Origin of the sequence: Burkholderia sp. Ed8 (assembly GCF_040761425.1) — a bacterium.
In the GTDB taxonomy this organism is placed as follows: Bacteria; Pseudomonadota; Gammaproteobacteria; order Burkholderiales; family Burkholderiaceae; genus Burkholderia; species Burkholderia seminalis.
In genome coordinates, this window is the sequence record NZ_CP142885.1 from 57,672 (window position 1) to 169,177 (window position 111,506).

The window sequence follows — 111,506 nt, forward strand, 5'->3', positions numbered from 1 at the left end:
GTCGATCACGTCGAGATAGGCGACCTCGCCTTCCTGGTACTGCGTCCGAGACAGCTTCGCCGCACGGCGCGACGCGTTGACGGCCGCATCCTGCGCGCGGATCTGGTCGTCGAGCAGGCGCAGGTCGGACAGATTGTCCTCGACCTCGCGGAACGCGACGAGCACCTGCTGCCGGTAGTTCGCGACCTGCTCGTCGTACTGCGCGCGCGCCTGCTGCACGCCGGCCGCGCGACGGCCGCCGTCGAACAGCGGCAACGTCAGCGCGGTGCCGGCGAACGGCCCGAGCAGGAACGTGCGGCTCGACCACAGGAACAGGTTGCCGAGCGTCGACGCTTCATAACCGAACGAGCCCGTGATATCGAGCTTCGGGAAGTACGCGGACTTCGCGAGGCCGATCCGCGCATTCGCGGCGGCCATCGCGCGCTCGGCCGCCGACACGTCCGGACGGCGTTCGAGCAGCGCGGACGGCAAGCCCGGCGGAATCTTCACCGCGACCGGCACGATCGGCGTTTCCTTGAACCCGAAATCCGCGGGCGCCTTGCCGAGCAGGATCGCGAGCGCATGCTCGGACGCCGCACGCCGGCGCGCGACGCCGACCGCATCGGCCTGCGCGCTGGCCAGCTCGTTCTTCGCGCGCGACACGTCGAGCTCGCTGATGTCGCCTTCGTTGAAGCGGCGCTGCACGAGCGTCAGTGCCTGCTCGCGCAGCTCCACCGTGCGGCGGTACAGGTCCTGGTCCGCATCGAGCTGGCGCAGTTCGAAGTAGTTCTGCGCGACGTCGGCCTGCAGCGCGAGCTGCACCGAACGGAACAGCGCTTCGCTCTGCGCCTGGTCCGCACGCGACGCCTCGACGTTGCGGCCCACGCGGCCGAACAGGTCGGCCTCGTACGACACCGTGCCCTGCGCGCGCCACAGCGTCGCGTTGGTCGGGCCCGTGCCCTGCGGCTGGAACTGCGACGCCGACGACAGCCCTTCGCGCGTCGGCCCGAAACCGGCACCGACCTGCGGGAACCATTGCGAACGCGCCGAACGCGTCGCCGCGCGCGCTTCCTCGACACGCGCGGCCGCGGCCTTCAGGTTCTGGTTCGCGGCGAGCGCCTGGGTCTCGAGCGAATCGAGCACCGGGTCGCCGAATACCTTCCACCATTCGCCGCGATGGGCGCCGTCCGACGGCTCGGCCGTCTTCCAGGTGCCGGCCTGCTCGCCGGCGGCGAGCGTCGGCGCTTCCTTGAATGCGGCGGGCGCCGCGGCATCCGGACGCTGGTAGTCGGGGCCCACCGCGCACGCGGCGAGCAGCGTCGCGAGCAGGGTGCTCGCGGCCGCCACCTTCGCGAAGCGCATCAGGCCGTTCGTGTTGTGCATGTTGTCCATCTTGTTTTCCTCAAGCATCCGAAGCCGACGCGCCCGACGGCGGCACGCCGTAACCCGACGAATCCTTGCCGGCGACGTGGATCTTGCCGCCCGCGAGCGTCCGCAGCACGACGTAGAACACCGGCGTCAGCATCAGCCCGAACAGCGTCACGCCCAGCATCCCGAAGAACACCGCGACCCCCATCGCATGGCGCATTTCCGACCCGGCCCCCGTCGACGTGACGAGCGGCACCACGCCCATGATGAAGGCGATCGACGTCATCAGGATCGGGCGCAGACGCAGCCGGCTCGCCTCGATCGCGGCCTCGAGCGGCGTCCTGCCGTCGTGTTCGAGCTCGCGTGCGAACTCGACGATCAGGATCGCGTTCTTCGCCGACAGCCCCACCAGCACCATCAGGCCGATCTGCGTGAAGATGTTGTTGTCGCCCTGCGTGAGCCACACGCCCGTCAGCGCCGACAGAATGCTCATCGGCACGATCAGGATCACCGCGAGCGGCAGCGTCAGGCTTTCGTACAACGCCGCGAGCACGAGGAACACGAGCAGCACGCTGATCGGGAACACGTACATCGCCGAATCGCCGGCAAGAATCTGCTGGTACGTGAGGTCGGTCCACTCGAACCGCACACCGCGCGGCAGCGTTTCATGCGCGATGCGCTCGATCGCGGCCTGCGCCTGGCCCGACGAGAAACCCGGCGCCGGGCCGCCGTTGATGTCGGCCGCCGTGTAGCCGTTGTAGCGCACGACCATTTCGGGGCCGAACGTCGGCGTCACCGTGACGAGCGACGACAGCGGCACCATCTCCCCCTTGTCGTTGCGCGTCTTCAGCTGCAGGATGTCGTCCGCGCGCTGGCGGAACGGCGCATCGGCCTGCACGCGCACCTGGTACACGCGCCCGAAGCGGTTGAAGTCGTTCACGTACAGCGAGCCGAGATACACCTGCATCGTGTTGAACACGTCGGTCACCGGCACGCCGAGCTGCTTCGCCTTCACGCGATCGAGATCGACGTTGAGCTGCGGCACGTTGATCTGGTAGCTCGTGAACAGCGGGCCGAGTTCAGGCGCCTGCTGCGCGCGCTTGATGAAGTCGTTGGTCGCATCCGACAGCTTCGCGTAGCCGACCGCGCCGCGATCCTCGATCTGCATCTTGAACCCGCCGAGCGTACCGAGCCCCAGCACCGGCGGCGGCGGGAACACCGCGACGAACGAATCCTTCATCGTGCTGTACTGCTGGTTCAATGCGCCCGCGATCGCGCCGGCCGACAGCGCCTTGCCATGCCGTTCCGAGAACGGCTTCAGCGTGACGAACACGATGCCCGCGCTCGAGCTGTTCGTGAAGCCGTTCACCGACAGCCCCGGGAACGCGACCGCGCTCTCGACGCCCGGCTGCTTCAGCGCGATCGAGCCCATGTCGCGGATCACCTTCTCGGTACGGTCGAGCGACGCGCCGTTCGGCAGCTGCGCGAACGCGATCAGGTATTCCTTGTCCTGCGCGGGCACGAAGCCGCCCGGCACGACCTTCGACACGAGCACGGTCGCGCCCACCAGCACGAGGTACACGCCGAGCATCAGCGTCTTGCGCGACAGCACGCCGCGCACGCCGCGGCCGTAGTTCTCCGCGCCGCGATGGAACACCTTGTTGAAGCCGCGGAAGAAGCCGCCGAGCACGCGGTTCATCACGCGCGTGAGCCAGTCTTCCTTGTCGCCGTGACCCTTCAGCAGGATCGCGGACAGCGCCGGCGACAGCGTCAGCGAGTTGAACGCCGAGATCACCGTCGAGATCGCGATGGTCATCGCGAACTGCTTGTAGAACTGGCCGGTCAGGCCCGACATGAACGCGAGCGGCACGAACACGGCGACGAGCGTCAGCGCGATCGCGATGATCGGCCCGCTCACTTCCTGCATCGCCTTGTAGGTCGCCTGCCGCGCGTTCATCCCGCTCTCGATGTTCCGCTCGACGTTCTCGACGACGACGATCGCATCGTCGACCACGATCCCGATCGCGAGCACCATCCCGAACAGCGACAACGCGTTGATCGAATACCCGAACGCCAGCAGCAGCGAGAACGTGCCGATGATCGACACCGGCACCGCGATCAGCGGAATCAGCGACGCGCGCCAGGTCTGCAGGAACACGATCACGACGATCACGACCAGCGCGATCGCCTCGAGCAGCGTGTGCACGACGGCCTTGATCGACGAGCGCACGAACTGCGTCGGGTCATAGACGATCTTGTAGTCGACGCCCGCCGGCATGTCCTGCTTCAGCTCGGCCATCGTCTTGCGGACTTCGTCCGAGATCTGCAGCGAGTTCGCACCCGGCGACTGGTTGATCGCCATCGCGACGGCCGGCTTGTTGTCGAGCAGCGAGCGCAGCCCGTATTCGGACGCGTCGAGCTCGATCCGCGCGATGTCGCGCAGGTGCGTGACGCCGCCGTCCGGCGTCGTCTTCACGACGATGTCGCCGAATTCGTCTTCCGTCTGCAGACGGCCGCGCGCGTTCACCGACAGCTGCAACGGCGTGCCGGGCAGCGACGGCGACGCGCCGATCACGCCGGCCGCGACCTGCACGTTCTGCTCGCGGATCGACTGCACGACGTCCTCGGCCGACAGCCCGCGCTGCGCGACCTTCTGCGGATCGAGCCATACGCGCATCGCGTAGTCGCCCGAACCCCACAGCTGCACCTGGCCGACGCCCTGGATCCGCGACAGGCGATCCTTCACGTTGATCAGCGCGTAGTTGCGCAGGTAGGTCATGTCGTAGCGGTTGTCCGGCGAGATCAGGTGGACCACCATCGTCAGCGTCGGCGAGCTCTTCACCGTCGTGATGCCGAGCCGCTGCACGTCTTCCGGCAAGCGCGGCAGCGCCTGGTTCACGCGGTTCTGCACGAGCTGCGTGGCCTTGTCCGGATCGGTGCCGAGCTTGAACGTGACGGTGATCGTCATGTTGCCGTCGCTGTTCGCCTGCGACTGCATGTAGAGCATGTCCTCGACGCCGTTGATCTGCTCTTCAAGCGGCGACGCGACCGTCTCGGCGATCACTTTCGGGTTCGCGCCCGGATACTGCGCCTTCACGATCACGGAAGGCGGCACGACTTCCGGATACTCCGAAATCGGCAGCAGGAACATCGCGATCACCCCGCCGAGCAGGATGATCACCGATAGGACTCCTGCAAAGATCGGCCGGTCGATAAAGAATTTGGAAATGTTCATGTGTGGCTCTGTCTGGTTGAACGCGGATGCGAAGCGGCGGGCCGCTTACGAATCCGCCTTCGCCGGTGCGGCCGGCTTCGCGTTGTTCGCGAGCGGCGCGGACGGCGCATCGCCGCCCGTCATCGGGACCATGTGCGGCTTCACCTGCTCGCCGGGGCGTACGCGCTGCGTGCCGTTCACGATCACGCGATCGCCGGCCGACAGCCCGCTCACGATCACGCGCCGGTTGCCGTGCTGCATTCCCTGCTGCACTTCGCGGTACGACACACGGCCCTGCTGGTCGACGACGAACACGAACTTCTTGTCCTGGTCGGTGTTGATCGCCGCGTCGTCGACGAGCAATGCCTCGTGCGGCGCGCTGCCGCCCACCTTCACGCGTGCATAGAGCCCCGGGACGAGCGCGCCGTCGGCGTTGTCGAAACGCGCGCGTACGCGGATCGTGCCGGACGACGTATCGAGCCGGTTGTCGACCGAATCGATCTCGCCGCTGCGCGAGTAGCCCGTTTCGTTCGCGAGACCGAGCTCCACCGGCACCTTGCGGCCGTTGCGCGCGCCGTTGATGTATTGCAGGTAGGTCTGCTCGTCCGCGTCGAACGACGCGTAGATCGGCGACACCGATACCAGCGTCGTCAGCGGCGCGGCCGACGCGCCGGCCGACACGACGTTGCCGAGCGTGATTTCCGCGCGCGACACGCGGCCCGACACGGGGGCGGTGATCCGCGTATAGCCGAGGTTGATGCGCGCCGTTTCCAGCGCGGCTTCGGCGGCCTTCAAGTTCGCCGTCGCCTCGCGCGCCGCGTTCTGCTTCTCGTCGTAGTCGCGCTTCGCGATCGCGTTGTCGCCGATCAGTCGCTGCGCGCGCTGCCAGTCCGTCTGCGCATAACCGTTGCGCGCCTGCGCGGCGGCCAGCTGCGCGGCCGCGCGATCGGTTTCGGCCTGGTACGGGCGCGGGTCGATCACGAACAGCACGTCGCCCTTCTTCACGAGCGCGCCGTCCTTGAAGTTCACCGCGACGATCGTGCCCGACACCTGCGGACGCACGTCGACTTTCTCGACCGCTTCGAGGCGGCCCGAATAACTTTGCCAGTCGGTCACGGTTTGCGGCACGACGGTCGCGACGTCGACTTCGGGCAGCGGCGCCGCCGCTTTCTCGGGCGCGTTCGCGTTCACGCGCATCGCGCCGAACGTGCCGAGGCCGACGACGGCGAGCGTCACGATCGCCGCGGTGGCGATTCGCGAGCGGGAGGTGCGTAGGATGGCCATGTGGATCTCCAGTAAACGTGGAATGGTTTTGGTTATTCGGAACGGTTCGGCTGGCGCGCCTGGAAGCGGCACTGGAAGAAGCGCACAGCTTCCTCGAACGCGGCTTCGTGCGTCGCGAGCGCGGCGTGCGTGATGTCCGGATAGCGGATCACCTGCGTGAGCACGCCCGACGAGATCAGGCAGCTCGCATATTTCTCCGCTTCGACGTGCAGCACGTCGTTCTGCGCGGTGACGACGAGCGTCGGCGGCAGCCCCGCGAGGCGCACCGACTCGAGCGGCGCCGCGTACGGATGCATGCGCTGCGCCGCCTGCGGCAGATACGCGCGATAACAGGCCGCGCATTCGCGCGGGGTGATGTCGGACGCGAGGCGCTCGGCGTCGCCGATGCGCGTCATGCTCGGGTCGAGCATCGGTCCGAACAGCGCCTGCGCGGCGATCGACACTTCACCGCGGTCGCGGGCGATGAAGGCGAGGCAATTCGCGAGCTGGCCGCCCGCGTCGTGGCCGGCGACCCCGATCTTCTTCGGGTTGCCGCCGAACGCGCGGGCCCGCGTCGCGACCCACACGGCCGCGCGATACGCATCCTCCGGCGCGGCCGGAAAGGGAAAGGCCGGCGCGAGCGAATAATCGACCGACACTACGAGTGCTGGTAAGCGTTCTGCTAAAAAACGCGCGGCGAAATCCGCGTCCTCGAGCGAACCGCGGACGAAACCGCCGCCGTGGAAATAAAGCACTACCGGCAACCCGGTCTTGTCCGGGCGGCGGTAGAGGCGCAGCACGATGTCCTGCGCGTAGCCGGGAATTTCCACTTCGGCGACCGTCAGCGCCGCGCCCGCCAAGGCTTGCGCGGGCAACGCGGCTTTCAGGAATTTGCTGAATTCAGAAGCGTCCATGACGATGCAGCATCCATTTCGAGATGGAACGAATTCTGGGTCCGGCAGACATTGGGATAAATGCCTATAATCCGGCAACACAATTCAACGCCCCCGAACAATCCGAGGCTGCGTTTACCCACGAGGTAGCGCAGCCTTGTTGTTCCGGCGGCAAATTAGATTGCGGAGGTTGTGATGGACCGGCTTCAGGCCATGCAGGTGTTTACTCGCGTCGTCGATACAAGCAGCTTCACCAAGGCAGCAGAAACGCTCGGCCTGCCGCGAGCGTCCGTCACGACGATCATCCAGAATCTCGAAGCCTTCCTCGGCGTGCGGCTGATGCACCGGACCACGCGCAGGCTGTCGCTCACGCCGGACGGCGCCGCGTACTACGAACGATGCGTGCGGATCCTCGCGGACGTCGAGGAAACCGAAGCGAGCTTCCAGGCCAACAACCGGAAACCGCACGGAAAGTTGCGTATCGACATGCCGGGCTCGATCGGGCGGCTGCTCGTGATTCCGTCGCTGTGCGAATTTCATACGCGCTATCCGGACATCGACCTGCAGCTCGGCCTGTCCGACCGGCCGGTCGACCTGCTGCAGGAAGGCGTCGACTGCGTGATCCGGGTCGGCGCGCTGCAGGATTCGTCGCTGGTCGCGCGTCGCGTCGGCCTGTTCGAATGCGTGACGGTCGCCGCGCCCGCGTATCTCGAGCGCCACGGCGAGCCGCAGACGATCGACGATCTCGGCCAGCACAAGGCCGTCAATTATTTCTCGAGCCGCACCGGCCGCACGATCGACTGGACGTTCCTCACCGAAGGCAAGGAAATCGAGGTGAAGATGAACAGCATCGTGTCGGTGAACGACGCGGATGCGTACGTCACCTGCGGGATCGAAGGCTTCGGCCTGATCCAGCCGCCGCTCTTCATGGTGCTGCCGCAGCTGCGCGAAGGCCGGCTCAAGGAAGTGCTGCCCGGCGTCAAGCCGCTGCCGATGCCGATCTCGGTCGTGTATCCGCACAGCCGCCACCTGTCGCCGAAGGTGCGCGTGTTCGTCGACTGGGTGGCCGAGGTGTTCGACCGCTGCCCGCTGCTGAGCGGCAAGGGCAGCCTCGACGCGACGTGCAGCAAGCGCACGTTCGAGGAAGCCGAACGCGCGCCGGCGCTCGACACGCCGGTCATCAACGAATGGGTCGCGTAATCGTCTGACCTGCATGCGCGGGCCGCGCGGCCCGCGCATCGTCCGCTCTCCTCGCCGTCTTCAAGCCGCCATGCGCGCGGCGCATCCGATCCTTCCCGATTCCGCAGCAAACCTTTGTGTCGCGAGCAGCAATCGCCCGCGCGCGCCGTCGCGGGTGGCCGCCGCACCCGCGTGCGCCCCGCTGCACGGGGCTGCCGGCAATTTCCGCATAACCCTGTCGTCCATGCGGATGTCGATTGTTCCGGTGCGGCGACAAATCAATTCGCGTCTGCCGCATTTATCGCGACCGAACAGATACCTAGAGTAAACCCTGTCGCGCACCTCGTTGCGCATCGAACAGATCCCGCTCGATGGGACCGGAGCAGCGCTCGGACGCCCGCTCCGACATGGGATCCGAGTCAGCGCTGAAGCGCTGACTCATATCGACACAGGAGTTATGCCATGAACCGCCGCCATCTTCTCTCCGCCCTCGCGCTCACGCTCGCCGTGTCCGCACCGGCCTTCGCCGATTCGGGCACGCCGCACGCCGGCGACTACGGCAATACGTCGTGGTACGCGCAGCACAATGGCCCGCGTACGCGTGCCGAAGTGAGCGCGGAAGTCGTGCAAGCGCGCAAGGACGGCACGCTCGCGTACCTGCGCAAGGCGAATTCGTATCCGCAAGGGCTCGAACTCGCCCAGGGCCCGTATCGCTCGCTGCCGGAAAGCAACCAGCTCGCCGGCGGGGGCCGGTAAACGCGCGACGCCGCGCAACGGGTCGGCCCGTGCGCGGCGTCGCGGCACACCTTTCGACGACTCGCCGAGTCAGTGACTTGCAGGAGCACATGATGAACGACACCCTTCCTTCGCCGCTCGATCACTGGGACGACACCACGCCGGTCTGGACGCCGTTCCGTTCGGCCCCGCGATCGCATTGACCGCCGGCCGAGTCATCGTCCGGCCGTCAACGGCGCGGCACGCCGTCGCGCCATTCGCCCCAGTGCGTGACGATGTCCTGAACCAGCGGATTACCCGCGCGGTACAGGTTTTCGGTCGCCGGGGCGAAGCCGCCCTGGTCCGCGTAGTTCAGCAGGTTGTCGGCGCTCGTCTGCCCCGCATACGGGCGGTCGAAATCGGACCCCGTGCGCAGCACCGCGACGCGTGACAGGTCGACCCGCTTCACGCTCGCCGCGCGCTTGAGCGCCTCATACGTCGCGTTGTCTTCCTGCGCGGTCATGCAGTAGGTGCCCTTGCCGTCGGTCAGGATCTTCGTCCACTGGCGCGCGCGCTCGCCGATCAGCGTGCCGGAGAACCACGTGTTGCCCGATGACGTATCGCACTGGATCACCGTCGGCGGCCGGTTCGCCGGCGCATACGTGAACTTCGCGCGGGCAGCCTGCGCCTGCGCGCTGTCGGCGAGCACGACGTTGCGCGACAGCGCGTACGCGGCGTCGGTCAGCTGCGGGTTGAGCTGGAACACTTCGGTGCGATAGTCGAGCGGCGGCTTGTCGTTCGGGCTCTTCGTGTTGATGCCGAGGAAACCCGTGTTCCAGCCGGCGGGAATCTCGCGCGCGTCGAGCTCCCACTGCAGGCTGAAATCGACGAGGTATTTCGACCACGCGGCCGAACCGACCGTGCCCTGCGCGGGGTCGACGCCCGCGATGCCGGACACCAGGAAATACGTCCGGCGCAGATCGAAGCGCTGCGAGAACGTGAGCGCCATGATCGTCGCCGACGCGTTCGCATAACCCATGCCGGTCGTCACGACGCACACGTCCTGCTTGTTGCAGTGAACGGCCGGGTAGTCGGGCGACAGGCCCGGCACGGCGATGTCGCGCCACGGGCCGAGCCGGTCGAGCCACGCCTGGCCCTCCGGACCGAACATCGTGATGATCATGACCTTGACCGGGCGGCCCTGTGCACCGGTCTCGGCGAATGCATGGTTGCCCGCGTTGTTGCCCTGGTTGTCCTGCGCGATCGACGGCGCGGTCGCACAGGCCGCGAGCGAGAATGCGGCAGCGGAAAGGATGGAGCGAGTCAGCATCGGCGTTCCTTGTTTCGATGATGTTGGGTGAGAACGGCTCTCGGAGACTGCGCGAGGGAGTATAGAACGGGCGTACGCAATGCGGAACCCGACTACGAAACGGCGAACGGTGTTTCGTGCGCATGGACGCGTGTTGCGTGACGGAATGCGCGCGTTCGCCGCCGTATTGCAAACATCAGGAATGCTATCGGGTTGGCCGCCCGTGCGACGCCGGCCGCTGCCCGCCGCGCTACACGCGCATCAGCCCCGCAACACCGTAACCGAGCACGACGAGCGCGGCGACCACATGGCTCGCCGCGAGCCACCCGGGCGACTTCACGAAGCGGCCGATCGCGCTGCCGCCGAACGCGAACACGAGCTGCCCCGCGAGGCTGCCCGTGAACACGCACGCGACACCGGTCAGCCAGTGCCGATGCGCGCCGGCGGCAGCCGTTGCATAGCCGTAGAACAACAGGATCGTCAGCGGGTTCGCGAGCGTGACGACGAACATCGACATGAACGGGCGGTCGCCCGGCGGCGGCGTATCGCCTTCGAGCGTGCGCCGACGGTCGCGCAGCGCCTGCCACAGCATCCGCATGCCCATCGCGAGCAATACGCCCGCGCCCACGCTACGGAACAACGACAGATGCGCCGCGAGCGTGCTCGCGAGCATCGCGCCGATCGTGAACGCGACGACTGCATGACAGCCGTCCGCCGCGGCAACGCCGATTGCCGCGCGCACGCCGGTCGCCGTGCCGGCGCGCATGCCGTAGTTCGCGATCATCCATGCAACGGGCCCGACCGACAGCGCGATCATCAGCCCGAACAGGAAGTCGTTCATCGATCGTCGATGCCTTCGAGGGAAGGCATTGATTCCGGCGACTGCATAAAGAACCCGCGCGGAAAATCCGCGTCAGGCGACGTCGACGCGCGCGGGCCCGTCCACCATCTCGCCGATCACGGCCGCGCGGTCGAAACCGTCGGCACGGAAGCACGCGAGCACGTCGTCGACCGCGTCGGGCGCGCACGCGACGAGCAGGCCGCCCGACGTCTGCGGATCGGTCAGCAGCGCCTGCGCGACCGGCGGCAGGCCGTCGGCGAGCCGCGCGTCGGTGCCGTACGCGGCCCAGTTGCGGCCCGACGCGCCGGTGAACACGCCGTCGGCCACGAACGCCTCGACGCCGGCGAGCCACGGCAGCAACGCATAGTGCACGCGCGCGGTCAGCTGCGCGCCGCGCGCCAGCTCGAGCGTATGGCCGAGCAGCCCGAAGCCCGTGACGTCGGTCAGCGCGTGCACGCCCGGCAGCGCGGCCAGCTCCGTGCCCGGCCGGTTCAGCTTGGTGGTCGTCGCGACCATCTGCGCGTAACCGTCGGCATCGAGCTGGTTCTTCTTCAGCGCGGCCGACAGCACGCCGACGCCGAGCGGCTTGCCGAGCACGAGCACGTCGCCGGCGCGCGCGGCCGCATTGCGCTTCACGCGCGACGGGTGCACGACGCCGATCGCCGCGAGCCCGTAGATCGGCTCGACCGAATCGATCGAATGGCCGCCCGCGACCGGAATGCCGGCGTCCGCGCACACCGATTCGCCGCCGCGCAGCACGGCCGCGATCGTTTCATGCGGCAGCACGTTGATCGGCATGCCGACCAGCGCGAGCGCGAGGATCGGCTTGCCGCCCATCGCATACACGTCGGACAGCGCATTGGTCGCCGCGATGCGGCCGAAGTCGAACGGATCGTCGACGATCGGCATGAAGAAATCGGTGGTCGCGACGATCGCCTGCTCGTCGTTGAGCCGGTAGACGGCCGCGTCGTCGGACGTCTCGGTGCCGACCAGCAGGTCCGGGAACAGCGCGGGCGGCGTCGCGCGCTTCAGCAGTTCGGACAGCACGCCCGGCGCGATCTTGCAGCCGCAGCCGCCCCCGTGCGACAGGCTCGTGAGGCGCGGAACGGCAGGCTGGGCTTGGGTGGCTTCGGTCATCGTCGGCATCCGGTGAATAACAACGTTCTATTATCGACAATTCCGCGCGAGCGCGCCGGATACCCACATAATTGACGGCGCCGTCCCCCGCCCGCCGCCGCCCGCACCTTCGTTCATGGATCACCTGTTCATCGGCCTCGTGCTGTGCTCCGCGCTGCTGCACGCCATCTGGAATGCGTTCCTCCACGTCAGCGAAGACCGGCTCGTGCAGCTCGGCACGATGTCGCTGCCGTATCTCGCGTTCGGCATCGCCGGCGCCGCGCTGCTGCCGGCGCCGGCGCCCGCCGCGTGGCCGTACATCGTCGCGTCGGCCGCGCTCGAGGTCGCGTACTGCTTCACGCTCGCGCGCGCGTACCGCAGCGGCGAATTCGGCCAGATCTATCCGATCGCGCGCGGTATCTCGCCGCTGCTCGTGTCGGTGCTGGCGCTCGCGATGCTGCACGAGCGGCCGACGCCGTTCGGCTTCGCGGGCATCGCGCTGGTGTCGTTCGGGATCATGTCGCTCGCGTTGCGGCGCGGCTTCCGGTTCTCCGGCGAAGGCGTGCCGTATGCGCTGCTCACGGGCGTGTTCATCGCCGCGTACTCGATCTGCGACGGGATCGGCTCGCGCCTGTCCGGCAGCGCGCTCGGCTACATCGCGTGGGTGTACCTGCTGTGGAGCGTGCCGCAGCTCGTGCTCGTCGGCGTGCTGCGCGGCGGCCCGCGCGCGGTGCTCGCGTCGCGCACGGCACTCACGCAGGGCGCGATTGCCGGCACGATCTCGCTCGCCGCATACGGGATCGTGATCCTCGCGTACCGGCACCTGCCGGTCGCGACCGTGTCCGCGCTGCGCGAAACGAGCTCGATCTTCGCGGTCGCCATCGGCTGGTTCGTGATGCGCGAGCGGCCCGGCGCGCAACGGCTCGCCGCGTGCGCGCTGGTGGTGGCCGGCGCGGCGCTGATCCGGCTGTAGGCGCGCCCGCGCCGGCCTCGCACCGACCACCGGCGCCGCCCCGCGACGATGCCGCTGCCGCGCCGTCAAGCCACCGCGACGGCCCTGCCGAAGGCCCGCTCGTCGATCGCCTCGGCGAGCGTCGCGAACGCGGTCGCGATCTCGTCTTCCGGCACGCACGCATAACCGAGCAGCAACCCCGACGCGGCGCGCTCGCGATCCGCGTAGTAACCGGACAGCGGCCGCACGACGATATTGCGTTCGAGCGCGGCCTGCGCGACCGCGCGATCGTCGACCCCTTCCGGCAGTTGCGTGACCAGATGCAGCCCCGCGTCGCTGCCGAGCGCCTGCAGCGTATCGCCGTAGCGGCGCGCGACCGCCTCGAGCAGCACCTCGCGGCGCTGCCCGTACAGCGTGCGCATCTTGCGGATATGCGACACGAAGTGCCCTTCCGCGATGAATTCCGCGAGCACCGCCTGCTGCAGCAGTTGCCCTTCGCGGTACAGCTCGGCGCTCGCGGTCGCGAAACTTTCCGCGAGCGGTTCCGGCGCGACGAGATACCCGACCCGCAGCCCCGGGAACAGCGTCTTGCCGAAACTGCCGACGTAGATCACCTGCCCGGCCGTGTCGAGCCCCTGCAGCGACGCGAGCGGCCGGCTGCCGTAGCGGAATTCGCTGTCGTAGTCGTCCTCGATGATCCAGCAGCCGTGCTGGCGCGCGTATTCGAGCAGCATCCGCCGCCGCGCGAGGCTCATCACCATGCCGAGCGGATACTGGTGCGACGGCGTGACGAGCATCAGCTTCGGCGGCGCGGCGAGATCGGCGGCCGACGGCGCGATGCCTTCGTCGTCGACCGGAATCGGCCGCGTGGTCAGCCCCGACACGTTCAGCACGCTGCGCACGCCCCAGTAGCACGGGTCCTCGGTCCAGATCGCGTCGCCCGGATCGGTCAGCAACCGCACCGCGAGGTCGATCGACTGGTGGATGCCGGTCGTGATCACGATCTGCTCGGGCGTGCAGCGCACCGAGCGCGACGTGCGCAGGTAGTCGGCCAGCGCCTCGCGCAGCAGCGCGAGCCCGCCGCCCGGTGCGTACGTCAGCAGGTCGGGGCGCAGGCGCCGCCAGTACTTGTTGTGCAGCCGCGTCCACACGCGCGCCGGAAATCGCGACACATCGGGCACGCCCGGCATGAACGCGCCGCCCTGGCGCTTCGACACGCCGGCGCCTTCGACAAGCCGCGTGCCGCGCGCGGACAGCCGCCGCGCGGACGGCATCACGACGGCGGGCCCGGCCGCCGCGTCGGGCGGCACGCCGACGATCTCGTCCGGCGCGCTGTCGGCGACGAAGGTGCCTCGGCCGGTCGCCGAATTCACATAGCCTTCGAGCGCCAGCTGTTCGTAAACCTGCGTGACCGTGTTGCGGGCGATGCCGAGTTCGGCGGCCAGCAGCCGCGACGACGGCACGCGCGTGCCGGCCGGCAGTTCGCGCGACAGGATCGCCTGTTGCAGCAGCCGGTGAAGCTGCCGGTAGATCGGCTGTGCGCCGCCGCGCACGAGGCGCTGCGCCAGCCAGTCCGACAACACGCTCGCGCGCATGATTGGCTCCTGAATATTTATTGAAATGGCTCTGATTGCCAGAGCCAAATGTGATTATAGTCGCCTCCATGGGCTGCCAAGGCGCCCGAATTTCTACTCACCGGAAAGAACATCAAGGAGATGACCGTGAAGAATGCCGATCTGCAGGCCCGCAAGAACGCCGCCACCCCGCGCGGCGTCGGCGTGATGTGCGATTTCTACGCAGCCCGCGCCGAGAACGCGGAACTGTGGGATGTCGAAGGCCGTCGCTTCATCGATTTCGCCGCCGGCATCGCGGTGCTGAACACGGGCCACCGCCACCCGAAGATCGTCAAGGCGATCTCGGATCAACTGAACAGCTTCACGCACACCGCTTACCAGATCGTCCCGTACGCGTCGTACGTCGAGCTGGCCGAGAAGATCAACGACCGCGCGCCGGGCGACTTCCCGAAGAAGACCGCATTCTTCACGACCGGCGCCGAAGCCGTCGAGAACGCGATCAAGATCGCGCGGGCCGCGACCGGCCGCCCGGGCGTCATCGCGTTCTCGGGCGGCTTCCACGGCCGCACGATGATGGGCATGGCGCTGACCGGCAAGGTCGCCCCGTACAAGCTGAACTTCGGCCCGTTCCCGGGCGACGTGTTCCACGCGCCGTACCCGAACGCGCTGCACGGCGTGACGACCGCCGACTCGATCAAGGCGATCGAGATGCTGTTCAAGGCCGACATCGATCCGAAGCGCGTCGCCGCGATCATCTTCGAACCGGTCCAGGGCGAAGGCGGCTTCAACCCGGCACCGGCCGAATTCGTGCGCGCGCTGCGCAAGATCTGTAACGAACACGGCATCCTGCTGATCGCCGACGAAGTCCAGACGGGCTTCGCACGCACCGGCAAACTGTTCGCGATGCAGCACTACGACGTGCTGGCCGACCTGATCACGATGGCGAAGAGCCTCGCGGGCGGCATGCCGCTGTCGGGCGTCGTCGGCCGTGCGGACGTGATGGACGCGGCAGCGCCCGGCGGCCTCGGCGGCACGTACGCGGGCAACCCGCTGGCCGTCGCCTCGGCGCACGCGGTGCTCGAGATCATCGACGAGGAAAAGCTGTGCGAACGCGCGACGCAGCTCGGCGACGTGCTGAAGGCGAAGCTGACCTCGCTGCAGGCCGACGTGCCGCAGATCGCCGACGTGCGCGGCCCGGGCGCGATGATCGCGGTCGAGTTCCTGAAGCCGGGCTCGGGCGAGCCGGATGCCGAATTCACGAAGCGCGTGCAGACGCGCGCGCTCGAGCGCGGCCTGCTGCTGCTCGTGTGCGGCGTGTACTCGAACGTCGTGCGTTTCCTGTTCCCGCTGACGATCACGCAGCCCGTGTTCGACGAAGCGCTCGCGATCCTCGAGGAAGTGCTGAAGGAAACGGTCGGCGTGCCGGCCTGAGTGCCCGCCCACTTCAACTGAATGGGCCGCCGCCGTCGTGAAGACGGCGGCGGCCGTTTTCATCCGTCCTTATCCGTCCTTTTCAAAGCAGGCGATTCATATGAGCACCGTTCAGGAAACCCTGGCACTGAAAGATCCGTCGCTGTTCCGCCAGCAGGCGTACGTCAACGGCGAATGGCAAGGCGCAACGAACGGCGAGACGTTCGATGTCCGCAACCCGGCGACGGGCGGCCTGCTCGGCACCGTGCCGGCGATGGGCACGGCCGAGACGCGTCACGCGATCGACGCCGCGAACGCCGCATGGCCGGCGTGGCGCAAGAAGACCGCGAAGGAACGCGCGGTCATCCTGCGCAAGTGGCACGACCTGATGATCGAAAACGCCGACGACCTCGCGCTGATCCTCACGACCGAGCAGGGCAAGTCGCTGGCCGAGGCGAAGGGCGAGATCGGCTACGCGGCGTCGTTCCTCGAGTGGTTCGCGGAAGAGGGCAAGCGCGTGTACGGCGACACGATCCCGACGCCGGCGAGCGACAAGCGCATCGTCGTGACGAAGGAAGCGATCGGCGTGTGCGCGGCGATCACGCCGTGGAACTTCCCGGCGGCGATGATCACGCGCAAGGTCGGCCCGGCGCTCGCGGCCGGCTGCCCGATCGTCGTGAAGCCGGCCGAGGCCACGCCGTTCTCCGCACTCGCGATGGCCGTGCTGGCCGAACGCGCGGGCGTGCCGGCCGGCGTGTTCAGCGTCGTCACGGGCGACCCGAAGGCGATCGGCGGCGAAATGACGTCGAACCCGATCGTGCGCAAGCTGTCGTTCACGGGCTCGACGCCGGTCGGCCGCCTGCTGATGTCGCAATGCGCGGCGACGGTCAAGAAGGTGTCGCTGGAGCTGGGCGGCAACGCGCCGTTCATCGTGTTCGACGACGCCGACCTCGATGCGGCCGTGCAGGGCGCGATCGCATCGAAGTACCGCAACAGCGGCCAGACCTGCGTGTGCACGAACCGCTTCTACGTGCATGAAGCCGTGTACGACTCGTTCGCGCAGAAGCTCGCGGCCGCCGTCGGCCAGCTGAAGGTCGGCCGCGGCACCGAGCCGGGCGTCACGCAGGGCCCGCTGATCAACGAGGCGGCCGTGCTGAAGGTCGAGGCGCACATCGAGGACGCGCTCGCGAAGGGTGCGACCGTCGTGACGGGCGGCAAGCGCCACGCGCTCGGCCACGGCTTCTTCGAGCCGACCGTGCTGACGGGCGTCACGCCGGCGATGAAGGTCGCGAAGGAAGAGACGTTCGGGCCGCTCGCGCCGCTGTTCAAGTTCAGCAGCGACGAGGAAGTGATCGGCCTCGCGAACGATACCGAGTTCGGCCTGGCCGCCTACTTCTACAGCCGCGACATCGGCCGCGTGTGGAAGGTGGCGGAAGCGCTCGAATACGGGATGGTCGGCGTGAACACGGGCCTGATCTCGAACGAAGTCGCGCCGTTCGGCGGCGTCAAGCAGTCGGGCCTCGGCCGCGAAGGCTCGCACTACGGCATCGACGACTACGTCGTGATCAAGTACCTCTGCCTCGCCGTCTGACGGCTCGAGGCCTGCCGCTTCGGCGACAGGCCCTGACCGCCCGGCCGGAACCGGGCGGTCCGACGCGGGCCGGCGCCCCTCTCCGCCGCGCCCGCGTCACCTTCCCTGCCGCGATCAACGAAACACGTTCACCGCTTCCACGAGCCGCGCCGCCTGCTGCTTCAGGCTCTCCGACGCCGCCGCACTCTGCTCGACGAGCGCCGCGTTCTGCTGCGTGATGTTGTCCAGATGCACGACCGCCTGGTCGACCTGCGCGACGCCCGTGCTCTGCTCGGCCGTCGACGAGCTGATCTCCGCGATCAGGTCCGACACGCGCTTCACCTGCGTGACGATGTCCTCCATCGTCTTGCCCGCGCCGTCGACGATCCGCGCGCCCGATTCCACGCGCTCGACGCTCGCGCCGATCAGCGCCTTGATCTCCTTCGCCGCGTTCGCGCTGCGCTGCGCGAGTGCGCGCACCTCGCCCGCCACCACCGCGAAACCGCGTCCCTGGTCGCCCGCGCGCGCGGCCTCGACCGCGGCGTTCAGCGCGAGGATATTGGTCTGGAACGCGATGCCGTCGATCACGCCGATGATGTCGGCGATCTTGCGCGAACTGGCGGTGATGTCGTTCATCGTCGTCACGACCTCGCTCACCGCCTGCCCGCCGCGCTCGGCCGCATCGCTCGCCGACACCGACAACTGGTTCGCCTGCAGCGCCGTTTCCGCATTGCTCGACACCGTCGCCGTCATCTCGGCCATCGACGCGGCCGTCTGCTGCACGCTCGTCGAGGCCTGTTCGGTACGTGCGCTCAGGTCGTTGTTGCCCTGCGCGATCTCGTTGCTCGCGCGCTGCACGTTGTGCACCTGCTCGCTGACGTCGTCGACCAGCCAGCGGAACATCAGCCCGAGCTGATTGATCGTGCGCAGCGTCATGCCGATCTCGTCGACGCGGTTCATCCGCACGCTGCTGCGGCTCTCGCCGGTCGCGACGCGCAGCGCCTCGTCGCGCAATTGCCGAAGCGGCTGCACGATCTGCGCATCGAGCCACCAGCCGGCAACCGCCGTCACGCCCACCGCCGCGCCGGCAAACGCCGCCAGCGCGCCGCCGGTCAGCCCGCAGGCCCAGCCGGCGCCGACGACGGCCGGCGCCAGCACGCCCAGCGCCGCATGCACGCGCGCGCGCACCGACATCGTCTGGAACAGCGAAACAACGCGCATCACACCCGTGCGGACGATCAACCCCTTGTGGAAGCGGCGATTGCCGGCCTTGCCTTCGCGGAAATCGCGATACAACGCTTCGGCGGCCGCGATCTCGTCGCGCGTCGCCTTCGTGCGCACCGACATATAGCCTTTCGGCTGGCCGTTGCGCATCACCGGAATCGCGTTCGCGCGCACCCAGTAGTGATCGCCGTTCTTGCGGCGATTCTTCACGAGCGCGGTCCACGGCTCGCCGCCCTTGAGCGTCGCCCACATGTCGGCGAACGCCTCCTTCGGCATGTCCGGATGGCGCACGACGTTGTGCGGCTGACGTTCGATTTCGTCGGGAGAAAATCCGCTGACCTGGATGAATGCCGCGTTGGCGTACGTGATGTAGCTGTCGGCATCGGTCGTCGACATCAGCGTCGCGTCATCGGGGAAATCGAATTCGCGTTGCGTGACGGGCTGGTTGTTGCGCATGGTGAGGAGCTCCGGATGGCGGATCTTGCGCCCGCTTGTGGATTGATTCGAGACCCGCGCGCATTGCTGTCGATTCGCATGCGCGTGAGCCGTGCTCCTGCGCTTTCGGCAAATTCCACGAAAACATTACGGTGTATTCGGGAAAATATTCATTAAATTTGCATCATCTTGTTTTTGCCGAATCGTTTGTTTATGGATGAAACAAAAGCCTTGCCGGACAACGGTTTAACGGGTATTCGTCTGATTATTGATTTCGATTCGGCCAATTCCATTTAATGCGCCGCCGGAAAAATCGGAATACGAATATTTCTCGTTTATCGAATTTCGATTGAAGCAAAAAAGCCATGCGCAGGGTGCGCGACATTCGGAAATCTTCGATCGAATCCGCCCGTCGCGCACGCTTGCGGCCATCAGCGGAACACGTTCACCGCATCCACCAGCCGGGTCGCCTGCTGCTTCAGGCTCTCCGATGCCGCCGTGCTCTGCTCGACGAGCGCCGCGTTCTGCTGCGTGATGTTGTCCAGATGCACGACCGCCTGGTCGACCTGCGCGACGCCCGTGCTCTGCTCGGCCGTCGACGAGCTGATCTCCGCGATCAGGTCCGACACGCGCTTCACCTGCGTGACGATATCCTCCATCGTCTTGCCCGCGCCGTCGACGATCCGCGCGCCCGATTCCACGCGCTCGACGCTCGCGCCGATCAGCGTCTTGATCTCCTTCGCCGCGTTCGCGCTGCGCTGCGCGAGCGCGCGCACCTCGCCCGCGACCACCGCGAAACCGCGCCCCTGTTCACCGGCCCGCGCGGCCTCGACCGCCGCGTTCAGCGCGAGGATGTTGGTCTGGAATGCAATGCCGTCGATCACGCCGATGATGTCGGCGATCTTGCGCGAGCTGTCGGTGATCTCGCTCATCGTCGTCACGACCTCGCTCACCGCCTGCCCGCCGCGCTCGGCCGCGTCGCTCGCCGACACCGACAGCTGGTTCGCCTGCAGGGCCGTCTCCGCATTGCTCGACACGGTCGCCGTCATCTCGGCCATCGATGCGGCCGTCTGCTGCACGCTCGACGCAGCCTGCTCGGTGCGCGCGCTCAGGTCGTTGTTGCCCTGTGCGATCTCGTTGCTCGCGCGCTGCACGTTGTGCACCTGCTCGCTGACGTCGTCGACGAGCCAGCGAAACATCAGCCCGAGCTGATTGATCGTGCGCAGCGTCATGCCGATCTCGTCGACGCGGTTCATCCGCACGCCGCGCCGGCTTTCACCGGTCGCGACGTTCAGCGCCTGCTCGTGCAACCGCTTCACCGGTTGCACGATCTGCGCGTCGAGCCACCAGCCGGCCGCGGCCGCCACGCCGGCCGTCACCGCGGCGAACGCCGCGAGCGCGCCGCCGGTCAGCCCGCAGGCCCAGCCCGTGCCGACGACGACCGGCGCCAGCACGCCCAGCGCCGCATGCACGCGCGCGCGCACCGACATCGTCTGCGGCAGCGACGCGATGCGCAGCAGCCCGGTACGGATCACGAGCCCCTTGTGGAAGCGGCGCTGGCCGGCCTTGCCTTCGCGAAACGCGCGATACAGCGCGTCGGCGGCCACGGTCTCGTCGCTCGGCGCCTTCGTGCGCACCGACATGTAGCCCTGCGGCTGGCCGTTGCGCATCACCGGAATCGCGTTCGCGCGCACCCAGTAGTGATCGCCGTTCTTGCGGCGGTTCTTCACGAGCGCGGTCCACGGCTCGCCGCGCTTGAGCGTCGCCCACATGTCGGCGAACGCCTCGCGCGGCATGTCCGGGTGGCGCACGGCATTGTGCGGCTGGCCGACGAGTTCCTCGTTCGAATAGCCGCTCACCTGCGCGAATGTCGTGTTCGCGTACGTGATGTAGCTGTCGGCATCGGTCGTCGACATCAGCGTGACGTCGTCGGGAAAATCGAATTCCTGTTGGGTAACGGGCTGGTTGTTGCGCATGCAAGGCTCCGAAAGGCGGATTGGTTGTCCGCGCCGCGCTGAAATCACGCTCAGTAGCCGAAAAACGGTTGATCGCTTTACGACGTTCTCGTCCTTGCTGTCGGCAATTCGGCAGAAAACCTTAATCCTGCCGCGCATAAAATATGCAATCCAGCCATTACCATGATTTCGATCAAATATTCCGGCGATAATCGCCGCGCACGCGTGTCCGCCGGTCACAACGCACCGCCCGGCGTGCCAATGCGGGCATCCATTGCGCACGGCGAAACGATATGGCCTATCCTGCTCCATTCCACCGGAATTCGAATTCGATGAAAAAGGCATTGCATGAACTGAATCGGCTGTCCTGGAATACGGCGACGGTCGCCCATAACAGCCATAAAGGCGATCAGGCCGCGTTTTTCCGCGATGGCGGCACGACGCTGTTTCCGGAAGAACGAGAGCTGCTCGGCGATCTCGCCGGCCTGCGGCTCCTGCACCTGCAATGCAACGCGGGACAGGACACATTGAGCCTCGTGCGCGAAGGCGCGGATGCCACCGGCGTCGACATCTCCGACGAGGCGATCGGCTTCGCGCGGCAGCTGTCGGCCGATGCGGGGCTGCCCGCGCGGTTCGAGCGCGCCGACGTGCTCGACTGGATGCCCGAAGCGGCCGCGCGCGGCGAGCGCTTCGACCGCGTGTTCACGTCGTACGGCGCGATCTGCTGGCTGTCGGACCTCACCGTCTGGGCGCGCGGAATCGCCGCGCTGCTCGCGCCGGGCGGCCGCTTCGCGATGGTCGAGTTCCATCCGTTCGCGCTGGTTTTCGATGAACACTGGCAGCCGCACTACGACTACTTCCAGCGCGACGCGACCGAGGAGCCGGCAGGCGTCGGCGACTACGTCGCGGTGTCCGGCACCGGGCTCGGCGCGCGGCACGATCATCCGGGCATCGTCGATTTCGCGAATCCGCACCCGAGCTACGAGTTCATGTGGGGCATCGGCGACGTGGTGAACGCGCTCGTGTCGGCCGGGCTCGCGATCGACCGCCTGAACGAATATCCGTATGCGAACGGCTGGAAGGGCTTCGACGGCATGCGCGAGCGGGCTGGCCGCCGGATGGTGCCGCCCGACGGCATGCCGCGCCTGCCGCTGATGTACGCGATCGCCGCGCACCGGGTGGCCGCATGACGCGCCGCACCGCCGCCGAACGCGACGCGCTGTCCGCCCGCCTCCTTGCACGCGACGACGTGCCGCTCGTGTGGACCATCGACCGGCGCGAGATCATCGAGCACCTGTACGTGCTGCGCGACGGCACGCTGCACCTCGTGCCCGAGTTCCACGACGTCGCCGGCTGGCCCGACGGCGAAGCCGACCACTACACGCCGATCCTGCTCGACTGCCACGATCGCGGCGGCTGGTTCCTCGGCAAGTTCGACGGTGTACGGCTCGTCGCGGCGGTGATCGTCGACAGCCGGCCGCTCGGCCCGCAACGCGACATGCTGCAACTGAAGTTCCTGCACGTGAGCCACGACTGGCGCGGTTGCGGGCTCGGCGAGCAGCTCTACCGCACGGCGCAGGGGCAGGCACGCGCGATGGGCGCGCGCCGCCTGTATGTGTCCGCCACGCCGTCGCGGAACACGATCGACTTCTACCTGCGGCTCGGCTTCACGATCAGCCCGTCGCCCGACCCCGAGCTTTACGCGCTCGAGCCCGAGGACCTCCATCTGGAAGGACCGGCGGCCTGATGATCCGACGCGCGATGGCACAGGGAATTTCCCCCCTGCCGAAGCGACCAACAGCCGCCATTAACCGCCATGGAGCGCGACATTGAAGCACGACCCGCCACCGCCAGCCGCCCCGAAGATCCTCGTCAGCCTGTGCGTGATCGGCCATCCGGTCCGCTACAACGGCTCGGCGAAGACCGCCGCGCACGAAGCGCTCGCGCGGTGGCAGCGTGAGGGGCGTCTCGTGCCGGTCTGCCCGGAACTCGCGGGCGGCCTCGGCGTGCCGCGCCCGCCCGCCGAAATCGCCGAAGGCGGATCGGGGCAGCAGGTTCTGTCGGGTACCGCACGCATCGTCGACGTGAACGGCGCCGACGTGACGGCGCCCTTCGTATCCGGCGCGCGCACCGCGCTGGCGCTCGCGCAGGCGCACGACTGCCGTTTCGCGATCCTCGCCGACGGCAGTCCGTCGTGCGGCAGCACGTTCATTTACGACGGGCGTTTCGCGCACCGGCGGCATGCGGGCGCGGGCGTCACGGCGGCGTTGCTGCGCGCGCACGGCATCGAGGTGTTCGCGGACACCGAGATCGGCGCGCTCGACGCGCGCCTCAAACAGCTCCGCGGTTAACGACGATGGGCGGCACGAGCCTCCTCGTGCCGCCCATCGTTGCGAAGCGGAGCGACAGTGACGCGGCGCATGGCCGGCCGCGTCACCGCGTCATACCGATCAGACGCGTTCGATCGCGATCGCGATGCCCTGGCCGACGCCGATGCACATCGTGCACAGCGCGAAGCGGCCGTTCGTGCGATGCAACTGGTACATCGCGGTCGTCACGAGACGCGCGCCCGACGCGCCGAGCGGGTGGCCGAGCGCGATCGCGCCGCCGTTCGGGTTCACGCGGGGATCGTCGTCGGCGACGCCCAGCATGCGCAGCACCGCGAGACCCTGCGACGCGAAGGCTTCGTTCAGCTCGATCACGTCGAACTGGTCGATCGTCATCCCGAGCCGCGCTAGCAGCTTCTGCGTGGCCGGCGCCGGGCCGATGCCCATCACGCGCGGCGCCACCCCGGCCGTCGCGATACCCAGCACGCGTGCCCGCGGCGTCAGGCCGAAGCGCTTCGCGGTTTCCTCGTTCGCGAGCAGCAGCGCGGCGGCGCCGTCGTTGACGCCCGACGCGTTGCCGGCCGTCACCGAGCCGTCCGGGCGCACGACGCCCTTCAGCTTCGCGAGCGTGTCGAGCGACGTTTCACGCGGATGCTCGTCGCGCGACACGACCACCGGATCGCCCTTCTTCTGCGGGATCGTGACCGACACGATCTCCTCGGCCAGCGTGCCGTCCTGCTGCGCACGCGCGGCCTTCTGCTGGCTGCGCAGCGCGAACAGGTCCTGATCCGCGCGGCTGACGTGGTAGTCGACCGCGACGTTCTCGGCCGTTTCCGGCATCGAGTCGACGCCATGCAGCTGCTTCATCAGCGGATTGACGAAACGCCAGCCGATCGTCGTATCGAAGATGTCGGCCTGGCGCGCGAATGCGCTCGCGGCCTTGCCCATCACGAACGGCGCGCGCGTCATGCTCTCGACGCCGCCCGCGACCATCAGCGCGGCTTCGCCGGACTTGATCGCGCGCGCGGCCACGCCGACCGCATCCATCCCGGAACCGCACAGGCGGTTGATCGTCGAACCCGGCACGCCCTGCGGCAGGCCCGCGAGCAGCGCGGACATGCGTGCGACGTTGCGGTTGTCCTCGCCGGCCTGGTTCGCGCAGCCGTAGATCACGTCGTCGATCGCCGTCCAGTCGACGTCGCGGTTGCGCTCGACGAGCGCCTTGAGCGGCACCGCGCCCAGATCGTCGGCGCGCACGCCGGACAGTGCACCGCCGTAACGCCCGATCGGCGTACGGATCGCATCACACAGAAAAGCTTCGGTCATCAGTGTCTCCGGTCCCATGAAGGCTGGGAAATGAACAGGGCGCGCCCCTTGCATTGCCCGCCGGGATGCGCTTAAATGTTCTATATACGAACATAAGATCGTGTATCGAACGTTCAACGCATCATAGGGAGTGCGGGGACGACCTGTCAAGCGCGCGGCCTGCCGCGCGGTTGGCGTGTCAGGCCCCATGCGCTATCTTCTCGGCTGCACGATATTCCAGGCGCTCATGACAACCGAAGACACCCAGACGAAACCCGGCGACTCCTATGTGCAGTCGTTCGCGCGCGGCCTCGCGGTCATCCGCGCGTTCGACGCGGCCCGGCCCGAGCAGACGCTCACCGAAGTCGCGTCGGCCACCGGGCTCACGCGTGCAGGCGCGCGCCGGATCCTGCTCACGCTGCAGACGCTCGGCTATGTCGAGGCCGACGGCCGGCTGTTCCGGCTCACGCCGAAAATCCTCGAGCTCGGCTTCGCGTACCTCACGTCGATGCCGTTCTGGAATCTCGCCGATCCGGTGATGGAGCAATTGTCCGCGCAGATCCACGAAAGCTGCTCGGCCGCGGTGCTCGACCGCACCGAGATCGTCTACGTGCTGCGCGTGCCGACGCACAAGATCATGACGATCAACCTGTCGATCGGCAGCCGGCTGCCCGCGTACTGCACGTCGATGGGCCGCGTGCTGCTGTCCGCGCTCGACGACGCCGCGCTCGACGAAACGCTCGCGCAGAGCAGCATCCGCGCGCATACGCCGCGCACGATCACGGATCTCGGCGAACTGAAGGCAACGATCGCGCAGGTGCGCCAGCAGGGCTGGGCCGTGGTCGACCAGGAACTCGAAGTGGGCCTGATGTCGCTGTCCGCGCCGATCCGCAACCGGCGCGGGCAGATCATCGCGGCGATGAACATCAGCGGCAACGCGCAGCGGCACACCGCGAAACAGATGGTGAAGGAGTTTCTCGGGCCGCTGCAGCAGGCCGCGCAGACGGTATCGGAACTGGTCGCGCGGCGCGGCTGAGCGGCCGGCCGCGCGTCAGCCGTTGCCGGCGAACGCCTTTCCCGTCGGCTTCATGCGGATTCCCGGCGTCAGCCGGGTCCACGGCAACTCGGCCGGATCGGCCGTCATCGGGCCAGGCGCCGTGGCGACCAGCACCGCCTCGGCGATGCCCTGGAAATCGGCGCGGAAGTGCACCGAGCTCTTGTTGACGAGGATCTTCATCGATTCCGGCTCGACCCCGCCCACGCGATAGAGATTGCGGTCGAGCATCTGCGCCTTGCCGCTGCTCACCACGATCAGCACGCCGTCGATCCGCAGGCACGCGACCGGGCCGACATCCGCGCGCATGCCGTTCATCATCGGGCCGTCATACCGGCATACCCCGTCGGACAGGTGCACGACCTCGAAACGCGCGTGGTGCGGCGCGTCGCCGGGCACGCCGGAGACGCCGCCGAGCGCCACGTCGATGAACGCACCGACACCGGCACGGTGGGCCGCGGCCGCGGCCGCCGGGTCCCAGATCAAGCCGATCGCGGCATCTTTCGCGCCGTTGCGCAGCAACGCCCGCAGCATGCCCGTCGTGTTCGAGTCGCCGCCCGCGCCGGGATTGTCCTGCGTATCGGCGATGACGACCGGCTTGCCGGCCCCCTCGGACAGCCGCATGGCCTCGCGCACGGCATCGTCGGGCAACAGGAACGGCACTTGCCACGCGGCTTCGTCCGCCAGCATCTTGTCGTGGAGCGCCTGCACGGCCGCCTCGGCCGACGCGGCGTCGTCGCCGTAGCCCCAGATGACCGGGCCGCATTCGGGGAAATCGGCCGCCGGAAAGCCCGGCGCGAACGACAGCGACGCCACGGCCCCGGTCTCCAGCGCCGCGAGCCGCGCGTACATGCCGCGCGCAGGTTCGAGCAGCGTGCACATGCCATTGATCGGAATCAGGAACGGCAGCCGGCGCGCGGCGCGATGCAGCGGGCGGCGGCCCGCCCGCGCGTCGAACAGGCGCTCGAGCAGCGCGGCCGCGCGCGCGCCGGTCTCGGCCATGTCGACGTGCGGATAGGTACGAAAGGCGACCAGCGCATCGGCCTCGCGCAGCATCCGCGCGGTGACGTTGGCATGCAGGTCGAGCGACGCGACCACCGGCACGTCCGGGCCGACCGCCGCACGCACGCGCTCGAGCAACGTGCCTTCGCCGTCGTCGGTATGCTCGGCGACCATCGCGCCGTGCAGGTCGAGGTACACCGCGTCGTAGCCTCCGCGGCGAACCGCCGCGACGATTTCTCCGGCAATGCGCTCGAACGCGTCCTCGGTCACATGGGCCGACGGGCTCGCGCCCGCCCAGATGACCGGCAGCAAGGTCCAGCCACGCCGTTCGGCCGCGGCGATGAAGCCGCCGGCGGGAATATTGACGTCGCGCAGCGCGAGCACGTCCTCGCCGCGCACCATGGCCGGGAAGCCTTCGCCCCGCTCAAAGTTGGCGTATGCGGCTTTCGATGGTGCAAACGTATTGGTTTCATGCTGGAAACCGGCGATCAGGATGCGCGTGTTCAAAAATGTGTCTCCGGAAAAGGCCGTCAAGGCGCCGGCACCCCGCCGTCAGGGCCGGCGGGCGACGGCGCGCTGGATATTGGAATGCCCGCGGGCCCGTGACGTCAGGCTGTCGCCAGCGCGTCGCGGGATGCGGGAAGCCGGTTCGCCACGAGTACCGCGGCACCGGCGACGAGCAGTGCGACCATGACCAGCAGTCCCGCGGCCATGCTGCCGGTCGCCGAGTGGATCGCACCGATGATGGTCGGGCTCAGGAAGCCGCCGATCAGGCCGATCGTGTTGATCAACGCGATGCCGCCCGCCGCGGCGTCGCCCTTCAGGTATTGCGACGGAATCGCCCAGAACACCGTGTACGCGGCCCAGATCATCGACGTGGCGATCGTCATGCCGACCAGCGAGACGGCGAGATTGCCGTTGGCCGTCGTCGCCACGGCCAGCGCGATCGCGCCGATCAAGGCCGGCACCGCGCTGTGGAAACGGCGCTCGCCGCGACGGTCCGACCGGCGGCCGATGACGACCATCGCGATCGCGGCGCACACGTACGGAATCATCGAGTACAGCCCGATCTGCATCGTGTCGGTCACGCCGTCGGCCTTGATGATCGACGGCAGCCAGAAACTCACCGCGTAGATCCCGCAGATGATCGTGAAGTACGCAAACGCCAGCAGGTACACGCGCGGATCGCGCACCACCTGCCCGAACGAGTGATGGCCCGCATCGGTGGCGTGCAGCTCGGCGGCGAGCAGCCGCTTCTCGTCGTCGGTCAGCCATTTCGCATCGGCCGGCCGGTCGGACAGCACCTTGAGCGCGAGCACGCCGAACAGCACGCACGGCAGGCCTTCGACGACGAACATCCACTGCCAGCCGGCCAGGCCGTGGGCACCGGACAGCCCGGTCATCAGCCACGCCGACAGCGGCGAGCCGAACGCGCCGCCGATCGGGCCGGCGAGCATGACGACCGCCATCACGCCGGCCATCCGGCGCTGGCCATACCAGTACGTCAGGTAAAAGATCATTCCCGGCGCGAAGCCGGCCTCGAACACGCCGAGCAGGAAGCGCATCGCGTAGAACGTGGTCTCGTCGTGGACGAACATCATGCCGGCCGAGGTCAGGCCCCACAGCACCATGATCCGGCTGATGGTCTTGCGCGCGCCGATCCGCGGCAGCAGCAGGTTGCTCGGGATCTCGAACAGGACGTAGCCGAGAAAGAAGATGCCCGCGCCCAGCCCGTACACCGCATCGGAGATACCCAGGTCGCTCTGCATCGCGAGCTTCGCGAACCCGATATTCACGCGATCGAGATACGCGAAGGTGTAGCAGAGCAGCAGGAACGGCAGCAGGCGCCAGTTCAGCTTGCGGTAGAGGGCCTGATGCGCCGGGCTGCCGGGCGCGACCGGGTCTTGAGGGGATGGAATGGCGGACATGCGCTCTCCTTTAGGGCCTATTGCTTCGAATCCCGCAACGATGTTCAACGCTGTTCGAATCGTCGAGGAGACGAAAAAGCGGCGCAATAGCAACCTAAGCGAGTTATCGTTGCTCAACGAGCAACACTTCGAAGGCACACGGACCGACACCATGCGCGAACTGAACCAGCGCCGCCTGCGCTATTTCCACGAAGTCCTGACGCACGGTTCCATCCGTGGCGCGGCCGACAGCATCAACACGTCGCCGTCCGTCATCACGCGGCAGATCCGCCTGCTCGAGGAAGAAATCGGCGCCCCGCTGTTCGAGCGCCAGCCGCGCGGCGTGCAGCCGACCGAGGCCGCCGCACACCTGCTCGAATACTGGCGCGGCTGCCGTTCCCAGCAGGAACTCTTCGAAGACCGCCTGCAGGCGCTTCGCGGGCTGCAGCACGGCCAGATCCGCATCGTGGCCAGCGAAGGCTATATCGACTGCCTGATGGACGAGGTGCTCACCGATTTCTGCGCGCGCTACCCGAAGCTCGACGTCACCGTCGATCTCCTGCCGGTCAGCACGTTGCTGCAGGAAGTCGCCGAAAGCCGCGCGCATATCGGCCTGGCCTACAACCCGCCGGCGCATCCGGACATCGAGTACGTCGCCACCGCGTCGCAGCCGGTGGTGGCGCTCGTCCATCCCGGGCACCCGCTCGCCGTGCGCGGCCGCCCCGTCGCGGTACGCGAACTCGCCAGGTATCCGCTCGCGCTGATGCCGCCCGCGTTCGGTCTCGGACAGGCCGTGCAGATGCTTGCCTACGCGGAGAACATCCACCTCCACCCGACGCTCACCACCAACTCGCTCGCCGTGCTGCGCCACTTCGTGAAGCGCAACGACGGCGTCACGCTGCTCGCCGCCTTCGCGGCGTATCAGGAACTGGCGGCAGGCGAGCTCGTCGCCGTGCCCGTCGCGCATCCGTTGCTCGAGGCGGCCAACGCGCGGCTGCTGGTCAAGGCGGGACGGACGCTCGGCGTCGCGGCCGATACGTTGCTGCGCGGCATCCTGCAGGAGATGAAGATGTTCTCGAACGCGGGCGCGCGCAGCGGCAAGACAACCGCGCGCGGCCGGGCGGGCAAACGTGCCGCCGCGCATCGCGGCGAGCCGTGACCGGCCGCGCCGGCCCTCGCGTCGCGGCCGGCCCGGCGCAGGCCGCGATCGAACCGCCGCGCGTCCGGCGCCGCGCTCACGCGCCGAGCAGCATCCCCGTGCGCACCGGCACCGTGCCCGTCACGCGGCCGAGCGGCGCGCCGGCCGTCACGAAGCGGATCGCGCGCCGCATGTAGAACACGCCGTCGGTCGCGCTCGAGATCGTCGTGATCGCATCGGTCAGCGGATCGACGATGTCGAACAGCGGCTCGCCCGCGCGGATCGTCGCGCCGATCGCCGCACGATGCACGAGGATCCCGCTGACCGGCGCGTAGAACTGCTCGCTGCCCGCGAGCGGCGTGGCGGGCGCGGCCAGCGGCGGCAACGGCGTGCGTTCGCCGTGCACCGCGCCGCGCCAGACGAGATAGTCGACGAGCGCGTCGGCATCGCGTTGCGCGTATTCGTACGTCACGTCGCGCTGGCCGCGGCACTCGACCGTCACGGCCACCGTGCCGGCCGCCATCGGCGTGCCTTCCGGCAGATGCTGGCGCAACCGCGCCCACAGCAGGTGATGCGCATCGTCGAACGCCTGTCCGCCCGAATCCTCGGCGAGCAGCGACGCCTCCGCCCCGAGATAACGCGCCAGCGGCTCGATCTCCGGCCATGCGGTGTCGCTCGTGTACACGTGCATCACCGCTTCGAGCGAACAATGCAGGTCGATCACGACCTCGGCGTCGTGCGACAGCTTCAGCAGCGCAAGCTGCAACGCGTCGAATTCGGTACGCGGTTCGACGGCGTCGAGCGCCGCGCCGACGCATTCGCGCACGATCGCGCGATTGCGCACGCCGTCGTCGCCGAGGCGGTCGCGCGCTTGCGCGGCGATCTCCGCGAGCGGCATGAAGCCGCGATTGAAGTTGCGGCCGCTCGCCAGGTCGAACCGGCCGATGAACTGCCCGAGCAGATGATGATTGAGGCCGACCGGGTTCGACACCGGCACGAGCACGATCTCGGCCGCGAGCCGGCCGTCGGCATCGAGCTGCGCGAGGCGCTGCTTCAGCACGAACGCCGCGAGCATCGCGGGCGTCTCGTCCGCGTGCAGCGCGGCCTGCAGGTAGATCTTGCGGCCGGTGTCGGCCGGCCCGAAATGAAAGCTCGTCAGCGTGCGCTGCGTGCCGATCGACGGCGACAGGAGCGGCGTGGTGCGAATCTGCATCGATGGTCTCGAACGGATGAAAACGGGGGCATCGGAGGGATCGTGGCAACGGGCCTGCGCGGCGCTCAGTCGCCGTACGGGTTGAAATCGAAGTACTGCTTCGCGATCCGGTCGTAGGTGCCGTCCTTCAGCATCGACGCGATCGCGCCGTCGATCGACGCCTTCAGCGCCGTATCGGCTTGCCGCATGCCGATGCCGACGCCGCGATCGCCCATGTCGAGCGGCGCGCCGACGAACGCGAAGCCCTTGCCGCGCGGCTGGCGCAGGAACCCGTAGTCGGCCTCCACCGTGCCGAGCAGCGCCGCGTCGAGACGGCCGTTCCCGAGATCGGCGAACACGTCGTCCTGGCTCTTGTACGGCACCACGCTCACGCCGGCCGTCGCCCAGTGCGCGAGCGCCCACGATTCGAACTGGGTGCCCGACTGCACGCCGACGCGCTTGCCCGCCAGCGACGCGGCCGTGCCGCCGAGCCCGAGGCCGGGCCGCGCGACGAGCCGCGACTTGAAGCGGAACAGCTTCGACGAGAACAGGATCTGTTTCTCGCGCTTCGCCGTGATCGCCATCGACGACAGGATCGCGTCGATCTTGCGCGCCTGCAGCGCCGGGATCATCCCGGAGAATTCGAGTTCGACCCACCGGCAGCGCAACTGCGCGCGGCGGCAGATCTCGTTGCCGAGATCGACGTCGAAGCCCTTCAGGCTGCCGTCGGGCGCCTTCGCATCCATCGGCGGATAGGTCGGATCGATGCCGAGCCGCACGACGTGCGCGTCGAGCGCGGACGCGGACGTGGCGGCCAGGCCGACGCACAGGGAAACGAGCGGGACGAGGAAACGTTTCATGGTCGACGGAGGGCAGGAAGAGAAACAAGCGGCATCAGCCGGACTGCCTGCGATCGTAGGCGGCACGGGCCGCCGCCGGAACCATCGCCTGCCTTATCATGATCGGTATTTCCGATCACCGGCCTCGCGCGCATCCATGGCGTTCACGCTGTCCCAGCTCCGCATCTTCCAGGCCGTCGTCGAGCACGGCAGCCTGCGCGCCGCCGCACGCGCGCTCGATCTCGCGCAAAGCGGCGTCACGCAACAGCTGCAGAGCCTCGAGGCCACGCTCGGCGCGACGCTGTTCACGCGCACCAATCGCGGCATCGTGCCGACGGCCGTCGGCCAGCGCCTGCTCGCGCGCTCCGGCGCGATCCTCGGTGAATGCGAACAGGTCGAACGGGAAATCCGCCAGTTGAGCGGCGCGTACGAAGGCACCGTCACGCTCGGGCTCGCGACCGAGCCGCTGATCGACGCGTTCGCGCCGGTGCTGAGCGCGTTTCGCGCGCGCTTCGACAAGGTCGACGTGCACCTGCGCACCGGCACGTCGCGGATGATGGTCGGCTGGTTGCGGGAAAGCGCGGTCGATTTCGCGATCGCGCTGGTCGCGAAGCAGACCGACACGACCGATCTCGCGGTGACGCCGCTGCGTGCGTCGGCGCCGGTGGTCGTCTGCCGCCGCGGGCATCCGGCGATGCACGCGCAATCGCTCGCCGAGCTGGCCGGCTACCCGTGGGTGTCCACGCGCTCGCCGAACCTGAGCGCCGACCCGGTCGTGAACCGCCTGCTCGCGTACTTCGACGCGCACGGCCAGCCGCCGCCGAAGGTGCTCGCCACCGTCGAAGGGATGTTCGAGACGCTGCAGATCGTCACGCAGACCGACTCCCTCGCGCTCGAAACCGAAGCGATCACGCGGCACGGGCCGTTCGCCGGCGCGCTCGCGAAAGTGCCCGTGCGCGAGCAGGCCGAAGCGCAGGACATCTGCCTGCTGCAGCGCGCGGCCGTGCCGCTGACGCCGGCCGCGCAGGAACTCGCGGCGATGCTCGCGTCGTACCTGAGGATGGTGCGCGGGCGGTAAGCGCGCGGCACCGCCCCGCCGCCCGCGTCGCGCGTCAGTCCAGCGACTCCCCGGCCGTCTCGCGCAGCATCGCGACCGCGATCAGCGACAGCACCACGCACGCGGCCACGTAGCCGGCCGGCGCGAGCTTGCTGCCGGTCGTCTTCACGAGCCAGGTCGCGATCAGCTGCGCGGTGCCGCCGAAGATCGTCACCGCGAGCGCATACGCGATCGAGATGCCGGTCGCGCGCACGTGGCGCGGCAGCGATTCGCACATCAAGGCCATTTCCGACGCCGAGCCAAGCGAATAGAACAGCAGCATCAGCGCGGTCAGCGGCAGGATCACCGACAGCGTCGGGTGATGGTTCATCAGCCAGAACGCCGGGAACAGCAGCACGACCAGCACGCCGCGGCCGACGAAGATCGGCAGGCGCCGGCTGCCGAGCCGGTCCGACAGCCAGCCGAACAGCGGGCACGTGACCAGCATCACGCAGCCCGACGCGACGCCGACGAACATCGACAGCTTCATCGGCAGGCCGAGCGTGTGGATCGCGTAGGTCGGCATGTAGAACGTCAGGATGTAGGTCGACACCGTGCCGCCCATCACCGTGAGCATCAGCAGCAGCACGGTGCGCGCGTGCTTCGAGAACAGCGCGTGCAGCACGCCGCGCTCGATTCCGTGATGACGGTCGCCGGGCGCGTCGTCCGCGAGCCGGCGGCGCAGGTACATGCCGACCGGCGCGATCAGCACGCCGACGAGGAACGGCAGCCGCCAGCCCCAGCTTTCCAGCGCGTCCTTCGTCATCGTGTTCGACAGCAGCGCCGCGAAGCCCGAGCCCATCAGCGCGGCGCCGCCCTGCGTCGCCAGCTGCCAGCTCGCGCGGAACGCTCGGCGCGACGTGCCGCCGTGTTCGAGCAGCGTCGTGGTCGCCGCGCCGAATTCGCCGCCCTGCGAGAAGCCCTGCAGCAGCCGCGCGAACACGACGAGCAGCGGCGCGGCCACGCCGACCTGCGCATAGGTCGGCGCGATCGCGATCAGGCCGGTGCCGAGCGCCATCAGCATGATCGTCAGGTTCAGCGCCGCCTTGCGCCCCTTGCGGTCCGCATGGATGCCGAGCACGATGCTGCCGAGCGGCCGCGTGAAGAAGCCGGCCGCGAACGTCGCGACCGACAGCAGCAGCGACGTGGTCGAGTCGCTCGACGGGAAGAACAGCTTGCCGATCAGCACCGCGAAGAAGCCGTACACGGTGAAATCGAAGAACTCCAGCCAGTTGCCGATCACGGCCGCGGCGATCGCGCCGCGCCGCGCGACGGCACGCGCGCCGGGCATGCCGGTTTCGGCGGTCCCCGCCGATGCGGGGTGCAGCGCGAGATGGTCTTTCTGCATCGTTGTCGCCTCTTCTCAATGCGGCCGGAAGCGCCGGCCGCGCGCCGCTGCGATCACTGCCCGAGGTAACGCTCGACGAGACGCGTCCAGTACGCCGCACCGATCGGCAGGTTCCGGTCGTTGAAGTCGTACTTCGGGTTGTGCACCATGCAGCCGTCCTCGCCTTCGCCGTTGCCGAGCCGCACGAACGAGCCCGGCCGCCGCTGCAGCATGAACGCGAAATCCTCGCTGCCCATCAGCAGGTCGGTCTGCTCGACCACCTGCGCGTCACCGACCAGTTCGCGCGCGACCTGCGCGGCGAAATCCGTTTCGGCATCCGTATTGACGACGACCGGGTAGCCTTCGATGTACTCGACGTTGGCCGTCGCGCCGTAGCTCGCGGCCTGCGTTTCGGCCAGCTCGGTGATGCGGCGCTTGAGCAGCGCGCGGACGTCGGGGCTGAACGAGCGCACGCTGAGTTCGAGGCGCGCGCCGTTCGGGATCACGTTGTTCGCGGTGCCGGCGTGCATCGAGCCGACCGTGACGACCGCCGGCTGCGCAGGGTCGACGTTGCGCGCGACGATCGTCTGCAGCGCCATCACGATGCTCGCCGCGACGACCACCGGGTCGACCGTCAGGTGCGGCCGCGCCGCGTGGCCGCCGACGCCCTCGATCGTGATGATCGCCTTGTCGCCGGCCGACATGAACGGGCCGCGCCGCGTGAGGAACACGCCGGGCGCCGCGCCCGGATGGTTGTGCATGCCGAACACGGCGTCGCACGGGAAGCGCTCGAACAGGCCGTCGTCGATCATCTTCTTCGCGCCGCTGTCGACGCCGTGCTCTTCCGCCGGCTGGAAATACAGGTGCACGGTGCCCGAGAAGTTGCGCGTCTTCGCGAGATGCTGCGCGGCGCCGAGCAGCATCGTCGTGTGGCCGTCGTGGCCGCAGGCGTGCATCTTGCCGTGCGTGCCGCTCGCATACGGCAGGCCGGTCGCCTCGACGATCGGCAGCGCATCCATGTCGGCGCGAATGCCGATGCTGCGCGTCCCGTCGCCCACGCGCAGCGTGCCGACCACCCCCGTCTTGCCGACTCCGCGCGTCACCTGCCAGCCCCATTGCTCGAGCTTGTCCGCGACGAGCGCGGCCGTGTCGTGCTCTTCGTACGCGAGTTCGGGATGGTGATGGATGTGGTGACGGATCTCGCGCAGCCCGCCGGCGGCGGGCATCAGATCCTCGATTTCGGTGAATCGGGTATCGGTGGTCATCAAGAGGGCTCCTGCTGATGTCAGCGTGTCAGCCGCATGCGGGGGCCGCGTGCGGGAAAGCGAGCCACTATATCGAGCCGATATCGATTCAATAAGATGCGGAATTTTTCACCGCGATAAGATTTGTTGATCAGGGTTAATACGGGCATGGGCCCGGCCGTCCTCTCCCCCGTCACCGGCACGACCTCCATGCCGCACGCTTCGAACAGCCGGGCAGCCCCCCGCGGCATCGCTCAGTCGACCGCCTTCAGCGCATCGAGCCCGTCGGGCAGCCTCGCATCCGGAAACATCGTCGACAGCGTCGCATCGCGCCACCGCGCCGCCTCTTCCGCGCGCTGCGTTTCCGCCTGCTCGCACACGTACAGCGCATCGCCGCCGAGCAGCAGACGCAGCGGCACATCGTCGCGGCGCGACAACTCGACGATCAGCGCCGCGATCCGCGCGGGGTCGCCGACCTCGTGGCCGCCATACGTGCCGAGCAGCTCGAGAATCCTCCCGACCGACGGCTGGTAGTCGGGCAGCAGCTCGTCGATGTCGCGCTTCGCCTGCGCGGCCCATTCGGTGCGCATCCCGCCCGGTTCGAGCGTGCACACGCGCACGCCGAACGGCGCGACTTCCTTCGCGAGCACGTCGCTGAACCCGCCGACCGCCCACTTCGCGGCCTGATACGCGGACAACCCGGGCGTCGACGTGCGCCCGCCGACCGACGACACCTGGAAGATGTGCCCCGCACGCTGCGCACGCAGCGTCGGCAGCACCGCGCGCGTCAGGTTGATCACGCCGAACAGGTTCGTTTCGATCTGATCGCGGAAGTCGTCGGCGCCCATCTGCTCGAATGGCGCCGTATGGCCGTAACCCGCGTTGTTCACCAGCACGTCGATACGGCCGAACGCCGCCTGTGCGGCCGCGACGGCCTGCGCGGCCGCCGCTTCGTCGGTGACGTCGAGTGCGACCGTCAGCAGCCGGTCGCCGTACCGCTCGGCCAGATCGGCCAGCCGCGCCGGATCGCGGGCGCCGGCCACCAGCCGGTCGCCCGCCGCGAGCACCGCTTCCGAAATCGCTCGCCCCAGGCCGCGCGCGGCCCCCGTTACCAACCAGACTTTCGACATGTTCCACTCCTTGATCGTGGTGAAATCACAAAAAAAATGAATGATTACTCACTCATTAATAAGGGCGACGATTCGGTCCTTCATGACCTGCATCACCCTGCCCGAAACGCACCGCCGGCCGCCGCCGCGACACGCGCAACCGCACGCGCCGCCACGACGGCAATCCTTCACTCACACCGCGTGCAGCACGGCCCACAACGCACGAAACCCGGCTTCCCGATAGGCATCCGCCCGTGCCGGATCGCGCGCGATCGACTCCATCGCCGTTTCCGCGATCGACGTAAACAATGCCGCGCAGAACGCATGCGCTTCGTCGCGGTTCAGCGCGCCCGACGCGGCAACCTGCTCGCGCAGCAGCGTGCTGATTCCGCCGAAGCCTTCGGCGCCGGCCGCGTGATGCGCGTCGTCGATGCGCCCGCTCACGCCAAGCTGCTGCAGCGCGCGCCGCCCGTCCGGATTCGCGACGCCCCACGACACATAGCCGTTCCACGCATGCCGCACCGCCTGCTCGACCGGCGCGTGTTCCGGAAATCCGGTCATCATCGCTTCACGCATGTCGGCCTTCAGGCTCAGGTACAGCGCGTTCAGCAACGCATCCTTGGTCTCGAAGTAGGTGAACACCGTGCCTTCCGCCACGCCGGCGAGCCGCGCGATGCGCGCGGTGGTCGCAGTGGCGCCGTCCTCGGCGAGCGCGCGGGCGGCGGCGGCGAGGATGGCTTCGTGCTTGTCGGGACTGCGCGGTCGAGCCACGTTCGATTCCTTTAATGAGTGAGCACTCAATCATAATCAAGCCTTCATCCGGAACGCAAGCGCTGTTACATCCGGGCGAACGCACACGCGATCCATCAAAACCGTGCACTATTAGGGTTTTGCAGTGCCGGCGCCCGGCGCCCTCGACGTTCGTTTCACGTTCACCGCTTCAAACCGCGAACCTCCCATGACGAATCAGCCTACCCAGACCGCGGCCGACCGGCCCGTCGACATGATCATCTTCGGCGGCGGCGGCGACCTGGCCGCCCGCAAGCTGTTGCCCGCGCTGTACATGGCGCACCTGCACTGCAATCTTCCGCCCGAGACGCGCATCATCGCCGTCGGCCGCCGCGACTGGGGCATCGACGGCTATCGCAAGTTCATGGACGAGCAGTCGCGCCCGTTCATCGACGCGAAGGCGTTCGACGCCGACGCGTGGAGCCGCTTCCTCGATCTCTTCAAGTACGTGCTGATCGACGTGAACGCGCCCGACGACTACCAGCGCCTCGCCGAAGCGGCGCGCGGCGAGGCGATCCGCGTGTTCTACCTGTCGACGTCGCCGGAGCTGTTCACGACGATCTGCGACAACCTGTCGGCCGCGCACCTGGTCGACGCGCGCTCGCGCGTCGTCCTCGAAAAACCGCTGGGCCACGATCTTGCGTCCGCGAAGGCGATCAACAATGCGGTCGGCAAGCACTTCGAGGAATCGCAGATCTATCGGATCGACCACTATCTCGGCAAGGAAACCGTGCAGAACCTGATGGTCCTGCGCTTCGGCAACCCGATCTTCGGGCCGCTGTGGCAGGCGCCGAACATCCGCAGCGTGCAGATCACGGTGGCGGAGACGGTCGGCGTCGGCAGCCGCGCGGGCTTCTACGACCATACGGGCGCGCTGCGCGACATGGTGCAGAACCACCTGCTGCAGCTGCTGTGCATCGTCGCGATGGAGCCGCCCGTGTCGCTCGACCCGGACGCGGTGCGCGACGAGAAGCTGAAGGTACTGCGCTCGCTGCGGCCGATGTCGCTGTCGGACGTCGCGCGCGACACGGTGCGCGGCCAGTACACGGCCGGCGCGGTCGACGGCCAGCCGGTGAAGGGTTACCTCGAGGAAGACAACGTGCCGGCGGACAGCCGCGCGGAAACCTTCGTCGCGCTGCGCGCGCACATCAACAACTGGCGCTGGGCGAACGTGCCGTTCTTCCTGCGCACCGGCAAGCGGCTGCAGCGCCGCCAGTCGGAAATCGTGGTCGAGTTCGCCGACATGCCGTTCTCGATCATCCCGAACGGCCCGCGCCATTACGGCAACCGCCTCGTGATCCAGCTCCAGCCGGAAGAGTCGATCCAGCTGCAGATGCTCGCGAAGGAACCGGGCAGCGGGATGAACATGGTGCCGGTCAACCTGAACCTCGACCTGCAGCAGGCGATTCCGGAGCGGCGCGCGGAAGCGTACGAACGGCTGCTGATCGACGTGATCCGCGGCCGCCTCACGCACTTCATGCGTCGCGACGAGCTCGAAGCCGCGTGGACGTGGGTCGAGCCGATTCTCGACGGCTGGAAGCAGCTCGGCGACCGGCCGCGCCTCTATACGGCCGGCACGTTCGGGCCGGCCGCTTCGTCGGCGCTGCTCGCGCGCGACGGGATGTCCTGGGCCGAAGAGGCGTAACGGCCGCATGACGGCGTGCCGCCCGCGCGGCACGCCGGATCAATGGGGGCGGCGCCCGCCGTCTTCCCGTCCGCGAGGCGCCGCTACTGCGGCTCCAGCCACGCGGCCTTGCGCCGCGTCGGCGTCCCGCCGCCGCCGTTGCTGCCACCCAGCACCTCGATCATGTAGTCGACGAACGACGCAATCCGCGACGAGATCGCGGTATTGCGGTAATACACCGCATGGATCGGCTGCTCGACCTCGAGCGTCTGACGCGCGAGCACCTGCACGAGCCGCCCCGCCTCGCGATCCTGCGCGGTCATGAAATCCGACAGGCAGACGACGCCCGCGCCCTCCAGCGCGAGCTGCCGCAGCGTCTCGCCGCTCGACGAACTGACGTCCGGCTCGATGCGGCACGCTTCGCCGTCGGCGCCGAGGATCGGCCACACGTTCAACGACTCGGGCTGCGTGAAGCCGAGCAGCGCGTGCCTGGCGAGCTCCTCGACCTTGCGCGGCTGGCCGTGCGCTTCGATATAGGCGGGGCTCGCCAGAATGCGCAGCCGGCTGTTGCCGATGCGCCGGCTGTGCAGCGTCGAATCCTTCAACCGGCCGATCCGGATCGCGACGTCGGTACGCCGCTCCAGCAGGTCGATGATGCCCTCGTTGCTGTTCAGCTCCAGCTCGACCTTCGGGAAGCGTGCGCGGTAGCCGCGCACGAGCGGCACGATCACGTGCAGCATGAACGGCGTCGCGGCGTCGACGCGCAGGCGCCCGGACGGCATCTCGCGCCGCGCGAGCATCTGCTCCTCCGCATTCTCGACCGATTCGATGATCGCGCGCGCATCCTGCAGGAACGCACGCCCCTCCTCGGTCAGTTCGAGCCGGCGCGTGGTCCGGCGCAGCAGCGTGGTCTTCAGCTTCTCCTCGAGCCGCGCGAGCGTGCGGCTCGTCGCCGACACGGTGAGGTCGAGCTGCTGGGACGCGGCGGTGATCGAGCCGGTGTCGACCACGGCGGCAAAGGCGTGGAGTTCGTCGAGCGTGATCTTCATTGTTGATCTGAAATCAAAACAATTTGGTTTATAGACCAGTTTTTCCGCAAAAGTAAAGTCGGCACACTGCGATCCATCCTTACCGGAACCAGGATCCACCATGCCACTCGCCCTGCTTGCGCTGACCATCAGCGCGTTTGCCATCGGCACGACCGAGTTCGTGATCGTCGGGCTGATCCCGACGATCGGCGCCGATCTCGGCGTCAGCCTGCCGTCGGCCGGCCTGCTCGTCAGCCTCTATGCCCTGAGCGTCGCCATCGGCGCGCCGCTGCTCACCGCGCTCACCGGCCGCGTGCCGCGCAAGACGCTGCTCGCCGGGCTGATGGCCCTCTTCACCGTCGGCAACCTCGTCGCCTGGCAGGCACCGGGCTACGAATCGCTGATCGTCGCGCGCGTCCTCACCGGCCTCGCGCACGGCGTGTTCTTCTCGGTCGGCTCGATCATCGCGACGACGCTCGTGCCGAAGGACAAGGCCGCGAGCGCGATCGCGACGATGTTCAGCGGGATGACCGTCGCGTTCGTCGCCGGTATTCCGCTCGGCACCTTCATCGGCCAGCACTTCGGCTGGCGCGCGACGTTCCTGATCGTCGCGCTGTTCGGCCTCGTCGCGTTCCTCGGCGCAGTCGCCTTCGTGCCGCGCGGGCTGCCGCGGACGCCGCCGGCGCCGCTCGCCCGCCAGCTGCGCGTGCTGGCCCAGCCGCGGCTGCTGCTCGTCTTCGCGATGACGGCCGTCGGCTACGGCGGCTCGCTGATCGCGTTCACGTACATGGCGCCGCTGCTCGAACAGATCGCCGGCTTCACGCCGTCGCAGGTCAGCCTCGTGCTCGTCGGCTACGGCGTGTCGGTCGCGTTCGGCAACGTGTGGGGCGGCAAGCTCGCGGATGCCGTCGGCCCCGTGAAGGCGCTCAAGCGGATCTTCCTGCTGCTCGCGATCGTGCTGCTCGCGCTGACCTTCACGATCCACGTGAAATGGCTCGCGGTGCTGACGATGCTCGCCTGGGGGGCGGTCGCGTTCGGCAACGTGCCGGGGCTGCAGGTGTACGTCGTCAAGCAGGCGCGCCACTTCGCGCCGGACGCCGCCGACGTCGCCTCGGGCTTCAACATCGCCGCGTTCAACCTCGGCGTGGCCGGCGGCTCGTCGCTCGGCGGCCTGATCGTCGCGAACGTCGGCCTCGGCCACACGCCGTGGATCGCCGCCGTCGTCACGCTCGGCGCATTCGCGCTCACCGCGCTGAGCGGCCGCCTCGACCGTCGCCACGGGCTGCCGGAACGCACGGCGGAACCCGTCGAACTCGCCCACTGAACGTCACTTTTTTGCAGGAGTCCACCCGCATGAACGCATCGACCCGACGTCCGCCGTTCGCCGGCAAGACTTTCGAAGTCCGTTACGACGGCCTCACCGCGCTCAACGCGTACGACGAGGACGGCCTCCACATGCGCTACGAGATCACCGAAGGCCCGTACGCGGGCGCGAAGGGGGAAGTCGAATACGCGTGGCAGCCCGTCGCCGGCGAGACCTATGCGATCGCGTGGCAGGAAGCCGACCGCGCGACGGTCGTGCACATCGACGATTTCGCCGCCGGCACGTCGCGCGCGTTCTTCACCGCGCCGTCGCTCGATTTCCACCGCCTCGCAGGCAGCCTGCGCGCGGTCTGAACGGAGCCCGAACATGTCCACCTCACTCGAGAAACTCGCCGACGGCGGCTTCAGCGTCGGCATCGAACTGCCGCTCGACAACGACTGGTCGCCGGCCGGCGACGCGAAGCGCCAGCACCAGGGCCGCCGCCCCGGCGTGCCCGACCTGGAGATCCACGCGGAGCTCGCGCAACTGGCCGACACGCTCGGCTTCCGCGCGCTCTGGGTACGCGACGTGCCGGTATACGACCCGTCGTTCGGCGACGCCGCGCAGGTGTTCGAAACGTTCTCGTATCTCGGCTACCTCGCCGGCATCACGAACGACATCCTGCTCGGCACGGCAGCCGTCGTGCTGCCGCTGCGCGAGCCGCTGCTGACGCTGAAATCGGCCGCGACGATCCAGGAACTGAGCGGCGGCCGCCTGATGCTCGGCGTCGCGAGCGGCGACCGGCCGGTCGAGTATCCGCTGTTCGGCCGCGATTTCGCGTCGCGCGGCGCGAATTTCCGCGACCAGATCGCGCTGCTGCGCGACGGCGCGCGCGGCCACCTGCCGCCCGGCCTCGACGTGCTGCCGGTCGCCCGTTCGCCGGTGCCGCTGCTCGTCGCGGGCCTTGCGCAGCAGACGCCCGCGTGGATCGGCGAGCACATGGACGGCTGCCTCGCGTATCCGGGCACGCCGGCCGACCACGCGCAGCGCGCCGCGAACTGGCGCGCGGTGGCCGGCGACAAGCCGTACGTGAGCTTCATCCATCTCGACCTCGCGGACGATCCGCACGAGCCGCTGCAGCGGCACCGCTTCGGCGCCCGCGCGGGCCGCATCGCGCTGACGGAAGAACTGGCGGCGATGCGCGACGCGGGCGTGCGGCACATCGGCCTGCATTTCCGCCGCAACCGCCGCCCGCTCGACGAGACGATGGCCGAGATCGCATCGGACGTGCTGCCCGTCTTTCATCCGGCGACGAACGTGCAGACGCGCGCCGCATAAGGCCGGCAACGGCCTGCGGCGGGCCCGCCGCAGGACTTATATTTGATTTCAAGTCAAATATCATTGACTTCTATAGGCGTTTATTTCATCAGTCCAAGACGCCAGAATGACGCCTGACCCGTAATCGTTTCACCCTCCCAGGAGCACGTGATGAGCAAGATTCCCGCATTCGGCCTCGGTACCTTCCGCCTGCAAGGCCAGGTTGTCATCGACTCGGTCCGCAACGGCCTCGAAGTCGGCTACCGCGCGGTCGACACCGCGCAGATCTACGGCAACGAAGCCGAAGTCGGCGAAGCGATCGCCGCCTCGGGCGTGCGCCGCGAAGACCTGTTCCTGACCACGAAGATCTGGGTCGACAACTACGCGCCGGAAAAGCTGGGCGCAAGCCTGGAAGACAGCCTGCGCAAGCTGCGCACCGACCATGTCGACCTGACGCTGATCCACTGGCCGGCCCCGGGCAACGGCGTATCGATCCAGGCGTTCATGACCGCACTCGCCGACGCCAAGGCGAAAGGCCTCACGCGCCAGATCGGCATCTCGAACTTCAACATCGAACTGACGAAGGAAGCGATCGCGGCCGTCGGCAAGGAGGCGATCGCCACGAACCAGATCGAACTGAGCCCGTACCTGCAGAACCGCAAGCTCGTCGAGTTCCTGAACGGCGAAGGCATCCACGTGACGTCGTACATGACGCTCGCGTACGGCAAGGTGCTCGGCGACCCGGTGCTCGGCGCGATCGCCCGCCGTCACGAAGCGACGCCCGCCCAGGTCGCGCTTGCGTGGGCGCTGCGGCTCGGCTACTCGGTGATTCCGTCGTCGACGAAGCGCGAAAACCTCGCAAGCAACCTGCTCGCGCAGACGCTGCGCCTCACCGACGAAGACATGGCGCAGATCGCCGCGCTCGAGCGCAACGGCCGCGAAGTCGACCCGGCCGGCCTCGCGCCGCAGTGGGACTAAGCGCGCCGCCCCGCCTCATCGACCCGTCCGCGGCCAGCCGGCCGCGGCATCCACAGGACACCACCATGACCCAGGACCCGCTTTTTCAACCGCTGCAACTCGGCGCGCTGATGCTGCCGAACCGCATCGTGATGCCGCCGATGACGCGCTCGCGCGCGAGCCAGCCCGGCGACGAAGCCAACGACCTGATGGCCGCGTATTACGCGCAGCGCGCGAGTGCGGGCCTGATCGTCAGCGAAGGCACCTATATCGCACCGCTCGGCAAGGGCTACGCGTGGACGCCCGGCATTCACACGCCGTCGCAGGTCGCCGGCTGGCGCAAGGTGACCGACGCCGTGCATGCCGCGCACGGCCGCATCTTCGCGCAGCTGTGGCACGTCGGCCGGTTGAGCCATACGAGCCTGCTCGGCGGCGCGCAACCCGTATCGTCGTCGCCGATCCAGGCGAAGGGCGTAAACGTGTTCATCGCCGGTGAAGACGGCAGCACGCCGGGCTTCGTGCAGGCATCCGAGCCGCGCGCGCTGTCGATCGACGAGATCCGCGAGATCGTCGACCAGTACCGCGCCGCCGCGCGCCACGCGATCGAGGCCGGCTTCGACGGCGTCGAGCTGCACGGCGCGAACGGCTACCTCGTGAACCAGTTCATCGATTCGAACGCCAACACGCGCACCGACGCATACGGCGGCTCGCTCGACAACCGGCTGCGCTTCCTGCGCGAAGTCACGCAGGCGCTGATCGACGGCACCGGCGACGCCGCGCGCGTCGGCATCCGCCTCGCGCCGCTGACCACGCTGAACGGTTGCGTCGACGACGATCCGGAAACGACCTATCTCGCGGCCGCGAAGCTGCTCGGCGAACTCGGCGTCGGCTACCTGCACATCGCGGAAGCCGACTGGGACGACGCGCCGCTGATGCCGGTCGCCTTCAAGCAGCAACTGCGTGCCGCCTACCCGGGCGTGTTGATCTACGCCGGCGCGTACACCGCCGAGCGCGCACGCGAGGCGATCGCCGCCGGCTGGGCCGACCTCATTGCGTTCGGCCGCCCGTTCGTCGCGAACCCCGACCTGCCCGAACGCCTGCGCACCGGCGCCGCGCTCGCGCCGCACGACCGCAACACGCTGTTCGGCGGCGGCGCCCGGGGCCTGACCGACTATCCGACGCTCGCGCAAGCCGCGGCCTGACCGCCGTCCTCCACGCAGGTCGACATCGACCCGGTCGCGATCCGCTGATCGCGCCTGCGCCCCCCCGACGATCGCGGCCGCTATCGCCGCGATTGTCATTTCCGAATGGCGGCCTGTGCATTCGGCGTCTAACGTTGACAGGATCCCCTCCGCACGACCGCCACCCGACCTGAAAGGACGCTCCGCCATGCCAAGCCGTTCCCCGACACGCGACATGCTGCTGGCCCTGGCGGCCGGTCTTTCCCTGGCGGCCTTCGCCGCACCGGCGCGGGCCGACGACGCTGCCGGCCTCGCGCCGCCGGCGCCGGCCGCGCCGGTACTGTCGACCACCGCGACCGGCGTGCAGATCTATTCGTGCGAATACGATGCCGACCATCGGCTCGCGTGGGCCTTCCAGCGTCCGGAGGCGACGCTGTTCGACGGCGGCGGCACGCTCGTCGTGCGGCATGGCGCGGGGCCGTCGTGGGAGGCGCTCGACGGCAGCCGCATCACCGGCAAGAAACTCGCGGAAGCGCCGAGCGCGAGCCCCGCCAGCATTCCGCAACTGCTGCTCGCGGCGACGCCGGCCGCCACGGGCACGCTTGCCGGCGTGCGCTTCGTGCAGCGGCTCGACACGGCGGGCGGCACGCCGCCGGCCGCATCGTGCCCGACCGAGCACGCGGTCGGGCGCTTCCCGTACTTCGCGCGATACGTGTTCCTGAAGTGATGCGCGCGGCGGCGCGGGCACCGGGCATCACCCCGGTACCGTTCACCCCCGCGACCAGTTAATCAGTTTTCCTATCTTTCAGGCCCGGATGCGTGAAACCGCCGGCATCTTCGTTCCGGCTGCTCAGCCGATCCGCATCGACAACTCGACGTCGCCGCCGAACGGCACCGACAGATAGCCGTTTTCCGGCGCGCGCACGTACGCGAGGTAGTCGGGGCTGTATTCCGCGTTGTCGGCCACGACGAACGCCCCCGTTCTGAGGTGCGGCTCGACCCGCGCCAGGATTTCCGGATACAGCGCCTTCGCGCCGTCGAGCAGCAACAGGTCGACCGCATCCGGCAGATCGACGGCCAGCGTGCGCAGCGCGTCGCCCTCGCGAATCTCGACGAGATCGGCGAGCCCGGCCGCGGCCAGGTTCGCTTGTGCGCGCATGACCTTCGACGGCTCGAACTCGCTCGTGATCAACCGGCCGCCGCCGTTGTCGCGCAATGCGGCCGCGAGATGCAGCGTCGAGATGCCGAACGACGTGCCGAATTCGACGATCGCCCGCGCGCCGCCGCTGCGCGCGAGCATGTACAGCAGCGAGCCCGTCTCGCGCGACACGGCCAGCGGATAGTCCTTCAGGCGCGCATACAGATCGGCGTAGTCCGTCTTGCTGCGCATCAGCCGCGCTTGCTCGTCGCGCGACACGCCGGCGAAGCCGGGGCTCGTCGCGGGCGACGACGCCTCGGCTTCGTCGAACAGGCGCGCGAGCAGCGACGCCAGCGGGTCGTGAATCAGGGTGGTCATGCGGTTCTCCAGTGTCAGGTTGAGTGCGTCAGTGCGCCCGACTAGAATATGACGAACTATTCATGTTTTGCTATTCGCATTGGCCAACCGCCCATGACCGACCGCCGCAACGCCCCGATCGCCACGCGCAGGCTGCCTCGGCAGGCGCGCTCGACCCGTCTCGTCGAAGACGTTCTCCAGGCCGCTATTCAGGTTTTGGCCGCCGAAGGCGCGCAGCGCTTCACGATGGCGCGCGTCGCCGAGCGCGCCGGCGTGAGCGTCGGCTCGCTGTACCAGTACTTCCCGAACAAGGCGTCCGTGCTGTTCCGGCTGCAGCACGACGAATGGCGGCAGACGTCCGACATGCTGTGCCGGATACTGCAGGACACGCGAAAAACGCCGCCCGAGCGGCTGCGCACGGCCGTCCATGCGTTCATCCGCTCGGAATGCGACGAGGCGGGCATGCGCATCGCACTCGACGACGCCGCGCCGCTCTATCGCGACGCCCCCGAGGCGCAGGCAGTGCGGACGGAGGGCCACCGGGTCTTCAACGCGTTCATGCGCGAAGCGCTGCCCGGCGTGCCCGACGCCACGCACGCGCTCGCCTGCGAACTGGTCATGACGACGCTCACGTCGGGCGGCAAGACCTTCTCCGAAACCGCGCGCACGCCGGCGGAAATCGACGCCTATTCGGCCGCGATGGCCGACATGTTCTGCGCGTACCTCGCGCATCTCGCGCGCGCCTGACACGACGAGCGCCGAAAGGCGTGCGCGCAAGCCGCGCGCGGCACCGGTATCATCCGGCTGCCGCTGGCGCATGGCCGCAGGTCGCGCCGCCCGCCGCCGTTCGCTTGCGCGTGCGCAGCCCCGATGAAAGATACTCGTAATATTCGATACCTCAACCGCTTCCGCCGGGCCCGTCGACCCCGCATTCAAATAGTCGCCTTAACGGATTCGAACTAGGCGTATACACGCGTGTCGCCGCATCGAAGCCCCGTTGCACGCCGATATAAGCGCTGCGACATGCGCTGCATGCTCTTCCCCCGATGGGACGTGATGGGCCGCTCGCCTAACCTTCGCTACGGCAAAGCACACGTGACGGGATCGCCCTCACCACGCGTCGTCCGGCGCGACACCCTCGCGATCGTTTCGATTCGCGCGTAACGACACGCATCACGCGTCATTCGTCCCCACGACGTTGCCGAACAATCCCAACTAGATACGAGACACCCTGACGACGGTTCGCGACGAGCCGTTTCAGCATGCTGATAAAGGAGCAAGCTCATGAGTGATACCCCGGTGCAGCCGACGGTCGACGTCGGCGCGGCAGAAACGGACTTTGGCACCCCGGGAGTGATCGACCGGTACTTCGGCATTTCGTCGCGCGGCAGCACGCAGCGCCGCGAGATCATTGCCGGCGTCACCACCTTCCTCGCGATGGTCTATTCCGTGTTCGTCGTGCCCGGCATGTTCGGCAAGGCCGGCTTCGACACGAGCGCCGTGTTCGTCGCGGTCTGCCTCACCACCGCGTTCGGCTCGCTGCTGATGGGCCTGTGGGCGAAACTGCCGATCGCGATCGGCTGCGCGATCTCGCTGACCGCGTTCACCGCGTTCGGCCTCGTGCTCGGCAAGGGCCTGCATCCGACGGTCGCGCTCGGCGCGGTGTTCCTGATGGGCCTCGTGTTCACCGGCATCTCGGTCACCGGCGTGCGTTCGTGGATCCTGCGCAACCTGCCCGCGGGTGTCGCGCACGGCACGGGCATCGGCATCGGCCTGTTCCTGCTGCTGATCGCGTCGAACGACGTCGGCCTCGTGATCAAGAACCCGGGCGCCGGCCTGCCGGTCTCGCTCGGCCAGATCACCGCACTTCCGGTCATCATGTCGATCGTCGGCCTCGCCGCGATCTTCGGCCTCGAGAAGCGCCGCGTGCCGGGCGGCATCCTGCTCGTCGTGATCGCGATCTCGATCTTCGGCCTGATCTTCGATCCGGCCGTGAAGTACCACGGCATCTTCGCGCTGCCGTCGCTGAGCGCACCGGGGCACGAATCGCTGATCGGCGCGATGGACATCAAGGGCGCGCTGTCGATGGCCGTGCTGCCGAGCGTGCTGGCACTCGTGATGACCGCCGTGTTCGACGCGACCGGCACGATCCGCGCGGTCGCCGGGCAGGCCGGCCAGCTCGACGAGAACGGCCGCATCATCAACGGCGGCCGCGCGCTGACGGCCGACTCGATCAGCTCGATCTTCTCCGGTTTCCTCGGCGGCGCGCCGGCGGCGGCCTACATCGAGTCAAGCGTCGGCGTGGCCGCCGGCGCGAAGACGGGCCTGGCAGCCGCCGTGGTCGGCCTGCTGTTCCTCGTCGTGATGTTCTTTTCGCCGCTCGCGGGCCTGGTGCCGTCGTACGCCACCGCACCCGCGCTGATGTACGTCGGCCTGCTGATGCTCGGCAGCGTGAGCAAGCTGCACATGGACGACATGGTCGATGCGATGTCGGGCCTCGTGTGCGCGGTGTTCATCGTGCTGACCGCGAACATCGTGACAGGCATCATGCTCGGCTTCTCGACGCTCGTGATCGGCCGCATCGCGAGCGGCGAATTCCGCAAGCTCAACGTCGGCACCGTGCTCATCGCGGCCGTGCTCGTCGCCTTCTATCTCGGCGGCTGGGCCATCTGACCGCGACACATGCGCGACGTCGCCTGCAGAAGGGCGGCGCGCATCGGGACGATGACGTCTCCTCCACCATCATCGTTGATGGTCTCCAGGCCTGGGAACGCGAGTTTCCAGGCTTTTTTTGCCGGTGCGCGCGACGCGGCGAAGCGCCGCATCGCCGCCGCACTGCCGCCGCGCTGCGAATCCGCCGCCGGTGCTACGATCGCGTTTTGTGTTCCGGAGCAGACATGAACGCGCTCGGCATCGTCTCCGAATCGGACAGCAGGACCTCGGCGCGCAAGCCGCCGTTCATCCCGTCGTTCGGCTTTTACGAAATACACGAATCGAAGCCGATCGATGCCGATCCGGCGCGCATCATCGATGCGGTCTCCGCGATCGACATGCGCACGGATCCGGTCGTCGATACGCTGCTCAGCCTCCGCGAATTCCCGGCCGCGCTTGCCGCCTCGCTGTGCCGCGGCACCACGCGACGCGAACGCGAACGCTTCGGCCTCCATGCATTCACGCCGCTGCATCGCGACGACACGTCGCTGTCGCTCGGCCTCGTCGGCCGCTTCTGGCGTCCCGCGCCCGACGTGCGCGCCATCGCCGATGCCGCCGCCTTCGTCCGGCACGACGACCCGCGCGATGCGAAGCTGGTGCTCCGGTTCGAGGTCGTCGGGCTCGCCTCGGGCGCGCACATGCTGCGCACGGAAACGTTCATCCACTGCCCGAGCGAGCGCACGCGCTGGCTACTCACGCCGTACTGGCTCGCGATCCGGCTGGGGAGCGGCTGGATCCGGCGCCGCACGCTCGCGGCGGTGGAGACGGCGCTGGCCTGAGCCGGCCGGTCAGAACGGCTTGATCACGACCAGCCCGACGACGATCGCAGCCGCGGCGACGACCGCGCCCGCCGCCTGCCCGAGCCACGCCGCCGGCGCGACGGCGAGATCGTCGCGCGCCATGCGCCGCAGCGTGCCGGCCAGCATGCCGTGCAGCGCCGACAGCGCGACGACGACGGCAAGCTTCGCCGACAGCCACGCCGCGCCGAACCAGTGACCGCTCAGCGCGATCGCGATCCCCGTGACCCAGACGATCGCGAGGGCCGGCGCCGTCACCGTGCGATCCCAGCGCCGCACCGCGCGATGCACGGCGAGGTTCGCGATCCGGACACCGACGGACAACATCAGCAGCCCGCCGACGAACGTGACGACAGCCGCCACATGCACGGCCTTCAGCACCAGGTAGATCATCGCGCGTGCCGCCGGCGCGCGATCCATCCCGCACTCGCCAGCCCCGCGAACGGCACGACGGCCGACAGCACGAGCCGCGCGACCTCGCGCCCGCTCCACAGCCCGCTCGAGGCGGTGCCGGCGAGCGCCCACACGTACATCGCGAACGCGATGCCATGCACCGGCCCCATGATCGATACCGCGGCCGGATAACCGGCCAGATGCTTGAGCGGCACGGCGACGCACACCAGCACGACGAGCGTGGCCGCCTCCAGCAACGACAGGTACTGCAGGTTCCGCAACGCGTTGCGATCGTCTTGTGTCATCGGCGGGCTCCAGGTTGATCCGCCGCGATTGTCGCGTGTGGTGCGGGTTCCGGCCATTGGCTAGAATGACATCTTTCAACGGATTCCGGCCACGGCCGCGAACGCCATGCACACGGTCGCCGTTCTCGCCTTGCCCGATGTCGTCCCGTTCGACCTGGGCATCGCGTGCGACACGTTCGCGCGCGTGCGGTTGCCCGACGGCGCGCCCGCCTACCGCGTGCGCGTGTGCAGCGAGCAGCCGCGCGTCGCCGGCGACCTGTTCGAGCTGCGCCCGCCGTTTCGTCTCGACGCGCTGGCCAACGCCGATACGATCATGGTCCCCGGCACGTCCGTGCCGCTCGCGCCGACGCCGCGCCGCGTGCTCGCCGCACTCCGCGAAGCGGCCGCGCGCGGCAGCCGGATCGCGTCGATCTGCAGCGGCGCGTTCGTGCTCGCGGAAGCCGGGCTGCTCGACGGCCTGCGCGCGACGACGCACTGGCTCGCGGCCGCCGAACTCGCACGCCGCCATCCGCACGTCGACGTCGATCCGAACGTGCTGTTCGTCGACAACGGACAGATCCTGACGTCGGCCGGCGCGGCGGCCGGCCTCGACCTGTGCCTGCACATGATCCAGGCCGACTACGGCGCGGCGGTGGCCGTCGACGCCGCACGCAGTGCGGTGGCGCCGCGCGTGCGCGAAGGCGGGCAGGCGCAGTTCATCGCGCCGGAATGGCCTGCCGGCGGCGACGGGCTGCAAGACCTGATGGACTGGCTGCAGGCGAACCTGCGCAAGCCGCTCACGCTCGATGCGATGGCCCGCAAGGCGTCGACGAGCGTACGCACGCTGACGCGGCGCTTCCAGGCGCAGACGGGCACGTCGCCGCGCCAATGGCTGCAGACCGCTCGCGTCCGGCACGCGCAGCAGTTGCTGGAGGTGACGGAGCTGTCGATCGAACATGTCGCGACGGAAGCCGGGTTCGGTTCGGTCACCGCGTTTCGCGAACGGTTCGCGCGCATCGTCGGCACGTCGCCGCAACGCTATCGCCAGACGTTCCGCGCACGCGCCGGCGCATGACGTTCCCCAGGACCGCCATCCGAAGCATGAAACCGTCGCCCCCTTTCGCGCCAACCGGACCCGACCGATGACCCGCATCCGCAACCCGCTGAACATCGCGCAGCTCCAGGCGTTCGTCTCCGCCGCGCACCTCAAGAGCCTGCGCGCCGCCGCGCGCGAACTCGGCGTCACGCAGCCCGCGATCACGCACACGATCCGCGAACTCGAAACGGCGCTCAACGCGGAGTTGCTCGCGCGCAGCGTGCGCGGCGTCGAGCTGACCGCATGCGGCCACGCGCTGCTGCCGCGCGCCGAGCAGCTGCTCGGCGACATCCGCCGCACGGTCGAGGCCGTCGAGCAGGTGAAAGGCGAGATGTCGGGGCGCGTCGCGGTCGGCACGATGCCGTCGATCGCGCTGACCGCGCTGCCGCACGCGGTGACGGCGTTCCGCCGGTCGATGCCGAACGTGAGCCTCCATCTGGAGGAAGTGACGGTGCCCGACGCGCTCGCGCAGCTGCGCAACGGCACGCTCGACATCGCTGCGATGCACCATGTGCCCGCGCTCGACCGCGATTTCACGCAATCGCCGCTGCTGTCGACCGAATTCACGATCGTGATGCGCGACGGCCACCCGCTCGCGCATGCGCGCCGTTTAGAGGAACTGCTCGATGCCGAGTGGATCGTCACCGTCGGCGCCGAGCAGTTTCCGCACAGCGTGATGGTCGGGATGTTCGAGAAGCACGGGCTGCCGCTGCCGAAACGCCTGCTGCGCTCGCCGATGTCGTTCGCGGTGACGCTCGGGCTCGTCGCGCGCTCCGACGTGATCGGCTGCTTCACGCGCCCGCTGGCCGCGATGGTCGCGCCGCTCGGCATCCGCACGGCCGAACTCGACGAAAGCATGCCGCGCTTCGACCTGTCGATCATCGCGCGGCGCGACCTGCTGCCCACGCCCGCCGTGTCGCAATTCGTCACGTGCCTGCGGCGCGCGGTCAACGAAACGCTCGGCTGAATCGTTCCTGTGTCTGAAACGGCGGCGCCCGCAACGCGCCGCCGCCGGGCCCGGTATCGGGGCTTGTCCTAGGCGCCCTGCCGGTATTTTGTCTTGATAATCTTGCGCACGTCGCGCACCCGCATCGGGTGGGCGAAACGGACTGTCCGACGCGAAGCCGCGGCGGACCGAAGGCTTACGGCGCGGCACAACCGCGCACCCATCGAACAAAACGAGGAGTCACCGAGTGAAAAAGATTCTTGCGGCTGTGACCGTTGCCCTGCTCGCCGTATCGGCAGGCAGCGCGTACGCGAAGGACTGGTCGACCGTGCGGTTCGGCGTCGACGCCAGCTACCCGCCTTTCGAATCGAAAGGCGCCGACGGCAAGGTTGTCGGTTTCGACGTCGATCTCGGCAACGAAATCTGCCGCCGCATCCACGCGAAGTGCGTGTGGATCGAAAACGACTTCGACGGGATGATCCCGGCGCTGAAGGCCCGCAAGTTCGACGGCGTGCTGTCGTCGATGTCGATGACGCCGGCGCGTCAGGAACAGATCGCCTTCTCGGCGAAGCTGTTCAACACGCCGACGCGCCTCGTCACGAAGAAGGGCACGGGCCTGATGCCGACGGCCGAATCGCTGAAGGGCAAGTCGGTCGGCGTCGAGCAGGGCACGATCCAGGAAACCTACGCGAAGACGTACTGGGCGTCGAAGGGCGTGAACGTCGTGCCTTACCAGAACCAGGACCAGGTCTACGCCGACCTGATCTCCGGCCGTCTGGACGGCGCGCTGCAAGACGCGGTGCAAGCCGAGATCGGCTTCCTGAAGACGCCGCGCGGCGCGAACTTCGACTTCGCCGGCAAGGACATCGACGATCCGAAGACGCTCGGCAACGGCGCCGGTATCGGCCTGCGCAAGGAAGACACCGACTTGAAGGCGAAGATCGACGGCGCGATCGCCGGCATGCGCAAGGACGGTACGTACGACAAGATCGCGAAGAAGTACTTCGATTTCGACGTCTACGGCAAGTAATACGGCCAGCCGGCGCGCCGCGCGCCGCGATGAAACGGGCTCCGCGAGGAGCCCGTTTTTTTTGCGCGCGCGGGTTGGGCGACGTTATTTTTTCCGTACCAAACCGATGATTCGCAAGGAAAATCCGCGCGTTCCGGTACCGGTTTGATGGCGACGACGCAGGCAACGTACAATCGTCCTTCCACGCACACCGGATCCTTCGCGGCTGCGCCGCACTCCCCCATCATGCAAACGCAGACCCATCCGCTGATTTCCCCCGCCGTCGGCACCGAACGCCAGATCACGAGCTTCCACTACGGCCCGCGCGGCGGCAAGAAGGTCTACATCCAGTCGTCGCTGCATGCGGACGAACTGCCCGGCATGCTGGTCGCCACGCTGCTGCGCCGCAAGATCGCCGCGCTCGAGACGGCCGGCAAGCTGCGCGGCGAAATCGTGGTCGTGCCCGTGCCGAACCCGATCGGCCTGTCGCAGCACGTGTTCGGCGATCACCTCGGCCGTTTCGAGCTCGGCTCGATGCAGAACTTCAACCGCAATTTCTACGATCTCGCGGCACTGGTGCTGCCGCGCGTCGAACACCATCTCACGAACGACGCGCAGCGCAACCTCGTCGCCGTGCGCGCCGCGATGCGCGAAGCGCTCGACGAGCAGAAGCCGCGCACCGAACTCGACTCGCAGCGCCTCGCGCTGCAGAAGCTGTCGTTCGACGCCGATATCGTGCTCGACCTGCACTGCGACAGCGATGCGGTGATGCACCTCTACACGAATCCCGACCTCTGGCCGGACGTCGAGCCGCTGTCGCGCTATCTCGACGCGCAGGCGTCGCTGCTCGCGCTGAATTCGGTCGGCAACCCGTTCGACGAAATCCACAGCTTCTGCTGGTCGGATCTGCGCAGCCGTTTCGGCGACCGCTTCCCGATCCCGAACGGCGCGATTTCCGTCACGGTGGAACTGCGCAGCGAACGCGACGTGTCGTACGAACTCGCCGAAAAGGACGCACAGGCCATCGTCGAGTACCTGACCGAGCGCGGCATCGTCGACGGCACGCCGGCGCCGCTGCCGCCGCTCGCGCATCCGGCCACGCCGCTCGCGGGCACCGATCCGCTTGTCGCGCCGGTGTCGGGCGTGATCGTGTTCCGCACGCCGGTGGGCGCGATGATCGAGGCGGGCCAGGCCGTGGCCGACATCGTCGATCCGCTGACCGATCGCGTCGTCACGCTGAAGAGCAGCGTATCGGGCGTGCTGTACGCGCGCCAGATCGTACGTTTCGCGACGGCCGGCATGGAAGTCGCGCGCGTCGCCGGCGCGACCGCGATCCGCACGGGTTCGCTGCTGTCGGCCTGAGCGCGCGGCCCGCGCGCCGGGCCACGGCGCGCAGCGCACGCACCAACGAAATCGCCCGCTTGCGCGGGCGATTGGCTTTCCGGAGGGCACGTCGGCGGCCGGCGACGGCCGCCGGCCGTTCGGCGTGAAGACCGTTCAGAATGCCGGCACGATCGCGCCGCCGAACTTCTGGTCGATGAACTTGCGCACGTCGTCCGATTCATAGGCCGCGACGAGCTTCTTCACCCACGGCTTGTCCTTGTCCTGCGCACGCACCGCGATCAGGTTCGCGTACGGCCCGCGCAGGTCCTCGATCGCGATCGCGTCCTTCACCGGCGTCAGCCCGGCCTTCACCGCGTAGTCGGTATTGATCGACGCGGCATCGACGTCAGGCAGCGCGCGCGGCAACTGCGCGGCGTCGAGTTCGACGATCTTGATCTTCTTCGGGTTCTCGGCGACGTCGAGCGGCGTCGCGTTCACGCCGTTCGTGCCGACGCCCGGCTTCAGCTTGATCACGCCGTACTTCTGCAGCAGCAGCAGCGCGCGATTGCCGTTCGACGGGTCGTTCTGGATGCCGACCTTCGCCCCCACCGGCAAGTCCTTCAGGGACTTGAGCTTCTTCGAGTAGAAGCCCATCGGCGCCGTGTAGGTGAGCCCGACGTTCACGATCCTGTAACCGCGCTGCTTGATCTGGCTGTCGAGGAACGGCTGGTGCTGGAAGCCGTTCGCGTCGAGGTCGCCCGAATCGAGCGCCGCGTTCGGCTGCACGTAGTCGTTGAATTCGATGACCTTGATCGCGAGCCCTTCGCGCGCGGCGACCTTCGTCACTTCGGTCCAGATCTGCGCGTCGGGGCCGCTCATCGTGCCGATCTTCAGCGTTTGCGGATCGGCGTGCGCGCCGGGCGCCGCGAATGCCAGCGCGGCGGCGAGTGCGCCGAGGCCGGTCAGGATCGAACGTCGCATGGTGTCCTCTTGTCCCGTGTCGTTTGTTGGAGCACGGATCGTGACACGGGGCCCGAACGCGACAAACCAAGCTTATTTCATGTGCATATTCCGGATCGGGATCGATTCTCTGCCGAAATCGGTATAACCCCCGCTGGCCAACCCGGGCAGAATTCGGTGTCGCATCGGCGCCACACATTCTTCATATGACAGTCGCTGTCATATTCATTACGTGCCCCGCCGATAAAGTTGCGGCCGGTCCGTGAAAGCGCCCAGAGAGAGCGCCGGAACCGCAACTGGACACGCCATTTATTCGCTCGGAGAATCCTTTGAACAAGAAACTGTTGACCATCGCCGCCCTGGCAGCAACGGCCGGCACGGCGCACGCACAAAGCAGCGTGACGCTGTACGGCGTCATCGATGCCGGTATCAGCTACGTGAACCACAGCAAGACCGCCAACGGCGGCACGGGCAAGCTGTTCAAGTACGACGACGGCGTTGCCCAGGGCAGCCGTTGGGGCCTGCGCGGCACCGAAGACCTCGGTGGCGGCCTGAAGGCGATCTTCGTGCTCGAAAACGGCTTCAACAGCGGCAACGGCACGATCGGCCAGGGTGGCGCGATCTTCGGCCGCCAGGCTTACGTCGGCCTGAGCCAGTCGCAGTACGGCACGGTCACGTTCGGCCGCCAGTACTCGTTCTCGACCGACATCCTCGGTTCGAACTACTCGACGGGCGGCAACACGGTCGCGGGCAACTACGCGTACCACGTGAACGACATCGACCAGCTCACGTCGAGCCGCATCAACAACGCCGTGAAGTTCCAGAGCGCGAACTACTCGGGCTTCACGTTCGGCGCGTTGTACGGCTTCTCGAACTCGACGGACTTCGCGGGCGCACCGGCCACGACGTCGGGCACGACGACGACGGCAGGCTCGTCGCGCGCATACAGCTTCGGCCTGAACTACGCGAACGGCCCGATCTCGGTCGGCGCCGCCTACACGGACATCCGCTACCCGAGCCAGTCGTCGCCGGCCTTCTCGACGACGATCGCGAACCTGAGCACGGGCAACGTCCGCGACCTGCGCACGTACGGCGTCGGCGGCCGCTACGTCTGGGGTCCGGCAACGGCATGGCTGCTGTGGACGCGTACGCAGTTCTCGACCGTTTCGGGCGCGGGCGGCACGTTCTACAACGCATACGAAGCAGGCGCGAAGTACGCGTTCACGCCGGCCCTGTCGGGCGGCCTCGGCTACACGTACACGAACGCGACGCAGAACGGCAATTCGTGGCACTGGAACCAGGTCAACGGTATCGCCGACTACGCACTCAGCAAGCGGACGGACGTGTACGGCCTGGTCGTGTACCAGCAGGCTTCGGGCAAGGGCGTGCAAGCGCAGATCGGCTCGAGCACGAGCTACTTCAACACGTCGGGCACGGGTTCGAAGAACCAGATCGCCGCCCGCATCGGTATCCGTCACAAGTTCTAAAGCGTCCGCTTAACTCGCGGATCACGACGGCAAGAAGCGCCCCGCTCCACGCGGGGCGCTTTTTTATGGGCTTTTAAGTTTCGCTTAATTCTGAGCTGAGACGATGCTCTCACCCCCCCTGTTGGCCGCCTGAGCATCGGCGGCTTTTTTTTTAAATGCCGACGGCGCCGCCATCGATTGCCCACAAGACAGGATCGGAGGCCATGATGATCGAAGATACCGTTTTCAGCCATCTGCACGCGATTCTGACGTGCCAACACTCGCTGCCGGTCCAGAGTTGCCGCGTCTCGGTCGAAATGCAGCGCCCGTGGGGCCGACCGTATCGGCTCGTCGAATGGACGATGCATCTCGACGCCCCCGCACGGCGCCAGATCGTGCCGGCCGAATCGACCGACGAAGAGATCGCCGAGGTCGTCGCCTCGCACGTGCCGGGCCGCCTTTACGGCGACGGCCGGCTGCAGTTCTGACCGCGCTCCCGCGCCACCCGCGTCCCGCCTGTCGGCCGCGCCGCACGCATCGTGCGGCAGTCGGTCTCGTTTGACGCGGCAACGAAACCTGCTACGCTGCGCGTTTTCGTCCACGCAACACACGATGGAAAACGCATTCAACGAACGTGGCGTCATGGTCACGCGCAACGGCCTGTCGGCCGCCGGGCAGGTATTCGCACTGCGTGACATCCGTCACGTCGATGTCGTCAAGATTCCCAAGAACCGCCTCGTTCCGTCGCTGATCTCGCTGATCGGCGCGGCCATCGCCGTCGCAGGCGGCATCGGCGCATCGAGCGCCGCGCTCGTCGTCGGCGTGATGCTCGTCGTCGTCGGCTACCTCGCCTGGGCCACGCAGGACATCACGTACCGGCTGATGGTCGAGATGCCCGACGGCAAGCGCGAAGCGCTGTCGAGCACCGACGCCGCGTTCGTCGAACGCGTCGCGCAGGTCGTGCGCGATGCACAGGCCGCCAGGACCGCCACTCCCGCCAACTGATCCCCTTCACGCGGCTGCACGCTTCGATTCACGGTTGCCGGACGCACGCGGTGCGTGCCGGCACGTGCGGCTGCCTCGGCGAACCGTATTCCCGCACGTCATCGCCCGCGCCGCGCCTGCGCCGCACGCGCCGACCGCCTAGTATGGAAGGAGCGGCGCGCCGCCGCATCGTCCGAGGAGGCCAGCATGAACGTCCAGTCGCTGTCCGGCACGCTTCGCGCGCAGGAATTGCTGATCGTGTCGATGATCCGCGCGCTGCCCCCTGATGCACGCCGCGCGCTCGTCGACCTCTACACCGAACAGATCGTCTTCGCCGAACAGGCCGGCCTCGACGTCCACAGCGATCGCGCGACGCACGAAGCGTTCATCGCGCACGCGCGCAACCTGCTGATCCGCATCGAAGCGCTGGCCTGACCGGCGCGCGCACGGCTCCCGAAAGGGCTGCCGCGGCGCGTGCGAGCCGCGCACGCGAGCGCTCACTCACGCCGCCTTTCGTCCTTGCATTGATAATAATTCTCATTTACACTGGTAAAGTTGTCAGTTGCCTTTCAATTCGCCGTTTGCCGCCTGCCGCGCGCAAACGGGCCAGCCAGGTGAACGCGTCACCCAGCCAGCCTTCGGGCTTGTTATCGTCAATGGGAGACCACCTGTGCATTGTTATTCGCTGGCGCGGCGGCCGATCTGTGCCGCGCTGTTCGGCGCGTTCGGCCTGTCCGCCGCCACGGCTCACGCCGATTCGTCGCCGCAAGGCGCCAACCCGCCTTCCGCCGTCCTCGTCGCCGCGTCCGCGCGCGGCGACGCGGCGCTGCTCGACCCCGTCACCGTCACGGCCACCCGCACCGCCACCGCCGCGAGCCGCACGGCGGCATCCGTGTCGGTGATCACCGACGAGGATCTCGAGGAACAGCAGGCCACCAACATCAAGGATGCACTGCGCTACGAGCCCGGCATCACGGTGCGCCGCACCGCGTACCGGCCGGGCAGCGCCGCGCTCGGCGGCGGCCGCGACGGCGATTCGAGCATCAACATCCGCGGCCTCGAGGGCAACCGCGTGCTGCTGATGGAAGACGGCATCCGCCTGCCGAACGCGTTCTCGTTCGGCCCGCTCGAAGCGGGGCGCGGCGACTACGCCGACCTCGACACGCTCAAGCGCATCGAGATCCTGCGCGGGCCGGCATCGGCGCTGTACGGCAGCGACGGCCTGACCGGCGCGGTGAACTTCATCACGAAGGACCCGCGCGACCTGCTGTCGATCTACGACAAGCCGTACTACTTCTCGTTCCGGCCAAGCTACGACTCGGCCGACCGCAGCATCGGCGCGACCGTGTCGGCCGCGGGCGGCAACGACCGCATCCAGGGGATGATCATCGCCGACGGCCGGCGCGGCCACGAAGTCGATACGCGCGGCAGCAACCATTCGGCGAGCACGCTGCGCACGACGTCGAACCCGCAGGACGTCTATTCGGAATCGCTGCTCGGCAAGCTCGTGCTGACGCCCACCACGCGCGACACCGTCAAGTTCACCGCGGAAACGGTGCAGCGGCGCGTGAGCACCGACGTGCTGTCGGCGATCAACCCGCCGACCACGCTCGGCCTCACGACCCACGACCGGCTCGAGCGCAACCGCTTCAGCGTCGACTACGACTTCCGCGACGACGCGTTCCGCTGGTTCCAGACCGCGCACCTGCAGTTCTACTACCAGGACGCGAAGCAGGACCAGTACGCGTTCGAGACGCGCGGCGCGCCGCTGAAATCGCGTTCGCGCGACAACCAGTACCGGGAACGCACGTTCGGCGGCTCCGCGTTCGCCGAAAGCGGCTTCGCGACCGGCCCGTTCGCGCACAAGCTGCTGTATGGCGTCGACGGCAGCCTGTCGCGCGTGACGAACCTGCGCGACGGCACGGTGCCGGGCGTCGGCGAAGCGTTCCCGAACAAGGCGTTCCCCGACACCGACTACACGTTGTTCGGCGCGTTCGTGCAGGACCAGATCGGCTACGGCCGCCTGCTCGTCACGCCGGGCCTGCGCTTCGACACGTACCGGCTGAGCCCGACCGAAAACGATCCGCTGTTCACCGGCAAGGCCGTGTCGACGAGTGCGAACGAACTGTCGCCGCGCGTCGCCGTGCTCTACGAGATCACGCCGGCCGTCATTCCGTACGTGCAGTACGCGCACGGCTTCCGCGCGCCGACGCCCGACCAGGTGAACAGCAGCTTCTCGAACCCCGTGTACGGCTACACGTCGATCGGCAATCCGAACCTGAAGCCCGAGACGAGCGACACGTTCGAAGCCGGCCTGCGCGGCAAGGCCGGCACCGGCTACGGCGTCGTGCGCTACAGCGCGGCCGCGTTCACGGGCCGCTACCGCAACTTCATCTCGCGCACGACGATCGCCGGCGCCGGCCGGCCGGCGGACCCGTTCGTGTTCCAGTACGTGAACTTCGCCGACGCGCGCATCCACGGCCTCGAAGGCCGCGCCGAATGGGTGATGCCGAACGGCATCACGCTGAAGACGGCGATGGCGTTCACGAAGGGCTCGACGCAGAACGACGGCGCGGCCAGCCAGCCGCTGAACACCGTCAACCCTTTCTCCGCCGTGTTCGGCGTGCGTTATGAGCCGAGCGAGCGCTGGTTCGTGCAGACCGACCTGCTGTTCCAGGCCGCGAAACGCGACAAGGACGTCGACAAGTCCGATTGCTCGAACAAGGCGTGCTTCACGCCGCCGTCGTCGTTGGTCGTCGACCTGCGCGGCGGCTACCGCTTCAACAAGCACGTGAGCGCGACGATCGGCATCCGCAACCTGTTCGACCGCAAGTACTGGAACTGGTCGGACGTGCGCGGCATCGCGGCCGATTCGCAGGTGCTCGACGCGTATTCGTCGCCCGGCCGCACGGTCGCCGTCAGCATGAAAGTGGATTTCTGATGCGCATCGCCCGCGCACCCACCCCAACCGCTACTTGAAGGAGTCCGACATGATGCAATCCGCCCTTCCCGGTCAATCGGCCGGCCCGGCCCGTGCGGCCGCCGCGCTGCGCGACGCATTCATCAAGCTCAAGACCGAGCGTCAGCTGCGCAACCGCGACGTCGCCCAGGCGCTCGGCGTCAGCGAAGGCGAGGCGCTTGCCGCGTTCGTCGGCGAGCACGTCGTGCGGCTCGACGCGCGCTTTCCGGCGATGTTCGAGGAAATGCCGCGCCTCGGCCGCGTGATGGCGCTCACGCGCAACGACACGGCCGTCCACGAGAAGGACGGCGAATATGCGCAGATGAGCCACGACGGCCCGGTCGGCCTCGCGCTCGGCGACATCGACCTGCGCATCTTCTATCGTCACTGGGTGTCGGCGTTCGCGGTGCGCGACGAAACCGCGCACGGCCCGCTGAAGAGCCTGCAGTTCTTCGACGCGCAAGGCCATGCGATCCACAAGGTGTACCTGCGCGCGCACAGCGACCACGCCGCGTACGACGCGTTCGTCGAACGCTGGCGTGCGCCGTCGCAGGAGCCGGGCCTCGACGTCGCGCCCGCCGCACCGAAAACACCCGAGCGTGCCGACACCGAGATCGACGTCGCGGGCTTCCGCGCCGCGTGGGAAGCGATGACCGACACGCACCAGTTCTTCGGCATCACGCAGCGCTTCGGCGTGAGCCGCATGCAGGCGCTGCGTCTCGCCGAGCCGCACCATGCATATCCGGTCGAAACCGCGCATGCGCTGCGCCACGTGCTTCAGCAGGCGGCACAAAGCGGCCAGCCGATCATGGTGTTCGTCGGCAACGCGGGGATGATCCAGATCCACACGGGTCCCGTCGCGAACGTGCGCGAGGTCGGCGCATGGATCAACGTGCTCGACCCCGGCTTCAACCTGCATGTCCGCGAAGACCTGATCGCCGCCGCCTGGGTCGTGAAGAAACCGACGAGCGACGGCATCGTCACGTCGCTCGAACTGTTCGACCGGCAGGGCGACCACGTCGCGCTGCTGTTCGGCGAACGCAAGCCGGGCAAGGTCGAACGCGACGACTGGCGTGCGCTCGTCGCGACGCTGCCGGCGGCCGCACGCGGGGGCGCGCGGTGAGCGCGCGGCCGTTCGATCCGCGCCGCCGCGCCGTGCTCGCGGGCGCGGCGGCCGGCGCGCTCGCGGGCGCGCTGCCCGGCAGCGTGCTCGCCCAGGCTGCGCAGGCCGCCCCGAAGCGCGTGGTCGTGATCGGCGGCGCGCTCGCGGAAACCGCGTTCGCGCTCGGCGGTGCCGAGACGCCGCGCTACCGGCTCGTCGGCGCCGACACGACCTGTACGTATCCCGACGCCGCGAAGCGTTTGCCGAAAGTGGGCTACCAGCGCGCGCTGTCGGCCGAAGGGCTGCTGTCGCTGCGCCCCGATCTCGTGCTCGCGTCGGCGGAAGCCGGCCCGCCCACCGCGATCGCGCAGGTGAAAAGCGCCGGCGTCACGATCACGACGTTCGACGAACGCCACGACGTCGAATCGGTGCGCGCGAAGATCACGGGCATCGCGCAGGCGCTCGACGTGCGCGAGGCCGGCACCGCGTTGCTGCAACGTTTCGAGCGCGACTGGCAGGCCGCGCGTGACGCGGTCGCCGCGCGCGCGCCTGCCGGCGTGCAACCGCCGCGCGTGCTGTTCGTGCTGAACCATACCGGCAACCAGGCGCTCGTCGCCGGCCAGCGCACGGCCGCCGACGCAATGATCCGCTATGCGGGCGCGCGCAACGCGATGCAGGGCTTCGATCACTACAAGCCGCTGACGACCGAGGCACTCGCGGCCGCCGCGCCCGACGTCGTGCTGATCTCCGACGAAGGGCTGGCCGCCGTCGGCGGTCGCGCCGCGCTACTGGCAACGCCCGGTTTCGGTGCGACGCCGGCCGGCCGCGCGCGGCGCGTGGTGTCGCTCGACGCGCTGTTGCTGCTCGGCTTCGGCCCGCGCCTGCCGCTCGCCGTCACGACCCTGCACCGACGCCTGTCGGATGCGCTCGCCTGATTCCGGATCATCTCGATGCCCGCTCACGCTTCGCCCTTCTCCGCGCCGTCGCCCGCCTCGCGCGCCGGCGCCGCGCGCGTCGGCACGTCGCGCCGCCTGGCGCCGTTCACCCTCGCCGCGCTCGCCGTGCTCGTGTGCGCGATGTCCGTCGTCGCGCTGTGCGTCGGCGCGTATCGCATTCCGCTCGCGGAGGCCTGGGCCGCCCTGAGCGGCGATGCCGCCGCGCAGCAGGCGCGTGCGGTGCTGCTCGACATCCGCGCGCCGCGCGTCGCGCTCGCGCTGCTGGTCGGCGGCGGCTTCGGCGCGACCGGTGCCGCGATGCAGGCGCTGTTCCGCAATCCGCTCGCCGATCCGGGCCTCGTCGGCGTGTCGAGCGGCGCCGCGCTCGGCGCGACGACGATGATCGTGCTCGGCCCCGCGCTCTTTGCCGCGCACGTGAGCGCGGCCGCGCTGCCCGTCGCCGCGTTCGTGGGCGCGCTCGCGGTCGCCGCGCTCGTTTATCGGCTCGCCGCGTCGCGCGGCCGGCTCGCGCTGCCGCTGCTGCTGCTCGCCGGCATCGCGATCAACGCGCTGGCCGGCGCGGCGATCGGCCTGCTCACGTTCGTCGCCGACGACGCGCAGTTGCGCTCGCTGACCTTCTGGAGCCTCGGCAGCCTCGGCGGCGCGCAATGGCCCGCGCTGGCGGCCGTCGCGCCATGCGTCGCGATCGGCTGCGTGCTGCTCGCGCGCGAACGCGACGCGCTGAACGCACTGCAGCTCGGCGAAACCGAGGCATTGCATCTCGGCGTGCCCGTGCAGCGGCTGAAGCGGCGTGTGCTCGTCGCGGTCGCGCTCGCGGTCGGCGCGCTCGTCTCGTGCGCGGGCATCATCGGCTTCATCGGGCTCGTCGCGCCGCATTGCGTGCGGCTCGCGTGCGGCCCCGACCAGCGCATCGTGCTGCCCGGCGCCGCCCTGCTCGGCGCGTTGCTGACGCTCGCCGCCGATCTCGCCGCGCGCACCGTCGCCGCGCCGGCCGACATTCCGCTCGGCGTGCTGACCGCGCTGCTCGGCGCGCCGTTCTTCCTCGCGCTGCTGTGGAAGAGCCGCGGCGCGCTCGGCGGGTAATCCCTTCCTCACGACGACCATGCTGACCGCCCACCACCTCGACGTCGCCCGCCGGCACCACGCGATCCTGCGCGACCTGTCGCTGTCGATCGAACCCGGCCGCGTGACCGCGCTGCTCGGCCGCAACGGCGCGGGCAAGAGCACGCTGCTGAAAACCTTCGCCGGCGAACTGACCGGCAGCGTCGCGCCGAACGGCGTGCGCGTGACGGGCGACGTCACGCTGAACGGCGAGCCGCTCCAATGCATCGACGCGCCGCGGCTCGCGTGCCTGCGCGCGGTGCTGCCGCAGGCCGCGCAGCCAGCGTTCCCGTTCAGCGTCGACGAAATCGTGCTGCTCGGCCGCTATCCGCATGCGCGACGCAGCGGCGCGACGTCCCGCCGCGATCGCGACATCGCGTGGCTTGCGCTCGAACGCGCGGGCGCCGATGCGCTCGTCGGCCGCGACGTGACGACGCTGTCGGGCGGCGAGCTCGCACGCGTGCAGTTCGCCCGCGTACTCGCGCAGCTGTGGCCGGACGACGACGCAGCGGAACGCGGCCCGCGCTACCTGCTGCTCGACGAGCCGACCGCCGCGCTCGATCTCGCGCACCAGCATCGCCTGCTCGACACCGTGCGCGCGGTCGCACGCGAATGGCAGCTCGGCGTGCTCGCGATCGTTCACGATCCGAACCTCGCCGCGCGGCACGCGGATACGATCGCGATGCTCGCCGACGGCACGATCGTCGCGCACGGCGCACCGCGCGACGTGATGACGCCCGCGCATATCGCGCAATGCTATGGATTCGCGGTAAAGATGGTGGACACCGGCGACGGTGCGCCGCCGGTGATGGTGCCCGCGTAGCGCCGGGCGCCGCACGGCTCGATGCCCCGCCATCGTCCGCCGCTTTCATTCGAGATCGTTTTCCCCTTTCCTTCGAGGCGCCCCATGCCCGTTCCGATGACTCGCATCATCCTGTACGTCCACGACGTCGCGTTGCTGAAAGCGTTCTACCAGCGGTATTTCGCGTTGCCCGTCATCGAGGAGATCGACGGCGAATGGGTCGTGCTCGACGCCGGTGCGGTCGAACTCGCACTGCATCGGGCCGGCCCGGCGTTCCGCCACGCGGCCGTGCCCGCGCACGCGAACGCCGGCACCCGTCACGTCAAGCTCGTCTTCCGGATCGATGCCGATATCGACGCGCATCGCGACCGGCTCGCCCGCGACGGCGTGGCCGTGCGCGATCTCAAGCGCTACGACGGCTTCCCGTACCGGATGGTCGACGGCATCGATCCGGAAGGAAACGTCTTTCAGATGATGCAGCCCGACTGAACGCCGTCCCGGCCGGCGCGGCCGCGAGCGCTCAGTGCTCCAGGTCCGCCGCGCCGAACGTCCGCATCTTCCAGCCGAGCCGCACGGCGAGCATCCGCATCGAGAACCCGGCCGCGAGCGCGACGATCGTCGCGACATCCGCGTCGATGCCGAGATGCGGCATGCCGACGTACAGCGCACCGGTGACGAACGCGACGCTTGCATAGAGCTCCTCGCGCAGGATCAGCGGCATCTCGTTGCACAGCAAGTCGCGCAGCATCCCGCCGCACACGCCCGTGATCGCGCCGGCCAGCACGACGATGATCGGCGCGCTGCCGGTCGACGCGCCGACGTCGCAGCCGATGATCGTGAACGCCGCGAGGCCGATCGCATCGACGGTGACGAACAGCGTCTTCATCCGCGCGACGTGCCGCGCGGCCCACGACGCGACGGTCGCCGCGACCAGCGTGATCACCAGATACTCCGGATGCGCGATCCAGCCGAGCGGATAGTGGCCGAGCAGCACGTCGCGCACGGTGCCGCCGCCGAGCGCCGTCACCGCGCCGACGAGCGCGAGCCCGAAACGGTCCATCCCGCGGCGCATGCCCATCAGCGCCCCCGACATCGCTTCCGCGACGATCGCAATCAGATAAAGCGTATGCATGGCGCGCGTCAGTCGTCGGTCCGGAACAGGTCGAGCACACGTTCGCGCTCGGCCGCATCGACCGCCGCGGGCATCGGCTCGTCGGGCTTGCCGCTGTCGCCCTTCGCGTCGGGCTTGTCGGTTGCCGGCGCGCCGCCGCACGCGAAGCGGCTGCGAATATACGCCGGCACGTCGGCCGTGCAGGCGCCGTGCGCGTATTCGGCGTAGACGAAGTCGCCATCGACGAGCGCGACGTCCTGCGGCGGCGTCGCGTCGACCGACGTGCGCCCGTCGACGGCCGTCTTCATGTAGTCGAGCCAGACCGGCAGCGCGAGCGTCGCGCCGGTCGCGCGCCCCATCGGGCGCGGCGTGTCGTAGCCGAGCCACGCGACCGCGACGATGCCCGACGAGTAGCCGGCGAACCATACGTCCTTCGACCCGTTCGACGTGCCCGTCTTGCCGGCCGCGTCGTCGCGGCGCAGCGCGAGCGCGCCGCGCGCGGTGCCGGCGCGCACGACGTCGCGCAGCATGCTGTCCATCACGAACGCGTTGCGCGCCGAGACGACGCGCTCGCCCGACGGCGCGGTCGCCTCGTACATCGCGCCGCCGTGACGCTGTTTCACCGACAGGATCAAGCGCGGCTCCATCCGCGTGCCGCCGTTCGCGAACACGCTGTAGGCGCTCGCGAGTTCGAGCGGCGTCACGGCGCCCGCGCCGAGCGCGAGCGGCAGCGACGCCGGATTGCGCTGCGCGTCGAAACCGAAACGCACCGCGTGCTGCTGCACGTAACGCGCGTCGGTGGCCTGCATCAGGCTGACCGCGACCAGGTTCTTCGAGCGCACGAGCCCCCGCCGCACCGGGATGAAGCCCTCGTAGCGGTTGCCGAAATTGCGTGGCCGCCACGGCTGCGCGCCGGTTTCCGCGCGCGTGAGCGTGCGCTGCGTGTCGTCGACCAGCACGCCCGGGAAGTAGCCCTTCTCCAACGCCGCCGAATAGACGAACGGCTTGAAGCTCGAGCCCGGCTGGCGATACGCCTGCAGCGCATGGTCGAACACGTTGCGATTGAAATTCGCGCCGCCGACCAGTGCCAGCATGTCGCCGGTTGCCGCATCGAGCGACACGAGCGCGCCCTCGAGCCCGTTGCGCGCATCGCGCTTCGCGCGCGGCTGCCGGTTCAGCGTGCGCTCGAGCGCCGCTTCGGCCGCGCGCTGGTCGCGCATCGAGATCGTCGTCGTCACGTCGAGGCCGAGCGTGTAAGCGTCGTCGTGAAACCGCTCGACCATCATCCGGCGTGCGCGCTCGGCGACGTACGGCGCCGCGACGATCCCCGGCGGCGGCGTGGTCGCCAGCGCGATCGGCGCATCGACGGCCACGCGATACGTCGCGTCGTCGAGCTGGCCGAGCGCATGCATGCGGCCGAGTACGTAGTTGCGCCGCGCGGTCGCGCGCGCCGGGTTGACGACCGGGTTGAACGCGGAGGGTGCCTTCGGCAGCCCCGCGAGCACGGCCGCTTCGCCCGCGCTCAGCGCGTCGAGCGGCTTGCCGAAATACACGTTCGCGGCGGCCGCGAAACCGTACGCGCGCTCGCCCAGGTAGATCTCGTTCATGTACAGCTCGAGCAGCTTGTCCTTGCTGTACTCGCGCTCGAGCTTGGCCGCCATCAGGATCTCGGCGAGCTTGCGGCTCAGCACCTTGTCGCGCGTCAGGTAGAAGTTGCGCGCGACCTGCATCGTGATCGTGCTGCCGCCCTGCCCGGGCTGCCCCGTCACGACGTTCGCGAACGTCGCGCGCGCGAGGCCGCCGACATCGACCGCGCCGTGCGCGTAGAACTTCGCGTCCTCGGCCGCGAGCAGCGCGTGCCGCATCAGCGGCGGGATGCGTTCGAGCGGCACGAACTCGCGCCGCTCGACGCCGTATTCGGCCAGCAGGTCGCCGTCGCGCGAGAAAATCCGCAGCGGCAGCGCGGGACGATAGACGGCCAGATGCTCGACGGACGGCAGTTGCGTCCAGATGCGATTGATCGTCCAAACGACGATGCCCGCGCACGCAAGCGTCAGGCCCAGCAGCACGCCCGCGAGCGTGCGCCACACGCGTCCGCGGCGCGGCGGCGGGGCGGGTGGCGGTGGCGGGTTGGCGGTGTGGTCGGTCATGTCGGGCTCCTTCTTCAGTGCCCGCGACGGCCGGCGCGAGAGGAGCGCCGACCGTTCACGGAAGGCGCGCATTGTCGAAGGGATCACCCGAAACCGGAACATTCTTTAGCCAAAGTTTGGCAGGCTAAATTTTATTCAGGAAAGCGCGCCGGAAGCCTTCCGCGCGGCATGTGCGGGCCTGCGGCGTATCGTCGCCGCAGCGCGCACGCGGCACACGCTCCGGTTCGCTTGTACCATCGTGTGATGTTCGATCGATACCTTGGCCTGTGGGGCCTCGTTCCCGACGGCGGCGCGATCCTGACCGCGAGCGGCGGCCTGCTGCCCGTGGTCTGGCAGGGCCGGCCCGCGATGCTGAAGGTCGCCACCTGCGACGAGGAGCGGCGCGGCAATGCACTGATGGCCTGGTGGCACGGGCAAGGCGCCGCCCGCGTGTGGCTGCACGACGGCGACGCGATCCTGCTCGAACGCGCGCAGCCGGCGCCGACGCTCACCGCGTTGTCGGCAGCGGGCCACGACGACGACACGATACGCATCGCCTGCAACGTCGTCGCGCGGCTGCACGCGCATCGTGCGCCGCGGTTGCCGCCGGTCGTGCCGCTGCACGAGTGGTTCCATGCATGGCTGTCGCGTGACGCGGGCGACGACGTGCTGCGCCGCTCGGCCGCGGTCGCACGCCAGCTGCTGACCGAAACCGCCCCGACCGTCGACGAAGTCGTCCTGCACGGCGACATCCATCACGGCAACCTCCTGCATTTCGGCGATCGCGGCTGGCTCGCGATCGACCCGAAGGGGCTGCGCGGCGAGCGCGCGTTCGACTACGCGAACCTGTTCTGCAATCCCGCGCACGACATCGCGGTCGATCCCGCGCGTTTCGAGCGGCGCGTCGCGCTCGTGACCGACGCCGCGCAACTCGACCGGCAGCGGCTGCTGCAATGGATTCTCGCGTGGTCGGGCCTGTCGGCCGTATGGTTGATGGAAGACGGCCTGCCGCCCGATACGCGGCTGCAGGTTGCGCAACTCGCGGCAATCGCGCTCGGTCTGTAGCAATACGCCCCGACCGTGAAGAGCGGGTCCATACCGGATTTCCAAGGGAAAGCGGCGAGGACAACCGGTATCCGGCCGGAAGCGGTCGCTCGCGCTGGTTGCGCCGCGGGGCCGCTTCGCTCCACGCAACTGCCGGACGGCTTCATGCGCCGGCATGCGACGTGAACAAGCGTCACGTCAGCTGTTTTCGTTCATCGTCAGGATGATCTTGCCCACGTTCACGGCCGACTCCATCCGTCGATGAGCGGCCGCGGCATCGGCGAGCGGAAACACGCTGTCGACGACCGGCTCCAGGCCTGCCCCGCCCGCGAAGCGGTCCAGCCAATGTTCGCGAAACCGCCGCACCATCGCGTGTTTCTCGCGCGGGTCGCGCGACTTCATCACCGTGCCGATGATTTGCAGATGGCGGTACAGGATCTGTTCGAGACCCACGCTCACGTCACCGCCGCCGCCGAGTATGCCGACCTGCACCAGCCGGCCACCGTTTGCCAATGACGCGACATTCCGGGAAAAATACGGCGCGCCCACGAAATCGATCACGACGTCGACACCGCGTTTGTCCGTCCTGCTGGCAACGACTTCCGAAAAATCCTGCGTCTTGTAGTCGATCGCATGGTCCACACCCAGTTGAACGATCCGTTCCAGCTTCGAAGCTTCGGCAGTCGCGAATATCGTCGCACCGGTTGCATAGGCCAACTGGACCGCCGCGGAACCGACCCCGCCCGCCGCGGCATGAATGAGCACCGAGTCGCCACGCTGCAAGCGGCCGAGATGCAACAACGCTTCGTGCGCGGTGACGAAGACTTCCGGTATGGCAGCCGCATGCACGTAGTCGATCGTCGCCGGAATGGGCATCGCCATTCTCCAGTCGATGCGCGCCAGTTCCGCATAGGCCCCGCCGCCCACGACGCCCATGACACGATCGCCGACCTTGTAACCCTGCACGGCAGGTCCGGTCTCGATCACCTCGCCGGCGATTTCGAGCCCCATGATCGTCGAGTCGCCGAAGTTCGGCCGGCCGTATCCGCCTCGCCGATGCGTCAGATCCGCGCGATTCACGCCCGCGGCATGGACGCGTACCAGCAGATCGTCGGGACGAACCTCGGGTGCCTGGACCTCGGCGAGCTGGAGAACCTCGGCCTCGCCGAATTCGTTGAATGTGATGGCTTTCATTTCGAACCTTCCTGCGTCGTGGATGAATGGCCGGCGAAATCGTCGGACCGGGTTGGTGCGCCGAGCGTCGCCTGCGCCGCGGCGGATGCCGAGATCGCCGCGGGGAACCCCGCATAGAACGCGAGGTGAGTGATCGCCGCGGCGAGTTCTTCGCGCGTTACGCCGTTCGTCAACGCGCGGCGCAGGTGCGCCGGCAACTCGTCGAGGTGGCCCCCCGCGATCAGCGCGGCGACGGTCACGAGGCTGCGGTCGCGCGGCGAGAGCGCCGGATCGCTCCAGATCCGCGGATAGAGCGTGTCGTCGACGAATGCCGAGAGCGTCGGCGTAAAGGCGCGGGCGGCTTCCCGCGGGCTGCCGAAATCTGCGTGAGACATGGCGATTCCCCTTCAAGCCTGGCTGACGAACTTGTGCGTGAGGTAGTACTCGATGCCCTCGGCACCGCCTTCCGAGCCGTGGCCGCTTTCCTTCATGCCGCCAAACGGCAGTTCGGTCGAAACGATGCGGTACTGGTTGATGCCGATCATGCCGGCCTCGAGACCGTCCGCGACATCGATGGCCATGCGCGCACTGCTCGTGAACGCATAGGCGGAGAGCCCGTACGGCAACCGGTTCGCTTCGGCGAGCCCGTCGGCGAGGCCATCGAAGCGCATCAGCACCGCGATCGGGCCGAACGGTTCTTCGTGCATCACGCGCGCGTCCTTCGGCACGTCGGCGAGGACCGTGGGCTCGAAGAAGTACCCTTCTCCCTCGATACGCTTTCCGCCGGCGAGAACCGTTGCGCCACGTTCCACCGCGTCGGCGACGAGTTCCTCCATCTTGGCAAGCTGGCGCGGATTCGCCAGCGGCCCGACCTGCGTGCCGGCCTCCATGCCGTTCCCGACCTTGAGCGCGTTGGCCGCACGCACGAAGTGACCGGCGAACGCGTCGTAGACGTCGCGCTGGATCAGGAAGCGCGTCGACGAGATGCAGATCTGGCCCGTGCCGCGAAAGCGATTCGCCGCGCCTTCGACCGCGGCCTTTTCCACATCCGCATCGTTGAATACGAGGACGGGCCCGTGGCCGCCCAGTTCCAGCGTGATGGGCTTGACGCCTTCGGCCGCGCGCGCCGACAGCAGACGGCCGATCGGCACCGAGCCCGTGAACGTCACCTTCCGGATGACCGGGGACGCGATCAGGTGCTTCGACACCTGGTCGGGCACGCCGAATACGACTTGAAGCACGCCCTTCGGCAAACCGGCGTCATCCAGTGCGCGCGCCAGCGCGAGCGCCGTGGCGGGGCTTTCCTCGCCGGGTTTGATGATGACGCTGCATCCGGCGGCGAGTGCGGCCGAGAGCTTGCGCGCCGGGGTGATCGCCGGAAAATTCCACGGCGTGAATGCGGCGACCGGCCCGATCGCCTGTTTCTTCACGAGCTGTTGCACACCCGGGCGGTTGGACGGCACGACGCGGCCGTCGATGCGGCGCGCCTCTTCGGCGAACCATTCGAAGTAGTCGGCCGCACGCAGGACTTCGTCGCGGCTTTCCGCCAGCGGTTTGCCTTCCTCGAGCGTCATGACGGTAGCGATGTGCTCGGCACGCTCGCGCATCAGTTCCGCGCCGCGCTTGAGAATGCGCGCGCGTTCGGCCGGCACGGTGCGGCGCCAGACGTCGAACGCCTGGGCGGCGACTTGCAGGGCGCGATCCAGATCGGCTGCCGTCGCCAGCGGGACGCGTCCGATCTCGATTTGCGTGGCGGGGTTGATCACCGGCGCCGTTTCGCGTCCGCCCGCGTCGATCCATTCGCCGTTGATGAAAAGATGAAGTGCGTCGTACGTGATGTCCATGGCATTGACCTCTATGATTAGGATTACGATTCAATTTAAGTTCGCGGCGAGCCGGACAGGAGAACCCGCGCCACGCCGTGTCGGGATGATCCGCCGCATCGGGCTGGGCCCGGGTTCGAAACGTCGGTGCTCCGACTGCCTGACTTCGGGACTCAGTCTAGGCGTGAAGCGGGCGGCAACTTAGAGGGGCCGGAAAGAATGAATCTTGTCTGTGGAGAGAAAATCGCCCCGTCGGCACGAAGGCATATTGAAAGGATGCATAAAAACGACACGGGATTTCACGCTGACGGCACGAAACAGGCACGGGCCCTATCATCACAGGCTCGCGCGGGCCGGAACGCGGCGATTCGACGAAAAATTCAAAGCCAGGGTGCGTAATGGACAAGGTTCACACCATGTCGGTGTTTGCGAAAGTGGTCGAGATGGGCAGTTTCACGGCTGTCGCGAACCACCTCGATACGACTGTCGGCAACATTTCCCGAGCGGTATCGGTACTTGAGGACAATCTCAACACGCGGTTGCTGCAGCGCTCGACGCGACGGCTCGTGGTGACCGATGCGGGGCGGCGTTTTTACGAGCGCAGCGTTGCGATCCTCTCGGACATCGAACGAGCGGAAGCGGAAGCCCGCGATGCGCTGCTGGAGCCGCGTGGTGTATTGCGCGTGCATGCGGTTCCGGGATTGGGCCGCCAACTTGTTGCGCAAGCCGTGCTGGCCTATCGGAGCGCCTACCCGGAGGTATCGGTCGATCTCATGCTGTCGCAGCGGATGCCGAATCTGCTCGAAGAGCAGCTCGACGTGGCGGTCGTGATTGCCCGCACGCTGCCGGACTCGGCGTACGTGAGCCAGAAGATCGGCGCAAGCCACTGCATTCTGGCGGCGTCGCCCGATTATCTGGCGCGGCATCCGGCGCCCGAGTGCGTGGAAGATCTCGCCGATCACACATGCGTGCGCCTCAGCACGGTCGATTACGCACCGGACGAATGGCATCTGCAAGGCAAGGTCGGCGAGGCGGTGTATCGTCCGTCGGGATCGCACTTCAGTATCAACGACATGGATGCGATGTCCACGGTACTGCAGGAAGGCGCGGGGATCGGACTGATCGCCGCCTTCTCGGCGATCGACGATTTGCGCAAAGGATCGCTCGTTCGCGTCCTGCCCGAATTCCACACCGCCCAGCGCAACGTGTATGCGGTGTATTCGTCCCGTCAGTTCGTCGACGCGAAGATCAAACGGTTCATCGATGTCCTGAAGGTGCGGGTCGGTGACCGCTTGAATGCGTATGCGGAGGAACTCGCCATCGCGGTCGCATGATCGGCTTCACGGTCGGCGTGGTCGGGGCCGCGCCGGACACTCACGGAAACCCATGAAGAAAAGCCCGCCGGCTTGCACCGGCGGGCTTTCGTGTCCGACCTGCGTGGCGGCGCGTTAGCGCGCCGGGTTCAGCAACAGGTTCATGTGACGGTTCACGTCCTTGTACAGCAGGTAGCGGAAGCGGCCGGGGCCACCCGAGTAGCAGGCCTGCGGGCAGAACGCGCGCAGCCACATGAAGTCGCCCGCTTCGACCTCGACCCAGTCCTGGTTCAGGCGATAGACGGCCTTGCCTTCCAGCACGTACAGGCCATGCTCCATCACGTGCGTTTCCGCGAACGGAATCACGCCACCCGGCTCGAACGTCACGATGTTCACGTGCATGTCGTGACGCATGTCGCTCATGTCGACGAAGCGCGTCGTCACCCATGCGCCGTTGGTACCCGGCATCGGGATCGGCTCGACGTCCTGCTCGTTGGTCACGAATGCGTCCGGCAGCGGAATGCCGTCGACGGCCTGGTAGTGCTTGCGCACCCAGTGGAAGCGCACCGCGGCATCGCTGACGTTGTGCAGCGTCCAGTCCGCGCCCGGCGGAATGAACGCGTAACCGCCCGGCTTCAGCGTATGCTGCTTGCCTTGCAGCGTCAGCTCGGCCTCGCCTTCGACGACGAACAGCACGGCTTCGGCGTGCTTGTCCTGCTCGGGCTTGTCGCTGCCGCCGCCCGGATTCACTTCGACGATGTACTGCGAGAAGGTTTCGGCGAAACCCGACAGCGGGCGGGCGATCACCCACAGGCGCGTGTTCGTCCAGAACGGCAGCCAGCTCGTGACGATGTCGCGCATCACCCCCTTCGGGATCACCGCGTACGCCTCGGTGAACATCGCGCGATCGGTCAGCAGATCCGTCTGCGGCGGGTGGCCGCCATGCGGCGCGTAATACGTTGTCTTAGACATAGTGCATCCAGGCAATGGGTTGGTCCGGCCCCTGGCGCAAACGGCATCGGGCGGTTCGCACGCGCGTGGGGCACGCATGCGGCGGCGGGACATCGTTGCCGGGGTGGCTTGAAAGCGCGTGCGCCTTCGTTCGGTCGGCCAGGCTTCGCGTCGGGTCCGTCCGGTTCATCGGACGCGGCGACCCGGGTTGTCGGGTCCGGCGGCCGGCCGCGGCGCTCGCGGTCATGCGGCGAGGCGCGGCGGGCGGCACGGTTCGACTCCGTACGCGGGCACCGCCGACGATAGCGAAGTCGATCGCGATCGACCAATTAAATGTTGCGATGACATCCATTCGATTTCCCACTACCCGCCGGCGCCCGCGATGCGCGGTGAAGGGCCATGGCGCGGCGGGCGGGCCATCAGGGAAATCCTGACGGCCAGGCAACGGCCAGGTCATGTCCGGTCATGCGAATCGAGGGGGAAACGACGGGCTTGCGGCAGCGGATCGCTGCGACGGGGTCGTCAGGCTGAAACGGACGGAAGAACGATCCGCGATGGCGCACGCCGATTCTGCCCGGACGCGTTCATGCGCGGCAGGTCAGGTCGTCGAGCAACGGGGAAACACGGGGGGAGATGGATGGCCGGCCCGTCGATCGGGCGCAAGGCGGCGGCTGATGAAGCCGAAGGGACACGCCGGTGAGGCCGGCGATGACGGCCCGGCAGGCCGCCGGGCCGAATCTCGCGTCGGGTGCCGACGCCGTCGGCGCGCCGGTGCGCATGTCGCGCACCGTGCCGCGCTCGCGGCGATCAGTCCCAGTCGCGGTGGTGGTGACGATGCTTGCGGTGGCGATAACCGCGATCGCCATAGTCGCGCTCGTACGAGCTGCGCGACATGTTGCCGCCGAGCGCCGCGCCGGCGCCGCCGCCGACGGCCGCGCCCAGCAGGCCGCCCGTGCGGCCGCCCATCGCGTTGCCCGCCGCGGTCCCCGCGCCGCCGCCGAGTGCGCCGCCGATGATCGCGCCGGTGCGCTCGCGACGGTTCGACGTCACCGCGCCACCCGCGCCGCCGCCGATGGCGCCGCCGATCACCGAGCCCGTGCTGCCGCCGAGCGCACCGCCGACTGCCGCGCCGGCTACCCCGCCGAGCGCGCCGCCAAGCGCGTTGTTCATGTCACCGGCCAGCGCCGGCAGTGCAGTCGTGCCGGTCAGCGCGGCGACGACGAGAGCGGGGGCGATTTTCTTCCACATTCCCGTATTCTTCCTTGTTCGCAATCTGGTTATCGAAGGTCCGCTCGCTACGACGATCTGAATCGATCGACGTCGGGTCAGGCATTGTGCCGAACCGCGGACCAATTCATTTCAATGAGCTTGCGGCGAAGAATAGCACCGGTCCCGCCGCCTTGCCGTGGACATTCTGGTAACAAGTTGTTTACGAATAACGAAGGTCGGACGGGCACCCCGAAATTGCGTCAAACCCGCGCCGGCATTGGCTCCGGCGAGGGTCCGAACCTGCGCGGCGAGCGCCCGGCCCTGCGCGTCGTCGCACGTTCGAGACACACGTGGCAACACATCGGGCACGCGTCGTGAGCAGGCGCTCGAACGACGGCAACGGGGAAGGATGACGGGGTCAGTACACGCCGGGCAGCAACCGCCACGTCCGCGCGCAATACGCGTCGTATTCGGCGCCGAAATGCGCGCGCAGCAGCGCCTCCTCCGAGCGGATCCGCGCGACGAGCGGCACCAGCGTCAGCCCGACCAGCAGCAGGCCGATGCCCGAGCGGAAAACCAGCGACCAGCCGACCGAATTGACGAGCAGGCCGAGATAGCTCGGATTGCGGATATGGCGGTAGATGCCGTCGGTCACGAGCGTATGGCCCGGCTGGATCGCGACGAGCCCGCTGAAGCGCCTGCCGAGCACGAACACGGGCCAGATACGCAACGCACCGCCCGCGAGGTACAGCACGACACCGAGCCAGCGCACCGTGTCGCCGCCGAAGGTCCAGACATCGAGCCGGTCGGTCAGCGCGGGTACGTAGGCGAGCAGGAATCCGCTCACCGCGAATGCGGCGAGCACCCAGCGGTTGTCGCGATTTTCACGCTCGCCGCTGCTCAGGTTGCCTTCGGTGAACAGCGCGGCCACGGCCATCGCGAGCGTCGCGATCGCGACGACGGTCAGCTGCGGATGCGAGAAGAACGCAGCGAACCCGCCGATACCGAGAACGGCGAGCCCGAGATAGACGAGCGTGGATACGCTCGACAGGACGACGACCTTGGGGGTCACTGCCATGACGGCCTCGCGGGGATGCGCTTTCCCGTGAAGTATAGGAAGCGCGCTCGCGAAGCGCCGTGCGCCGCCGTCATGCGGCACGCGACGCCCGGCGGATCGCCCGGCGAAAGGCGGCGCACCGTGCCCCTGCGGCCGGAACGCCCGCCCGGAGGCGATCAGCGGATGCGGAAGTTGCCGCCGATCCCGACGCTGACGGGCGGCGCGTAATACGCGGGCGCATAGCCGTAGTAGGCCGGCGCGGGCGCGTAACCGTACGGCGGCGCGACGTAGCAGCCTGACAGGCCGCCGATCAGGGCAAGCGTGATGAGAATTCTGGACATGGCTCGGTTCCCGGCGCGAAAGACGAACGGCATCTCGCGAAGGCCGCGCCGCCGCGACGGCGGCGGCCGGCACGACGAGGCGATCCGCCTCTCGTGTCGCTCGATGATGCAATGCGCGGAGTCTAGCGCCGGGCCTGGCCGGCCGAGTTTCGCCGGCGGTTACACGTGTTACCTCGCATGACCGCTGAAACAGTCGGGTGCGGGGCGGCGGCCGGCCGCCGGGCCCTTGCCGGGCCGCATGCAATCGATCCGTTACACGAAATGCGCGCGAATGCGCTGCGCGAGCGCCTCGAGCGTCGCGGCGTCCGCGATCTCGCGCGCATGCATCCGCAGCTCGACGCCCTCCCGGCGCGGAATCACGTGGAAATGCACGTGCGGGACCGTCTGGCCGGCCGCCGCGCCGTTGAACTGGCCGATGAACACGCCGTCCGGCTCGAGCGCCGCGCGCACCGCCGCCGCGACGCGCTGCGTCATGCGGATGCCGGCCGCGGCCGCGTCGCCGGACAGCTCGAAGATCTGCGCGGCCGGCTCCTTCGGGATCACGAGCACGTGACCGTCGGCCTGCGGCATCAGGTCCATGATCGCGAGCGTCGCATCGTCTTCGGCGACTTTCACGCAAGGCAGTTCGCCGCGCAGGATTTTCGCGAACGGGTTGTCGTTGTCGTAGGTCATGGCGTTTTCCGATCTCGGTTGGACAGTTGGGCCGGGTGGCCAATGCCGGACGATTATCGGCCGATGGCCGCCCGGACATCAACTTGCGCGACGCGCAACACGGGGCGAGCCGCCGGACACACGGCCACGCGAACGCATGCGGTCGTCATCGCACGTCACGCGGCCGCGATTGCAACGCATCGCCCAAACCTGAGACACTGCCGGATCGTTGCCGGTCGGCACGCCACCGAGGACGCTCGCGCATGACGATCCCCCTCAAGAAGCTGATGCTGCGCGGTGTCGCACTCGCGCTCGTTGCCGCGATCGGCTACACGGGCTACATGCTGTCCCGGCTCGCGCCGATCGCGACCGGCTATGCGGCCAAGGCGCTGTGTTCGGGCGTGTTCGTATCGGGCCGGCCGGCCGCGTCCGTGATCGACGTGGACATCATGGCCGGCGTGCATCCGCTGCTGAAGCTGGTGCGCCCGTCGATCGATCCCGACCATCATCGCGCGACGGCGACCTTCGCCGGTTTCGCCGAGCGCGAAGCCGACTTCCGGCCGGGGCTCGGCTGCACGCTCGCGCCCGGACCCTCGCCCGGCGCGACGTCGACCGCGTTGCCGGCCGCGTTGCCGCCGCTTCCCGACCCGCCGGCCACCCCGCCCGCCCCCGCCACGCCGCCCGCCGGCATCGACGCGCACAAGCTGCGGACCGCGCTCGACCGCGCGTTCGACGAACCCGATCCGGCGCGGCCGCGGCGCACCCGCGCGGTCGTCGTGATGTGGCACGGCCAGGTGATCGCCGAACGCTACGCGCCCGGCTTCACGGCCGATACGCCGCTGCCCGGCTGGTCGATGACGAAGACCGTGACGGCCGCGCTGATCGGCACGCTCGTCGCGCAGCACAAGCTGTCGCCCGATGCGTCGGCGCTGCTGCCCGAATGGCGCGGCAGCGGCGACGCGCGCGCGGCCATCACGCTCGACGAGCTGCTGCGGATGACGAGCGGCCTGCAGTTCAACGAGGACTATGACGACCCGCTCTCCGACGTCGCCGTGATGCTGTTCACGCAGCCCGACATGGCGCGGTTCGCGTCGGCGAAACCGCTCGCCGCGACACCCGGCACGCAGTGGTACTACTCGAGCGGCACGAGCGCGATCGTCGCGCGTGTGATGCGCGAAGCGCTCGGCGGCAGCGACGGCGACTATCTCTCGTATCCGCGCCGCGCGTTGTTCGCGCCGCTCGGGATGCGCAGCGCGGTGTTCGAGCCCGATGCATCCGGCACGCTCGTCGCGCCGTCGTACCTGTATGCGAACGCGCGCGACTGGGCGCGCTTCGGGCAACTGCTGCTGCAGGACGGCAGGTGGAACGGGCAGCAGTTGCTGCCGCGGGGCTGGGTGCGTTACCTGACGCGCGCGACGCCGCAGTCGGCACGGCAGACGTTCGGCGCGCAACTGTGGGTCAAGGTGCCGGAGCCGTTCAACGATCGCGATCCGAACGCGCCCGCGATGCCGGCCGACGCGTTTCATGCGGTCGGCCATGAAGGGCAGTTCGTGAGCGTGGTGCCGAGCCGTCAGCTGGTGGTCGTGCGGCTCGGGCTGTCGCGGCCGGAGGCCGCGTGGAATCACGAGGCGTTTCTCGCGCGCGTGCTCGATGCGGTGCCGGCGCCCGGCGCGTGACGGCGGGCGCGTGAATCGATGACGCGCGCGTGATGACGCGCGCGTGAAGCGGCAGCGCTTGCAACGCCGCCGCTTCACACGCGGCCTGCCCGGCTTTACGGATTCGCGCTGCCCGCGTACTGCTTGAAGCCTTCGCGCGTCGCGAGACGTTCGATATAGCGCGACACCGCCGGCAATTCCGGATGGGCGAACGGCGTGCCGAACCAGCGGTTCGCCGACAGGCCGATCGGAATGTCCGCGAGCGTGAACGTACTGCCGGCCACGTACGCGCCCGTCTTGTCGAGTTGCGCATTCAGCACCTGCATGTGCTTCGTCCAGCCGGCGATCGACTGCGCGATGCCGTCCGGATCCTGGTGATCGGGCGACTTGCGCACGAGGCCGAGGAACGCGCCGACCCACGAGCGGTTCAGGTCCGAGCCCTGCCAGTCGATCCACTGGTCGACCCGTGCGCGCGCCTGAGGCTCGGCCGGATAGAGCGCGTCGCCGCCATGGCGGTTCGCGAGGTAGCGGATGATCGTGTTCGATTCCCACAGCACGAAGTCGTCATCCTTGATGACCGGCACGAGCGCATTCGGATTCAGCGCGAGATAGGCCGGATCGTGGGTCGTGCGGAAGCCCGCCCCCCAGTCTTCCTGTTCGAACGGCAGGTTCAGTTCGGTGCACAGCCACAGCACCTTGCGGACGTTGATGGACGGGATCTTGCCGAGGACGTGCAGCATGCAGTCTCCTTGTGAGGTCGGATGCGGAGCGCGCGGGACGCAGGACACGCCCCGCGCACGTTCACGCCGAATTTATACACGACGGCGGGGCAAACGGCAGGCCGGCCCCGCGAAATCGGCGTGCGGCCGGTTCGTCAGGTCGCGCAGCGCATGCTCGGCCGTCGGGAAGCGGAACATGAATCCTTCCCGATGCAGCCGCGCCGGCATCACGCGCTGCCCGTCCAGCAGCAGTTCGGCCATCTCGCCCATCGCGACGCGCAGCGGCGCGGCCGGCACGTGCAGCCACGCGGGGCGGCGCAGCACCTTCGACACGACCTGCACGAACGCGCGCTGGGTCAGCGGCACCGGCGCGACCGCGTTGTAGACGCCGCGCATGCCCGCGCTCGACATCGCGCGCGCGACGATCCGCAGCACGTCGTCCCGGTGAATCCAGCTCATCACCTGCGCGCCGTCGCCGAATCGCCCGCCCATCCCGAAGTAATGCGGCAGCAGCATCGGGCGCAACGCGCCGCCGGGGCCGAACACGATGCCCAGCCGCAGCACCACCGTGCGCACGCCGTGGCGTTCGAGCGGCTGCGCGGCACGCTCCCACTGCCGGCACAGTTCGGACATGAAGCCGGTGCCGGCGCTGCTGGCCTCGTCGAGCCGTTCGTCGGCCGGACGCACGCCGTAGTAGCCGATCGCGGATGCCTGGATCCACGTGCGCGGCTTGATCTCGGCGGTCTCGACCCAGCGCGTCAGCGCCTGCGTGACGCCGACGCGGCTCGCAAGCAGCCGCGCCTGCCGGCGCTTGCTCCAGCGTGCGCCCAGCACCGGCGCGCCCGCGAGATTGACGACCGTGTCGACACGCTCGTGCGGCCGCAGTTGTTCGACGGACGTCACGCTGCGCACGCGGCCATCAAACAGGTAGGCCGCGCGCAGCGGATCGCGCGCCAGCAGCGTGACGGTATGCCCGGCATCGAGCAACCGGTTCACCAGCGTTTCGCCGATGAAGCCCGTCCCGCCGGTCACGAGCACGTGGCCGGGCGGCTGACCCGCGAACGGATTGGCGGCCGGCACACGGCGCGCGATCCGGCACGCGGCGATCCCGTCGCGCACACCCGATATCGTCACGCCGACGGCAAACAGGCTGAGCAGCCAGCCGCGCCAGCCGGGATCGAGCGGCTGCAGCGCGGTCGGCTCGTGCGCCCACACGGCCAGTTGCATCGCGATCATCCCGAACAGCGCGCCGCCGTTGACGGCCAGCAGCGTGTGCAGCACGCGCTCGGTGGCCGGCAGCTTGCGGCTTTGGTCCTCGACGACGAAGTCCCACAACGTCAGCGCCACTTCGACGAATACGACCGCCGCGAGCGCTGCCACCCACGCCCCGTGAAACGCAACGTTCGCGATCGATGCGAACACGAGGCCGTACAACACGGACCGCACCGCATGAATCGTCAGCTCGAGCCGCGCGCGCGGGCTGTGCGGCAGGTCCTGCGTGAGTTCGTGGTGATAAAGCGTATCGAAGGCGCCCATCGCGCCCTGCACGATCAGCAGGTTGAGCGCCCAGTCGAAAGCAGGCAAGGTGTTCATACGGTATCCCTCCTCCACAGCCAGACGAGCGGCGGCACCATCGCGACGAGCGCGACGAGGTCGATCGCTACGTGGCCCCGCACATGCGCCTGCCACGACAACAGCATGTCCTGCGGCGCCCAGATCGACAGGCCGGCCAGCAGCCAGCCCCACACTTCCCGTTTGCGCAACCGGCTGCCGAGGTGGACGAGCGCGAGCATCCAGACCGACGCGCACTGTACCGTCGCGCCGGCCAGCGACATCCACCAGACCTGCTGGGCACGTGCGGCGTCGGGCGCCGTTCCTGCCCAGAAATGCAGTTCGATGCCGCGGTGATAGGCATCGAGCCACGGCGCGCCGGCCATCCACGGCACGACCGCGCCGACCAGCAGGTGCACGATCGCGACCGCCCCCATCCAGTTCACGACGATGCGGCGCCGGGTGTCGCGTGCGGGGCGCGCTGATGCCCTGCGTCCGGCGGCCTCGCCGATCCCGCACGCCGCGTCGTCGCAGCGCGCTTCGGCGTGATACCCGAGCCAGCGCGAAACGGCCTGCCGGTTGCGTGCGAAGCGGCGATACAGCGGTGCGAGCACGCCGCGCAGGGCCGGCACGCGCAGCAGCCAGGCGAGCCAGCGGCGCCCGGCCAGCGCATGGGCGGCCGCGACGCTGTCGACGCCGGTCAGCATGCGTCCGTCAGGCAGGCGCGCATGCAGTTCGCGATTCAGCGCGGGCAGGTCGACGCCCAGCGGCGCCGGGTCGAAGCCCGGTTCGGCGATATCGACGAACATCAGCCGGTGTCGCGCGTCGCGCGCCGCGAGACGCCGAATTTCCGCGGCGCATAACGGACATCGCCCGTCGAAGTAAACTTCCAGTTCACTTGCGCTCATGATTTGCACTCCTTCTTTTTATCGAAAGCATCATGAATCGATCGACTGCATGCCGGTGCCTCGAACCGCCGCGCCCGCACGGCGGCGACACGCTTACATCGGCTTGACCACCATCAGGAAGTAGACGGTCAGCATCGCGAAAAACGCCGGATAACCGAGCAGTTCCCAGCGTTTCGCGTAGCGCCAGTAGCGCTCGGGCAGCGCGGCATCGCCGTTCGCGTGCGCGAGCCTCGCCATCGATGCCAGTTCGAGCTGCAGCCACACGACCGGCAGCCAGCACGCACCGGCGACCGCGTACAGCACGATCGACGCGAGCAGCCACGGCGTATGCCACGGCCAGCCGGCCGTGTGCGCGAGCCACAAGCCGGACGCCGGCTGGAAGATCACGGCCGGCGTCGTGAACCACCCGTCCGCGCGCACCACGAGCCGCGACACGGCCGCGATCGCGGGCACCGACCGCGTGCGGTTCGCGAAGAACAGGTAGAACGCGGTGCCGAACCCCGTGCCGACCAGCAGCACCGAGGACAGGATGTGAAGCGCCTTGATGACGAGATAGGTATTCATGCGCGTTCTTCTTCTGAAAAGAGGATCAACAGGATGGCGAGAATCGGCACGTTCTTGAGCACCGGACCGAACGGTTCGGCCAGCAGGCCCGGCATCGTGACCGCGATCACGGCCGAATACGCGACGATCAGCGCCGCTTGCGCAGCCCACAGGCGCCGCGAAGGCGCGGCGACGGTCGCGATGCCGAACGCGAAGTCCAGCGCGCTGGCCCCATAGAGCGCAAGCAACGCCGGCAGCCCCGTCAGGTGCGCAGGCGCGAGCAGCGCGAGGCTCGCGTGCAGCGGATGGATGAACGCGCTCGCGATGGCCGTCCAGATCCACACGATCGCGAGCGCGCCGCGCAGCAACGGGCGCCGCCACATCGCGAGCGCCTCGCGGCGCAGCGCGGCAGCGCTTTCCGTACCGATGAAGCGGCCGATGCCGCGCGGCGGCCGGCCGAGCACGGCCGCGGTGGCCGACGGATCGCCGGTGTTCCCGGCGCGCAGCATCGTCCACGTGTCGCGCGTGAACATCGCGCCCGGCAGCATGCTGGACAGGACGGCCGCCGCGCCGGCCAGCGGGCCCGGCAGCGTCACGCGCGCAGCCGGCGGAAACCCCAGCGCGGCCCGGTAGCAGGCCAGCATCTCGCGGTATTCGACTTCGTCGCCGCCGACCACGTCGATCACCCGGTTGCCGGCCTCCGCCGCATCGTCCGGTTGCACGACCAGCCGCGCGACGACTTCCGCGAGATCGTCGACGTGCACGGGGCGCAGCCGCTGACGGCCGCCCGCCGGCAGCACATGCACGGGCAGGCTCGCGAGCATCCGGAACAACCGCGCCGACGCGCCGGCCGCGCCGTAGACGAGCGCGGGGCGCACGATGCGGGAATCGATCGGCAGCGTCCGCAGGAACCGGTCGGCCGCGTGCTTGCTCGCGAAGTACCGCGTCTCGCCGCGCTCGACGCCGAGCGCCGAGATCTGGATCACGCGCCGCACGCCGGCGCGGCAGCATGCGGTGAAGAGCGCGCACGGCGCGGCGCGGTGCACGGCGTCGAGCGTCGCGCCGCGTCGGTCGGCCAGGATGCCGACGGCGTTGACCACCACGTCGACGCTCGTCAGCCGCGGCAGCCACGCCTGCGGATCGACGTCCCGCGCGAAGTCGATCGCGATGTCGCGCGGGCCGGCCGCGTGACGCACGCCGCGCAGCACGTGATGGCCGCCGGCTTCGAGCTGCGCGCACAGCGCCCGCCCGATGAAGCCGCTCGCGCCGCAGACGAGCACGGTGATACTGCGCGCGCCGGTGCGATCGTGCTGTCGGGCCGACGGCAGGATTGCGTTCATCTTCATCCTCTATTTACAGTTATTTCTGTAAAGACAGAAATACCAACCCCAAAAAAAGCGGGCTGCCCGCCCGCACTTCCGCTACCGCTTACTTCGACGGCTTGCGCCTGACCGTCTGGCTGATCTTCGCGCCGATGCCGAGCGCCTTCATCAGCGTATCGGGCTTGAGCCGCAGCATCTCGTCCGACCAGGTCGTGAGCGTCTCGACGAACTGCAGCGTGTCGCGGATACGCTGTTCGGTCTCGCGGCTTTCGTTCGCGATCTCCGGACTCGTCAGGCAATCGCGCAGCACCGTGAGCGTCGGTTCGATCTCGCGCTGCCGCCGCCCTTCGACGATCAGCTTGAACAACTCCCAGATGTCGGTCGACGTCTCGAAGTGGTCGCGGCGGTCGCCCAGCACGTGCACGACCTTCGCGAGCCGCCACGCCTGCAGCTCCTTCAGGCTCGTGCTGACGTTGGAGCGCGCGACGTTGAGCGTGTCGGCGATCTCGTCGGCCGCGACCGGCCGGCCGGCCAGGTAGAGCAGCGCGTGAATCTGCGAGACGGTGCGGTTGACGCCCCACCGCGAGCCCATTTCGCCCCAGTGGAGAATGAATCGTTCGGCAATCGGTGTGAGTTCCATGTCAGGAAAATTATTCATTTCAGTTATTTCTGTCAAGAGAGAAATAACCGGGGCGATCCGACACCGTCCGGCCGCGCCCGCCCGCGATCGGCCGCTTCCTTTACAATGCGCGGGATTTTCCGATTTCAGGCCGTCCCCGCCTTTCTGATAGACAGAGGTTTTTCCATGATCATCAAACCGCGCGTGCGTGGCTTCATCTGCGTGACGACTCATCCCGTCGGCTGCGAGGCCAACGTCAAGGAACAGATCGACTACGTGACTTCGCACGGCCCGATCGCCAACGGCCCGAAAAAGGTGCTCGTGATCGGCGCGTCGACCGGCTATGGCCTCGCGGCCCGGATCTCGGCCGCATTCGGCTCGGGCGCGGACACGCTCGGCGTGTTCTTCGAGCGCGCCGGCAGCGAAACGAAGCCCGGTACGGCCGGCTGGTACAACAGCGCCGCGTTCGAGAAATTCGCCGCCGAAAAGGGGCTCTATGCGCGCAGCATCAACGGCGACGCATTCTCCGACAAGGTCAAGCAGGTCACGATCGACACCATCAAGCAGGATCTCGGCAAGGTCGATCTGGTCGTCTACAGCCTCGCGGCACCGCGCCGCACGCATCCGAAGACGGGCGAGACGATCAGCTCGACGCTCAAGCCGGTCGGCAAGGCCGTCACGTTCCGCGGCCTCGACACCGACAAGGAAGTGATCCGCGACGTCGCGCTCGAACCGGCGACGCAGGAAGAGATCGACGGCACCGTCGCGGTGATGGGCGGCGAGGACTGGCAGATGTGGATCGACGCGCTGGCCGACGCCGGCGTGCTGGCCGACGGCGCGAAGACCACCGCGTTCACGTATCTCGGCGAGCAGATCACGCACGACATCTACTGGAACGGCTCGATCGGCGAAGCGAAGAAGGATCTCGACAAGAAGGTGCTGTCGATCCGCGATAAGCTGGCCGCGCACGGCGGCGATGCCCGCGTGTCGGTGCTGAAGGCCGTCGTCACGCAGGCCAGCTCGGCGATCCCGATGATGCCGCTGTACCTGTCGCTGCTGTTCAAGGTGATGAAGGAAGCCGGCACGCACGAAGGCTGCATCGAGCAGGTGTACGGGCTCCTGAAGGACAGCCTGTACGGCGCGACGCCGCACATCGACGCGGAAGGCCGCCTGCGCGCGGACTACAAGGAGCTCGATCCGCAGGTGCAGGAGAAGGTCGTCGCGATGTGGGACAAGGTGACCAACGAGAACCTGTACGAGATGACCGACTTCGCCGGCTACAAGACCGACTTCCTGCGGCTGTTCGGCTTCGAGATCGCCGGTGTCGACTACGACGCGGACGTGAACCCGGACGTGAAGATCCCGGGCATCATCGACACGACGGTCTGACGAAACGCCCCGCCGCCGCGCTCATCGAGCGGGCGGCGGGGCCGCGTTGCCGGCCGCGTCAACGCGGCGCCGGCTCTTCCAGATAGACGCCCGACGACAGCGTGGCCTTCACCTGCCGCGTGAATTCGTCGGTCGACACCTCCTCTTCTCCTGCTTCGATTGCCTCGTAGGCCTGGCGCACGACGTCGGCCGGCGTGGCCTTCGGCACGTCGAGGCCGGCCGTCAGGTCGGTATCGATGAACCCCGCATGCAGCCCGACGACCTGCGTATGCTGTTCGCGCAGCGAATGGCGCAGCCCGTTGGTCAGCGCCCACGCGGCCGATTTCGACACGCCGTAGCCCGACAGGATCGGCCGGTTCACCCAGCTCGCGACCGACAGGATGTTCAGGATCGCGCCGCCGCCGTGGCTGGCGAGCGTGCCGGCGAACGCCCGCGACATCGCCAGCATCCCGAACACGTTGGTTTCGAAGTGCTCGCGCAGCGCGTCGGGCGCGCCGTCGTCCGTCAGGCTGCCGAGCCGCGCGATGCCGGCGTTGTTGATCAGCAGCGTGACGTCGCGGGCCGCATCGGCCGCCGCGGCGACGGCCGCCGGATCGGTCACGTCGAGCTTCACGGGCACGACGCCCGGCAGCGTCACGGTGGCCGGATCGCGCGCCGCCGCATAGACCTTGCGCGCGCCTCTGGCGAGCGCCTGCTTCGCGAACTCGAGCCCGAGCCCGCGGTTCGCGCCCGTCACGAAAACGACTGCACCTTCGATCTTCATGATCGTTCCTTTCGCATGATGAATCGCCTGCGCGCCGGCTCGCCGCGCGCATGAGATCCGGTGGAAAACGAGGTTGCCATTGCTTGCCGAACCGGTGCGCCGCCGACGGCGGGCGGCGAGCCGTCCGCCGCCCGATAGCCGCGGCGCCAAAGACGCCAACCGACTGCCATCCGTGTCCGGCCGTGGCTTTGCATCGCCGGCCAAGTCGACTACACTCGATGTCAATGTCGATCACCATTGTCTTTGCGGTGCATTCTGTTCGCGCCACGCCCTCATGTCAATGGTGATCGCAATTGTGTTTTCCAATCGACGCGATCGGCAAAATCAGGGAGAGATCGATGGGCGTATCAAGACAGCAGGCCGCCGAGAACCGGAGCGCGATCTTCGCGGCCGCCGAGCGGCTGTTCCGCGCGCGCGGCGTCGATGCCGTCGGGCTGACGGAGCTGATGAAGGAAGCCGGCTTCACGCAGGGCGGCTTCTACAACCACTTCAAGTCGAAAGACGCGCTCGTCGCCGAAGTGATGGAAAAGGCGATGCACGACCGCGCCGATTCGCCGAACGCCGGCAGTCTCGACGCGCAGGTGGCGGCGTACCTGTCGGCCGCGCATCGCGACAACATCGAGGCCGGGTGCCCGCTGTCCGGCTTCGCCGGCGACGCGGCGCGGCTGACCGACGCGGCGCGCGCATGCTACGCGCACGGTCTCGCCGCGTATCTCGACCGGCTGGCGCCGATGGTGGCGGCGGAAGGCGCGACGCCGGAGCAGACGCGTCGCGACACGCTGGCGGTCTTCAGCCAGATGGTCGGCGCGCTCGTGCTGTCGCGCGCGGTCGCGGGCACCGATCGCGCACTGGCCGACGAGATCCTCGACGCGGGACGCAAGACGCTGGGCGCCGGACGCGGCGATCCGGGCACGCCTGCGTAACGCCGCCCTCCCGCGCTACTCGACCGCCCGCGCGGCATCCCACAGCGGTTGCCCGCCGAGCGCCGCATGCCACGCATCGAAACGCGTGCGCCACGCTTCGAACGGCTGCGCGAGCGGATGGCGCGGATCGTCGCTGAGCGAATACGCCATCCCCTCGATCAGCCAGCGCGGCTTGGTCGCGACGGCCAGGTTGCCGAGCACTTCGGCCTGACGATGATGGATCAGCTCGTGCGCGATGAAATAGGGGGTCCAGCCGCGCGGCGCGACGGCCACCCCGAAATTGCCGAGTGTCAGCGCCGCGCGCGCGCCCAGGCCGAACGCGTCGGCACACGCGCGCGTCGAACAGAACACGACGCGCGGCGCATCGTGAAACGGGCCGACGGCCGCCGCCGCGCGCGCATAGCCGTCGCGATACAGCCGCTGCGCGTCGCCGAGCTTCGCGGCATCGTCCGTGCAGACGTCGGCGCTCGGGCACGACACGCCGGGCAGCAGCGCGGGCGCGACGATGCGCAGCGGCTTGACGAGCGCATACGCGGCAATCGGCAGCGCAACGAGCAGGCCCGTGAGGGCGAAGGCGACGTGTGAGCGTTTCATCGAGGCGGAGGTTCCCTGGCGTTTCGTTGAAGTCTTCCGGCGTGAATGGTATCGGACCGGCGGCGCTTCCGGCCCGGCTTTTCATGCCGCGGGCAAACCGGCCGCCGGGCAGCGCCCGGCGCGGCCGCGAAGGCGCCGCGTACGACCGACGCCGGCCACTCGCGTCACGCGGCATGCTCCGTGCGCGTCGCGCCGGCGCCCGCTCCGCGACGGCTCACGCGCACGCCCAGCCACAGCAATCCCGCGCTGCACACGAACAGGAGCACCTCGACCAGCACGGTCTCGACGTGCCAGTACCGCGTCAGCAGCACCGCGACAAGGTCGAACATGAAATGGAACGCGATCGCATACGCGAGCCAGCGTTTCGCGCCGCGCACGAACGCCTGCAGCACGATCAGCGACAGCCCGACATGCGCGGCCATCGCGCTCACGCGCTCGAACAGCGCGAGCAGCGGCGACACGAGCGTCATCCCCGCGAACTCCGACCCGATCAGCGAGCGCATGCCGGCCGGCACGACGACACCCGCGTGCGCGAGCAGGTAGCCGGTGCCGAGCGCGACGAACCCCACGCCGACCAGCAGCATCGCTTCCAGCCCGCCGTGCCCGAGCCCGAGCATCACGGCCGTCCGCGCATCGTGCCGCTTCGGCAACAGATACCGGAACGCGACCCAGCGCCCGCATTCCTCGAAGAGCCCGGCCGTCAACGCGGCGAACACGAGCATCGGCAGATGCCAGCGCGGACTAGTTCCGAGCCAGTGGAACAGCGGCGCCTGCCACGACAGGCGCAGCAGCGGCTGGAACACGAAGAAGGTCAGCATGCCGTAGCAAAACACGCGCAGCGGCACCTGCATGCGGCGCCGCCAGCGGACCGCGAGCCACACCGGCGCGATCAGTGCCGCGACACCGGCCGCCAGCGTGGCGCACAGCAGCGCCGGGGCGACGGGATGCATGACGGCTGTCGTTACGCGAGCTGCTTGTGGAAATAGGTCGTCGCGCAGAGCGCGCCGTCGGGCATCAGCGCATAGTTCGGCACGACGCCGACGCGCTGCCAGCCGGCCCGCTCGTACAGCCGCTCGGCGTCGCCGCCCGTCACGGTGTCGAGCACGAGCACGGTCTTGCCGGCGTCGCGCGCGGCCGCGTCGGCCGCCGCCATCAGCCGCGCGGCGATGCCCTGCCGGCGCGCGTGCCGCGCGACGAGCATCTTCGCGATATCCGCGCGATGCGGCTGGTTCTCGGGCTGCGCGGTCACGACCTGCACCGTGCCGACGATCCGGCCCGCCGCATCCTCGGCGACGAGCAGGATGCGCTCGTCGTTCTGGACGCCCTCAGCCACGCGCGTCCAGAACGCGACGGCGGTCGGCCGCGCGATCGGCAACATGAAGCTGACGGATGCGCCGCCTTCGACGCAATCGATCAACAGGTCGGCCAGCGCGTCGACGCAACGCATCGCGTCGCGTGCGTCGATCCGACGGACGGTAACAGATTCGGTCATGCCCTCTCCGGTAGTCAGGCAGGCCGCACGCACGGTTTCGGCATGGGCCGGGATCCCAAACGCACGCCGGCCGGTCGTCGAGGCTCAAGAAACGGCGGCAGGCGTCCGGCAACGCCGCGCCCGGTCGGCGCGCGTTACCGCCCCATCATCGTACGCGATGAAAATTTCCGCTGCATCACCCGTCACGTCGCCTACACTTAGCCAAATGGATAACTTTCAACCCGGTATCAGCGACGTGTTCCACGCCCTCGCCGATCCGACGCGCTGCGCGATCGTCAGCGCGCTCGGCCAGGGCGAGCGAACCGTTTCCGCGCTGGCCGCGCCGTTCGACATTGCGCTGCCGTCGTTCATGAAGCATGTCGCGGTGCTCGAGCGCAGCGGCCTCGTGCAGACCCGGAAAACCGGCCGCTCGCGCACCTGCGCGCTGGTGGTCAGCCGGCTGACCGAGGCCGAGGCATGGCTCGCCGCCCAGCGCGCGCTGTGGGAGGCGCGATCCGACCGCCTCGTCGAATTCGTCGAACGCCATCATCAGGAGGAGCACGATGTCAGCCAGCCCCGTCGAACCCGCTGAAGCCCACGATCTCGTCATCACGCGCACGCTGCACGCGCCGCGCCGTGCGCTGTGGCGCGCGTGGACCGACCCCGAATTGCTGAAGGAGTGGTGGTGCCCGAAGCCGTGGACCACCGACGTGCGCGCATTCGACCTGCGCCCGGGCGGCGCCTTCCACACGTTCATGCGCGGCCCCGACGGCGGCACGAGCGACAATCCCGGCTGCTTTCTCGAGATCGTGCCGGAATCGCGCATCGCGTTCACGTCGATGCTCGCGGGGGGCTGGCGGCCGCAGACGCCGTGGATGGGCTTCACGGCGATCGTCACGATGGCCGACGACGACGCGGGCAGCCGCTACGAGGCGCGCGTGATGCATCCCGATGCCGCGACGCGCGAGCGCCACGAAGCGCTCGGCTTTTTCGAGGGCTGGAACACGTGCATCACGCAGCTCGATGCCTTCGCCGCCGCCCTGCGTTGAACGGCTGAACGCGCCCGCGCGGGCAGCCATTGCATGCCGCCGCGCCCGCGCCTAGGATTCCTGAAGGAAGCATGACGACACGCCGGCCGCCGGCGTGCGCCGTCGCGCGCGTTCCGCGGGAGGCCACATGTTGCACACGCACACGCATTCCACCCGGGTCAGCCGGCACCTGAACGCACCGCGCGGGCGCGTCTACCGCGCGCTGCTCGATCCGCACGCGGTCGAGCAGTGGAAGGTGCCCGACGGCATGACGTGCCGCGTGCACGCGTACGATGCGCGCGAAGGCGGCGCGCTGCGGGTGTCGCTGAGCTACGACGCGCCGTCGGCCGACACCGGCAAGACCACCGCGCGCACCGATACCTATCACGGCCGCTTCGTCACGCTCGTGCCGGACGAGCGGATCGTCGAGATCGACGTGTTCGAAACCGACGATCCGATGCTGCGCGGCGCGATGACGATCACCATCACGCTGTCCGACGAAGCCGGCGGCACGCGCGTGGATGCCGTGCACGACGGGGTGCCGCCCGGCGTGCCGGCCGCCGACAACGAAACGGGCTGGCGGATGGCATTGGCGCGGCTGGCCGCGCTGGTGGAAGCCGGGTGACGCCGCGCACGCGCGTCAGCCGAGCCGGTAGGCGCGCGTGACCGTGCCGCGGAACAGCGCGTCGCGCTCGTCCCGGCTGGCCTGCGCGGTCAGCCGCTTGAACGCGTTCCAGCCGTTGACGAACGAATACGAGCCCTTGTCGACCGGGAAATTGCTCTCGAACATGCAGCGGCCGGGGCCGAATGCGTCGATGCAGGTCATCATCCACGGCTTCCACGCGTCGGCGAGCTGCACGGAAGACGGCGGCGTCGCGCCCTTCTCGAAATCGAACCCGTTGATGCGCATCCCGAGGCCGCCGACCTTCACGTACACGTTCGGCAGTTGCGCGAGCGCACGCATCGACGCCGACCAGCGCTCGAACACCTCCGGCCGCTTGTCCGCATAGCTGGCGATCCGCACGACGCCGCCGCAGTGATTGACGACGATCCGCGTGTCGGGGTTTGCCTTCGCGAGGTCGAACAGTTCGGGGAGTTGCGGAAAGAACAGCCACGCGTCGTACGACAGCCCGAGCGGCGCGAGCTGCGCGACGCCGGCCCGGTACGCGGGATCGAGCAGCAGCCCGCGCGGCACCGCCGACAGCGGATTCGCGAGCGTCGGATCGGCATCCCACGTGGTCAGGTGCCGAACGCCGCGGAACCGGCCGCGTCCGGCTTCGAGATGCGCTTCCAGGACGTCGCGCACGCGTGCGCCGAGCCGCAGGTCCGCATGGCCGACGATACCTTTGGCGACGGCCACCGGGCCGTGCTGCAGCGGCTCGGCCACGCCGGCCACGTAGGCCGTCTCGCCCACCGGCTTCAGTTCGGCCGGCCCCGAATCGCGATAGCGCGTCTGCGCCTGCATGTAGACGGACGCCTGGATGTGGTGGCCCGAGCGCGCGTCCTGCAGATAGTCGTCGAGCATGTAAATCCAGCCCGGCCGTTCGTAGAAGTGATGATGCGCGTCGACGATCGGCAGGTCCGGCTCGAGCGCGGGTTCGAGCGCCGACGCGAGCCAGTCGGGGCGGACCGCGAGATAGTTGCCTTGCGTCGTCATGCGGGAAGCTCCATCGTGGGCCGGCGTGTCGGCGCATGCGGGCAGCGCGAACGAGGCCGCGGCCGCGCCGAGCAACCGGCGTCGCTTGATCGAAATCGTATCCATGTCATTCGCTCCGGTCGAACGCGTACAGCGACAGCGTGAGCAGCGTCGTGATCGCCAGCACGATCGCGAGGCCGAGCATGCCGGCCGTGAACGTGCCGAAGCTGTCCTTCAGGTAGCCGACGAGATAGGGGCCCGCGAAGCCGCCGAGCGCGCCGATCGAGTTGATCAGCGCCAGCCCGCCGGCCGCCGCCTGGCCGGACAGGAAGCGCGACGGCAGCGTGTAGAAGATCGTGCGGCCGGCAATCGTGCCGATCAACGCGAACGTGATGCCGACGAGCGCCGGCCCGAGCGTCAGGAAATGCGTCGACACGCCCAGCGCCACCGCGCCGATGCACAGCCCCACGGCCAGGTTCGCGACCGGGCCGCCGCGACGGTCCACCCGCTTCGCCCACCACAGCAGCGCGACCGTCGCGAAGCAGTACGGCACCGCGGACAGCCAGCCCGTCTGCATCGTCGACATGCCGTGCGCCTTCAGCATCTGCGGCAGCCAGATGCCGATCCCGTACGAGCCCATCGTGAAGCCGAACGAGATCAGCGCCAGCACGTACACGCGCACGTCGCGCAACGCGACGCCGAAGCCCTTCTTGCGGCCGGCCGCCGCGCCTTCGCGCTCGAACGCGCGCTGCAGCGCCGCGCGCTCGTCGTCCGACAGCCACGCGGCATGCGCCGGCGAATCGGACAGCAGCTTCAGGACGAGGAAACCGAGCGCGCACGCCGGCAGCCCTTCGACGATGAACATCCATTTCCAGCCGGCGAGCCCGAGCACGCCGTCGAGCTGCAGCAGCCACGTCGACAGCGGGCCGCCGATCAGCGACGACAGCGGCGTCGACACGGTGAACCACGCCAGCACGCGCGTGCGGTAGCTCGCCGGAAACCACACGGCGAGAAAGAAGATCACGCCCGGGAAGAAGCCGGCCTCCCCGATGCCGAGCAGCAGCCGGATCGCGTAGAAACTCGTCGGCCCGGTCGCGAGCGCGGTCGCGGCCGCCATCAGCCCCCACGTGATCATGATGCGGGCGAGCCAGCGGCGCGCGCCGAAGCGGTACAGCGCGAGATTGCTCGGCACCTCGAACACGCAGTAGCCCGCGAACATGATCCCCGCGCCCCAGCCGAACTGCGTCGCGGTCAGCCCGAGATCGCGGTTCATCGTGAGCGCCGCGAACCCGACGCTCGTGCGATCCAGGTAGTTGAAGAAGTACGCGAGCGCGAGCAGCGGGATGAAGCGCCATGCGGCCTTGCGCACGGCGCGCTGCTCGGCCGACGTGTCGGTCTCGCGGTCGGCGGCGAGCGCCGGGGAAGCGGATGTCATGTTCGTCTCCATGGATACGGCGGTCCTCGTCCGCGCATGGCGCGGCCGGGCTGCCTGTGTTCGTTCGGGGGATCGCGGCCGCGCTACGCGCTCGCCACTTCAGTCGGCGAAGGCGCGCCGCCCGGCCCGTCGCCGTGCGCCGCGTCGTCCGCGCCGCCCCGGCCCGCGACGACGCCGGCGTCGATCAGCGCACGCGCGTCGTCGGGCGTGTAGCCGAGCTCGCCGAGCAGCGCATGCGTGTCCTGGCCGATCGCGGGCGGCGCCGAGCGCAGCCGCAGGCGCTCGCCCGCGAGCGTGAGCGGCAACAGCGCGGTGCGGGTGTCCACCGGCCGCCCGGCGCTGCTCGCGTCGGCCGGCAGCGTCACGGCTTCGAGGCCGCCCGTGGCGCGCAGATGCGGATCGTCGAACAGGTCCTGCGGCTTCGTGATCGGCGCGTACGGCAGGCCGGTCGACTCGAAGATCGCGCCGATCTCGGCGGCCGAGTACGACGCCAGCCGCGCGCGCAACTCGGGCAGCAGCCATTCGCGCGCCTGGACGCGCAGGTTGTTGGTCGCGAGGCGCGGATCGTCCTTCAGCGCGGCCAGGCCGAATGCATCGCAGAACAGCGCCCATTGCGTGTCCGACACGACCGCGAGAAAAATCTGTTCGTTGTCCTTGACGGAGAACACATCATAGACGGCCCACGCGGAAATGCGGCTCGGCATCGGCGACGCGGCCTGCCCCGTCACCGCGAACTGCATCATGTGCTGCGCGACGAGAAACACGTTGTTCTCGAACAGCGAGCTCTGCACCTGCTGGCCGCGGCCCGTGCGCTCGCGCTGCGCGAGCGCGGCCATCGCGCCGATCGCGCCGAACATGCCGCCCATGATGTCGTTCACGCTTGCACCCGCGCGCAGCGGCCGCCCTTCGGGGCCCGTCATGTAGGCGAGGCCACCCATCATCTGCACGACCTCGTCGAGCGCGGTGCGATGCTCGTACGGGCCCGGCAGGAAGCCCTTGTGCGATACGTACACGAGGCGCGGATTCAGCGCGTGCAGCGACGGATAGCCGAGGCCGAGGCGGTCCAGCGTGCCGCTCTTGAAGTTCTCGCTGAACACGTCCGCCGTGGCGACGAGCCGCAGCACGATCTCCAGCCCGCGCGGATCCTTCACGTCGACCGCGAGACTTTTCTTGTTGCGGTTGAACATCCCGAAGAAACCCGCGCCGGAACCGCGCAGCGCCCGCGTGCCGTCGCCCGCGATCGGCTCGATCTTGATCACTTCCGCGCCGAGATCCGCGAGCAGCATCCCGCAGGTCGGGCCCATCACCATGTGCGTCATCTCGATCACGCGCACGCCTGCGTACGGCAGCGCCGAGGCCGGTTGGCGTTCGTTCATTGCGCGACTCCCGCCAGGCATCCTTCCGGTTGCGCGGCCGACGGGACACGCCCGTCCGCATAGCGGAAACCCTTCGGCAAACCCGCATCGGGCACGTGGCCGTACAGCGCCTCGGCGGGCAACGCCGCATGCAGGATCGCGCGCGCGGCGAGCAGCGCGTCGACGTCGACCCCCGTGTCGTATCCCATCGCTTCGAGCAGGAACACGAGATCCTCGGTCACGATGTTGCCGGTCGCGCCGGGCGCATACGGGCACCCGCCGAGGCCGCCCTGGCTCGCGTCGATCGTCGTCACGCCCGCGTCGAGCGCCGCGACGACGTTCGCCAGCCCCTGCCCGCGCGTGTTGTGGAAATGCGCGCCGCCCGCCTTGTCGCCGACTTCACGCCGCAGCCGCGTGAACAGCCGGCGCACCTGGGCCGGATTCGCATAACCGCTGGTATCGGACAGGCCGATTTCGTCGACACCGCATTCGGCCATCGCGGCGGCCATCGCGATCGTCTCGTCGTCGCTGACGGCGCCCGCGATCGTGCAGCCGAACGCGACCGACACGCCGGCCTCGATCTGCACCGACGGATACCGCGCATCGCGCAGCGCGACGATCGCGCGCACTTCGTCGATCATCTGCGCGGGCGTCTTGCGAATGTTCGCCAGCGAATGCGCTTCCGTGACCGAGACCGGCAGCGTCAGCTTGTGCACGCCCGCGTCGAATGCCCCTTCGGCACCGCGCAGGTTCGGCGCGAGCGCGGCGACGTGCAGCCCCGGAATCGCCCGCGCATGCGCGACGACTTCGCGCACGTCGGCCATCTGCGGCAACAGCCGGGCCGGCACGAACGACCCCACCTCGATCTCGCGCAGGCCGGCCGCGGCCAGCGCGGTGATCCAGCGCAGCTTGCCGGCCGTCGGCATCACGGCCTTGATGCTCTGCAGCCCGTCGCGCGGACCGACCTCGCTGACCAGCACCTTCGGATATTCGGAAACGCTCATTCGACACCTCATCGTTCTATCTGAAAGAACATCATTCTGTTTGACAGAACTTTAGGCGGGCAGCGAACGAGCGGTAAGCGGGGTATACCCGTGAAATCGCGATTTTATGGAACTTGAGTTCTGTCAGGCAGAACGATATAGTGGGCCGACCATCATTCGAAGGAAGCAGTCAGTGCCCACGCATCAAGCAGGCCACACCGGCGACATGTCCGATCCGGCGGCCGAAGAAGCATCCAGCGGCGTCGCCGTGCTCGATCGCGCGTTCGCGATCCTCCGTGCGTTCGGCCAGACCGACGACCGGCTGTCGCTCGCCGAGCTGTCGCGCCGCACCGGGCTGTACAAGAGCACAATCCTGCGCCTGCTCGCGGCGCTCGAACACGGCGGCTTCATGCGCAAGCTCGACGACGGCCAGTACGCGATCGGGCACGAGCCGCTGCGGCTCGCCGCGCTGTACCAGCGTTCGTTCCGCGTCGGCCCGGTGATCGAGCCGCTGCTCGAGGCGCTGAGCCGCGAACTCGGCGAAACGGCTTCGTTCTACGTGCGCCAGGGCGACATGCGTTCGGTGCTCTATCGCGTCGAACCGGCCCGCGCCGTGCGCGTGTCGATTCGCGTCGGCGAGGAATTTCCGGTTCGCCAGGGCGCGTCCGGGAAGGTGCTGCTGGCCTTCACCGACACCCACGACGCCCGCTGGGACGACGTGCGCGAACAGCTGTGGGCCGCGTCGTACGGCGAGCGCGACCCCGAGACGGCATCGGCATCCGTGCCCGTGTTCGGCGCGGCCGGCGAATGCGTCGGCGCGCTGACGGTGTCGGGCCCGAAATCGCGGCTCGCCGCCGCGCCGGCGATGGCCGCGGCGCTCGCCATGCTGCTGCCGCTCGCGCAGAAGGCGACCGTCGCGCTCGGCGGCGCGGGCACGCGCTACGACGCGGCCGCCGTGCGCGACAGCCTCGCCCGGCTCGCGTCGTCGGCCGACGACGCTGCACGGTCGTAGGCGATTGCGCACGACAGCGGCGATGCGACGGCACGACGGGCCGCCGCATGCGACACTGGCCGACGATGCACGCCCGGTGTGCCACTCGCATGCACACCGGGCGGATAACCGCCAACCGGACCCGCACGAGGAGACAATCGCGATGAGCGCCGCACGCCCCGCCGCCTGGTATTTCGATTTCGTTTCGCCGTTCGCCTATCTGCAGCAGGAACAGTTCGACCGGTTGCCGCCGGCCGCCGCGTTCGAGCCGCGCCCGATCGTGCTCGGCGCGCTGCTCACGCACTGGGGCCAGAAAGCGCCGGCCGAGATCGCGGCCAAACGCGTCTTCACCTATCGTCACGCGCAATATCGCGCGGACAAGCTCGGCATCGCGTTCCGGATGCCGCCCGCGCACCCGTTCAACCCGATCAGGCCGCTGCGCCTCGCGATCGCGATGGGCAGTTCGCGCGACGCGATCCGGCGGATCTTCCGGCACATCTGGCGCGACGGCCACGACGTATCGACGCCCGACGGCTTCGCGGCGCTATGCGAAGCCGTCGGCTTTCCGGAAGGCGTGACGGCCGTCGAGGCACAGCCGGTCAAGGACGCGCTGCGCGCGAACACCGATCGGGCGATCGCCGACAGCGTATTCGGCGTGCCGACCTTCGCGCTCGACGGCGACCTGTTCTGGGGCGAGGACGCGACCGACATGTTCGTCGACTGCGCGACGTCGCGCGCGTGGCTCGACTCGCCCGAGGTGCGCCGCATCAGCGCGCTGCCGGAAGGCATCCGGCGCGGCTGACGGCACGGCCGCCATCGCGCGCCTGCGCGATCATGCCTCGCGCCCTTCGACGAGCGTCGGCACGGCCTCGCGCATCATCGCGACGAACCGCACGAGCCGCGACGGATAGAACTGCGCGTGCGGATAGGTCAGATAGACGGGCAGCGGCGCGGCCTGCCACTCGGGCGCGAGATGCACGAGCTCGCCGCGCGCGAGATGGCCGGCCAGCATCCATGACGAGCCGACACACGCACCGACGCCCAGCAGCGCCGCGCTACGCAGCGCATACAGGTTCGCGGTCGTGATGCGCGGCCGGATCGCGATGCGTCGCGTGTCGCCGGTGACCGCGTGCGTCAGCGCGAGTTCGTTGCGGTAGTAGGTGCGCAACGCGAGCCACGGCAGCCCGGCCAGCGCGTCGGGGTCGCCCGGTAGATCGGCGCCGTTCAGCACCGACGGCGCGGCGACCACGAAGCGCGGCACCTTCGTCAGCCGGATCGCGACCACGCCGGGATCGGTCGGCTCGCCGACCTGGATCGCGCAATCGATGCCGCTGCCGACGAAATCGCGCACCTCGTCCTGCAGCAGCCACTCGACCGACACGCGCGGGTAGTCGCGCAGGAACTGCGCGAGCGGCGCGACGAAACGTTCCTGCCCGAACGCGTGCGGCACCGCGACGCGCAGCAGCCCGTCGGGCTCCTCCTGCGCGCCGCGCAAATCGGCCTCGAACGCCGCCCAGTTCGCCAGCAGTTCCTTCGCGCGCTTGAGGCAACGCTCGCCGTCGACGGTCAGCCGCATCGTATGCGTCGTCCGTTGCAGCAGCCGCATGCCGAGCGACCGTTCGAGCGCCTGCAGCCGCCGGCTGATGGTCGGCTGCGTCGTATGCAGTTGCGCAGCGGCCGCCGACAGGCTGCCGGCCTCGACTATGCGCACGAACGTTTCCATCAGCTCGAAACGATAGCCGGCGCCGTCCACCGGCACGGCCTGAACGCGCTGAAACCCGCCAGCGGCGGGAGAAGCAGAAGATTTTTCGGTCATTCGTGCAGCGTATAACAAATCTGCGCGAGGCGGCACTACCGTGGCCGGCCGCGTACCGCCACACTCGCGTCCATCCCGTTATCCAACCAAGGATGCACACCATGTCCACCCCGACCCGTCTCGACGCCGCGCCCCGTGTGGCGCACGCCCCGGCCCATCCGGCCGCCCGTTCGATGCCCGATCGCCGGCTCGTGCTGCTGCTCGCGGCCGCCGCCGGCCTCGCCGTCGCCCCGCTCTACTACGCGCAGCCGATGCTCGGCGCGCTCGGGCCCGATCTCGGCGCATCGGCGCGCGCGATCGGCTTCGTGCCGACGCTCACGCAACTCGGCTATGCGCTCGGCATCCTGCTGCTCGCGCCGCTCGGCGACCGCTTCGACCGGCGCCGCGTGATCGTGACCAAGGCTGCCGCGCTGGTCGTCGCGCTGCTGCTCGCGGCGATCGCGCCGTCTCTCGGGCTGCTGCTCGCGGCGAGTTTCGCGATCGGCCTCGCCGCGACGATGGCGCAGGACGTCGTGCCGGCCGCCGCGACGCTCGCGCACGACACGCATCGCGGCCGCATCGTCGGCACGGTGATGACGGGGCTGCTGCTCGGCATCCTGCTGTCGCGCGTCGTGGCCGGCTTCATCGCCGAAACGGCCGGCTGGCGCGCGATGTTCGCGCTCGCGGCCGTCAGCGTCGCGGTAATCGGCTGGGTGGCCGCGCGCGGGCTGCCGCGCTTCGAGCCGACCACGCGGCTGCCGTACCGCGCGCTGATCGCCTCGCTCGGCGCGCTGTGGCGCGATCATCCGGCTCTGCGTCGCGCCGCGCTCGCGCAGGGGCTGCTTGCCATCGGCTTCAGCGCATTCTGGTCGACGCTCGCGGTGATGCTGCACGGCGCGCCGTTCCATCTCGGCAGCGCGGCTGCCGGCGCATTCGGCCTCGCGGGCGCCGCCGGCGCGCTGGCCGCGCCGATCGCCGGACGCCTGGCCGACCACCACGGCCCCGAGCGCGTCACGCGCATCGGAATCGGCATCGCGACGCTGTCGTTCGCATCGATGGCCGCCGCGCCGCTGATGTCGCCGCATGCGCAGCTCGTCCTGCTCGCGCTCGCGACGATCGGCTTCGATCTCGGCGTGCAGGCGACGCTGATCGCGCACCAGGCCATCGTCTACCGGATCGATCCCGCGTCGCGCAGCCGCCTCAACGCGGTGCTGTTCGTCGGGATGTTCATCGGGATGGCGGCCGGCGCCGCGATCGGCAGTTTGTTGCTCGCGCAACTGGGCTGGAATGCCGTGACCGCGCTGGCCGTCGCGACGTCGCTGGCCGCGCTCGCGGTGCGGATCTGGCGCAACTGACATCCGCCGTCGCGAGGACGAGGCGGGCAGGCCCACGGGCTTGCCCGCCTTTTCTTTTATTTTCGATCGGCGCATGCATGATGCCGCACGGCCCGGCAGATTCGGACGCACCGACGCGCGCATTCGTTCATTCGGTGCAAGATCCGCATCCGCCTGACGAATTAGCCAGTTCAACCGATTAATTTTTGCAACAGCGGTGCACGCCTGCACGCAAACGTCGGACGATTCGCCCCTGCCGCACCGCGCGGCGCGTTGCCATCCGACCCCATCGCACAACCCCGTTTTATCAGGGGATTCCCGGTATTTTTTCGCATTTTCTTCGAAATAACGGCTGACATACTCGCCCCCGTTGCGCTCCGGTGCGAGCGCGCTTTCCGATCCTGCCGGCCGCCTGTCATGCGCTGCGCGTCCGCCCGGGTCGCCCGGAACATGAACGATTTCGACACCTCGATCCAGATCTTCCTCACCCACGTGACGTTCGGCCCGCTGATGAATCACGCGATTCGCGTGATTGCCGGCCTGTACACGTTCAAGGGCTTCGTGCTCATTCCCGTGCTGTGCTGGCTGTGGTTCCAGCCAGGCCCGAACCGCGACCGGCAACGCGAACTGGTCGTCGCGACGATCGCGAGCGGGCTCGTCGCGCTCGCGATCGGCCGGGTGCTCGCCCAGGTGCTGCCGTTCCGCGTGCGGCCGATCTACAACCCCGATCTCCACCTGCACTTCCCGTCGGCCGGACTGCGCGCGGCGACGCTGCAGGCATGGAGTTCGTTTCCGAGCGATCACGCGATGCTGTGGATGGCGATCGCGACCGGTATCTTCATCATCGCGCGCCGCATCGGCATCGTCGCGCTGCTGTATTCGGTCGTCTTCATCTGCCTGCCGCGCGCGTATCTCGGCTTCCACTACCCGACCGACCTGATCGCGGGCGCCGCGATCGGCATCGCGATCGCGTGGCTGCTGACGCGCGACGCGATCCGGTCGCGCTTCGCGCCGCAGGTGCTGGAGACGATCCGGCGCTTCCCCGCGCCGGCCTATACGCTCGCGTTCCTGCTGTGCTTCGAGTTGATCACGCAGTTCGACGAACTGCTGACGCTCGCGCAGTCGGTCACGCAGACGATGTGACGGGCCGGTGCCGCGATGCTGCCCCTGCTGCTGTCGTTCCGTCGCCCCGGCATGCGCTGCCGGCCCTGCGCGGCAGCGGCGCGCCGCGCGCCGGCCGCGCACGTCAGTCGCGATCGGGCGCGCCGAGCGGGAAGAACGCGCGAAACGGCCGCGCCTCGTCGACCGCCCGCGCAAACGACGGCCGCGCGAGCAGACGCTTGCGGTACGCGATCACGTTCGCGAACCGCGGATCGATCCGGTGCGTCCAGTCCGCGTAGAACAGGAACGGCGCCGCGCCGCAATCGGCGAGGCTGAAATGATCGCCGGCCGCCCATTCGCGATCGGCCATCTTCTGGTCCAGCCACGCATACGACGTATCGAGCATCGCGCGCGCATCGGCGACGCCGCGTGCATCGCGTTCGCCTTCCCGGCGCAACGCGTCGTGCACGACCTTCTGCTGCGGCGTCGACACGTAGTTGTCGAAGAAGCGATCCATCATCCGCACCTCGAGCGCGGCGTGCGGATCGTCGGGCAAGAGGCGCACGGGGCCCGGATGGTTCAGGCCGAGATACTCGATGATGATCGACGCCTCGATCACCGTGCGACCCGCCTCGACCAGCACCGGAAAGCGCTTCAGCGGCCACAGCGCGGTCAGTTCCTGCATCGGCTTCGGATCGTCGTGCGCGAGCAGGCGATACTCGAATGGCGTGCCGTTCTCGTACAGCGCGGTCAGCACCTTCTGGCAGTAGGACGAAAAGGGATGGGCGTAAAGCGTCGGCATCATCGCGCGGCCTCTCTGGGTGGTGGGCGCCGCGTCGTGCGGCGCCACGTGGTCGGATACCTGGACGACGAACGGCGCCGGGCCGTTTCGACATCGGTCCGGCATTTTTTTCGGCTTCGGATCGCTACGACCGGCCGTCCATCACGACGCGCCCCTCGGCGCGCCAGCGCAGCATCCCGCCACCGAGATTCGCGACCGCGTCGAAGCCGGCCTTCAGCAGGATCACGGTGGCCTGCGCGGAGCGCCCGCCGGCCCGGCACACGGTCACGACCGGCCGGTCGCGCGCGATCTCGCCGGCGCGTGCGGCCAGTTCGCCGAGCGGAATCGGCGTCGCGCCGGGCAGGTGGCCGAGCGGGCCCGTGAATTCGTCCGGCTCGCGCACGTCGACGACCTGCACGGCCGACAGATGATCCTCGAGCCACTGCGGATCGATTTCCCAGAACCCGGCGAACGTATAGACGAGGGGCGCCCAATCGGGCGCCGCCTGGGCATCGGGCGCGTTCGCGGCGACCCCGCATTGGAGGTTCGCCGGCACCGCGACGTCGATCTGGCGCGGGTGCGCGAGCCCGAGGTTGCGCATGTAGCCCGCGAAATCGTCCTCGCTGAGGTCGCCGCCGAGGCGCGGATTGAAACGCCGCTCCTCGCCGACGCTCGTCACGGTGAGCCCGCGATAGTCGTGCGCCGGATAGAGCAGGCAGGCGGCCGGCAGCGTGAAGAGCCGGCCGTGCACCGCGCGATACAGCGCGCGCGGGTCGCCCTGCTGGAAGTCGGTGCGGCCGGTGCCGCGGATCAGCAGGCAATCGCCGGTGAACGCCATCGATTCGTCGTCGAGCACGAGGCTGATGCAGCCGCTCGTGTGGCCGGGCGTCGCGCGCACGGTCAGGTAACGCGCGCCGAACGCACAGCGGTCGCCGTCGTTCAGGTAGCGGTCGGCGCCCTGCGCGCCGCTCGCGGCCGAGATCGCGATCGCACTGCCCGTGCGCTGTTTCAGCAGCCACGCGCCGGTCACGTGATCGGCATGCACGTGCGTGTCGACGGTCGCGACGAGCCGCAGCCCGAGTTCGTCGAGCAGCGCCGCGTCGCGGCGCACCTGCTCGAACACCGGGTCGATCAGCAGCGCTTCGCGCGACGCGCGGTCGGCGAGCAGATACGTGTAAGTCGACGATTGCGGATCGAAAAGTTGCCGGAAGATCATCGCTCGGGTTCTCCGTCGCCGGTTCTTCGGTGAGGTGGGGGCGGGCCTGCGTGCCGCACATCGTCGTCCGGCACCGGCGTCGGCATGATGACATCGCCGTCGCGCGAGCGGCATCGCGCGCGTTGCGTTTCGCCCTCCCTACAGCGTAGATCAAAATGCATGCGCCGCCGGGGTACGGTGCGCGGCGACCGATTCCGAAGACGAATCGCACACGCCGGGACGATTCGCCACGCCCGGATGGTTGCGCGCACTGCCTTACACTACGGCCTGTTTTCGTCACAGTTCACAGGAATGCCACCGACATGTCGATGACGATCGATCCGAAGCAGGCCGCCGCGCTGCTGGCCGTCGCCGACACCGGCAGCTTCGAGCAGGCGGCCGTGCGCCTGCACGTGACCGCGTCCGCCGTCACGCAGCGGGTCCGCGCGCTGGAAGCCAGCCTCGGCACGCCGCTCGTGCTGCGCACGCGGCCATGCCGACCGACGGTGGCCGGCCAGCGCGTGCTGCAGCATCTGCGCCGCGTCGCGCTGCTGCAGGCCGACCTGCAAAGCACGCTCGCGACCGAGCGCGAATCGCCGATCTCGGTGACGATCGCGCTGAATTCCGACAGCCTCGGCACGTGGTTCCTGCCCGCGCTGACATCCGTGCTCGCGGGCGAGCGCATCCTGTTCGAGCTGATCGTCGAGGATCAGGACCATACGTTCGCGCTGCTCGAAAGCGGGATGGCGGTCGGCTGCGTGACGACCGAACCGAAGCCGATGCGCGGCTGCATCGCGACGCCGCTCGGCACGATGCGCTACCGGCTGCTCGCGGCCGCCGCGTTCGCGGTGCGCTGGTTCCCGCGCGGGCTGAACCGCACGAGCGCGCGCAAGGCGCCCGTCGTCGCGTATTCACGGCGCGACACGCTGCAGTCGTCGTTCCTGAAGGAAAAGTTCGGGCTGCCGGACGGCGCGTACCCGTGCCACTACGTGCCCGGCACCCACTCGCACTTCGCGGCGGTGCGGCACGGGCTCGGCTACGCGATGGTGCCGGAGCCGCTGATCGGCGCGACGCCGCTCGATGCGCAAGGGCTCGTCGATCTCGCGCCCGCGCATCCGACCGATGTCACGCTGTACTGGCACGCGTGGACCGTGCAGTCGCCGACGATGGCGTCGCTGTCGGCGCGCGTCGTCGAAGCGGCGCGCCGATTGCTCGCGCCGCTGCCGACATGACCTGAGGCGGCGCGCTGGCGACGAAGCCGGCTCGCGGCCGTTACGCGCGCCGCTGCGCGAAGTATTCGCCGACCGCGCCGAGGAAGGTATCGATATCCGCGCGCGACACGTCGCAGTGCGTGACGAAGCGCGACGCATACAACATCTGCGTGAGAATCCCGCGCGCCTTGAGCCACGCCTCGAGCGGCGCGCAATCGGCTTCGGGAAATTGCGCGAACACCATGTTCGTCGCATGCGACAGCACCTTCACCGCGTCGATGCGCGCGAGGCCTGCCGCGAGATGCGCGGCATTCGCGTGATCGTCCGCGAGCCGCTCGACGTTGTGGTCGAGCGCATACAGGCACGCCGCCGCGAGAATGCCCGACTGCCGCATCCCGCCGCCCAGCACCTTGCGCCAGCGCTGCGCACGTTCGATCAGCGCGCGGCTGCCGACCAGCACCGAGCCGACCGGCGCGCCGAGCCCTTTCGAGAAGCAGATCGACACGGTGTCGAACGGCGCGCACAGCTCGGCGATCGGGCGCCCCGACGCGACGGCCGCGTTGCACACGCGCGCGCCGTCGAGGTGCGCGGACAGCCCGCGGCTGCGCGCGAACGCGACGGCTTCCTGCACATAACCGTCCGGCAACACCTGGCCGCCGATCGTGTTCTCGAGCGCGAGCAGGCGCGTGCGGGCAAAGTGATTGTCGAGCGGCTTGATCGCCGCGGCGATCTTCGCGAGCGGCAGCGTGCCGTCCGGCGCATTCTCGATCGGCTGCGGCTGGATGCTGCCGAGCACGGCCGCGCCGCCGCCTTCGTACTTGTAGGTGTGCGCGAGCTGGCCGACGATGTACTCGTCGCCCCGCTCGCAATGCGACATCAGCGCGGCCAGGTTGCTCTGCGTGCCGCTCGGGAAGAACAGGCCGGCTTCCTTGCCCGCGCGCTCGGCCGTCACCGCCTGCAGGCGCAGCACGGTCGGGTCGTCGCCCCACACGTCGTCGCCGGTCTCGGCGGCAGTCATGGCGGCCAGCATTGCCTGGCTCGGACGTGTCACGGTATCGCTGCGTAAATCGATCATCGCTATGCCCTGAGTAAACGCGGGCCGGCATCGCTGCGCCCGGCCCTGCCGAAACGAGACTCAGAGTGTACGCAATTCACGCAGCGCGTGCCGCCCGTCGAGCGGCAATCGCATGGTCAGTATCGCGGCGGCGGCGGCTGGACGCCGGCCGGCGGCATCGGCGGCGCCGCGCGCGGCGCGCCGCCGTATCCGCCGCCGCCATACCCGCCGCCACTGCCGCCGCTCATTCCGCCCGGCACCGGCACGCGATTGCCCGTTGCGTACATGCATTGCAGATACGCGTAGTCGTAGCGGCGCTGGACGTCGTAGGCCGAGCCCTGCGCGGCGCCCGCGCCGACGACACTGCCCGCGAGCAGCCCCGCGCCGGCGCCCACGGCCGCACCGGTGCCGCCGTTGAACGCGGCGCCGGCCGCCGCGCCGAGCGCGGTGCCGACGGCGGCGCTGCCGACCGCGCTGGCGGTCGACGCCTGCCCGGCGCTCACGCCGCCCGATTGCCCGAACGCGTACTGGCGGCAACTGCCGTCGTCGGCGCGGAACTGGTCGAACGACTTGCCGGTGCCCGGCAGCGCCATCACGCTCGGCCCGGTCGGCAGGTACGCGCATGCGCCGAGGCAGCCGGCCAGCGCCAGCGCGGCCGGCACGCGCAAGAATCGAAATGCGGATGTCATCGTCGCGCCTCCGTCACTGCGGCCGCGCCGGCACCGATCGCCAGCCCGACTTGCAGGTCTTCACATACGGGTAGTAGTGCTTCGACGCGTCGCAGTAATACCAGAGGTTCGCGTCGCCGTTGTCCTGCGGCTGGCCCTTCTCGACATATTCGGGCGGCGGCGGCGGATCGACCGGTACCGCGACGACGGGCGGCGGGTAGTAGTAAGGCGCGGGGACGACAGGGTAGTAATAGGGGTAGCCGAAGCCGGGGCCGACATAGACCCCGACCCGGGCGGCATGCGCCACGCCGCCCGTCGCGAACGCCACCGCGGCTGCCGCGCCCAGCGCGAGCTTCAATCCATTCACGTCACGTTCTCCAGCAGGCCGGTTCGCCGATACGAACCCGACACCCGAAACGCTACGCCGCGCGCGATCCGGCATCCATTACGGCCGGCCGCGCCAATGTTGCGCGGCGTTACCCGTGTGACAGCCGCTCCCGGCGACGGCCCGCCGCCACGGCCGCGTGCATTACGCGCTAACGCGCCGAAACGGATCGGCTGCCTCGCGCGCCGCGCACGGGCTGCCCGCCGCGCCGTTTCCGGACGATCGAAACCGTTCCGATGACGCGGCGCGCCATATTGACGCACGTGCGTCAGACCGCCACGCCATGGTCGTGCGCGCCGCGAACAGGCTTCTTGATACGAATCAACGATTTATCCCGACATCGCGCGCGGCGGGCTGGACATCTGCGACGAGTTGGCGCATTTCGCGGTGCAACATCGCGACGCATACTCCAGCCAACCCCGACGCCTGTCCGCCGGGGTCCGCCGGCACCCGCCGGCGGGTATCGTCAGCTTCGGTCATCTGGTATGGACACCGCACTTTCGGCCCTCGATCTGGCCCGCCTGCAATTCGCGTTCACCGTCTCCTTTCACATCGTCTTTCCGGCACTGAGCATCGGCCTCGCCAGCTTCATCGCCGTGCTCGAATACCGCTGGCTCAAGACCGGCAAGCAGTACTACAAGACCCTCTGTCTGTTCTGGTCGAAGATCTTCGCGGTCGCGTTCGGGATGGGCGTCGTCTCCGGCGTCGTGATGAGCTACCAGTTCGGCACGAACTGGTCGGGCTTCTCGAGCTTCGCCGGCGCCGTCACCGGGCCGCTGCTGATGTACGAGGTCATGACCGCGTTCTTCCTGGAAGCCGGCTTCCTCGGCATCATGCTGTTCGGCTGGAACCGCGTGAGCCCGCGCGCGCACTTCGGCGCGACGCTGATGGTCGCGATCGGCACGCTGATCTCGACGTTCTGGATCCTCGCGTCGAACAGCTGGATGCAGACGCCGCAGGGCTTCGAGATCGTCGACGGCCGCGTCGTGCCGACCGACTGGTTCGCGATCATCTTCAATCCGTCGTTCCCGTACCGCCTGTTCCACATGGCGATCGCCGCGTTCATCGTCGCGGCGCTGGTGGTGGCCGCGACGGGCGCGTGGCACCTGCTGAAGGGCCGCCGCGACAAGGGCGTGAAGAAGATGTTCTCGATGGCGCTGTGGCTGCTGCTCGTGCTCGCGCCGCTGCAGGCCGTGATCGGCGACCAGCACGGCATCAACACGCTGAAGCACCAGCCCGCGAAGATCGCCGCGATCGAAGGGCTGTGGGAAACCGAAAAGGGCGGCACGGCGCTCAACCTGTTCGGCATCCCGGACATGAAGGCGGAAACGACGCGCTACGCGGTGCAGGTGCCGCACCTCGGCAGCCTGATCCTCACGCACAGCTGGGACGGCGAAATCCGCGGGCTGAAGGAATTCCCGCCGGAAGACCGCCCGAACTCGACGGTCGTGTTCTGGAGCTTCCGGATCATGGTCGGCCTCGGCTTCGCGATGATCGGCCTCGCCGCGCTCGCGTGGCTCCTGCGCCGCCGCGGCCGCCTGTATGAATCGAAGGGGTTCCAGCGCTTCGCGCTCGTGATGGGCCCGACCGGTTTCGTGTCGCTGCTCGCGGGCTGGGTGACGACCGAAGCGGGCCGCCAGCCGTGGGTCGTGTACGGCGTGATGCGTACCGCGCAGGCCGTGTCGCCGCTGTCGGTGCAACAGGTCAGCCTGTCGATGATGACGTTCGTGATCGTGTACTTCCTCGTGTTCGGCACCGGCGTGTACTACATGCTCAAGCTGATGAAGGCCGGCCCCGCGCTGCCCGACGCGAAGCACGACGACACGCCCGACACGCGCCCCGATCACACCGCGCGCCGCCCGATGTCGGCCGTCGACGAGCTGATCGAGACCGTCTGAGCCCACCCCATCCGAATACGAGAAAATCTATGGACGTCACCGTAATCTGGGCCGCGATCATCGCATTGGGGCTCTTCATGTACGTCGTGCTCGACGGCTTCGACCTCGGCATCGGCATCGTCTTCCCGTTCTTCCCGGACGAGAAGGAACGCGACCTGATGATGAACACGGTCGCCCCCGTATGGGACGGCAACGAGACGTGGCTCGTGCTCGGCGGCGCGGGGCTGTTCGCGGTGTTCCCGATCGTCTATTCGACCGTGTTGTCCGCGCTGTACCTGCCGCTGATCTTCATGCTGGTGTGCCTGATCTTTCGCGGCGTATCGTTCGAGATCCGCGCGAAGGCGCGCCGCACGAAGCAGCTGTGGGATCTCGCGTTCATCGGCGGCTCGGCCGGCGCGACGCTGTTCCAGGGCATCGCGCTCGGCGCGTTCCTGCAGGGCATCAACGTGAAGGACGGCGTGTTCGCCGGCGACGCGTTCGACTGGCTCACGCCGTTCAGCCTGCTGACGGGCCTCGGCCTGATCGTCACCTATGCGCTGCTCGGCTGCTGCTGGCTCGTCGCGAAGACCGAAGGCGACCTGCAGCGCCGCCTGCATCGCGTCGTGTGGCCGCTGACCGTCGTGCTGCTCGGCTTCATCGCGGTCGTCAGCCTGTGGACGCCGCTGCAGGATCCGGCCATCGCGCAGCGCTGGTTCGACTCGGGGCTGTTCTGGCGCCTGCTGCCGGTGCCGTTCCTGGTCGCCGGGTGCGCGGTGTGGATGCGCCGCGCGGTACGCGACCGGCACGACATGACGCCGTTCGTGCTCGCGCTGGCGCTGGTGCTGCTCGGCTATGTCGGCCTGCTCGTCACGCTGTTCCCGTATGCGATTCCTCAGACGATGACGATCTGGGAAGCGGCGGCGCCGCGTTCGAGCCAGACCTTCACGCTGGTCGGCGCAGCGGTTATCCTCCCGATCATCATCGCCTACACGACGATGGGTTACTGGGTATTCCGAGGCAAGGTGCGCCATGAAGACCAGCATTACTACCACCACTGATTCCGCCGATCGCCCGCCCGAGGCGCCACGGCCGCGGATGCGCGGCTGGATGTGGTTCGTCGTGCTGTGGGCGGGCGGCGTGATCGGCGCCGTCACGCTCGGTTATGCGTTCAAGATCTTCATGAACCTGACGCTGTTCGCCGTGAAGTAAGCCAGGCGGCCGCCCCGGTCGAACGACGGTCGGGGCGGCCGTTTTTTCGTTGTCGTTGGCGGTCGCGGCTTCGAGCCGGTCACCGCTCGCACGACGTCGTGCACATCGCCTTGTCCATCGCGCTGAAGAAGGCCCGGTAGTAATCGGGCTCGACGACGGTCTTCATCCGCGAATCGCCGTTGCTGTCCCATACCGTGCGGTCGAAACGCGCGCGCACGATCGCGTCGCGCGCCGGCGTCACGCGAACCGCGACGACGGCGGCCACGCGCTCGTGATCCGGTTTGGCCGGCAAGCCGCCGATCCTCGCCTTCAGCGCGCCGCGCAGCAGTTGCCGCCACTTCGGAACCAGCGTGTCGCTGCGGCCGCCTTCGATCAGCCCCATATCGCGATCGACCGTCACCGGCGCATAGCCCTGCGCGCGCAGCACGGCCGCCGCCGCGTCGAGCGTGCGCGCCTGCGTCGCCCCCGCATAACGACGATCGCTCATCATGCGCAGCGTCTGCTGTTCGCTGTCCGTCAGGTCGACTTCGGTCTGGCTGGCGCTGTAGCGCACCAGCGATCCGCCGCTGCCGATCTGACGTTCGTTTTGCGGCTTCGCCGCGCACCCGGCCAGCATCGCCAGCAGCCCGGCGCAGGCGAGCGCCAGCACACCGCGACCGCGCACCGGCGGCACCGCTGCCACGCGGCGCATCGCGCACCGCGCCGTGCGGCGGTCAAGAATGCCGCGGCGAATTCCTGTTGATCGGCAATCGGGGGGCGCTATGATCGTCATCGCGGTTTTCTCCTGTCGGCGTCATCTTAGGGACGCGCCACAGCCGCGACAAACGACATTTTCAGACTCACTGTGTAGCTTTTCTTCGCGATCTCACGATGCGCCGATTGCCGCCCCTGAACGCGCTGCGCAGCTTCGAAGCCGCCGGCCGCCTGCAGAGCCTCACCCTCGCCGCCGAGGAACTGAACGTGACCCAGAGCGCGATCGCGCAGCAGATCCGCGTGCTCGAATCGTTCTTCGGACAGAAGCTGTTCGAACGCGACGGGCGTTCGCTGCGGCTCACGCCGCGCGCGCGGCATTACCTCGTCGACGTCGCG

107 protein-coding genes (2 of these 107 cut by a window edge) are annotated in these 111,506 nt (G+C 68.7%); 52 read left to right on the forward strand and 55 right to left on the reverse strand.

Annotated features, from left to right (window positions below):
- The 4 genes in view from opcM to VXM69_RS00290 are tightly spaced (at most 45 nt apart) and all read right to left on the reverse strand, a layout consistent with a single transcriptional unit that may run on beyond the window.
- Nucleotides 1-1,371: the 5' portion of a multidrug efflux transporter outer membrane subunit OpcM gene (gene opcM, locus VXM69_RS00275; protein WP_034187790.1), read on the reverse strand. 165 nt of this gene lie to the left of the window's left edge; 1,371 of the gene's 1,536 nt are visible here — the first part of the coding sequence; the start codon lies at nt 1,369-1,371; the stop codon falls past the left edge of the window.
- 10 nt (nt 1,372-1,381) lie between these two features.
- Nucleotides 1,382-4,582 carry a multidrug efflux RND transporter permease subunit CeoB gene (ceoB, locus tag VXM69_RS00280; protein ID WP_034187789.1) on the reverse strand — a complete coding sequence of 1,067 codons (3,201 nt, stop codon included), beginning with the start codon at nt 4,580-4,582 and terminating at the stop codon, nt 1,382-1,384.
- Between the two features lie 45 nt (nt 4,583-4,627).
- Nucleotides 4,628-5,845: a multidrug efflux RND transporter periplasmic adaptor subunit CeoA gene (gene ceoA / locus VXM69_RS00285; RefSeq protein WP_034187788.1), complete on the reverse strand. Its 1,218-nt coding sequence runs from the start codon at nt 5,843-5,845 to the stop codon at nt 4,628-4,630.
- Nucleotides 5,846-5,877: 32 nt separating this feature from the next.
- Nucleotides 5,878-6,738, reverse strand: a complete 861-nt coding sequence (locus VXM69_RS00290; protein ID WP_034187787.1) for an alpha/beta hydrolase — start codon at nt 6,736-6,738, stop codon at nt 5,878-5,880.
- A 174-nt stretch (nt 6,739-6,912) separates the two neighbouring features.
- Between VXM69_RS00290 and ceoR the strand changes: the two genes are divergently transcribed.
- Both ceoR and VXM69_RS00300 read left to right on the forward strand, forming a co-directional pair.
- Nucleotides 6,913-7,917: a putative multidrug efflux transcriptional regulator CeoR gene (ceoR, locus tag VXM69_RS00295; protein ID WP_034187786.1), complete on the forward strand. Its 1,005-nt coding sequence runs from the start codon at nt 6,913-6,915 to the stop codon at nt 7,915-7,917.
- 441 nt (nt 7,918-8,358) lie between these two features.
- Nucleotides 8,359-8,652, forward strand: coding sequence for a DUF4148 domain-containing protein (locus tag VXM69_RS00300; protein WP_034187785.1), 294 nt, complete (start codon nt 8,359-8,361; stop codon nt 8,650-8,652).
- Nucleotides 8,653-8,860: 208 nt separating this feature from the next.
- Here the strand turns inward: VXM69_RS00300 and VXM69_RS00305 are convergent, their stop codons facing one another.
- From VXM69_RS00305 to selD, 3 genes are all read right to left on the reverse strand, one after another.
- Nucleotides 8,861-9,940 carry a purine nucleoside permease gene (locus tag VXM69_RS00305; RefSeq protein ID WP_034187784.1) on the reverse strand — a complete coding sequence of 360 codons (1,080 nt, stop codon included), beginning with the start codon at nt 9,938-9,940 and terminating at the stop codon, nt 8,861-8,863.
- 229 nt (nt 9,941-10,169) lie between these two features.
- Entirely contained in the window at nt 10,170-10,760 is a 591-nt protein-coding gene (locus tag VXM69_RS00310) for a LysE family translocator (RefSeq protein WP_367188775.1), read from the reverse strand.
- A 72-nt stretch (nt 10,761-10,832) separates the two neighbouring features.
- Nucleotides 10,833-11,897, reverse strand: coding sequence for a selenide, water dikinase SelD (gene selD / locus VXM69_RS00315; protein WP_367188776.1), 1,065 nt, complete (start codon nt 11,895-11,897; stop codon nt 10,833-10,835).
- Nucleotides 11,898-12,012: 115 nt separating this feature from the next.
- On the opposite strand from selD, the gene VXM69_RS00320 reads away from it, so the two are divergent.
- Complete coding sequence (locus VXM69_RS00320; RefSeq protein WP_034187781.1) at nt 12,013-12,849, forward strand: DMT family transporter; 837 nt, start codon at nt 12,013-12,015, stop codon at nt 12,847-12,849.
- Between the two features lie 65 nt (nt 12,850-12,914).
- On the opposite strand, the gene VXM69_RS00325 is transcribed toward VXM69_RS00320, so the two are convergent.
- Nucleotides 12,915-14,423, reverse strand: a complete 1,509-nt coding sequence (locus VXM69_RS00325; RefSeq protein ID WP_034187780.1) for a PLP-dependent aminotransferase family protein — start codon at nt 14,421-14,423, stop codon at nt 12,915-12,917.
- 120 nt (nt 14,424-14,543) lie between these two features.
- Here VXM69_RS00325 and VXM69_RS00330 point away from each other — a divergent pair, with 120 nt between their 5' ends.
- Nucleotides 14,544-15,833 carry a 4-aminobutyrate--2-oxoglutarate transaminase gene (locus VXM69_RS00330; RefSeq protein ID WP_049028866.1) on the forward strand — a complete coding sequence of 430 codons (1,290 nt, stop codon included), beginning with the start codon at nt 14,544-14,546 and terminating at the stop codon, nt 15,831-15,833.
- A gap of 100 nt (nt 15,834-15,933) precedes the next feature.
- Nucleotides 15,934-17,403, forward strand: coding sequence for an NADP-dependent succinate-semialdehyde dehydrogenase (gene gabD, locus VXM69_RS00335; RefSeq protein WP_124670358.1), 1,470 nt, complete (start codon nt 15,934-15,936; stop codon nt 17,401-17,403).
- Nucleotides 17,404-17,517: 114 nt separating this feature from the next.
- On the opposite strand, the gene VXM69_RS00340 is transcribed toward gabD, so the two are convergent.
- Together VXM69_RS00340 and VXM69_RS00345 are read right to left on the reverse strand one after the other, a co-directional pair.
- Complete coding sequence (locus VXM69_RS00340) at nt 17,518-19,062, reverse strand: PAS domain-containing methyl-accepting chemotaxis protein (RefSeq protein ID WP_069706908.1); 1,545 nt, start codon at nt 19,060-19,062, stop codon at nt 17,518-17,520.
- A gap of 410 nt (nt 19,063-19,472) precedes the next feature.
- A complete protein-coding gene (locus VXM69_RS00345; protein ID WP_226254033.1) occupies nt 19,473-21,017 on the reverse strand; it encodes a PAS domain-containing methyl-accepting chemotaxis protein in 1,545 nt (514 codons plus the stop codon).
- Between the two features lie 311 nt (nt 21,018-21,328).
- Between VXM69_RS00345 and VXM69_RS00350 the strand changes: the two genes are divergently transcribed.
- The 3 genes from VXM69_RS00350 (at nt 21,329) to VXM69_RS00360 (ending at nt 23,347) form a co-directional block, all read left to right on the forward strand.
- Complete coding sequence (locus VXM69_RS00350; protein ID WP_367188777.1) at nt 21,329-22,186, forward strand: class I SAM-dependent methyltransferase; 858 nt, start codon at nt 21,329-21,331, stop codon at nt 22,184-22,186.
- Entirely contained in the window at nt 22,183-22,743 is a 561-nt protein-coding gene (locus tag VXM69_RS00355) for a GNAT family N-acetyltransferase (protein ID WP_367188778.1), read from the forward strand. The genes VXM69_RS00350 and VXM69_RS00355 overlap by 4 nt, the downstream gene beginning before the upstream one ends.
- A gap of 82 nt (nt 22,744-22,825) precedes the next feature.
- Nucleotides 22,826-23,347, forward strand: coding sequence for a DUF523 domain-containing protein (locus VXM69_RS00360; RefSeq protein ID WP_367188779.1), 522 nt, complete (start codon nt 22,826-22,828; stop codon nt 23,345-23,347).
- Between the two features lie 99 nt (nt 23,348-23,446).
- Here the strand turns inward: VXM69_RS00360 and pcaF are convergent, their stop codons facing one another.
- Nucleotides 23,447-24,649 carry a 3-oxoadipyl-CoA thiolase gene (pcaF, locus tag VXM69_RS00365; RefSeq protein ID WP_367188780.1) on the reverse strand — a complete coding sequence of 401 codons (1,203 nt, stop codon included), beginning with the start codon at nt 24,647-24,649 and terminating at the stop codon, nt 23,447-23,449.
- Between the two features lie 226 nt (nt 24,650-24,875).
- On the opposite strand from pcaF, the gene VXM69_RS00370 reads away from it, so the two are divergent.
- Nucleotides 24,876-25,664 carry an IclR family transcriptional regulator gene (locus VXM69_RS00370; RefSeq protein ID WP_049028801.1) on the forward strand — a complete coding sequence of 263 codons (789 nt, stop codon included), beginning with the start codon at nt 24,876-24,878 and terminating at the stop codon, nt 25,662-25,664.
- A gap of 15 nt (nt 25,665-25,679) precedes the next feature.
- On the opposite strand, the gene VXM69_RS00375 is transcribed toward VXM69_RS00370, so the two are convergent.
- Together VXM69_RS00375 and VXM69_RS00380 are read right to left on the reverse strand one after the other, a co-directional pair.
- On the reverse strand, nt 25,680-27,191 hold the full coding sequence (locus VXM69_RS00375) for a M81 family metallopeptidase (RefSeq protein WP_367188781.1): 1,512 nt from the start codon (nt 27,189-27,191) through the stop codon (nt 25,680-25,682).
- A 101-nt stretch (nt 27,192-27,292) separates the two neighbouring features.
- Nucleotides 27,293-28,612 (reverse strand): MFS transporter, encoded by a 1,320-nt coding sequence (locus VXM69_RS00380; RefSeq protein ID WP_367188782.1) that lies wholly within the window; start codon nt 28,610-28,612, stop codon nt 27,293-27,295.
- Nucleotides 28,613-28,763: 151 nt separating this feature from the next.
- Between VXM69_RS00380 and VXM69_RS00385 the strand changes: the two genes are divergently transcribed.
- A complete protein-coding gene (locus VXM69_RS00385; protein ID WP_367188783.1) occupies nt 28,764-29,750 on the forward strand; it encodes a LysR family transcriptional regulator in 987 nt (328 codons plus the stop codon).
- A 76-nt stretch (nt 29,751-29,826) separates the two neighbouring features.
- Here VXM69_RS00385 and VXM69_RS00390 read toward each other — a convergent pair whose 3' ends face one another.
- Both VXM69_RS00390 and VXM69_RS00395 read right to left on the reverse strand, forming a co-directional pair.
- Nucleotides 29,827-30,942 (reverse strand): succinylglutamate desuccinylase/aspartoacylase family protein, encoded by a 1,116-nt coding sequence (locus VXM69_RS00390; protein WP_069707131.1) that lies wholly within the window; start codon nt 30,940-30,942, stop codon nt 29,827-29,829.
- Nucleotides 30,943-31,007: 65 nt separating this feature from the next.
- The gene (locus VXM69_RS00395) at nt 31,008-31,781 is read right to left on the reverse strand and encodes a transporter substrate-binding domain-containing protein (protein WP_069707130.1); all 774 of its coding nucleotides are present in this window, start codon (nt 31,779-31,781) and stop codon (nt 31,008-31,010) included.
- Between the two features lie 136 nt (nt 31,782-31,917).
- Between VXM69_RS00395 and VXM69_RS00400 the strand changes: the two genes are divergently transcribed.
- The gene (locus tag VXM69_RS00400) at nt 31,918-32,838 is read left to right on the forward strand and encodes a LysR family transcriptional regulator (RefSeq protein WP_034187767.1); all 921 of its coding nucleotides are present in this window, start codon (nt 31,918-31,920) and stop codon (nt 32,836-32,838) included.
- 34 nt (nt 32,839-32,872) lie between these two features.
- Here VXM69_RS00400 and VXM69_RS00405 read toward each other — a convergent pair whose 3' ends face one another.
- The 4 genes from VXM69_RS00405 to VXM69_RS00420 form a co-directional block, all read right to left on the reverse strand.
- The gene (locus VXM69_RS00405) at nt 32,873-34,204 is read right to left on the reverse strand and encodes an MFS transporter (RefSeq protein ID WP_034187766.1); all 1,332 of its coding nucleotides are present in this window, start codon (nt 34,202-34,204) and stop codon (nt 32,873-32,875) included.
- A 53-nt stretch (nt 34,205-34,257) separates the two neighbouring features.
- Nucleotides 34,258-35,448, reverse strand: a complete 1,191-nt coding sequence (locus VXM69_RS00410) for a M20 aminoacylase family protein (RefSeq protein ID WP_034187765.1) — start codon at nt 35,446-35,448, stop codon at nt 34,258-34,260.
- 233 nt (nt 35,449-35,681) lie between these two features.
- Nucleotides 35,682-36,557: an SDR family NAD(P)-dependent oxidoreductase gene (locus VXM69_RS00415; RefSeq protein WP_034187761.1), complete on the reverse strand. Its 876-nt coding sequence runs from the start codon at nt 36,555-36,557 to the stop codon at nt 35,682-35,684.
- A 171-nt stretch (nt 36,558-36,728) separates the two neighbouring features.
- On the reverse strand, nt 36,729-37,307 hold the full coding sequence (locus VXM69_RS00420; RefSeq protein ID WP_367188784.1) for a TetR/AcrR family transcriptional regulator: 579 nt from the start codon (nt 37,305-37,307) through the stop codon (nt 36,729-36,731).
- Nucleotides 37,308-37,494: 187 nt separating this feature from the next.
- Between VXM69_RS00420 and zwf the strand changes: the two genes are divergently transcribed.
- A complete protein-coding gene (gene zwf, locus VXM69_RS00425; RefSeq protein ID WP_034187759.1) occupies nt 37,495-38,970 on the forward strand; it encodes a glucose-6-phosphate dehydrogenase in 1,476 nt (491 codons plus the stop codon).
- An 83-nt stretch (nt 38,971-39,053) separates the two neighbouring features.
- Here the strand turns inward: zwf and VXM69_RS00430 are convergent, their stop codons facing one another.
- The gene (locus VXM69_RS00430) at nt 39,054-39,998 is read right to left on the reverse strand and encodes a LysR substrate-binding domain-containing protein (RefSeq protein WP_367188785.1); all 945 of its coding nucleotides are present in this window, start codon (nt 39,996-39,998) and stop codon (nt 39,054-39,056) included.
- A 100-nt stretch (nt 39,999-40,098) separates the two neighbouring features.
- Between VXM69_RS00430 and VXM69_RS00435 the strand changes: the two genes are divergently transcribed.
- The 6 genes from VXM69_RS00435 (at nt 40,099) to VXM69_RS00460 (ending at nt 45,462) form a co-directional block, all read left to right on the forward strand.
- On the forward strand, nt 40,099-41,301 hold the full coding sequence (locus VXM69_RS00435) for an MFS transporter (RefSeq protein WP_059559000.1): 1,203 nt from the start codon (nt 40,099-40,101) through the stop codon (nt 41,299-41,301).
- A 29-nt stretch (nt 41,302-41,330) separates the two neighbouring features.
- Complete coding sequence (locus VXM69_RS00440; RefSeq protein WP_034187756.1) at nt 41,331-41,654, forward strand: hypothetical protein; 324 nt, start codon at nt 41,331-41,333, stop codon at nt 41,652-41,654.
- 13 nt (nt 41,655-41,667) lie between these two features.
- Entirely contained in the window at nt 41,668-42,618 is a 951-nt protein-coding gene (locus VXM69_RS00445; protein WP_034187755.1) for an LLM class oxidoreductase, read from the forward strand.
- 150 nt (nt 42,619-42,768) lie between these two features.
- The gene (gene dkgB, locus VXM69_RS00450; RefSeq protein WP_367188786.1) at nt 42,769-43,575 is read left to right on the forward strand and encodes a 2,5-didehydrogluconate reductase DkgB; all 807 of its coding nucleotides are present in this window, start codon (nt 42,769-42,771) and stop codon (nt 43,573-43,575) included.
- A gap of 65 nt (nt 43,576-43,640) precedes the next feature.
- On the forward strand, nt 43,641-44,756 hold the full coding sequence (locus VXM69_RS00455; RefSeq protein ID WP_226254046.1) for an alkene reductase: 1,116 nt from the start codon (nt 43,641-43,643) through the stop codon (nt 44,754-44,756).
- A 187-nt stretch (nt 44,757-44,943) separates the two neighbouring features.
- Nucleotides 44,944-45,462, forward strand: a complete 519-nt coding sequence (locus VXM69_RS00460) for a DUF3455 domain-containing protein (RefSeq protein ID WP_124608542.1) — start codon at nt 44,944-44,946, stop codon at nt 45,460-45,462.
- A 123-nt stretch (nt 45,463-45,585) separates the two neighbouring features.
- Here VXM69_RS00460 and VXM69_RS00465 read toward each other — a convergent pair whose 3' ends face one another.
- Nucleotides 45,586-46,251, reverse strand: coding sequence for an O-methyltransferase (locus VXM69_RS00465; protein WP_034187751.1), 666 nt, complete (start codon nt 46,249-46,251; stop codon nt 45,586-45,588).
- A 48-nt stretch (nt 46,252-46,299) separates the two neighbouring features.
- On the opposite strand from VXM69_RS00465, the gene VXM69_RS00470 reads away from it, so the two are divergent.
- The 3 genes from VXM69_RS00470 (at nt 46,300) to VXM69_RS00480 (ending at nt 49,721) form a co-directional block, all read left to right on the forward strand.
- Nucleotides 46,300-46,977, forward strand: coding sequence for a TetR family transcriptional regulator (locus VXM69_RS00470; RefSeq protein ID WP_059559011.1), 678 nt, complete (start codon nt 46,300-46,302; stop codon nt 46,975-46,977).
- Between the two features lie 537 nt (nt 46,978-47,514).
- The gene (locus VXM69_RS00475; RefSeq protein WP_034187749.1) at nt 47,515-48,903 is read left to right on the forward strand and encodes an NCS2 family permease; all 1,389 of its coding nucleotides are present in this window, start codon (nt 47,515-47,517) and stop codon (nt 48,901-48,903) included.
- A 224-nt stretch (nt 48,904-49,127) separates the two neighbouring features.
- Nucleotides 49,128-49,721, forward strand: a complete 594-nt coding sequence (locus VXM69_RS00480) for a hypothetical protein (RefSeq protein WP_124608540.1) — start codon at nt 49,128-49,130, stop codon at nt 49,719-49,721.
- A gap of 9 nt (nt 49,722-49,730) precedes the next feature.
- On the opposite strand, the gene VXM69_RS00485 is transcribed toward VXM69_RS00480, so the two are convergent.
- Nucleotides 49,731-50,132 carry a CopD family protein gene (locus VXM69_RS00485; RefSeq protein ID WP_034187860.1) on the reverse strand — a complete coding sequence of 134 codons (402 nt, stop codon included), beginning with the start codon at nt 50,130-50,132 and terminating at the stop codon, nt 49,731-49,733.
- Nucleotides 50,129-50,437 carry a DUF3817 domain-containing protein gene (locus VXM69_RS00490; protein WP_049032938.1) on the reverse strand — a complete coding sequence of 103 codons (309 nt, stop codon included), beginning with the start codon at nt 50,435-50,437 and terminating at the stop codon, nt 50,129-50,131. Before VXM69_RS00490 ends, VXM69_RS00485 begins: the two co-directional genes overlap by 4 nt.
- Nucleotides 50,438-50,543: 106 nt before the next feature.
- On the opposite strand from VXM69_RS00490, the gene VXM69_RS00495 reads away from it, so the two are divergent.
- From VXM69_RS00495 to VXM69_RS00510, 4 genes are all read left to right on the forward strand, one after another.
- Complete coding sequence (locus VXM69_RS00495) at nt 50,544-51,491, forward strand: GlxA family transcriptional regulator (RefSeq protein ID WP_034187746.1); 948 nt, start codon at nt 50,544-50,546, stop codon at nt 51,489-51,491.
- A 67-nt stretch (nt 51,492-51,558) separates the two neighbouring features.
- On the forward strand, nt 51,559-52,479 hold the full coding sequence (locus VXM69_RS00500) for a LysR substrate-binding domain-containing protein (RefSeq protein ID WP_034187745.1): 921 nt from the start codon (nt 51,559-51,561) through the stop codon (nt 52,477-52,479).
- A gap of 226 nt (nt 52,480-52,705) precedes the next feature.
- Complete coding sequence (locus VXM69_RS00505) at nt 52,706-53,488, forward strand: ABC transporter substrate-binding protein (RefSeq protein ID WP_034187744.1); 783 nt, start codon at nt 52,706-52,708, stop codon at nt 53,486-53,488.
- Nucleotides 53,489-53,713: 225 nt separating this feature from the next.
- Nucleotides 53,714-54,829, forward strand: coding sequence for a succinylglutamate desuccinylase/aspartoacylase family protein (locus tag VXM69_RS00510; protein WP_034187743.1), 1,116 nt, complete (start codon nt 53,714-53,716; stop codon nt 54,827-54,829).
- Nucleotides 54,830-54,964: 135 nt separating this feature from the next.
- Here the strand turns inward: VXM69_RS00510 and VXM69_RS00515 are convergent, their stop codons facing one another.
- Entirely contained in the window at nt 54,965-55,771 is an 807-nt protein-coding gene (locus VXM69_RS00515; RefSeq protein ID WP_034187742.1) for a MetQ/NlpA family ABC transporter substrate-binding protein, read from the reverse strand.
- 308 nt (nt 55,772-56,079) lie between these two features.
- Between VXM69_RS00515 and VXM69_RS00520 the strand changes: the two genes are divergently transcribed.
- From VXM69_RS00520 to VXM69_RS00565, 10 genes are all read left to right on the forward strand, one after another.
- On the forward strand, nt 56,080-57,237 hold the full coding sequence (locus tag VXM69_RS00520; RefSeq protein WP_175029026.1) for a porin: 1,158 nt from the start codon (nt 56,080-56,082) through the stop codon (nt 57,235-57,237).
- 206 nt (nt 57,238-57,443) lie between these two features.
- Complete coding sequence (locus VXM69_RS00525; protein WP_011548992.1) at nt 57,444-57,704, forward strand: DUF2866 domain-containing protein; 261 nt, start codon at nt 57,444-57,446, stop codon at nt 57,702-57,704.
- A gap of 124 nt (nt 57,705-57,828) precedes the next feature.
- Nucleotides 57,829-58,221, forward strand: a complete 393-nt coding sequence (locus VXM69_RS00530; RefSeq protein WP_034187740.1) for a DUF6232 family protein — start codon at nt 57,829-57,831, stop codon at nt 58,219-58,221.
- 186 nt (nt 58,222-58,407) lie between these two features.
- On the forward strand, nt 58,408-58,635 hold the full coding sequence (locus tag VXM69_RS00535; RefSeq protein ID WP_049034581.1) for a hypothetical protein: 228 nt from the start codon (nt 58,408-58,410) through the stop codon (nt 58,633-58,635).
- A gap of 235 nt (nt 58,636-58,870) precedes the next feature.
- Nucleotides 58,871-61,141, forward strand: a complete 2,271-nt coding sequence (locus VXM69_RS00540; protein WP_367188787.1) for a TonB-dependent hemoglobin/transferrin/lactoferrin family receptor — start codon at nt 58,871-58,873, stop codon at nt 61,139-61,141.
- 49 nt (nt 61,142-61,190) lie between these two features.
- Nucleotides 61,191-62,282 (forward strand): hemin-degrading factor, encoded by a 1,092-nt coding sequence (locus tag VXM69_RS00545; protein ID WP_034187859.1) that lies wholly within the window; start codon nt 61,191-61,193, stop codon nt 62,280-62,282.
- Nucleotides 62,279-63,196 carry a hemin ABC transporter substrate-binding protein gene (locus tag VXM69_RS00550; RefSeq protein ID WP_367188788.1) on the forward strand — a complete coding sequence of 306 codons (918 nt, stop codon included), beginning with the start codon at nt 62,279-62,281 and terminating at the stop codon, nt 63,194-63,196. Before VXM69_RS00545 ends, VXM69_RS00550 begins: the two co-directional genes overlap by 4 nt.
- A 15-nt stretch (nt 63,197-63,211) precedes the next feature.
- Nucleotides 63,212-64,300, forward strand: coding sequence for an iron ABC transporter permease (locus VXM69_RS00555; RefSeq protein ID WP_034187736.1), 1,089 nt, complete (start codon nt 63,212-63,214; stop codon nt 64,298-64,300).
- A 19-nt stretch (nt 64,301-64,319) separates the two neighbouring features.
- Nucleotides 64,320-65,141, forward strand: coding sequence for a heme ABC transporter ATP-binding protein (locus VXM69_RS00560; protein ID WP_069705715.1), 822 nt, complete (start codon nt 64,320-64,322; stop codon nt 65,139-65,141).
- A gap of 84 nt (nt 65,142-65,225) precedes the next feature.
- A complete protein-coding gene (locus VXM69_RS00565) occupies nt 65,226-65,609 on the forward strand; it encodes a VOC family protein (RefSeq protein WP_049030740.1) in 384 nt (127 codons plus the stop codon).
- 31 nt (nt 65,610-65,640) lie between these two features.
- Here VXM69_RS00565 and VXM69_RS00570 read toward each other — a convergent pair whose 3' ends face one another.
- Nucleotides 65,641-66,252: a trimeric intracellular cation channel family protein gene (locus VXM69_RS00570; protein ID WP_367188789.1), complete on the reverse strand. Its 612-nt coding sequence runs from the start codon at nt 66,250-66,252 to the stop codon at nt 65,641-65,643.
- 8 nt (nt 66,253-66,260) lie between these two features.
- Nucleotides 66,261-68,381: a penicillin-binding protein 1A gene (locus tag VXM69_RS00575; RefSeq protein ID WP_367188790.1), complete on the reverse strand. Its 2,121-nt coding sequence runs from the start codon at nt 68,379-68,381 to the stop codon at nt 66,261-66,263.
- A gap of 243 nt (nt 68,382-68,624) precedes the next feature.
- Here VXM69_RS00575 and VXM69_RS00580 point away from each other — a divergent pair, with 243 nt between their 5' ends.
- Nucleotides 68,625-69,425, forward strand: a complete 801-nt coding sequence (locus tag VXM69_RS00580; RefSeq protein WP_034187732.1) for an aminoglycoside phosphotransferase family protein — start codon at nt 68,625-68,627, stop codon at nt 69,423-69,425.
- A gap of 177 nt (nt 69,426-69,602) precedes the next feature.
- On the opposite strand, the gene VXM69_RS00585 is transcribed toward VXM69_RS00580, so the two are convergent.
- Genes VXM69_RS00585 through VXM69_RS00595 form a run of 3 tightly spaced genes read right to left on the reverse strand, consistent with a single transcriptional unit; the run spans nt 69,603 to nt 72,421 of the window.
- Nucleotides 69,603-70,598: an NAD(P)H-quinone oxidoreductase gene (locus tag VXM69_RS00585; RefSeq protein WP_034187731.1), complete on the reverse strand. Its 996-nt coding sequence runs from the start codon at nt 70,596-70,598 to the stop codon at nt 69,603-69,605.
- Nucleotides 70,595-70,972 carry a carboxymuconolactone decarboxylase family protein gene (locus tag VXM69_RS00590; protein WP_034187730.1) on the reverse strand — a complete coding sequence of 126 codons (378 nt, stop codon included), beginning with the start codon at nt 70,970-70,972 and terminating at the stop codon, nt 70,595-70,597. The genes VXM69_RS00585 and VXM69_RS00590 overlap by 4 nt, the downstream gene beginning before the upstream one ends.
- 12 nt (nt 70,973-70,984) lie before the next feature.
- Nucleotides 70,985-72,421: an NAD-dependent succinate-semialdehyde dehydrogenase gene (locus tag VXM69_RS00595; RefSeq protein WP_124670377.1), complete on the reverse strand. Its 1,437-nt coding sequence runs from the start codon at nt 72,419-72,421 to the stop codon at nt 70,985-70,987.
- A gap of 377 nt (nt 72,422-72,798) precedes the next feature.
- On the opposite strand from VXM69_RS00595, the gene VXM69_RS00600 reads away from it, so the two are divergent.
- Nucleotides 72,799-73,734, forward strand: coding sequence for a LysR family transcriptional regulator (locus tag VXM69_RS00600; protein WP_367188791.1), 936 nt, complete (start codon nt 72,799-72,801; stop codon nt 73,732-73,734).
- 114 nt (nt 73,735-73,848) lie between these two features.
- On the opposite strand, the gene VXM69_RS00605 is transcribed toward VXM69_RS00600, so the two are convergent.
- From VXM69_RS00605 to VXM69_RS00625, 5 genes are all read right to left on the reverse strand, one after another.
- Nucleotides 73,849-74,685: a bifunctional allantoicase/(S)-ureidoglycine aminohydrolase gene (locus tag VXM69_RS00605; RefSeq protein ID WP_069705711.1), complete on the reverse strand. Its 837-nt coding sequence runs from the start codon at nt 74,683-74,685 to the stop codon at nt 73,849-73,851.
- 786 nt (nt 74,686-75,471) lie between these two features.
- Complete coding sequence (locus tag VXM69_RS00610) at nt 75,472-75,912, reverse strand: hypothetical protein (RefSeq protein WP_034187726.1); 441 nt, start codon at nt 75,910-75,912, stop codon at nt 75,472-75,474.
- 379 nt (nt 75,913-76,291) lie between these two features.
- Nucleotides 76,292-76,951 (reverse strand): isoprenylcysteine carboxylmethyltransferase family protein, encoded by a 660-nt coding sequence (locus tag VXM69_RS00615; RefSeq protein ID WP_069705710.1) that lies wholly within the window; start codon nt 76,949-76,951, stop codon nt 76,292-76,294.
- Between the two features lie 155 nt (nt 76,952-77,106).
- A complete protein-coding gene (locus tag VXM69_RS00620; protein ID WP_167361907.1) occupies nt 77,107-77,271 on the reverse strand; it encodes a hypothetical protein in 165 nt (54 codons plus the stop codon).
- A gap of 252 nt (nt 77,272-77,523) precedes the next feature.
- Nucleotides 77,524-77,943: an HIT family protein gene (locus tag VXM69_RS00625; protein ID WP_034187724.1), complete on the reverse strand. Its 420-nt coding sequence runs from the start codon at nt 77,941-77,943 to the stop codon at nt 77,524-77,526.
- Between the two features lie 242 nt (nt 77,944-78,185).
- Between VXM69_RS00625 and VXM69_RS00630 the strand changes: the two genes are divergently transcribed.
- The gene (locus tag VXM69_RS00630; protein WP_049029314.1) at nt 78,186-79,598 is read left to right on the forward strand and encodes a serine hydrolase; all 1,413 of its coding nucleotides are present in this window, start codon (nt 78,186-78,188) and stop codon (nt 79,596-79,598) included.
- A 95-nt stretch (nt 79,599-79,693) separates the two neighbouring features.
- Here the strand turns inward: VXM69_RS00630 and VXM69_RS00635 are convergent, their stop codons facing one another.
- From VXM69_RS00635 to VXM69_RS00660, 6 genes are all read right to left on the reverse strand, one after another.
- Nucleotides 79,694-80,317 (reverse strand): glutathione S-transferase, encoded by a 624-nt coding sequence (locus VXM69_RS00635; RefSeq protein WP_301741385.1) that lies wholly within the window; start codon nt 80,315-80,317, stop codon nt 79,694-79,696.
- Nucleotides 80,318-80,389: 72 nt separating this feature from the next.
- Nucleotides 80,390-81,889, reverse strand: coding sequence for a TIGR01777 family oxidoreductase (locus VXM69_RS00640; RefSeq protein ID WP_367188792.1), 1,500 nt, complete (start codon nt 81,887-81,889; stop codon nt 80,390-80,392).
- Complete coding sequence (locus VXM69_RS00645; RefSeq protein ID WP_367188793.1) at nt 81,886-82,755, reverse strand: thiol-disulfide oxidoreductase DCC family protein; 870 nt, start codon at nt 82,753-82,755, stop codon at nt 81,886-81,888. The genes VXM69_RS00640 and VXM69_RS00645 overlap by 4 nt, the downstream gene beginning before the upstream one ends.
- A gap of 93 nt (nt 82,756-82,848) precedes the next feature.
- Nucleotides 82,849-83,319: a DUF2269 domain-containing protein gene (locus VXM69_RS00650; protein ID WP_034187719.1), complete on the reverse strand. Its 471-nt coding sequence runs from the start codon at nt 83,317-83,319 to the stop codon at nt 82,849-82,851.
- On the reverse strand, nt 83,316-84,638 hold the full coding sequence (locus VXM69_RS00655; RefSeq protein ID WP_367188794.1) for an SDR family oxidoreductase: 1,323 nt from the start codon (nt 84,636-84,638) through the stop codon (nt 83,316-83,318). The genes VXM69_RS00650 and VXM69_RS00655 overlap by 4 nt, the downstream gene beginning before the upstream one ends.
- A gap of 88 nt (nt 84,639-84,726) precedes the next feature.
- Nucleotides 84,727-85,260, reverse strand: a complete 534-nt coding sequence (locus tag VXM69_RS00660; RefSeq protein WP_034187718.1) for a MarR family transcriptional regulator — start codon at nt 85,258-85,260, stop codon at nt 84,727-84,729.
- Between the two features lie 165 nt (nt 85,261-85,425).
- Between VXM69_RS00660 and fabV the strand changes: the two genes are divergently transcribed.
- A complete protein-coding gene (gene fabV, locus VXM69_RS00665; protein ID WP_034187717.1) occupies nt 85,426-86,628 on the forward strand; it encodes an enoyl-ACP reductase FabV in 1,203 nt (400 codons plus the stop codon).
- A gap of 58 nt (nt 86,629-86,686) precedes the next feature.
- On the opposite strand, the gene VXM69_RS00670 is transcribed toward fabV, so the two are convergent.
- Nucleotides 86,687-87,391 carry an SDR family oxidoreductase gene (locus VXM69_RS00670; RefSeq protein WP_034187716.1) on the reverse strand — a complete coding sequence of 235 codons (705 nt, stop codon included), beginning with the start codon at nt 87,389-87,391 and terminating at the stop codon, nt 86,687-86,689.
- A gap of 338 nt (nt 87,392-87,729) precedes the next feature.
- Between VXM69_RS00670 and VXM69_RS00675 the strand changes: the two genes are divergently transcribed.
- Nucleotides 87,730-88,314: a TetR/AcrR family transcriptional regulator gene (locus VXM69_RS00675; protein ID WP_367188795.1), complete on the forward strand. Its 585-nt coding sequence runs from the start codon at nt 87,730-87,732 to the stop codon at nt 88,312-88,314.
- Nucleotides 88,315-88,329: 15 nt separating this feature from the next.
- Here the strand turns inward: VXM69_RS00675 and VXM69_RS00680 are convergent, their stop codons facing one another.
- From VXM69_RS00680 to VXM69_RS00690, 3 genes are all read right to left on the reverse strand, one after another.
- On the reverse strand, nt 88,330-88,908 hold the full coding sequence (locus VXM69_RS00680) for a membrane protein (protein ID WP_049030872.1): 579 nt from the start codon (nt 88,906-88,908) through the stop codon (nt 88,330-88,332).
- Nucleotides 88,909-89,072: 164 nt separating this feature from the next.
- Complete coding sequence (locus tag VXM69_RS00685) at nt 89,073-89,858, reverse strand: YhfC family intramembrane metalloprotease (RefSeq protein ID WP_367188796.1); 786 nt, start codon at nt 89,856-89,858, stop codon at nt 89,073-89,075.
- An 11-nt stretch (nt 89,859-89,869) separates the two neighbouring features.
- The gene (locus VXM69_RS00690; RefSeq protein ID WP_059559057.1) at nt 89,870-90,400 is read right to left on the reverse strand and encodes a GNAT family N-acetyltransferase; all 531 of its coding nucleotides are present in this window, start codon (nt 90,398-90,400) and stop codon (nt 89,870-89,872) included.
- A gap of 205 nt (nt 90,401-90,605) precedes the next feature.
- Here VXM69_RS00690 and VXM69_RS00695 point away from each other — a divergent pair, with 205 nt between their 5' ends.
- From VXM69_RS00695 to VXM69_RS00705, 3 genes are all read left to right on the forward strand, one after another.
- Nucleotides 90,606-90,971: a helix-turn-helix transcriptional regulator gene (locus VXM69_RS00695; protein ID WP_049033982.1), complete on the forward strand. Its 366-nt coding sequence runs from the start codon at nt 90,606-90,608 to the stop codon at nt 90,969-90,971.
- Nucleotides 90,943-91,428 carry an SRPBCC family protein gene (locus VXM69_RS00700; protein WP_200086079.1) on the forward strand — a complete coding sequence of 162 codons (486 nt, stop codon included), beginning with the start codon at nt 90,943-90,945 and terminating at the stop codon, nt 91,426-91,428. Before VXM69_RS00695 ends, VXM69_RS00700 begins: the two co-directional genes overlap by 29 nt.
- Nucleotides 91,429-91,555: 127 nt before the next feature.
- Nucleotides 91,556-92,032 carry an SRPBCC family protein gene (locus VXM69_RS00705; RefSeq protein WP_034187710.1) on the forward strand — a complete coding sequence of 159 codons (477 nt, stop codon included), beginning with the start codon at nt 91,556-91,558 and terminating at the stop codon, nt 92,030-92,032.
- Between the two features lie 15 nt (nt 92,033-92,047).
- Here VXM69_RS00705 and VXM69_RS00710 read toward each other — a convergent pair whose 3' ends face one another.
- The 4 genes from VXM69_RS00710 to VXM69_RS00725 form a co-directional block, all read right to left on the reverse strand.
- Complete coding sequence (locus tag VXM69_RS00710) at nt 92,048-93,169, reverse strand: amidohydrolase (protein WP_367188797.1); 1,122 nt, start codon at nt 93,167-93,169, stop codon at nt 92,048-92,050.
- Nucleotide 93,170: 1 nt separating this feature from the next.
- Nucleotides 93,171-94,478, reverse strand: coding sequence for an MFS transporter (locus tag VXM69_RS00715; protein ID WP_034187708.1), 1,308 nt, complete (start codon nt 94,476-94,478; stop codon nt 93,171-93,173).
- An 83-nt stretch (nt 94,479-94,561) separates the two neighbouring features.
- Nucleotides 94,562-95,854, reverse strand: a complete 1,293-nt coding sequence (locus VXM69_RS00720) for a CaiB/BaiF CoA-transferase family protein (protein WP_301741378.1) — start codon at nt 95,852-95,854, stop codon at nt 94,562-94,564.
- Complete coding sequence (locus tag VXM69_RS00725) at nt 95,851-96,837, reverse strand: hydroxymethylglutaryl-CoA lyase (RefSeq protein WP_034187706.1); 987 nt, start codon at nt 96,835-96,837, stop codon at nt 95,851-95,853. The genes VXM69_RS00720 and VXM69_RS00725 overlap by 4 nt, the downstream gene beginning before the upstream one ends.
- Before the next feature lie 172 nt (nt 96,838-97,009).
- On the opposite strand from VXM69_RS00725, the gene VXM69_RS00730 reads away from it, so the two are divergent.
- Entirely contained in the window at nt 97,010-97,828 is an 819-nt protein-coding gene (locus VXM69_RS00730) for an IclR family transcriptional regulator (RefSeq protein WP_226228995.1), read from the forward strand.
- A 142-nt stretch (nt 97,829-97,970) separates the two neighbouring features.
- The gene (locus tag VXM69_RS00735) at nt 97,971-98,609 is read left to right on the forward strand and encodes a 2-hydroxychromene-2-carboxylate isomerase (protein WP_367188798.1); all 639 of its coding nucleotides are present in this window, start codon (nt 97,971-97,973) and stop codon (nt 98,607-98,609) included.
- Nucleotides 98,610-98,639: 30 nt separating this feature from the next.
- Here VXM69_RS00735 and VXM69_RS00740 read toward each other — a convergent pair whose 3' ends face one another.
- The gene (locus tag VXM69_RS00740) at nt 98,640-99,623 is read right to left on the reverse strand and encodes a LysR family transcriptional regulator (protein WP_367188799.1); all 984 of its coding nucleotides are present in this window, start codon (nt 99,621-99,623) and stop codon (nt 98,640-98,642) included.
- 101 nt (nt 99,624-99,724) lie between these two features.
- Here VXM69_RS00740 and VXM69_RS00745 point away from each other — a divergent pair, with 101 nt between their 5' ends.
- Together VXM69_RS00745 and VXM69_RS00750 are read left to right on the forward strand one after the other, a co-directional pair.
- The gene (locus tag VXM69_RS00745) at nt 99,725-100,957 is read left to right on the forward strand and encodes an MFS transporter (RefSeq protein ID WP_367188800.1); all 1,233 of its coding nucleotides are present in this window, start codon (nt 99,725-99,727) and stop codon (nt 100,955-100,957) included.
- A gap of 429 nt (nt 100,958-101,386) precedes the next feature.
- A complete protein-coding gene (locus VXM69_RS00750; RefSeq protein WP_034187701.1) occupies nt 101,387-102,079 on the forward strand; it encodes a phosphatase PAP2 family protein in 693 nt (230 codons plus the stop codon).
- Nucleotides 102,080-102,182: 103 nt separating this feature from the next.
- Here the strand turns inward: VXM69_RS00750 and VXM69_RS00755 are convergent, their stop codons facing one another.
- Both VXM69_RS00755 and VXM69_RS00760 read right to left on the reverse strand, forming a co-directional pair.
- A complete protein-coding gene (locus VXM69_RS00755) occupies nt 102,183-102,842 on the reverse strand; it encodes a glutathione S-transferase family protein (protein WP_034187855.1) in 660 nt (219 codons plus the stop codon).
- Between the two features lie 121 nt (nt 102,843-102,963).
- Nucleotides 102,964-104,034, reverse strand: coding sequence for an MBL fold metallo-hydrolase (locus tag VXM69_RS00760; protein ID WP_034187700.1), 1,071 nt, complete (start codon nt 104,032-104,034; stop codon nt 102,964-102,966).
- 302 nt (nt 104,035-104,336) lie between these two features.
- Here VXM69_RS00760 and VXM69_RS00765 point away from each other — a divergent pair, with 302 nt between their 5' ends.
- Nucleotides 104,337-105,245 carry an HTH-type transcriptional regulator ArgP gene (locus VXM69_RS00765; protein ID WP_049028996.1) on the forward strand — a complete coding sequence of 303 codons (909 nt, stop codon included), beginning with the start codon at nt 104,337-104,339 and terminating at the stop codon, nt 105,243-105,245.
- Between the two features lie 40 nt (nt 105,246-105,285).
- Here VXM69_RS00765 and ltaE read toward each other — a convergent pair whose 3' ends face one another.
- The 3 genes from ltaE to VXM69_RS00780 all read right to left on the reverse strand — a co-directional run bounded on the left by ltaE (nt 105,286) and on the right by VXM69_RS00780 (nt 107,313).
- Nucleotides 105,286-106,299 (reverse strand): low-specificity L-threonine aldolase, encoded by a 1,014-nt coding sequence (gene ltaE, locus VXM69_RS00770; protein WP_124670388.1) that lies wholly within the window; start codon nt 106,297-106,299, stop codon nt 105,286-105,288.
- A gap of 116 nt (nt 106,300-106,415) precedes the next feature.
- Nucleotides 106,416-106,967 carry a YMGG-like glycine zipper-containing protein gene (locus VXM69_RS00775; protein WP_367188801.1) on the reverse strand — a complete coding sequence of 184 codons (552 nt, stop codon included), beginning with the start codon at nt 106,965-106,967 and terminating at the stop codon, nt 106,416-106,418.
- A 13-nt stretch (nt 106,968-106,980) separates the two neighbouring features.
- Nucleotides 106,981-107,313: a hypothetical protein gene (locus VXM69_RS00780; RefSeq protein WP_034187696.1), complete on the reverse strand. Its 333-nt coding sequence runs from the start codon at nt 107,311-107,313 to the stop codon at nt 106,981-106,983.
- A 503-nt stretch (nt 107,314-107,816) separates the two neighbouring features.
- Here VXM69_RS00780 and VXM69_RS00785 point away from each other — a divergent pair.
- The 3 genes from VXM69_RS00785 to VXM69_RS00795 are packed head-to-tail and all read left to right on the forward strand — an operon-like array spanning nt 107,817 to nt 110,417.
- The gene (locus tag VXM69_RS00785) at nt 107,817-109,229 is read left to right on the forward strand and encodes a cytochrome ubiquinol oxidase subunit I (RefSeq protein WP_124670390.1); all 1,413 of its coding nucleotides are present in this window, start codon (nt 107,817-107,819) and stop codon (nt 109,227-109,229) included.
- 29 nt (nt 109,230-109,258) lie between these two features.
- Nucleotides 109,259-110,266 (forward strand): cytochrome d ubiquinol oxidase subunit II, encoded by a 1,008-nt coding sequence (gene cydB / locus VXM69_RS00790; RefSeq protein WP_034187693.1) that lies wholly within the window; start codon nt 109,259-109,261, stop codon nt 110,264-110,266.
- Nucleotides 110,238-110,417, forward strand: coding sequence for a hypothetical protein (locus VXM69_RS00795; RefSeq protein WP_034187692.1), 180 nt, complete (start codon nt 110,238-110,240; stop codon nt 110,415-110,417). Before cydB ends, VXM69_RS00795 begins: the two co-directional genes overlap by 29 nt.
- Before the next feature lie 79 nt (nt 110,418-110,496).
- On the opposite strand, the gene VXM69_RS00800 is transcribed toward VXM69_RS00795, so the two are convergent.
- Nucleotides 110,497-111,108, reverse strand: coding sequence for a hypothetical protein (locus VXM69_RS00800; protein ID WP_226228983.1), 612 nt, complete (start codon nt 111,106-111,108; stop codon nt 110,497-110,499).
- A 179-nt stretch (nt 111,109-111,287) separates the two neighbouring features.
- Between VXM69_RS00800 and VXM69_RS00805 the strand changes: the two genes are divergently transcribed.
- Nucleotides 111,288-111,506: the beginning of a LysR substrate-binding domain-containing protein gene (locus VXM69_RS00805; protein WP_034187690.1), read on the forward strand. The gene runs 687 nt beyond the window's last position; the window shows 219 of its 906 coding nt (coding positions 1-219); it begins with the start codon at nt 111,288-111,290; the stop codon falls past the right edge of the window.

Coding starts and splice junctions, on each gene's coding strand:
- ceoB (WP_034187789.1), bottom strand. CDS start 4,582: ATGAACATTTCCAAATTCTTTATCGACCGGCCGATCTTTGCAGGAGTC.
- ceoA (WP_034187788.1), bottom strand. CDS start 5,845: ATGGCCATCCTACGCACCTCCCGCTCGCGAATCGCCACCGCGGCGATC.
- VXM69_RS00290 (WP_034187787.1), bottom strand. CDS start 6,738: ATGGACGCTTCTGAATTCAGCAAATTCCTGAAAGCCGCGTTGCCCGCG.
- ceoR (WP_034187786.1), top strand. CDS start 6,913: ATGGACCGGCTTCAGGCCATGCAGGTGTTTACTCGCGTCGTCGATACA.
- VXM69_RS00300 (WP_034187785.1), top strand. CDS start 8,359: ATGAACCGCCGCCATCTTCTCTCCGCCCTCGCGCTCACGCTCGCCGTG.
- VXM69_RS00305 (WP_034187784.1), bottom strand. CDS start 9,940: ATGCTGACTCGCTCCATCCTTTCCGCTGCCGCATTCTCGCTCGCGGCC.
- VXM69_RS00310 (WP_367188775.1), bottom strand. CDS start 10,760: ATGAACGACTTCCTGTTCGGGCTGATGATCGCGCTGTCGGTCGGGCCC.
- selD (WP_367188776.1), bottom strand. CDS start 11,897: ATGACCGAAGCCACCCAAGCCCAGCCTGCCGTTCCGCGCCTCACGAGC.
- VXM69_RS00320 (WP_034187781.1), top strand. CDS start 12,013: ATGGATCACCTGTTCATCGGCCTCGTGCTGTGCTCCGCGCTGCTGCAC.
- VXM69_RS00325 (WP_034187780.1), bottom strand. CDS start 14,423: ATGCGCGCGAGCGTGTTGTCGGACTGGCTGGCGCAGCGCCTCGTGCGC.
- VXM69_RS00330 (WP_049028866.1), top strand. CDS start 14,544: ATGACCGTGAAGAATGCCGATCTGCAGGCCCGCAAGAACGCCGCCACC.
- gabD (WP_124670358.1), top strand. CDS start 15,934: ATGAGCACCGTTCAGGAAACCCTGGCACTGAAAGATCCGTCGCTGTTC.
- VXM69_RS00340 (WP_069706908.1), bottom strand. CDS start 19,062: ATGCGCAACAACCAGCCCGTCACGCAACGCGAATTCGATTTCCCCGAT.
- VXM69_RS00345 (WP_226254033.1), bottom strand. CDS start 21,017: ATGCGCAACAACCAGCCCGTTACCCAACAGGAATTCGATTTTCCCGAC.
- VXM69_RS00350 (WP_367188777.1), top strand. CDS start 21,329: ATGAAAAAGGCATTGCATGAACTGAATCGGCTGTCCTGGAATACGGCG.
- VXM69_RS00355 (WP_367188778.1), top strand. CDS start 22,183: ATGACGCGCCGCACCGCCGCCGAACGCGACGCGCTGTCCGCCCGCCTC.
- pcaF (WP_367188780.1), bottom strand. CDS start 24,649: ATGACCGAAGCTTTTCTGTGTGATGCGATCCGTACGCCGATCGGGCGT.
- VXM69_RS00370 (WP_049028801.1), top strand. CDS start 24,876: ATGACAACCGAAGACACCCAGACGAAACCCGGCGACTCCTATGTGCAG.
- VXM69_RS00380 (WP_367188782.1), bottom strand. CDS start 28,612: ATGTCCGCCATTCCATCCCCTCAAGACCCGGTCGCGCCCGGCAGCCCG.
- VXM69_RS00385 (WP_367188783.1), top strand. CDS start 28,764: ATGCGCGAACTGAACCAGCGCCGCCTGCGCTATTTCCACGAAGTCCTG.
- VXM69_RS00390 (WP_069707131.1), bottom strand. CDS start 30,942: ATGCAGATTCGCACCACGCCGCTCCTGTCGCCGTCGATCGGCACGCAG.
- VXM69_RS00395 (WP_069707130.1), bottom strand. CDS start 31,781: ATGAAACGTTTCCTCGTCCCGCTCGTTTCCCTGTGCGTCGGCCTGGCC.
- VXM69_RS00400 (WP_034187767.1), top strand. CDS start 31,918: ATGGCGTTCACGCTGTCCCAGCTCCGCATCTTCCAGGCCGTCGTCGAG.
- VXM69_RS00405 (WP_034187766.1), bottom strand. CDS start 34,204: ATGCAGAAAGACCATCTCGCGCTGCACCCCGCATCGGCGGGGACCGCC.
- VXM69_RS00410 (WP_034187765.1), bottom strand. CDS start 35,448: ATGACCACCGATACCCGATTCACCGAAATCGAGGATCTGATGCCCGCC.
- VXM69_RS00415 (WP_034187761.1), bottom strand. CDS start 36,557: ATGTCGAAAGTCTGGTTGGTAACGGGGGCCGCGCGCGGCCTGGGGCGA.
- zwf (WP_034187759.1), top strand. CDS start 37,495: ATGACGAATCAGCCTACCCAGACCGCGGCCGACCGGCCCGTCGACATG.
- VXM69_RS00430 (WP_367188785.1), bottom strand. CDS start 39,998: ATGAAGATCACGCTCGACGAACTCCACGCCTTTGCCGCCGTGGTCGAC.
- VXM69_RS00435 (WP_059559000.1), top strand. CDS start 40,099: ATGCCACTCGCCCTGCTTGCGCTGACCATCAGCGCGTTTGCCATCGGC.
- VXM69_RS00440 (WP_034187756.1), top strand. CDS start 41,331: ATGAACGCATCGACCCGACGTCCGCCGTTCGCCGGCAAGACTTTCGAA.
- VXM69_RS00445 (WP_034187755.1), top strand. CDS start 41,668: ATGTCCACCTCACTCGAGAAACTCGCCGACGGCGGCTTCAGCGTCGGC.
- dkgB (WP_367188786.1), top strand. CDS start 42,769: ATGAGCAAGATTCCCGCATTCGGCCTCGGTACCTTCCGCCTGCAAGGC.
- VXM69_RS00455 (WP_226254046.1), top strand. CDS start 43,641: ATGACCCAGGACCCGCTTTTTCAACCGCTGCAACTCGGCGCGCTGATG.
- VXM69_RS00460 (WP_124608542.1), top strand. CDS start 44,944: ATGCCAAGCCGTTCCCCGACACGCGACATGCTGCTGGCCCTGGCGGCC.
- VXM69_RS00465 (WP_034187751.1), bottom strand. CDS start 46,251: ATGACCACCCTGATTCACGACCCGCTGGCGTCGCTGCTCGCGCGCCTG.
- VXM69_RS00470 (WP_059559011.1), top strand. CDS start 46,300: ATGACGAACTATTCATGTTTTGCTATTCGCATTGGCCAACCGCCCATG.
- VXM69_RS00475 (WP_034187749.1), top strand. CDS start 47,515: ATGAGTGATACCCCGGTGCAGCCGACGGTCGACGTCGGCGCGGCAGAA.
- VXM69_RS00480 (WP_124608540.1), top strand. CDS start 49,128: ATGAACGCGCTCGGCATCGTCTCCGAATCGGACAGCAGGACCTCGGCG.
- VXM69_RS00485 (WP_034187860.1), bottom strand. CDS start 50,132: ATGATCTACCTGGTGCTGAAGGCCGTGCATGTGGCGGCTGTCGTCACG.
- VXM69_RS00490 (WP_049032938.1), bottom strand. CDS start 50,437: ATGACACAAGACGATCGCAACGCGTTGCGGAACCTGCAGTACCTGTCG.
- VXM69_RS00495 (WP_034187746.1), top strand. CDS start 50,544: ATGCACACGGTCGCCGTTCTCGCCTTGCCCGATGTCGTCCCGTTCGAC.
- VXM69_RS00500 (WP_034187745.1), top strand. CDS start 51,559: ATGACCCGCATCCGCAACCCGCTGAACATCGCGCAGCTCCAGGCGTTC.
- VXM69_RS00510 (WP_034187743.1), top strand. CDS start 53,714: ATGCAAACGCAGACCCATCCGCTGATTTCCCCCGCCGTCGGCACCGAA.
- VXM69_RS00515 (WP_034187742.1), bottom strand. CDS start 55,771: ATGCGACGTTCGATCCTGACCGGCCTCGGCGCACTCGCCGCCGCGCTG.
- VXM69_RS00525 (WP_011548992.1), top strand. CDS start 57,444: ATGATCGAAGATACCGTTTTCAGCCATCTGCACGCGATTCTGACGTGC.
- VXM69_RS00530 (WP_034187740.1), top strand. CDS start 57,829: ATGGAAAACGCATTCAACGAACGTGGCGTCATGGTCACGCGCAACGGC.
- VXM69_RS00535 (WP_049034581.1), top strand. CDS start 58,408: ATGAACGTCCAGTCGCTGTCCGGCACGCTTCGCGCGCAGGAATTGCTG.
- VXM69_RS00545 (WP_034187859.1), top strand. CDS start 61,191: ATGATGCAATCCGCCCTTCCCGGTCAATCGGCCGGCCCGGCCCGTGCG.
- VXM69_RS00555 (WP_034187736.1), top strand. CDS start 63,212: ATGCCCGCTCACGCTTCGCCCTTCTCCGCGCCGTCGCCCGCCTCGCGC.
- VXM69_RS00560 (WP_069705715.1), top strand. CDS start 64,320: ATGCTGACCGCCCACCACCTCGACGTCGCCCGCCGGCACCACGCGATC.
- VXM69_RS00565 (WP_049030740.1), top strand. CDS start 65,226: ATGCCCGTTCCGATGACTCGCATCATCCTGTACGTCCACGACGTCGCG.
- VXM69_RS00570 (WP_367188789.1), bottom strand. CDS start 66,252: ATGCATACGCTTTATCTGATTGCGATCGTCGCGGAAGCGATGTCGGGG.
- VXM69_RS00575 (WP_367188790.1), bottom strand. CDS start 68,381: ATGACCGACCACACCGCCAACCCGCCACCGCCACCCGCCCCGCCGCCG.
- VXM69_RS00580 (WP_034187732.1), top strand. CDS start 68,625: ATGTTCGATCGATACCTTGGCCTGTGGGGCCTCGTTCCCGACGGCGGC.
- VXM69_RS00585 (WP_034187731.1), bottom strand. CDS start 70,598: ATGAAAGCCATCACATTCAACGAATTCGGCGAGGCCGAGGTTCTCCAG.
- VXM69_RS00590 (WP_034187730.1), bottom strand. CDS start 70,972: ATGTCTCACGCAGATTTCGGCAGCCCGCGGGAAGCCGCCCGCGCCTTT.
- VXM69_RS00595 (WP_124670377.1), bottom strand. CDS start 72,421: ATGGACATCACGTACGACGCACTTCATCTTTTCATCAACGGCGAATGG.
- VXM69_RS00600 (WP_367188791.1), top strand. CDS start 72,799: ATGGACAAGGTTCACACCATGTCGGTGTTTGCGAAAGTGGTCGAGATG.
- VXM69_RS00605 (WP_069705711.1), bottom strand. CDS start 74,685: ATGTCTAAGACAACGTATTACGCGCCGCATGGCGGCCACCCGCCGCAG.
- VXM69_RS00610 (WP_034187726.1), bottom strand. CDS start 75,912: ATGTGGAAGAAAATCGCCCCCGCTCTCGTCGTCGCCGCGCTGACCGGC.
- VXM69_RS00615 (WP_069705710.1), bottom strand. CDS start 76,951: ATGGCAGTGACCCCCAAGGTCGTCGTCCTGTCGAGCGTATCCACGCTC.
- VXM69_RS00620 (WP_167361907.1), bottom strand. CDS start 77,271: ATGTCCAGAATTCTCATCACGCTTGCCCTGATCGGCGGCCTGTCAGGC.
- VXM69_RS00625 (WP_034187724.1), bottom strand. CDS start 77,943: ATGACCTACGACAACGACAACCCGTTCGCGAAAATCCTGCGCGGCGAA.
- VXM69_RS00630 (WP_049029314.1), top strand. CDS start 78,186: ATGACGATCCCCCTCAAGAAGCTGATGCTGCGCGGTGTCGCACTCGCG.
- VXM69_RS00635 (WP_301741385.1), bottom strand. CDS start 80,317: ATGCTGCACGTCCTCGGCAAGATCCCGTCCATCAACGTCCGCAAGGTG.
- VXM69_RS00640 (WP_367188792.1), bottom strand. CDS start 81,889: ATGAACACCTTGCCTGCTTTCGACTGGGCGCTCAACCTGCTGATCGTG.
- VXM69_RS00645 (WP_367188793.1), bottom strand. CDS start 82,755: ATGAGCGCAAGTGAACTGGAAGTTTACTTCGACGGGCGATGTCCGTTA.
- VXM69_RS00650 (WP_034187719.1), bottom strand. CDS start 83,319: ATGAATACCTATCTCGTCATCAAGGCGCTTCACATCCTGTCCTCGGTG.
- VXM69_RS00655 (WP_367188794.1), bottom strand. CDS start 84,638: ATGAACGCAATCCTGCCGTCGGCCCGACAGCACGATCGCACCGGCGCG.
- VXM69_RS00660 (WP_034187718.1), bottom strand. CDS start 85,260: ATGGAACTCACACCGATTGCCGAACGATTCATTCTCCACTGGGGCGAA.
- fabV (WP_034187717.1), top strand. CDS start 85,426: ATGATCATCAAACCGCGCGTGCGTGGCTTCATCTGCGTGACGACTCAT.
- VXM69_RS00670 (WP_034187716.1), bottom strand. CDS start 87,391: ATGAAGATCGAAGGTGCAGTCGTTTTCGTGACGGGCGCGAACCGCGGG.
- VXM69_RS00675 (WP_367188795.1), top strand. CDS start 87,730: ATGGGCGTATCAAGACAGCAGGCCGCCGAGAACCGGAGCGCGATCTTC.
- VXM69_RS00680 (WP_049030872.1), bottom strand. CDS start 88,908: ATGAAACGCTCACACGTCGCCTTCGCCCTCACGGGCCTGCTCGTTGCG.
- VXM69_RS00685 (WP_367188796.1), bottom strand. CDS start 89,858: ATGCATCCCGTCGCCCCGGCGCTGCTGTGCGCCACGCTGGCGGCCGGT.
- VXM69_RS00690 (WP_059559057.1), bottom strand. CDS start 90,400: ATGACCGAATCTGTTACCGTCCGTCGGATCGACGCACGCGACGCGATG.
- VXM69_RS00695 (WP_049033982.1), top strand. CDS start 90,606: ATGGATAACTTTCAACCCGGTATCAGCGACGTGTTCCACGCCCTCGCC.
- VXM69_RS00700 (WP_200086079.1), top strand. CDS start 90,943: ATGTCAGCCAGCCCCGTCGAACCCGCTGAAGCCCACGATCTCGTCATC.
- VXM69_RS00705 (WP_034187710.1), top strand. CDS start 91,556: ATGTTGCACACGCACACGCATTCCACCCGGGTCAGCCGGCACCTGAAC.
- VXM69_RS00710 (WP_367188797.1), bottom strand. CDS start 93,169: ATGGATACGATTTCGATCAAGCGACGCCGGTTGCTCGGCGCGGCCGCG.
- VXM69_RS00715 (WP_034187708.1), bottom strand. CDS start 94,478: ATGACATCCGCTTCCCCGGCGCTCGCCGCCGACCGCGAGACCGACACG.
- VXM69_RS00720 (WP_301741378.1), bottom strand. CDS start 95,854: ATGAACGAACGCCAACCGGCCTCGGCGCTGCCGTACGCAGGCGTGCGC.
- VXM69_RS00725 (WP_034187706.1), bottom strand. CDS start 96,837: ATGAGCGTTTCCGAATATCCGAAGGTGCTGGTCAGCGAGGTCGGTCCG.
- VXM69_RS00735 (WP_367188798.1), top strand. CDS start 97,971: ATGAGCGCCGCACGCCCCGCCGCCTGGTATTTCGATTTCGTTTCGCCG.
- VXM69_RS00740 (WP_367188799.1), bottom strand. CDS start 99,623: ATGACCGAAAAATCTTCTGCTTCTCCCGCCGCTGGCGGGTTTCAGCGC.
- VXM69_RS00745 (WP_367188800.1), top strand. CDS start 99,725: ATGTCCACCCCGACCCGTCTCGACGCCGCGCCCCGTGTGGCGCACGCC.
- VXM69_RS00750 (WP_034187701.1), top strand. CDS start 101,387: ATGAACGATTTCGACACCTCGATCCAGATCTTCCTCACCCACGTGACG.
- VXM69_RS00755 (WP_034187855.1), bottom strand. CDS start 102,842: ATGATGCCGACGCTTTACGCCCATCCCTTTTCGTCCTACTGCCAGAAG.
- VXM69_RS00760 (WP_034187700.1), bottom strand. CDS start 104,034: ATGATCTTCCGGCAACTTTTCGATCCGCAATCGTCGACTTACACGTAT.
- VXM69_RS00765 (WP_049028996.1), top strand. CDS start 104,337: ATGTCGATGACGATCGATCCGAAGCAGGCCGCCGCGCTGCTGGCCGTC.
- ltaE (WP_124670388.1), bottom strand. CDS start 106,299: ATGATCGATTTACGCAGCGATACCGTGACACGTCCGAGCCAGGCAATG.
- VXM69_RS00775 (WP_367188801.1), bottom strand. CDS start 106,967: ATGACATCCGCATTTCGATTCTTGCGCGTGCCGGCCGCGCTGGCGCTG.
- VXM69_RS00785 (WP_124670390.1), top strand. CDS start 107,817: ATGGACACCGCACTTTCGGCCCTCGATCTGGCCCGCCTGCAATTCGCG.
- cydB (WP_034187693.1), top strand. CDS start 109,259: ATGGACGTCACCGTAATCTGGGCCGCGATCATCGCATTGGGGCTCTTC.
- VXM69_RS00795 (WP_034187692.1), top strand. CDS start 110,238: ATGAAGACCAGCATTACTACCACCACTGATTCCGCCGATCGCCCGCCC.
- VXM69_RS00800 (WP_226228983.1), bottom strand. CDS start 111,108: ATGCGCCGCGTGGCAGCGGTGCCGCCGGTGCGCGGTCGCGGTGTGCTG.